Annotated in this window: 95 protein-coding genes, 1 rRNA gene, 2 pseudogenes and 1 other annotated feature (2 of these 99 only partly in view); of the genes and pseudogenes, 49 read left to right on the top strand and 49 right to left on the bottom strand. The window is 70.3% G+C overall.

What is annotated here, in order from left to right; translation table 11 throughout:
• Positions 1-2492 (top strand) — a sequence feature (most likely nonfunctional fraction of RNA operon) (it extends 1731 nt beyond the left edge of the window).
• A gap of 79 nt (positions 2493-2571) precedes the next feature.
• Positions 2572-2688, top strand: a 5S ribosomal RNA gene (rrf, locus tag ACIQRW_RS22240).
• Positions 2689-2790: 102 nt separating this feature from the next.
• On the opposite strand, the gene ACIQRW_RS22235 is transcribed toward rrf, so the two are convergent.
• From ACIQRW_RS22235 to ACIQRW_RS22220, 4 genes are read right to left on the bottom strand one after another with little or no spacing between them, the layout of a single operon-like run.
• Positions 2791-3456: a response regulator gene (locus tag ACIQRW_RS22235; protein WP_403762951.1), complete on the bottom strand. Its 666-nt coding sequence runs from the start codon at positions 3454-3456 to the stop codon at positions 2791-2793.
• Entirely contained in the window at positions 3453-4757 is a 1305-nt protein-coding gene (locus tag ACIQRW_RS22230) for a sensor histidine kinase (RefSeq protein ID WP_403762948.1), read from the bottom strand. Before ACIQRW_RS22230 ends, ACIQRW_RS22235 begins: the two co-directional genes overlap by 4 nt.
• 19 nt (positions 4758-4776) lie before the next feature.
• Positions 4777-5640 (bottom strand): ABC transporter permease, encoded by an 864-nt coding sequence (locus tag ACIQRW_RS22225; protein WP_403762945.1) that lies wholly within the window; start codon positions 5638-5640, stop codon positions 4777-4779.
• Complete coding sequence (locus tag ACIQRW_RS22220; protein ID WP_403762942.1) at positions 5637-6635, bottom strand: ABC transporter ATP-binding protein; 999 nt, start codon at positions 6633-6635, stop codon at positions 5637-5639. Before ACIQRW_RS22220 ends, ACIQRW_RS22225 begins: the two co-directional genes overlap by 4 nt.
• 246 nt (positions 6636-6881) lie before the next feature.
• Between ACIQRW_RS22220 and ACIQRW_RS22215 the strand changes: the two genes are divergently transcribed.
• Positions 6882-7442 (top strand): GNAT family N-acetyltransferase, encoded by a 561-nt coding sequence (locus tag ACIQRW_RS22215; protein ID WP_403762939.1) that lies wholly within the window; start codon positions 6882-6884, stop codon positions 7440-7442.
• Between the two features lie 47 nt (positions 7443-7489).
• Here ACIQRW_RS22215 and ACIQRW_RS22210 read toward each other — a convergent pair whose 3' ends face one another.
• The 6 genes from ACIQRW_RS22210 to ACIQRW_RS22185 all read right to left on the bottom strand — a co-directional run bounded on the left by ACIQRW_RS22210 (position 7490) and on the right by ACIQRW_RS22185 (position 15025).
• Entirely contained in the window at positions 7490-9124 is a 1635-nt protein-coding gene (locus ACIQRW_RS22210) for a TraM recognition domain-containing protein (protein WP_403762937.1), read from the bottom strand.
• Between the two features lies 1 nt (position 9125).
• On the bottom strand, positions 9126-10544 hold the full coding sequence (locus ACIQRW_RS22205; protein WP_050356874.1) for an ATP-binding protein: 1419 nt from the start codon (positions 10542-10544) through the stop codon (positions 9126-9128).
• A 230-nt stretch (positions 10545-10774) separates the two neighbouring features.
• A complete protein-coding gene (locus ACIQRW_RS22200; RefSeq protein WP_403762933.1) occupies positions 10775-12325 on the bottom strand; it encodes an SCO6880 family protein in 1551 nt (516 codons plus the stop codon).
• Complete coding sequence (locus ACIQRW_RS22195) at positions 12322-13677, bottom strand: hypothetical protein (protein WP_403762930.1); 1356 nt, start codon at positions 13675-13677, stop codon at positions 12322-12324. Before ACIQRW_RS22195 ends, ACIQRW_RS22200 begins: the two co-directional genes overlap by 4 nt.
• Positions 13667-14536 (bottom strand): hypothetical protein, encoded by an 870-nt coding sequence (locus ACIQRW_RS22190; protein WP_403762927.1) that lies wholly within the window; start codon positions 14534-14536, stop codon positions 13667-13669. Before ACIQRW_RS22190 ends, ACIQRW_RS22195 begins: the two co-directional genes overlap by 11 nt.
• A gap of 180 nt (positions 14537-14716) precedes the next feature.
• A complete protein-coding gene (locus ACIQRW_RS22185; RefSeq protein WP_003968086.1) occupies positions 14717-15025 on the bottom strand; it encodes a hypothetical protein in 309 nt (102 codons plus the stop codon).
• A gap of 674 nt (positions 15026-15699) precedes the next feature.
• Here ACIQRW_RS22185 and ACIQRW_RS22180 point away from each other — a divergent pair.
• From ACIQRW_RS22180 to ACIQRW_RS22150, 7 genes are all read left to right on the top strand, one after another.
• Positions 15700-16107: a hypothetical protein gene (locus ACIQRW_RS22180; protein WP_403762924.1), complete on the top strand. Its 408-nt coding sequence runs from the start codon at positions 15700-15702 to the stop codon at positions 16105-16107.
• Positions 16104-17918: an alpha/beta hydrolase gene (locus ACIQRW_RS22175; protein ID WP_403762921.1), complete on the top strand. Its 1815-nt coding sequence runs from the start codon at positions 16104-16106 to the stop codon at positions 17916-17918. Before ACIQRW_RS22180 ends, ACIQRW_RS22175 begins: the two co-directional genes overlap by 4 nt.
• A gap of 80 nt (positions 17919-17998) precedes the next feature.
• Complete coding sequence (locus tag ACIQRW_RS22170) at positions 17999-18475, top strand: hypothetical protein (RefSeq protein ID WP_403762919.1); 477 nt, start codon at positions 17999-18001, stop codon at positions 18473-18475.
• A gap of 230 nt (positions 18476-18705) precedes the next feature.
• Positions 18706-21129: an alpha/beta hydrolase gene (locus ACIQRW_RS22165; RefSeq protein ID WP_403762916.1), complete on the top strand. Its 2424-nt coding sequence runs from the start codon at positions 18706-18708 to the stop codon at positions 21127-21129.
• A complete protein-coding gene (locus ACIQRW_RS22160) occupies positions 21126-21710 on the top strand; it encodes a hypothetical protein (RefSeq protein ID WP_403762913.1) in 585 nt (194 codons plus the stop codon). Before ACIQRW_RS22165 ends, ACIQRW_RS22160 begins: the two co-directional genes overlap by 4 nt.
• 151 nt (positions 21711-21861) lie before the next feature.
• On the top strand, positions 21862-22857 hold the full coding sequence (locus ACIQRW_RS22155) for an NlpC/P60 family protein (RefSeq protein WP_403762989.1): 996 nt from the start codon (positions 21862-21864) through the stop codon (positions 22855-22857).
• A 439-nt stretch (positions 22858-23296) separates the two neighbouring features.
• Positions 23297-24022, top strand: a complete 726-nt coding sequence (locus tag ACIQRW_RS22150; protein ID WP_403762910.1) for a phosphatase PAP2 family protein — start codon at positions 23297-23299, stop codon at positions 24020-24022.
• 157 nt (positions 24023-24179) lie between these two features.
• Here the strand turns inward: ACIQRW_RS22150 and ACIQRW_RS22145 are convergent, their stop codons facing one another.
• Positions 24180-24470 carry a hypothetical protein gene (locus tag ACIQRW_RS22145; RefSeq protein WP_403762907.1) on the bottom strand — a complete coding sequence of 97 codons (291 nt, stop codon included), beginning with the start codon at positions 24468-24470 and terminating at the stop codon, positions 24180-24182.
• A 232-nt stretch (positions 24471-24702) separates the two neighbouring features.
• Here ACIQRW_RS22145 and ACIQRW_RS22140 point away from each other — a divergent pair, with 232 nt between their 5' ends.
• Together ACIQRW_RS22140 and ACIQRW_RS22135 are read left to right on the top strand one after the other, a co-directional pair.
• Positions 24703-25563 (top strand): hypothetical protein, encoded by an 861-nt coding sequence (locus ACIQRW_RS22140; protein ID WP_403762904.1) that lies wholly within the window; start codon positions 24703-24705, stop codon positions 25561-25563.
• Positions 25564-25887: 324 nt separating this feature from the next.
• On the top strand, positions 25888-26091 hold the full coding sequence (locus tag ACIQRW_RS22135) for a hypothetical protein (RefSeq protein WP_403762901.1): 204 nt from the start codon (positions 25888-25890) through the stop codon (positions 26089-26091).
• A 42-nt stretch (positions 26092-26133) separates the two neighbouring features.
• On the opposite strand, the gene ACIQRW_RS22130 is transcribed toward ACIQRW_RS22135, so the two are convergent.
• Positions 26134-26517, bottom strand: a complete 384-nt coding sequence (locus ACIQRW_RS22130) for a metal-sensitive transcriptional regulator (RefSeq protein WP_274344578.1) — start codon at positions 26515-26517, stop codon at positions 26134-26136.
• A gap of 319 nt (positions 26518-26836) precedes the next feature.
• Here ACIQRW_RS22130 and ACIQRW_RS22125 point away from each other — a divergent pair, with 319 nt between their 5' ends.
• Positions 26837-27457, top strand: a complete 621-nt coding sequence (locus tag ACIQRW_RS22125) for a DUF47 domain-containing protein (protein WP_026290881.1) — start codon at positions 26837-26839, stop codon at positions 27455-27457.
• Positions 27458-27462: 5 nt separating this feature from the next.
• A complete protein-coding gene (locus ACIQRW_RS22120; protein ID WP_097910235.1) occupies positions 27463-28461 on the top strand; it encodes an inorganic phosphate transporter in 999 nt (332 codons plus the stop codon).
• A 171-nt stretch (positions 28462-28632) separates the two neighbouring features.
• Here the strand turns inward: ACIQRW_RS22120 and pstB are convergent, their stop codons facing one another.
• The 11 genes from pstB to mshD all read right to left on the bottom strand — a co-directional run bounded on the left by pstB (position 28633) and on the right by mshD (position 40806).
• Positions 28633-29409 carry a phosphate ABC transporter ATP-binding protein PstB gene (gene pstB, locus ACIQRW_RS22115; protein ID WP_361330944.1) on the bottom strand — a complete coding sequence of 259 codons (777 nt, stop codon included), beginning with the start codon at positions 29407-29409 and terminating at the stop codon, positions 28633-28635.
• Positions 29410-29448: 39 nt separating this feature from the next.
• Positions 29449-30531: a phosphate ABC transporter permease PstA gene (pstA, locus tag ACIQRW_RS22110; protein WP_403762897.1), complete on the bottom strand. Its 1083-nt coding sequence runs from the start codon at positions 30529-30531 to the stop codon at positions 29449-29451.
• Entirely contained in the window at positions 30528-31520 is a 993-nt protein-coding gene (gene pstC, locus ACIQRW_RS22105; RefSeq protein ID WP_403762894.1) for a phosphate ABC transporter permease subunit PstC, read from the bottom strand. Before pstC ends, pstA begins: the two co-directional genes overlap by 4 nt.
• A gap of 198 nt (positions 31521-31718) precedes the next feature.
• Entirely contained in the window at positions 31719-32855 is a 1137-nt protein-coding gene (gene pstS, locus ACIQRW_RS22100) for a phosphate ABC transporter substrate-binding protein PstS (RefSeq protein ID WP_403762891.1), read from the bottom strand.
• A 355-nt stretch (positions 32856-33210) separates the two neighbouring features.
• Positions 33211-33660: an NUDIX hydrolase gene (locus ACIQRW_RS22095; RefSeq protein WP_403762888.1), complete on the bottom strand. Its 450-nt coding sequence runs from the start codon at positions 33658-33660 to the stop codon at positions 33211-33213.
• Positions 33657-34838 carry a CHAD domain-containing protein gene (locus ACIQRW_RS22090; RefSeq protein ID WP_403762885.1) on the bottom strand — a complete coding sequence of 394 codons (1182 nt, stop codon included), beginning with the start codon at positions 34836-34838 and terminating at the stop codon, positions 33657-33659. The genes ACIQRW_RS22095 and ACIQRW_RS22090 overlap by 4 nt, the downstream gene beginning before the upstream one ends.
• A complete protein-coding gene (locus tag ACIQRW_RS22085) occupies positions 34825-37074 on the bottom strand; it encodes an RNA degradosome polyphosphate kinase (protein WP_403762883.1) in 2250 nt (749 codons plus the stop codon). Before ACIQRW_RS22085 ends, ACIQRW_RS22090 begins: the two co-directional genes overlap by 14 nt.
• Before the next feature lie 356 nt (positions 37075-37430).
• The gene (locus ACIQRW_RS22080; RefSeq protein WP_403762880.1) at positions 37431-38447 is read right to left on the bottom strand and encodes a hypothetical protein; all 1017 of its coding nucleotides are present in this window, start codon (positions 38445-38447) and stop codon (positions 37431-37433) included.
• Positions 38444-39361 carry an ABC transporter ATP-binding protein gene (locus ACIQRW_RS22075; RefSeq protein ID WP_403762877.1) on the bottom strand — a complete coding sequence of 306 codons (918 nt, stop codon included), beginning with the start codon at positions 39359-39361 and terminating at the stop codon, positions 38444-38446. Before ACIQRW_RS22075 ends, ACIQRW_RS22080 begins: the two co-directional genes overlap by 4 nt.
• Positions 39358-39786, bottom strand: coding sequence for a GntR family transcriptional regulator (locus ACIQRW_RS22070; protein ID WP_403762874.1), 429 nt, complete (start codon positions 39784-39786; stop codon positions 39358-39360). The genes ACIQRW_RS22075 and ACIQRW_RS22070 overlap by 4 nt, the downstream gene beginning before the upstream one ends.
• A gap of 96 nt (positions 39787-39882) precedes the next feature.
• Entirely contained in the window at positions 39883-40806 is a 924-nt protein-coding gene (mshD, locus tag ACIQRW_RS22065; protein ID WP_403762871.1) for a mycothiol synthase, read from the bottom strand.
• A gap of 368 nt (positions 40807-41174) precedes the next feature.
• Here mshD and ACIQRW_RS22060 point away from each other — a divergent pair, with 368 nt between their 5' ends.
• Together ACIQRW_RS22060 and ACIQRW_RS22055 are read left to right on the top strand one after the other, a co-directional pair.
• Entirely contained in the window at positions 41175-42980 is a 1806-nt protein-coding gene (locus ACIQRW_RS22060) for a bifunctional metallophosphatase/5'-nucleotidase (protein WP_403762868.1), read from the top strand.
• Between the two features lie 155 nt (positions 42981-43135).
• The gene (locus ACIQRW_RS22055) at positions 43136-43720 is read left to right on the top strand and encodes a hypothetical protein (protein ID WP_403762865.1); all 585 of its coding nucleotides are present in this window, start codon (positions 43136-43138) and stop codon (positions 43718-43720) included.
• An 850-nt stretch (positions 43721-44570) separates the two neighbouring features.
• On the opposite strand, the pseudogene ACIQRW_RS22050 reads toward ACIQRW_RS22055, so the two are convergent.
• Together ACIQRW_RS22050 and ACIQRW_RS22045 are read right to left on the bottom strand one after the other, a co-directional pair.
• Positions 44571-45059, bottom strand: a pseudogene (locus ACIQRW_RS22050) (GNAT family N-acetyltransferase); the annotation flags it as partial.
• A 115-nt stretch (positions 45060-45174) separates the two neighbouring features.
• Entirely contained in the window at positions 45175-45759 is a 585-nt protein-coding gene (locus ACIQRW_RS22045) for a cysteine hydrolase family protein (protein ID WP_403762862.1), read from the bottom strand.
• Between the two features lie 182 nt (positions 45760-45941).
• Here ACIQRW_RS22045 and ACIQRW_RS22040 point away from each other — a divergent pair, with 182 nt between their 5' ends.
• Entirely contained in the window at positions 45942-46937 is a 996-nt protein-coding gene (locus ACIQRW_RS22040) for a GlxA family transcriptional regulator (RefSeq protein WP_403762859.1), read from the top strand.
• A gap of 72 nt (positions 46938-47009) precedes the next feature.
• On the opposite strand, the gene ACIQRW_RS22035 is transcribed toward ACIQRW_RS22040, so the two are convergent.
• The 6 genes from ACIQRW_RS22035 to ACIQRW_RS22010 all read right to left on the bottom strand — a co-directional run bounded on the left by ACIQRW_RS22035 (position 47010) and on the right by ACIQRW_RS22010 (position 52666).
• A complete protein-coding gene (locus ACIQRW_RS22035; RefSeq protein ID WP_403762856.1) occupies positions 47010-48338 on the bottom strand; it encodes an LPXTG cell wall anchor domain-containing protein in 1329 nt (442 codons plus the stop codon).
• Positions 48335-49420 (bottom strand): hypothetical protein, encoded by a 1086-nt coding sequence (locus tag ACIQRW_RS22030; protein ID WP_403762854.1) that lies wholly within the window; start codon positions 49418-49420, stop codon positions 48335-48337. The genes ACIQRW_RS22035 and ACIQRW_RS22030 overlap by 4 nt, the downstream gene beginning before the upstream one ends.
• Before the next feature lie 124 nt (positions 49421-49544).
• Entirely contained in the window at positions 49545-50339 is a 795-nt protein-coding gene (locus tag ACIQRW_RS22025) for a MerR family transcriptional regulator (RefSeq protein WP_403762852.1), read from the bottom strand.
• Positions 50340-50354: 15 nt separating this feature from the next.
• Positions 50355-51116 (bottom strand): ABC transporter permease, encoded by a 762-nt coding sequence (locus ACIQRW_RS22020; protein ID WP_403762849.1) that lies wholly within the window; start codon positions 51114-51116, stop codon positions 50355-50357.
• Positions 51113-51922 carry an ABC transporter ATP-binding protein gene (locus ACIQRW_RS22015; protein WP_403762846.1) on the bottom strand — a complete coding sequence of 270 codons (810 nt, stop codon included), beginning with the start codon at positions 51920-51922 and terminating at the stop codon, positions 51113-51115. The genes ACIQRW_RS22020 and ACIQRW_RS22015 overlap by 4 nt, the downstream gene beginning before the upstream one ends.
• Before the next feature lie 291 nt (positions 51923-52213).
• Complete coding sequence (locus tag ACIQRW_RS22010; protein WP_403762843.1) at positions 52214-52666, bottom strand: ATP-binding protein; 453 nt, start codon at positions 52664-52666, stop codon at positions 52214-52216.
• A 245-nt stretch (positions 52667-52911) separates the two neighbouring features.
• Between ACIQRW_RS22010 and ACIQRW_RS22005 the strand changes: the two genes are divergently transcribed.
• Both ACIQRW_RS22005 and ACIQRW_RS22000 read left to right on the top strand, forming a co-directional pair.
• Positions 52912-53763 (top strand): helix-turn-helix domain-containing protein, encoded by an 852-nt coding sequence (locus ACIQRW_RS22005; protein ID WP_403762840.1) that lies wholly within the window; start codon positions 52912-52914, stop codon positions 53761-53763.
• A 10-nt stretch (positions 53764-53773) separates the two neighbouring features.
• Positions 53774-53971, top strand: a complete 198-nt coding sequence (locus tag ACIQRW_RS22000) for a DUF397 domain-containing protein (RefSeq protein ID WP_397746932.1) — start codon at positions 53774-53776, stop codon at positions 53969-53971.
• Positions 53972-54310: 339 nt separating this feature from the next.
• Here the strand turns inward: ACIQRW_RS22000 and ACIQRW_RS21995 are convergent, their stop codons facing one another.
• A complete protein-coding gene (locus ACIQRW_RS21995; RefSeq protein ID WP_403762837.1) occupies positions 54311-54445 on the bottom strand; it encodes a hypothetical protein in 135 nt (44 codons plus the stop codon).
• A 52-nt stretch (positions 54446-54497) separates the two neighbouring features.
• On the opposite strand from ACIQRW_RS21995, the gene ACIQRW_RS21990 reads away from it, so the two are divergent.
• Positions 54498-54668, top strand: a complete 171-nt coding sequence (locus ACIQRW_RS21990; protein ID WP_403762834.1) for a hypothetical protein — start codon at positions 54498-54500, stop codon at positions 54666-54668.
• A 27-nt stretch (positions 54669-54695) separates the two neighbouring features.
• Here ACIQRW_RS21990 and ACIQRW_RS21985 read toward each other — a convergent pair whose 3' ends face one another.
• Positions 54696-55160 carry a spore-associated protein A gene (locus ACIQRW_RS21985; protein ID WP_403762831.1) on the bottom strand — a complete coding sequence of 155 codons (465 nt, stop codon included), beginning with the start codon at positions 55158-55160 and terminating at the stop codon, positions 54696-54698.
• 267 nt (positions 55161-55427) lie between these two features.
• Here ACIQRW_RS21985 and ACIQRW_RS21980 point away from each other — a divergent pair.
• Positions 55428-55682 (top strand): annotated as a pseudogene (locus ACIQRW_RS21980) (maleylpyruvate isomerase family mycothiol-dependent enzyme); the annotation flags it as partial.
• 48 nt (positions 55683-55730) lie between these two features.
• Here ACIQRW_RS21980 and ACIQRW_RS21975 read toward each other — a convergent pair.
• Both ACIQRW_RS21975 and ACIQRW_RS21970 read right to left on the bottom strand, forming a co-directional pair.
• On the bottom strand, positions 55731-56426 hold the full coding sequence (locus ACIQRW_RS21975) for a fascin domain-containing protein (protein ID WP_403762829.1): 696 nt from the start codon (positions 56424-56426) through the stop codon (positions 55731-55733).
• Positions 56427-56646: 220 nt separating this feature from the next.
• Positions 56647-57060: a MerR family transcriptional regulator gene (locus tag ACIQRW_RS21970; protein WP_403762826.1), complete on the bottom strand. Its 414-nt coding sequence runs from the start codon at positions 57058-57060 to the stop codon at positions 56647-56649.
• A gap of 170 nt (positions 57061-57230) precedes the next feature.
• Here ACIQRW_RS21970 and ACIQRW_RS21965 point away from each other — a divergent pair, with 170 nt between their 5' ends.
• A complete protein-coding gene (locus ACIQRW_RS21965; protein ID WP_403762823.1) occupies positions 57231-58307 on the top strand; it encodes an alkene reductase in 1077 nt (358 codons plus the stop codon).
• 140 nt (positions 58308-58447) lie between these two features.
• Positions 58448-59383 carry a phosphatidylinositol-specific phospholipase C domain-containing protein gene (locus ACIQRW_RS21960; RefSeq protein ID WP_403762820.1) on the top strand — a complete coding sequence of 312 codons (936 nt, stop codon included), beginning with the start codon at positions 58448-58450 and terminating at the stop codon, positions 59381-59383.
• A 21-nt stretch (positions 59384-59404) separates the two neighbouring features.
• On the opposite strand, the gene ACIQRW_RS21955 is transcribed toward ACIQRW_RS21960, so the two are convergent.
• The 5 genes from ACIQRW_RS21955 to ACIQRW_RS21935 all read right to left on the bottom strand — a co-directional run bounded on the left by ACIQRW_RS21955 (position 59405) and on the right by ACIQRW_RS21935 (position 64734).
• The gene (locus ACIQRW_RS21955) at positions 59405-60760 is read right to left on the bottom strand and encodes an ATP-binding protein (RefSeq protein ID WP_403762986.1); all 1356 of its coding nucleotides are present in this window, start codon (positions 60758-60760) and stop codon (positions 59405-59407) included.
• 92 nt (positions 60761-60852) lie between these two features.
• Positions 60853-61587: a response regulator transcription factor gene (locus ACIQRW_RS21950; RefSeq protein WP_403762817.1), complete on the bottom strand. Its 735-nt coding sequence runs from the start codon at positions 61585-61587 to the stop codon at positions 60853-60855.
• A gap of 123 nt (positions 61588-61710) precedes the next feature.
• Positions 61711-62754: a S1C family serine protease gene (locus ACIQRW_RS21945; RefSeq protein WP_403762814.1), complete on the bottom strand. Its 1044-nt coding sequence runs from the start codon at positions 62752-62754 to the stop codon at positions 61711-61713.
• 108 nt (positions 62755-62862) lie between these two features.
• Positions 62863-63903 carry a LacI family DNA-binding transcriptional regulator gene (locus tag ACIQRW_RS21940; RefSeq protein WP_215110868.1) on the bottom strand — a complete coding sequence of 347 codons (1041 nt, stop codon included), beginning with the start codon at positions 63901-63903 and terminating at the stop codon, positions 62863-62865.
• A gap of 24 nt (positions 63904-63927) precedes the next feature.
• Entirely contained in the window at positions 63928-64734 is an 807-nt protein-coding gene (locus tag ACIQRW_RS21935; RefSeq protein WP_403762811.1) for a response regulator transcription factor, read from the bottom strand.
• A 283-nt stretch (positions 64735-65017) separates the two neighbouring features.
• On the opposite strand from ACIQRW_RS21935, the gene ACIQRW_RS21930 reads away from it, so the two are divergent.
• The 8 genes from ACIQRW_RS21930 to ACIQRW_RS21895 all read left to right on the top strand — a co-directional run bounded on the left by ACIQRW_RS21930 (position 65018) and on the right by ACIQRW_RS21895 (position 70696).
• Positions 65018-65944: an alpha/beta hydrolase family protein gene (locus ACIQRW_RS21930; RefSeq protein WP_403762808.1), complete on the top strand. Its 927-nt coding sequence runs from the start codon at positions 65018-65020 to the stop codon at positions 65942-65944.
• Positions 65945-66003: 59 nt separating this feature from the next.
• Entirely contained in the window at positions 66004-66258 is a 255-nt protein-coding gene (locus tag ACIQRW_RS21925) for a MoaD/ThiS family protein (protein WP_403762805.1), read from the top strand.
• Between the two features lie 10 nt (positions 66259-66268).
• Complete coding sequence (locus ACIQRW_RS21920) at positions 66269-67735, top strand: hypothetical protein (protein ID WP_403762802.1); 1467 nt, start codon at positions 66269-66271, stop codon at positions 67733-67735.
• A 147-nt stretch (positions 67736-67882) separates the two neighbouring features.
• Positions 67883-68572 carry a DUF2993 domain-containing protein gene (locus tag ACIQRW_RS21915; RefSeq protein ID WP_403762799.1) on the top strand — a complete coding sequence of 230 codons (690 nt, stop codon included), beginning with the start codon at positions 67883-67885 and terminating at the stop codon, positions 68570-68572.
• Between the two features lie 273 nt (positions 68573-68845).
• The gene (locus tag ACIQRW_RS21910; protein WP_350310325.1) at positions 68846-68926 is read left to right on the top strand and encodes a putative leader peptide; all 81 of its coding nucleotides are present in this window, start codon (positions 68846-68848) and stop codon (positions 68924-68926) included.
• 164 nt (positions 68927-69090) lie between these two features.
• Positions 69091-69930: a sulfurtransferase gene (locus ACIQRW_RS21905; protein ID WP_403762797.1), complete on the top strand. Its 840-nt coding sequence runs from the start codon at positions 69091-69093 to the stop codon at positions 69928-69930.
• 59 nt (positions 69931-69989) lie between these two features.
• Positions 69990-70277, top strand: coding sequence for a DUF1416 domain-containing protein (locus ACIQRW_RS21900; protein WP_003968135.1), 288 nt, complete (start codon positions 69990-69992; stop codon positions 70275-70277).
• Positions 70278-70438: 161 nt separating this feature from the next.
• Entirely contained in the window at positions 70439-70696 is a 258-nt protein-coding gene (locus ACIQRW_RS21895; RefSeq protein ID WP_403762794.1) for a DUF3099 domain-containing protein, read from the top strand.
• 30 nt (positions 70697-70726) lie between these two features.
• Here the strand turns inward: ACIQRW_RS21895 and ACIQRW_RS21890 are convergent, their stop codons facing one another.
• Positions 70727-71089: a DsrE family protein gene (locus ACIQRW_RS21890; protein WP_210991759.1), complete on the bottom strand. Its 363-nt coding sequence runs from the start codon at positions 71087-71089 to the stop codon at positions 70727-70729.
• A gap of 106 nt (positions 71090-71195) precedes the next feature.
• On the opposite strand from ACIQRW_RS21890, the gene ACIQRW_RS21885 reads away from it, so the two are divergent.
• The 6 genes from ACIQRW_RS21885 (at position 71196) to ACIQRW_RS21860 (ending at position 76258) form a co-directional block, all read left to right on the top strand.
• Positions 71196-72050: a hypothetical protein gene (locus ACIQRW_RS21885; RefSeq protein WP_403762791.1), complete on the top strand. Its 855-nt coding sequence runs from the start codon at positions 71196-71198 to the stop codon at positions 72048-72050.
• Complete coding sequence (locus tag ACIQRW_RS21880; RefSeq protein ID WP_403762789.1) at positions 72047-72901, top strand: hypothetical protein; 855 nt, start codon at positions 72047-72049, stop codon at positions 72899-72901. The genes ACIQRW_RS21885 and ACIQRW_RS21880 overlap by 4 nt, the downstream gene beginning before the upstream one ends.
• Positions 72898-73779 carry a hypothetical protein gene (locus tag ACIQRW_RS21875; RefSeq protein ID WP_403762786.1) on the top strand — a complete coding sequence of 294 codons (882 nt, stop codon included), beginning with the start codon at positions 72898-72900 and terminating at the stop codon, positions 73777-73779. The genes ACIQRW_RS21880 and ACIQRW_RS21875 overlap by 4 nt, the downstream gene beginning before the upstream one ends.
• A gap of 279 nt (positions 73780-74058) precedes the next feature.
• Positions 74059-74631, top strand: a complete 573-nt coding sequence (locus tag ACIQRW_RS21870; RefSeq protein WP_069754898.1) for an FABP family protein — start codon at positions 74059-74061, stop codon at positions 74629-74631.
• A 103-nt stretch (positions 74632-74734) separates the two neighbouring features.
• Positions 74735-75283 (top strand): Fur family transcriptional regulator, encoded by a 549-nt coding sequence (locus tag ACIQRW_RS21865; protein ID WP_403762783.1) that lies wholly within the window; start codon positions 74735-74737, stop codon positions 75281-75283.
• 9 nt (positions 75284-75292) lie between these two features.
• Complete coding sequence (locus ACIQRW_RS21860) at positions 75293-76258, top strand: YgfZ/GcvT domain-containing protein (protein WP_403762780.1); 966 nt, start codon at positions 75293-75295, stop codon at positions 76256-76258.
• Between the two features lie 23 nt (positions 76259-76281).
• On the opposite strand, the gene dtd is transcribed toward ACIQRW_RS21860, so the two are convergent.
• Positions 76282-76731, bottom strand: a complete 450-nt coding sequence (gene dtd, locus ACIQRW_RS21855) for a D-aminoacyl-tRNA deacylase (RefSeq protein WP_403762778.1) — start codon at positions 76729-76731, stop codon at positions 76282-76284.
• A gap of 115 nt (positions 76732-76846) precedes the next feature.
• Between dtd and ACIQRW_RS21850 the strand changes: the two genes are divergently transcribed.
• Genes ACIQRW_RS21850 through ACIQRW_RS21840 form a run of 3 tightly spaced genes read left to right on the top strand, consistent with a single transcriptional unit; the run spans position 76847 to position 79815 of the window.
• Complete coding sequence (locus ACIQRW_RS21850) at positions 76847-77503, top strand: ABC transporter substrate-binding protein (protein WP_403762775.1); 657 nt, start codon at positions 76847-76849, stop codon at positions 77501-77503.
• Between the two features lie 50 nt (positions 77504-77553).
• Complete coding sequence (locus tag ACIQRW_RS21845; RefSeq protein ID WP_403762772.1) at positions 77554-78540, top strand: asparaginase; 987 nt, start codon at positions 77554-77556, stop codon at positions 78538-78540.
• A gap of 24 nt (positions 78541-78564) precedes the next feature.
• Positions 78565-79815 carry a GNAT family N-acetyltransferase gene (locus tag ACIQRW_RS21840; protein WP_403762769.1) on the top strand — a complete coding sequence of 417 codons (1251 nt, stop codon included), beginning with the start codon at positions 78565-78567 and terminating at the stop codon, positions 79813-79815.
• Positions 79816-79927: 112 nt separating this feature from the next.
• Here ACIQRW_RS21840 and ACIQRW_RS21835 read toward each other — a convergent pair whose 3' ends face one another.
• Positions 79928-80770 (bottom strand): ABC transporter permease, encoded by an 843-nt coding sequence (locus tag ACIQRW_RS21835; protein ID WP_403762766.1) that lies wholly within the window; start codon positions 80768-80770, stop codon positions 79928-79930.
• Positions 80763-81770 (bottom strand): ATP-binding cassette domain-containing protein, encoded by a 1008-nt coding sequence (locus tag ACIQRW_RS21830; RefSeq protein WP_403762763.1) that lies wholly within the window; start codon positions 81768-81770, stop codon positions 80763-80765. The genes ACIQRW_RS21835 and ACIQRW_RS21830 overlap by 8 nt, the downstream gene beginning before the upstream one ends.
• Before the next feature lie 143 nt (positions 81771-81913).
• Between ACIQRW_RS21830 and ACIQRW_RS21825 the strand changes: the two genes are divergently transcribed.
• Positions 81914-82744, top strand: coding sequence for a TetR/AcrR family transcriptional regulator (locus ACIQRW_RS21825; RefSeq protein ID WP_403762760.1), 831 nt, complete (start codon positions 81914-81916; stop codon positions 82742-82744).
• Positions 82745-82763: 19 nt separating this feature from the next.
• Positions 82764-83459: a TetR family transcriptional regulator gene (locus ACIQRW_RS21820; RefSeq protein ID WP_403762757.1), complete on the top strand. Its 696-nt coding sequence runs from the start codon at positions 82764-82766 to the stop codon at positions 83457-83459.
• A gap of 71 nt (positions 83460-83530) precedes the next feature.
• Here ACIQRW_RS21820 and ACIQRW_RS21815 read toward each other — a convergent pair whose 3' ends face one another.
• From ACIQRW_RS21815 to ACIQRW_RS21800, 4 genes are all read right to left on the bottom strand, one after another.
• A complete protein-coding gene (locus tag ACIQRW_RS21815; RefSeq protein WP_403762983.1) occupies positions 83531-84331 on the bottom strand; it encodes a phosphotransferase in 801 nt (266 codons plus the stop codon).
• Positions 84332-84357: 26 nt separating this feature from the next.
• A complete protein-coding gene (locus tag ACIQRW_RS21810) occupies positions 84358-85098 on the bottom strand; it encodes an HAD-IA family hydrolase (RefSeq protein ID WP_403762754.1) in 741 nt (246 codons plus the stop codon).
• A 165-nt stretch (positions 85099-85263) separates the two neighbouring features.
• Positions 85264-86280, bottom strand: a complete 1017-nt coding sequence (locus ACIQRW_RS21805) for a peptidoglycan-binding protein (RefSeq protein ID WP_403762980.1) — start codon at positions 86278-86280, stop codon at positions 85264-85266.
• 199 nt (positions 86281-86479) lie between these two features.
• Positions 86480-87403 (bottom strand): LysR family transcriptional regulator, encoded by a 924-nt coding sequence (locus tag ACIQRW_RS21800; protein ID WP_403762752.1) that lies wholly within the window; start codon positions 87401-87403, stop codon positions 86480-86482.
• 406 nt (positions 87404-87809) lie between these two features.
• Between ACIQRW_RS21800 and ACIQRW_RS21795 the strand changes: the two genes are divergently transcribed.
• The 8 genes from ACIQRW_RS21795 (at position 87810) to ACIQRW_RS21760 (ending at position 96445) form a co-directional block, all read left to right on the top strand.
• Positions 87810-88901, top strand: coding sequence for a TniQ family protein (locus ACIQRW_RS21795; protein WP_403762749.1), 1092 nt, complete (start codon positions 87810-87812; stop codon positions 88899-88901).
• 21 nt (positions 88902-88922) lie between these two features.
• On the top strand, positions 88923-89348 hold the full coding sequence (locus ACIQRW_RS21790; RefSeq protein WP_403762746.1) for a hypothetical protein: 426 nt from the start codon (positions 88923-88925) through the stop codon (positions 89346-89348).
• Positions 89349-89350: 2 nt separating this feature from the next.
• Complete coding sequence (locus tag ACIQRW_RS21785; protein ID WP_403762743.1) at positions 89351-89914, top strand: TniQ family protein; 564 nt, start codon at positions 89351-89353, stop codon at positions 89912-89914.
• A 119-nt stretch (positions 89915-90033) separates the two neighbouring features.
• The gene (locus ACIQRW_RS21780; protein ID WP_403762740.1) at positions 90034-90519 is read left to right on the top strand and encodes a hypothetical protein; all 486 of its coding nucleotides are present in this window, start codon (positions 90034-90036) and stop codon (positions 90517-90519) included.
• 130 nt (positions 90520-90649) lie between these two features.
• Entirely contained in the window at positions 90650-92029 is a 1380-nt protein-coding gene (locus ACIQRW_RS21775) for a dsDNA nuclease domain-containing protein (RefSeq protein WP_403762737.1), read from the top strand.
• Positions 92026-92598: a hypothetical protein gene (locus ACIQRW_RS21770; RefSeq protein ID WP_403762734.1), complete on the top strand. Its 573-nt coding sequence runs from the start codon at positions 92026-92028 to the stop codon at positions 92596-92598. The genes ACIQRW_RS21775 and ACIQRW_RS21770 overlap by 4 nt, the downstream gene beginning before the upstream one ends.
• A gap of 1 nt (position 92599) precedes the next feature.
• Complete coding sequence (locus ACIQRW_RS21765) at positions 92600-94537, top strand: AAA family ATPase (RefSeq protein ID WP_403762731.1); 1938 nt, start codon at positions 92600-92602, stop codon at positions 94535-94537.
• A gap of 126 nt (positions 94538-94663) precedes the next feature.
• Positions 94664-96445 (top strand): serine/threonine-protein kinase, encoded by a 1782-nt coding sequence (locus ACIQRW_RS21760; RefSeq protein ID WP_403762728.1) that lies wholly within the window; start codon positions 94664-94666, stop codon positions 96443-96445.
• A 128-nt stretch (positions 96446-96573) separates the two neighbouring features.
• On the opposite strand, the gene ACIQRW_RS21755 is transcribed toward ACIQRW_RS21760, so the two are convergent.
• Positions 96574-96694 carry the end of a hypothetical protein gene (locus tag ACIQRW_RS21755; protein ID WP_403762726.1) on the bottom strand. Its footprint extends 131 nt past the window's final position, so only the last 121 of its 252 coding nucleotides appear in the window; its start codon lies beyond the right edge, outside the window — the gene reads right to left on this strand; the stop codon is at positions 96574-96576.

Here is a 96694-nt window from a genome sequence, read left to right as displayed (position 1 = left end):
TATGTGCTTGCACATGCAGTCGTGACTGCGTGCCTTTTGAAGAATGAGCCTGCGAGTTAGCGGTGTGTAGCGAGGTTAACCCGTGTGGGGAAGCCGTAGCGAAAGCGAGTCCGAATAGGGCGATTGAGTTGCACGCTCTAGACCCGAAGCGGAGTGATCTAGCCATGGGCAGGTTGAAGCGGAGGTAAGACTTCGTGGAGGACCGAACCCACCAGGGTTGAAAACCTGGGGGATGACCTGTGGTTAGGGGTGAAAGGCCAATCAAACTCCGTGATAGCTGGTTCTCCCCGAAATGCATTTAGGTGCAGCGTCGTGTGTTTCTTGCCGGAGGTAGAGCACTGGATAGGCGATGGGCCCTACCGGGTTACTGACCTTAGCCAAACTCCGAATGCCGGTAAGTGAGAGCACGGCAGTGAGACTGTGGGGGATAAGCTCCATGGTCGAGAGGGAAACAGCCCAGAGCATCGACTAAGGCCCCTAAGCGTACGCTAAGTGGGAAAGGATGTGGAGTCGCAGAGACAACCAGGAGGTTGGCTTAGAAGCAGCCACCCTTGAAAGAGTGCGTAATAGCTCACTGGTCAAGTGATTCCGCGCCGACAATGTAGCGGGGCTCAAGCGTACCGCCGAAGTCGTGTCATTCACACATATAGGGCCAACGCCCGTGTGGATGGGTAGGGGAGCGTCGTGTGCCGGGTGAAGCAGCCGCGGAAGCGAGTTGTGGACGGTTCACGAGTGAGAATGCAGGCATGAGTAGCGATACACACGTGAGAAACGTGTGCGCCGATTGACTAAGGGTTCCTGGGTCAAGCTGATCTGCCCAGGGTAAGTCGGGACCTAAGGCGAGGCCGACAGGCGTAGTCGATGGACAACCGGTTGATATTCCGGTACCCGCTTTGAAACGCCCAGTACTGAATCAGGCGATGCTAAGTCCGTGAAGCCGGCCCGATCTCTTCGGAGTTGAGGGTAGTGGTGGAGCCGATGAACCAGACTTGTAGTAGGTAAGCGATGGGGTGACGCAGGAAGGTAGTCCAGCCCGGGCGGTGGTTGTCCCGGGGTAAGGGTGTAGCCCGTGTGGTAGGTAAATCCGTCACACGTTAAGGGTGAGACCTGATGCCGAGCCGATTGTGGTGAAGTGGATGATCCTATGCTGTCGAGAAAAGCCTCTAGCGAGTTTCATGGCGGCCCGTACCCTAAACCGACTCAGGTGGTCAGGTAGAGAATACCGAGGCGTTCGGGTGAACTATGGTTAAGGAACTCGGCAAAATGCCCCCGTAACTTCGGGAGAAGGGGGGCCATCACTGGTGATAGCACTTGCTGCTTGAGCTGGGGGTGGCCGCAGAGACCAGCGAGAAGCGACTGTTTACTAAAAACACAGGTCCGTGCGAAGCCGTAAGGCGATGTATACGGACTGACGCCTGCCCGGTGCTGGAACGTTAAGGGGACCGGTTAGCTGCTCTTCGGGGTGGCGAAGCTGAGAACTTAAGCGCCAGTAAACGGCGGTGGTAACTATAACCATCCTAAGGTAGCGAAATTCCTTGTCGGGTAAGTTCCGACCTGCACGAATGGCGTAACGACTTCTCGACTGTCTCAACCATAGGCCCGGTGAAATTGCACTACGAGTAAAGATGCTCGTTTCGCGCAGCAGGACGGAAAGACCCCGGGACCTTTACTATAGTTTGATATTGGTGTTCGGTTCGGCTTGTGTAGGATAGGTGGGAGACTTTGAAGCGGCCACGCCAGTGGTTGTGGAGTCGTCGTTGAAATACCACTCTGGTCGTGCTGGATGTCTAACCTGGGTCCGTGATCCGGATCAGGGACAGTGTCTGATGGGTAGTTTAACTGGGGCGGTTGCCTCCTAAAGAGTAACGGAGGCGCCCAAAGGTTCCCTCAGCCTGGTTGGCAATCAGGTGTTGAGTGTAAGTGCACAAGGGAGCTTGACTGTGAGACCGACGGGTCGAGCAGGGACGAAAGTCGGGACTAGTGATCCGGCAGTGGCTTGTGGAAGCGCTGTCGCTCAACGGATAAAAGGTACCCCGGGGATAACAGGCTGATCTTCCCCAAGAGTCCATATCGACGGGATGGTTTGGCACCTCGATGTCGGCTCGTCGCATCCTGGGGCTGGAGTCGGTCCCAAGGGTTGGGCTGTTCGCCCATTAAAGCGGTACGCGAGCTGGGTTTAGAACGTCGTGAGACAGTTCGGTCCCTATCCGCTGCGCGCGCAGGAATATTGAGAAGGGCTGTCCCTAGTACGAGAGGACCGGGACGGACGAACCTCTGGTGTGCCAGTTGTCCTGCCAAGGGCATGGCTGGTTGGCTACGTTCGGAAAGGATAACCGCTGAAAGCATCTAAGCGGGAAGCCTGCTTCGAGATGAGTATTCCCACCCTCTTGAAGGGTTAAGGCTCCCAGTAGACGACTGGGTTGATAGGCCAGATGTGGAAGCCCGGCAACGGGTGGAGCTGACTGGTACTAATAGGCCGAGGGCTTGTCCTCAGTTGCTCGCGTCCACTGTGTTAGTTCTGAAATAACGAACGGCCGTGTTTTCATCCGGTGTTGGTTAATTTCATAGTGTTTCGGTGGTCATTGCGTTAGGGAAACGCCCGGTTACATTCCGAACCCGGAAGCTAAGCCTTTCAGCGCCGATGGTACTGCAGGGGGGACCCTGTGGGAGAGTAGGACGCCGCCGAACAATTTTTCCGGGAAAGCCCCGCACCTTTTGGTGCGGGGCTTTTCTGCGTTCCCGGACCTTTGGGCGGATGTTGCGGATGTTTCCGTACCGTCCACACACCGCCTACATCGGCGTGACGAGGCGGGTGTCGTAGGCAAGGATGACCGCCTGGACGCGGTCCCTCGCACCGGTTTTGGCGAGGATGCGGGTCACGTGCGTCTTCACCGTGGACTCGGCGAGGTGGAGGCGGGCGGCGATCTCCGTGTTGGACCAGCCCTGGCCGATCACGGTGAGGATCTCCCGTTCCCGTTCCGTCAGCGCGGTGATGCGCGGGTCCGCTGCGGCCGGTGCACCGGGGGTGGCCGGGAGGTGGTGGACGTAGGCGTCGAGAAGGCGGCGCGTCAGGGTCGGGGCGACCACCGCGTCGCCCGCGGCCACCGCGCGGATGCCGGCGAGGAGTTCCTCGGGCAGGGCGTCCTTGACCAGGAAGCCACTGGCTCCGGCGCGCAGACCGTCGTAGGCGTACTCGTCCAGGTCGAACGTCGTGACGATGAGGATGCGGGTCCTGGCTCCGGACGTGATGATGCGTCGGGTCGCCTCGATGCCGTCCAAACCCGGCATACGGATGTCCATCAGCACGACGTCCGGGTGGTGGCGGGCGACCTGGCCGACGGCTTCGGTGCCGTTGCCCGCCTCGCCGACGACCGTCATGTCGTCCTGGCTCTCCAGCAGCATGCGGAAGCCGAAGCGCTGCATCGGCTGGTCGTCCGCGATGAGTACGGTCGTCACGGGTGCGTGTCCTCCAAGGGAAGGCGGAGCCGTATCTGCCATCCGCCGTGGTTCGGCAGCGGGCCGGCCTCGACGGTGCCGTCGTACAGCGCGGCGCGTTCCCGCATCCCCATGATGCCCTGGGCCGGCAGTGCGGCTTCCTCCGCGTCCGCGGTCGTACCCGCTCCGGTGCCCGTATCGGTGATGCGGGCGTCGAGGTGGGTGCGCGAGTAGGTGAGCGTGACCGTCGCGGCCGTGGGCCGGGTGGCGTGCTTGAGGGTGTTGGTCAGGGCTTCCTGGACCACCCGGTACACGGTGAGTTGGCGGCCCGGGGTGAGCGACCGCGCCCGGGGTTCGCCGTGGAGCTCCAGGTGGACGGGCAGGCCCGCCCGGCGTACGCGTTCGATGAGGGGGGCCAGTTCGTCGAGCGTCGGCTGCGGGGTGCGTTCGGCCTCGGGGTGGTCGTCGCGCAGGACGCCCAGGAGACGGCGCAGCTCGGACAGGGCCTGCCTGCTGGTGGCGCCGATGGCTTCCAGCGCCTGGCCCGCGCGTTCCGGGTTCTTCCGGGCCGCGTACGCGCCGCCGTCCGCCAGGCCCGTGATGACGGACAGGTTGTGGCCGATGATGTCGTGCATCTCCCGTGCGATGCGGGTGCGTTCGGCGGCGGCGGCGAGCCGGGCCTGCTGGTCGCGTTCGTGTTCCAGCCGGTGTGCGCGCTCGACCAGGGCCTCCGTGTACTCGCGGCGGGTGCGTACCGCGATCCCCAGCAGGACGACGAAGACGAGGCCCCAGGTGTACGAGACCACTTCCTGGCCCCAGGCGGAGGGGATGCGCACGCCGATGGCCAGGACCGGGGCGACGAACAGCGCAGCCGCGGCCCCGACCGTACGGAACGGGGAACGCAGGACGATCTGGAACACCGGGATCAGCTGGAGGAGTGCGGCCTGGACCACGGCGCCCGTCCAGATGTTCACCAGGGACGCCGGTGCCATCAGCAGCAGTACGGCCATGGGGTGCGTCCGGCGCCACAGCAGCGGCAGCGAGAAACAGAGGCTCATCAGGAGCACCAGCGGTTCGGGCGCCGTGACGTCGTCGCGTGCGACGTTCCGCCAGCCGCCGGAGGTGTAGTCGAGCACCGCCGCCACGGCCCAGAACCCGCTCACCGCCGCGTCCCAGACCCGTGGTCGGCGTCGGTCGAAGGCACGGAGGCGGTCCAGGGCGTTGCGGATGATCCGGGTGAGGGGGGCCGTGCCGGCGGGCGGTGGTGCTGGGGCGGCGTCGGGCGCCGGGGGTGTGCCGGCGGCCCGGAGGTGGTCCGTCACCTGGTCGCTCCTCGTGGGGTCAGACGTCGCGGCGGTTGAGCACCAGCGCTGCCGCGGCCAGTGTCGTGCCCGCCCACAGGGACAGGGCGAGCAGGGCGGGGCCGGGGGAGATGGTGCCCGGGATGGGGGTGGCGGAGCCCAGGGCACCGGCGGCCTGGGTGGGAAAGTACATGATGGCGCGCTCCACGGCGTCGTACGGAAGCATCCCGAGGATCTCCGGCAGGATCATGACCGCGCCGATGAACGCGCCGATCGCGCCCGGCACCGAGCGCAGCAGTGCGCCGAGGCCGAGAGCCAGCAGGCCCAGCAGGGTGAGCGCCGCCGCGTTCCCCGCCAGGGCGCGCAGGATGCCCGGGTCGGTGAGCGAGGCGGCCTGGTCGGTGTCGTGGAGGAAGGCCTGGGCCGCCGCGAACGTGACCAGGGCCGTCACGAACATGACCGTGAAGACGGTGGCGGCGAACACCGCGGCCTTGGCCCACAGGACGGGAAGCCGGGCGGGTACGGCGGTGAGCGAGGAGCGGATCATCCCGGTCGCGTACTCGCCGGCGGTCATCAGGATGCCCAGGACGATCAGGCACAACTGGCCGAGCATGCTGCCGTACAGGGTCAGGACGATCGTGTCGACGTCGGAGTCCCCGCCGCCGGAGGTGTAGGTCCCGCCCATGACCAGGCCGACACCCAGGACCATGACGACCGCGGAGATGACGGTGATCCAGGTGGAGCGCAGGGAACGGAGCTTGTGCCATTCCGAGCGCAGGATCCGGGTCGGGGTGATGCCGTACTGCGATGACGGTGATGTCGATGGTGTCAGCGATGACGGTGACGGTGACGGTGAAGGTGCGGTCGGGTACGGGGTTGGAGGGGTGGTGGGGGTCGTGGTCATGCTGCTGCTCCGTTGAGAGGCGAGGGGGAGGGGGAGGGGGAAGGTGAGCCGGCGGGAGCGGTCGCTGTTCGCTGCTGCGGCCGGTGGTCCACCGATTCCTGGGTGAGGTCCATGAACGCCTGCTCCAGCGACACGGTCTGCGGCGTGAGCTCGTACAGCGTGATCGCGTGTGCGGCGGCCACGCCCCCGATGTGCGCGGCGTCCACTCCTCGGATCCGGAGTTCGTGGGCCGGGGTGTCGGTGGTGGGAACACGGGTGGCGGTGATGGTCACGCCCGGGCCCGTCAGGTGGGCGCCCAGATCGTCCGGCTGCGGGGTGACGACCTTGACGGACGCCCCGCCCGCCGAGCGGATCAGCTCGGCCACCGTGGTGTCGGCGAGGAGCCTGCCGCGGCCGATGACGATCAGGTGGTCGGCGGTGAGGGCCATCTCGCTCATCAGGTGGGAGGAGACGAGCACCGTACGCCCTTCGGCGGCGAGGGAGGTGAGGAGGGTGCGGACCCACAGGACGCCTTCGGGGTCCAGCCCGTTGACCGGTTCGTCCAGGATGACGGTGGCGGGGTCGCCGAGGAGTGCGGCGGCGATGCCGAGGCGCTGGCCCATGCCGAGGGAGAAGGCCTTGACCCTCCGGTGGGCGGCGTCGGTCAGCCCGGCGAGGTCGATGACCTCCTCGACCCGGCGGCGCGGGATGCCATGGGTGTGGGCGAGGGCCATCAGGTGGTTGAGGGCGGACCGGCCCGGGTGGACGGACCGGGCCTCCAGCAGGGCGCCGACCTGGGTGAGGGGTGCGGGGTGGGTGGCGTAGGAGCGCCCGTTGACGGTGGAGCGGCCGTGCGTCGGGGCGTCGAGGCCGAGGAGCATGCGCATCGTCGTGGATTTCCCGGCGCCGTTGGGGCCGAGGAAGCCGGTGACCGTGCCGGGGTGGACGGTGAAGTCGAGGTCCTGGACGACGGTTCTGTCGCCGTACCGCTTGGTGAGTCCGTGTGCCTTGATCATGCGGTCGACGCTACGGAGACGGCGCGGCACGGGCGTCCGACCGGGGGTTGGACGTGGGCGTGGGGCGTAGTACCGGGGTACGACGGGGTGCCGGTGTGCGAGTGGGGGTGGGGGTGATGTGGGTGCGGTGCGGTGCGGTCGCTTTGTGGGTGGTGGTGGTCGCCTCCCTGGTGGTGGTCGCGTCCCCGGCGGTGACGGTGGGGTTAGTCGGTTGAACGTCGGGCGGGTGGGGGTGAGGATCGGGGGATGGATTATGTGATGCGTGCGGTGCGGGCCGATGAATGGCCGCAGGTCAGGCAGTTGCGGCTGGACGCTCTGAAGGACCCGGCGGCCCCGGTGGCGTTCCTGGAGTCGTACGAGGAGGCCGTGGCGAAACCGGACGCCTTCTGGCAGGAGCGTGCCGCGGCTGCCGCCGAGGGCGGGGGCGATCGTGTCCGCCAGTTCGTCGCGGAGTCGCCCGAAGGGTCGTGGGTGGGTTCGGTCACCGTGCTCGTCGAGAGCCCGGAGGACGATGTGCGTCTCGGGGAGGCGCCCGCGGTGGAACAGGCGCACCTGGTCGGTGTGTTCGTCCGTCCCGAGGTCCGGGGGACCGGGGTGACGGACGCGCTGTTCCGGGAGGCCGTCGCGTGGGCGTGGTCGCTGTCCTCGCCCCGGCTGGAGCGGGTGCGCCTCTATGTGCACGAGAAGAATCCGCGGGCCGCCGCGTTCTACCGGCGGTTCGGATTCGTCCCCTCCGGGCAACGGATCCCGGCCCCGGGCGACCGGGGCGAGCTGGAGCTGGAGTACGTCCTCGGGCGCGAGGGATAGCGATGCTCCGGGGCCTTTCGTCCGGTCGGCGCTCCGGGGGCTTTCGTCTAGCCGGCGCCCGGGGCGGGGGCGCGCAGGCGGTCCTGCCAGCGGGCCCGTCCCTGTTCCCGGGAGCGGAGCAGCACGAGGGCGGGCATGCCCCGGTTCTGGCCGGTCGCGAGCAGCTCCGGGAGCTGGGGAAGGGGCGCCACGGCCGCGATGTCGTCGAGGACGAGCGTCATTGGTGGGTCGAGCCGACCGTCGGATGACCGTGCGGCCATGCGGCGGCCGTGCTCGACCACGTCTGCGGCGAGCGCGGTGAGGAGGGGCATCGCGCCGGGGCGGGAGCGGGGATCCTCGATGGATTCGCCCACCAGATAGAGCGTTCCCCCTTCGTCCGCAAAAGATTCCAGCGCGAGGGAATCCGCTCGGTTCGCCGTGCAGGCCTCGCGGATGTGCACCGTGGACAGCGCGGCGAACGCCCGTACCGTCAGTTCCTGGGCCACTTCGCGGCGTTCGGGGTAGGCGGTGAGGGCGGACTCCAGCAGCCCGGCGAGTCCGGACGCGGCCTTGGGGTGCGTACGGAGGAGGCGTACCGGTTCGTGGGCGCCGGACCCGGAGGCCCAGCGGAGGACCTGGCGGAAGGGGCGGCCGTCCACCGCGGCGGCGTGCAGCCAGCACTGGAGGAGTGTCTGCGCCGTGTCGGCCACCGCCGCGTCGATCCGGGCCTGCGGGCGTACCGGGGCGAGCAGGGCGGCGGCGCGTGCGGCGGCGACGTCGGGGAGCTCGCAGCCCGCGGTGGGCGACCAGTGGAGGCGGGCCGGGGTGTCGCAGAGGTGGCCCGGGTCGTAGACCAGGACGGGGCCGAGCTTGGCGCGGGCGTCTTTCGTCTCGACCCAGACGGTGGGGTCCGAGGTGACGACGAGAGCGGGGCCCTCGGCGTCGTGTACGGCCCGGACGACGGTGGGGCGCCGGGCCGGGGCCGGAGCGTAGACGAGGAGGGGGGTGCGGGGGGAGGGGAGGGGGAGAGTGAGAGGGGCGTCGGCGGGGGTGAAGCCGGGGGGCACCTCGGAGGTCCCGGGGGCTTCGGGGGGCCCGGGAGCGTTGGGGGTCCCGTGGGCCTCGGGGGCTTCGGGGGGAGTGGGCGTCTCTGTGGCCGCGGGTGTGCTTGCGACTGCGGTGGGGTGGGTCTTCGTCAGTGCTGGTGCTGGTGCTGGTGCTGGTGCCGGTGCTTGGGGCTGGGCCGGGGGTGGGCTCTGTGCGGGGGGTTGCTTCTCTTGCGTTCCGAAGGCTCGTTCCTCGCGGCGCCGTTCCCGTACGGCACGACCACGGGCCACGACTCCGAGCGTGAACACCACGAGGACCAGCAGCACCATCAGCTCGCCGATGAACAGGCCCCAGAACAGGCCGTACCCGGAGAGCTGGGCCGGGGGTGTCCCCGGCCAGGCCGCGGCGAGGTCCTGGGGGGCGGTGGCCAGTTCGCGCAGGGCGAGCGGGGACCGGGTGAACGTCACGCCGTCCGGCCAGGCCCCGTGGGCGAAGAGCCCGGCGAGGCCGGTGGCTGTCCAGCCGACCAGGGTGGCGGCGAAGAGGAGGCCCAGGAGGCCGATCAGCAGGCCGTCCGGGATGCCGCCGCCGCCCTGGGGCCGGTCGTGTCCGTCGTGATGGGCCGGGCCGCGGCCGCGTGCCGACTGACGTGCCATGTCATGCCACCGTTGACTCTGACGACTCGTTCATCCGTTGCTGGTGCTCGATGCGGGCCGCCCGTTGTTCCGCCTCCAGCTCGGCGGCGCGGATGTCCTCGGGAAGCAGGTCGTCCGTCGATCCCTCGGTCATGGCGCGGTCGGTGAAGACCAGGGGACGTTCGGCTTCGGTGATCAGGTGTTTGACGACCTGGACGTTGCCGTTGACGTCCCAGACGGCGATGCCGGGGGTGAGGGTCGGGATGATCTCGACGGCCCAGCGGGGCAGGCCGATGACCCGGCCGGTCGCTCGGGCCTCGTCCGACTTCTGGGCGTAGATCGTGCGGGTGGAGGCCATCTTGAGGATGGCCGCCGCTTCCTTCGCCGCGGCTCCGTCCACCACGTCGCTGAGGTGGTGGACGACGGCGACGAAGGAGAGGCCGAGGCGGCGTCCGAACTTCAGGAGGCGCTGGAAGAGCTGCGCGACGAACGGGGAGTTGATGATGTGCCACGCCTCCTCGACCAGGAAGATGCGCTTCTTGCGGTCGGGCCGGATCCAGGTGTGCTCCAGCCAGACGCCGACGATCGCCATCAGGATCGGCATCGCGATCGAGTTGCGGTCGATGTGCGAGAGGTCGAAGACGATGAGGGGCGCGTCGAGGTCGATGCCGACGGTCGTGGGGCCGTCGAACATACCGCGCAGGTCACCGTCGACCAGGCGGTCCAGGACGAGGGCGACGTCCAGGCCCCAGGCCCGTACATCGTCTATGTCGACGTTCATCGCCTCGGCCGACTCGGGCTCCGGGTGGCGCAGCTGCTCCACGATGTCCATCAGGACCGGCTGGCGGTCGGTGATGGTCGCGGTGACGTAGGCGTGGGCGACCTTCAGGGCGAAGCCGGAACGCTCGTCGAGGCCGTGGCCCATCGCGACTTCGATGATCGTACGGAGCAGGGCGAGCTGGCCGGTGGTGGTGATGGAGGGGTCGAGGGGGTTGAGCCGGATGCCGCCGTTGAGCGCTGCGGTCGGGTCCAGGCGGATGGGGGTTATGCCCAGCTCCTGGGCGATGAGGTTCCATTCGCCGACGCCGTCCTCGCCCTGCGCGTCGAGGACGACGACCTGGCGGTCACGGAAGCGGAGCTGGCGCAGGACGTAGGTCTTCTCCAGCGCCGACTTGCCGTTGCCGGACTCGCCGAGGACGAGCCAGTGGGGGGCGGGGAGCTGTTGCCCGTACAGCTGGAAGGGGTCGTAGATGTAGCCCTTGCCGCTGTAGACCTCGCGGCCGATGATCACGCCGGAGTCGCCGAGGCCGGGGGCGGCGGTGGGGAGGTAGACGGCCTGGGCCTGGCCCGTCGACGTACGGACGGGGAGGCGGGTCGTCTCCACCTTGCCGAAGAGGAAGGAGGTGAAGGCATCCGACAATGCGGACAGGGGGTCTCGCATGGTGGGGGTGCCCTCTCTTGTTGCGGGGTGTGCGGGTCGGGATAAGCGGTTCGGGATGCGCGGTTCGGAATGCGCGGTTCGCGATATGCAGTTCGGGATATGTAGTTCGGGATCAGCGGTTCGGGATCAGCGGTTGGGATATGCGGTTCTGGGTGGGGAGCGTGTTCTCGGTCTTCGCGGTGGGACCGCGCGTCAGCGGCGGCGTGGCGGCGCCGTGGCGGCCCCGCGCGTCAGCGGCGGATGCCGGTGGCGAACGGGAGCGTGTTCACGAAGGCCCGGTGGTGCTCGCGGTCGCACCACTCCAGCTTGAGATACGACTTGCCCGCCGAGGCGCGGATGGTGCGCTTGTCGCGGGCGAGGGCCTCGGGTGAGCGGGACGACACCGTGATGTACCCCACCAGGTTCACTCCGGCCGCACCGCTGGCGAGATCTTCACCCCGCTGGTCGAGCCGGCCGTGGGCGGCGATGTCGCGGGGGTCGACGGTGCGGTTCATCTTGGCCTGGCGGCTGGCCTCGGCGTCGTCGTTGGTCTTCTCGGTCAGCATGCGTTCGATGGCTACCTCGGTGGGTTCGAGGTCCATACAGACGGCGACCGTACGGATGACGTCGGGGGTGTGGACGAGGAGCGGGGCGAGGAAGTTGACGCCGACGGGGGTCATCGGCCATTCCTTCACCCAGGCCGTGGCGTGGCACCAGGGGGCGCGGGTGGTGGACTCGCGGGTCTTGGCCTGGAGGAACGTCGGCTCGACCGCGTCCAGTTCGGCGGGCCAGGCGTTGCGCTTGGTCATGGCCTGGATGTGGTCGATGGGGTGGTCGGGGTCGTACATGGAGTGCACGAGGGAGGCCAGGCGGCTCTGGCCGAGCGGCTGGCGTACCCGGATGTCGGCCTCGGCGAGGCGGGCGCAGATGTCGGTGAGCTCGCGGGCCATGACGACGGCGAGGCCGGCGTCGCGGTCGAGCTTGCGGCCGCCGTGGGGGCGGGTGGCGCGGGCCATGGCGTTGGCCTCGGCGGCCAGTTCGCGGCTGTAGTGCATACAGGCGACGAGGTAGGCGCGGTGCTGCTCGCTGGAGGTGGAGACCATGGACTGGAGCTGGTCGTAGGACTCCTGGAGCCAGCCCGGGGACGCCTTGTCGCCGCGCTGGGCGACGTCCTTGGCGTGGGCGTCGGGGTCGGCGGGGAGGGTGCGGGCGAGCATCTGGAGGCGGGTGACGAAGCCGTCGCCGTTGGCCACGTGCTTGAGGAGGGTGCCGAAGCGGTCGACGAGGGCTTCTTGGTCCTCGCTGTCGCGGAGGCCGACGCCGGGGCCCTCGATCTCGATGGCCGCGGTGACGGTGCGGCGGTCGGCGTGGAGGAGCACGGCGATCTCGTCGGGCCCGAAGGGGGCGGCAAGCCAGCTGATCCGGCCGATACCGGGGGGCGGCCCGATCTCGACCTCACGGCCGTCGGAGCTGACGCCCGCTTCCATGGCGGTGGAGCGGTAGGCGGTGCCGCGGCGCAGGGAGCGTTTGAAGCTGCGGTTGATCTCGAACCACTTGTAGAAGGTGCGGCCCTTGTACGGGACGTACACGATGGCGAGAGCCAGCATCGGGAAGCCCACGAGGCAGACGATGCGGAGGGAGAGGACGGGGACGAGCAGTCCGCTCATCATGCCGAGAAACGCGCCGGCGATGATGAGGGAGATCTCGCCGGTCTCGCGGTTCTTGCCGACGATCGCGTTCGGCCGGGCACGGCCGATGAGATACGTGCGGCGGGGCGTCATCGTGTGGGACTGGGTCGTCAACGCCCTCCACCTCCTGTGTTCGAGTTACCTGTGGTGCCGAAGCCGCCTCCGCCTCGGGGGGAGCGGCTGCTGTGGGGGGTCCCGGAGGTGGGTGCGGACCCGCTGCGGGGCGAGGGGGCGGCGCCGCCCCCGCCGCCTCCGCCGGTGGTGCGGGAGCTGTGGGCGGCGACGCCGCCGCTGGCCGGGTTGGCGGGGCGGGCGCCACCGCCTCCGCCGCTGTTCTGGTCGTTGCGGCCGCTGTGGGTCTTGATGCCCTGGGAGACGAGGGCGGCCGGGGAGCTGATCAGGGCGGCGGCCTGGGCGCCGTCGGTGGCCTGCTTGCGGTTGGTGCGGGCGCCCTGGATCTCGTCGCCGAAGCCGGGGACGAAGCGGTAGATCATGGCGGAGGCGAAGATGGCCAGCAGGATGATGGAGAGGCCGGAGACGACGGCGGAGAAGGCGTCGGGGCCGTCGCCCGCGGAGAGTGCTCCGGCGAGGCCGAGGACGATGACGATGACCGGCTTGACCATGATCACCGCGATCATGATGCCGGCCCAGCGGCGGACGTGGCCCCACATGTTCTTGTCGACGAGACCGGCGTAGACGACGATCCCGAGGAGCGCGCCGACGTAGAGCAGGGCGGCGCGGATGACGAGCTCCAGCCACAGGATGCCGGCGGCGAGGATCGAGACGAGCGAGACGACGATCAGCATGATCGGTCCGCCGCCGATGTCCTCACCCTTCTTGAGGGCTTCGGCGAACGAGCCGAAGAAGACGTCGGTCTGGCCGCCGGTGGCGGAGGAGATGACCTCGGTGACGCCGTCGGTGGCGGAGACGATCGTGTAGAGGATCAGCGGGGTGAAGGCCGAGGCGAGGACGGTGAGCCAGAGGAAGCCGACGGCCTCGGAGATCGCGGTGGTGAGGGGGACGCCGCGGATGGCCCGCTTGGCTACGGCGAGGAGCCAGAGGACGAGGGTGAGGATGGTGGAGGCCGCGAAGATGACGGCGTACTGCTGGAGGAACTTGGGGTTGGTGAAGTCGACGTTGGCCGTGGACTCGACGGCCTCGCTGAGCTTGCCGACGATCCAGGAGGCGGCGTCGGCGCAGCCTCGGGCTAGGGAGGAGAGGGGGTCGGTGGGATTGTCGATGTCGGTCGGAGCACGCGAACCGCTGCGGGCGTTCTCCCCGTCCTCGCAGTAATCCTTGGCGAGTCCAACGATGAGGTCGCAGGGGTTGTCGCTCTCGCCGGGGGCAGGCGTCGGGGTCGGTGTGGGAGCCGCGGAGGCACGCGGTGTCATGACGATCAGCGCGGCAGGCACGAGACCTGTGGCGCCGACCAGCGAGGAGAGGCGGAACCGGCGGCTATCGGGCATAGGTGAAGCCTCCGTACGCATCAACCGCAGCGGCCATCTCGTCAGCCGTGGAAGCACGGTTGTCACCGTTGACCGGTGTCGGCCCCTCCGTCTGGCTCGACGACGAGATCTTCCAGTCGTCGCCCACCCACTTGAGCTCCTGTGAGATGGTGAACCAAGTCTCGGTGACCGGTTTGGTGGATCCCTCCCCGGCCAGCCCGACGAGACCGGTGCACCAGACTTCCACGGTGGCGACATCGGTCTTCATCTTGACGACCTTCGTACCGACCGGGACGGTCCGAGAGACGAAACTCAGCCCGGTGGGTGTGCTGCCGTCGTCATTGAGTCCGACGTTCTTGTAGAACGCCGGCGAATAGGCGGCGTCCAGGCTGTCCTGGAGCCCGGGGGCTACCGCCGGATCATGTGTCGTCTGAATGATGCCGCGGCGGGATTCCGCGTTGAACATCTCCGCAGACCCCAGCGCCACCGCATAGTTCGCCGCAGCGCTCTGCGCCCCCTGTTCGTCGTGGGCGAAGCCGGAGGCGATCGTGCCGTTCTTGCCCTGGACGGGCTTGGTGCCGGTGGCCGCGGTGGGGGCGCTTCCTGCGGTCCCGGGCTTTTTGGCGCCCGGGGCGGCGTCCTCGTCGCTGCCACCGCCGCGGTTGGCGAAGGCGATGGCAGCGATGAGGAGAACCACGACACCGGTGATCGTCACGAGAGAGCGGGAGTTGCGGACCGGGCGGCGCGCTTGAGGGAGCCCCGCGTCGCCGTCGGGGAGACGGGTGCGGGTCTGACGGGTGCCGCCGAGGGTGCTGTACGGGTCGTCCGGGCGGCCCCCCTGGTCCTTGCCGCGGTAGTCGTGCTCGTCACCGGGACTCATGCCGCGTTCGCTCCCTCGGTCGTGTGCAGATCCGCGCAGGACGACGGTAGCTGTGCTGGTTGCCGCTCGAGCGCGGTGTGGTGACTCGACATCAGGGAAACGCAACCTCAGCCGGTGGGCGCGACGGGCGGATGATGGGGTGCGGGCTGGGACGGCCCGGAGGGGGCGGCCGACGACGGGTCAGACGGCCATTCCGTAGACGATGGTGAACAGGGTGCCCAGGGAGCCGATGATGAAGACCCCTGTCAGTCCTGCCACGATCAGGCCCTTGCCCTGCTCCGCGCTGAACGTGTCGCGGAGTGCCGTCGCTCCGATGCGCTGCTTCGCCGCGCCCCAGATCGCGATGCCGAGACAGAGCAGAATGGCAATGGCCATCACCACCTCGATCATGATGCGCGCCTCGTTGCCCAGCGTCCCGAACGGCCCCCAGTCCGGAGCGATTCCGCCGATGATGGTGGTGATGTCGCCCTTCTCTGCTGCCAGGATCATGTAAGTCACCGCCCCTGTTGGGTAGTTCGCTGCCCGTGCCGTTCGGCACGGGTCGCCTTCTATCTTCGCTGATGAAACCGCGCTCGCACGACGCCTTCCCGGGTCTCTTTACCCGGATCTCGCACGTTTGACCGGGGCGGTCGCCCTGACCTGCGGCTCGTCCGGCTCTTCACGCATACGCCTGGTCACTCTGTGTATCACGGGGTGTGACCAGGAGCAACGACGGTGGCCATGGGTTCTGACGCGGTTGCAGCGTTCGCGGGGCACGGCGTGTTCGTATGCGCCGTTCGAGAGCCGTCGGTGCGCCGGTCGGCCTCCTGTTCGATGCTTCGTCAGGTGTGGTTGGGGAACCGTGCGCTGGGGTGAGGGGAGCCCCGGGGCGTGGACGGGTTGGGTTGGGCCGGTGGGTCCGCGGTCGGCGGGGTACGTGCGGCCGGTCGGCGGGGCATGCGCAGCCGTGCGGCCGGGTGCCGGTGAGGGTGCTGGCGCTCGGCCCCCCTTCGTTCGGGTGAACCGGGCGGCTCCGCGGGAAACGGTGCCCCGCTCTGCCCGGCCGGGATCCACGGGATCGGGGGCGTACGGCGCCCCGACCCGACGGGGTTGCGTACGGCATGTCGCTTACCCCGGATTTGGCACAGTGCCGCTCCACGATCAAGAGGAACGGGGTGAGCGGTGTGGGCGGAGTAACCGTGGTCGGGCAGCCGACCGGTAGTGGGGAGCGGCTGGGGGCGCCGGCCGGATCGGCGGGAGAGACCGGGGGCGGGGATCTTCGGCACAGCGGCGGTCCGTGGCTGCGGGCCGCTGGCGGAGCCGACCAACTGGTCACACACCTCGGCCCGGTGAAGGGCGAGCTGGAGGCGGCGCACCGGGGCTTGACCGCCGGGGCCGGAGCACTGGACGCGCTGGCAGAACTGAGCTCCGTGCGTGCCTCGTGGGAGCGCCGGATCGAGGGCGCGCGAGGCGAGTGCGGGAGCCTCGCCGGGAAACTGCGGGCGGTCGTCCGGGGCCAGGCGCAGGCCAACGAGGCCGTGAAGAGCGGCTTCGACGGGGTGAAGACGCCGGGCGGTGGCGGCGCGTGGTGAGCGGACGGAGCGGTGGTGCCGGTTCCGCCCTGACCTGGACCGCGTTACGTGAGGTGAAGTGCGCCGAACTGGAGCAGGCGGCGGACGGCTGGGGGCGGGTGAGCAATCGTGCCGACGCGGCTCGGGACCGTATCGAGGGCCAACTCCTGCCCGGCCTGCACAACACGCAGAAGGGGGAGGCGGTGGACGCGGCCGTGGGGCGGTTGCGCCGGCTGGGGACGAACTTCCAGTACATCTACACCGAGTGCGGGCTGCTGCGGACCACGCTGAACAGCCTGGCCCATGAGATCAGGGCCCAGCAGCGTGTGTTGCAGGGAGCGCTGGACGATGCGGCGGCGCTGAGGTTCACGGTGCACGCGGACGGTTCGGTGACGTATCCGGCGGCGGGCGAGGGCCTGGTCGACGGGAAGCCGTTGGCGGGCGGGACCGCGTCCGGGGTCCCGAACCCGGGCATGGTCACCCCTTCGGGCCTCGTAGCGCCCAACCCGAACGCCGGCAAGGCCCAGGACATCGCGGACCGGGTGGCGCAGGCCGTACGGACGGCGGCCGACGCGGACTGGCGGTACACCAGGATCCTGCGGTCGCTGAAGGCGCAGGAGGGCCTGGGCGTCCCGGCCGCGATGTGGAAGGACGCCGCGGCCGATGCTGCGGCGGTGCGGCAGGCGGCGGGCAGCTACCTGAAGAACGCGATCCCGCACGACGCGAGCCCGGCGGAGCGCAAGGCGTGGTGGGCCGGTCTGACGGACGAACAGCGGGAGGAGTACCTCGCGGTGTACCCGGATCAGATCGGCAACCTGGACGGGATTCCGGCCCTCGTACGGGACGCGGCGAACCGGGACAATCTTCAGCTGCTGATGGGGAAGCTGGAGGGGCGGAACGACGAGGATTCGGCGACCAAGCTCGCGGCGCTGCGGGAGATCGACCGGCAGTTGAGGGCGGTGCCGCGGGCGGGGGAGCCGCCGATGTACCTGCTCGGAATCGGGGATCAGGGAAACGGTCGGGCGATCGTCTCGTACGGGAATCCTGATACGGCGCGGAATGTGGCGGCTTATGTTCCGGGGTTGAATACGTCGTTGGACGAGGAGTTTGCAAAGGGGGATCTGAAGCGGGCGCGTGACACGGCCGTAGCGGCGAGAGAGATTGACGAGTCCACTGCCGCGATTGTTTGGCTGGGGTATGACGCGCCTCAGAGTCCGGACGGGATGAGCAGCTTGGCTGTCGCCGGTACCGAAAGAGCGGAAACCGGTGGGCGGGCGTTCTGTGGGTTCATGTCCGGGCTGGCTGTATCAAATGACCACGGGGACCCGCACATGACGGCTATCGGACACTCATATGGTTCGAGAACGGTCGGAGCCGCCACGCAGCAAGGTGATGGGATTCCTGGGGTCGATGACATCGTCCTGGTCGGGAGCCCAGGGCTTGGCGTGGACCGTGCGGAGGATCTCAAGGTGGGGAGAGACCACGTATTCGTTGGTGCCGCAGAGAATGACGTGGTGACCCACCTGCCGTCCAAGGAAAAGGGCTTGCTCGATGCGGCGGGGAGTGCGCTCGGACCGGCGGGGGCGCTGGCAGTAGACATGGTTCATCCGGGAGGAAACGGCCTGTGGTTCGGTGAAGATCCGGCGAGTGAAGACTTTGGTGCGCGGCGCTTCGCAGCCGATCCGGGGCCGCCGGTGGTCGGCCTTGGCCGTATTTCGATCGATGCGCACTCGCAGTACTTCGATCCGGAGCTGGACTCTGCTTCGGCTGACAGCATCGCGATGGTTGTCGCAGGGTCTGGCCACAAGGTTAAGCAGGAGAGTGCGCGTTGAGGCGTCCAATGTGGCCCGTAATGATCGCCGGATGTATCGCTCTGGCAGTATTTGGGTGCACAACAGATAAAGGTTCAGACATGGACATGCAAGCTGCTGCGGAACGATCGGATGAGATTCTCGATTCCGTACTTATGGAGATTCAGCCGGAGCTGCGGTGGACGCATGGCCCCACGACCGTGGGCAGTTGCGATGTGTCACGCAGGCGCGTCGTCATGACCGATATTTCTGCCGCGAGGAGGGGGAATCTCTTAGGGGTGGTGGATCGGTTCTGGCGCAAGAGTGGATATCGTATGACGGTTATCAATAACGATGCTGATTTTCCGGCAATCTATGCCCGAACGAGTGACGGGTTCGGTGTGCGGCTCCGCATCGGGGGCAAGGGGCAAGCCTTCTTTCAGGTAGACACGCCCTGTGTTCGTGAGTCCGAAGTGGCCGACTCCACAAGCCAGGCGACGGCCCCCCTGTACGAGGGCGTGGAGCTCATCCCCCGCCCCAACATCCACTCCGACTTCTGGTCGGCAGGCGCCCCCGGGGTGGCGGCAACAGGGTCGTGATCGGGGCAAGTTGGCTCAACTGGGCTGGTGTGTGCGGGCTTTGAGCCCTGTATTGGGTCCTGGGGCCCATGTCGTGTCCCCTGCCCGTGTGGTCGCATACGCGGAGTGACTGATCTGTCGCCCGTTCCGCCCACTCACGAGGTAGGGGACTGCTCTTGTCCGGCATACGAAGAAGCGCGGTCCCTGTTGGCGTCGATGTAAGCGCTGCCGTAGCGGGTTCGGGGCGGTTGATGCCCCGGCCGTTGCAGGCGGTGCTGATCCTTCTTCACGTTCTCTTCGTGGCCACCCTGGTGGGTGCGATCAGGGCCCTGTCGACGGCGTCCTCGGTGGACGCGGTCGACGGGTACCTTCTCGGGTTGTTGCTCTACGCGTCGTTACCCGGCATTGGCGCCTTCGTGCTGTCGCTGTACGTCCGTAAGGGCGGCGTTCGGGTCTGGTACGGGCTTCTCGCCGTGCAGGCGTGGATCGTCCTCGGCGCCCTCGCGGAGCTGAGCGGCGGGGCCGGGGCGGGGGGTGTCGCCCGGTTGGTGATACCGACGGCCGCCATCGTGCTGCTGTGCCGGCCGGGGAGCCGTCGATGGTTCCGGAGCGGTCTGGAGCAGCGGGCCGAGCAACGGCTGTTCAGCTTCGCCCGGATGATGAGGCTCCGCCGCGACGCCGGGCAGACCGCGCTGGAGTATCTGGGCCTCGTCCTCGTGGTCGTCGCCCTCGTCGGCGGGCTGACGGCCACCGGAACGGGCAGGCAGCTCACCGCGGAGATCCGTAGCGTTATCTGCGAACTCACCGGTGGCTCGTGTCCGGCGCCGGGGCATGACGTCGTGGCCGGCGGCGGAAGCGCCGGCAGCGGCAGCGGCAGCGGCAGCGGGAGCGGCAACAGCGCCGGAGACAGCAGCGGTCACGATGATGCTTCGGGTGCCGGTACGGACGGCGGTGCTGGAGCCGACGGCGGCGGTGGTGACGAGTCCAGTCTCACCGGTGGTGCCGGCAGCACCGGTACCAGCGGTGGCGCCCGTGACACCGGAGGGACCGCGACCACCGGAAGCACTGGTGGCACTGGTGGCACTGGCGGTACTGGCGGCGTTGGTGGCACTGGCGGAGACAGCGGCAGCACCGCCGGGAACGGCGGCAGCGGCTCCGGTGACACTTCAGGTCCCCAAGGGGGCGACCCAGGCGGCGACGCCTTCCCCCCGAGCGATGCCATCGTGCCGGTCGACGCGGGTAGACCCGCGGGCCCCAACGGCGGCGGGTTCCTCGACGGGTTCCTCGGGGACGGGCTCGGCGGCGACGTCCAAGGGGTCGTCGACGCGGTCCTGCGGCCCGGCGAGAGCGGTCAGGGCATCGTCGACCAGTGGGGGCGCGACACCCAGGGCGCGGGTGAGAAGTGGGAGCGGGGCGACTACGTCGGCGCCGCCTGGGACTGGAACAAGGCGGTCGGCGGCGCCGGCGCCGGGCTGGCGATACCCGGCTCGGGGGCGCGGGTCGACGCCGAGGTGCGGGACGCCGAGCGCGCGCACCTGAGCGGGCGGATCCCGCAGAACGCCACGCCCGCCGGGAACAAGGCCTGGTGGGACGGGCTCTCGCCGGAGGAGCGCGACCGGTACATCGAGCTGGTCCCGGAGCGGATCGGCAATCTCGACGGCATCCCGGTCCTCGCGCGCGACGCCGCCAACCGCAGGAATCTTCCCGCGCTGATCGACAAGCTGGAGGGGATCGACACCGACAAGGCCCGTGACCAGCTGGCCGGGCTGCGGGAGATCGAGCGGCAGCTCAAGGAGGACGGGAAGCCGCCCATGTACCTCATCGGGATCGGTGACGAGGGCAACGGGCGGGCCATCGTCTCGTTCGGCAATCCGGACGCCTCCCAGAACGTGTCGGCGTACGTACCGGGGCTCAACACCTCGCTCGATGAGGAGTTCGCCAAGAACGACCTCGGGCGGGCCCGGGACACCGCGATCGGGGCGCAGGGGTACGACGACTCAACGGCGTCCATCGTCTGGCTCGGGTACGACGCGCCGCAGCTGCCGGACAAGGACGGGGCGGCGGGCTACTTCGCCGTCATGGGCACGGGGCGCGCCGAGAAGGGCGGGGCGGCCTACCGCGACTTCATGGGCGGGATCTCCGTGACCAACCAGAACAAGAACCCGCACATGACGGCCATCGGGCACTCCTACGGGTCCCGGACCGTGGGCGCCGCGGCGGCCCGGCCCGGCGGGATCCCCGGGGTCGACGACATCATCCTGGTCGGCAGTCCGGGGGTCGGCGTCGACCACGCCGTGGACCTCGGCGTCGGCAGCGAGCACGTCTTCGTGGGTGCCGCCGCCAACGACCCGGTGACCAAGCTGCCCTCGAAGACCCAGGTGGTGGTGGGCGGCATCGGGCTGGCCCTGGGCGGCCCCGGTGGGGCCTATCTGACCGGCGATCTGGCCGATCCGGGTGACGACGACCTCTGGTTCGGGAAGGATCCGGCGAGCAAGGCGTTCGGGGCGCGGCGCTTCCCGGTGGCCGACGGTCCGCCGCTCGTCAGCGGGAGCGGTATCAGTCTGGACTCGCACTCGAACTACTTCAGCCCGGAACGCGACGCCGTGTCCGCGGACAGCATCGCCCTGATCGTGTCGGGCAACGCCGACCGGCTCAAGATGGAGGAACCGAAGTGAGTCGAGCGAAGCGGACTCTGCCCCTCGGCGCGGTGGTCCTCGCCCTGGGTGTTGTGCTGTCCGGGTGCGGGAGTGAGGACGGAAGCGCGCGCGACGGAGGCGTGAGCACCGGAAAGGAGCGCGGGATGGACATGCAGGAGGCTGCCGAGCAGTCCGACGCGATGCTGGACGCGGTCCTCAAGGGCATCGACCCCGATGTGCGGTGGGCCCACGGGCCGACCACCACCCGCGCCTGCGGTGTGACCCGCCGGCGGACCGTCATGACGGTCGTCTCCCCCGAACTCCGTCAGACGTTCCTGGACCGTGCGGAGACGTTCTGGCGGAAGAACGACTACCGGATCAAGGCGGTCAACAAGGACGAGAAGTTCCCGGCGGTCTACGCGGTCACGAAGAGCGGGTTCGGTGTCAGCGTCTCCTTCCGGGGGAAGGGACAGGCCTTCCTGGAGGCCGACAGCCCGTGCGTGAAGGAGTCCAAGGTCGCCGCTCCCACCGCCGAGCCGAACGGTCCGGCGTACAAGGACGTCTATCCGCTGCCCCGTCCCAACGTCCGCTCCGACTTCTGGTCGGGGGCGGGCGGCTGAGGCCGCGTCACCCCTGGTGCCGGTGAGCCGTCGGCGCCCCCGTGTGCTTCGGGTGCGCCGGTGGTGTGCCGCGGATGACTCGTACACACCGTCGAAAACGGCTCTGAAGCGCGCCCCGATGGGGGATGGTTGAGGGGTGCGGAAATTCTGGGTGTTCGGTGGCATCGGCGTCGGCATGGTCATGTGCTTCCTGGCGCTGCTTGTCGTCGGTACGTACTCCGCCGCCGCCGGGCTCGCCGGGGCGGGGGGCGGTGGTGCCGTCGCGCTGGCCAAGGGGGCGGTCCCGGCGCGGTTCCAGCCGCTGGTGCAGAAGTGGGGCAACCTCTGTCCCGCCATCAACCCGGCGCTGCTGGCCGCGCAGTTGTACCAGGAGAGCGGCTGGAACCCGCAGGCGCAGAGCCACGCCGCCGCGCAGGGCATCGCCCAGTTCATCCCCGGTACGTGGGCCACGCACGGGATCGACGGCAACGGCGACGGCAAGCGGGACGTGTGGGACCCCGCCGACGCGATCCCCTCGGCCGCCTCGTACGACTGCGAGCTCGCCGGGTATGTGAAGAAGGTGCCGGGCGACCCGACGAGCAACATGCTCGCCGCGTACAACGCCGGCGCCTACGCGGTGATCAAGTACGGCGGCGTCCCGCCGTACAAGGAGACACAGAACTACGTCAAGATCATCCGCTCGCTGGAGAAGAGCTTCGCCCGGCCCGTCGGCCGCGTCGCACCCTCCCGGCAGGCCGCCGGGGCCATCTACTTCGCACAGAAGAAGCTCGGCACGCCGTATCTGTGGGGCGGCAACGGTACGCCGGAGCAGCAGGGCCGGTTCGACTGTTCGGGGCTGACCCAGGCGGCGTACCGGACCGTCGGCATCGAGCTGCCGCGCGTCGCCAACGACCAGTACAACGCGGGCCCGCATCCCTCGCGGGACGAGCTGCTCCCGGGGGATCTGGTGTTCTTCTCCGACGACCTCACCAACTCGCGTGCGATCCGGCACGTCGGGCTGTACGTCGGGGGCGGCTATATGATCAACGCGCCGTTCACCGGGGCGGTCATCCGGTTCGACAAGATCGATACGCCGGACTACTTCGGTGCGACACGGGTCACCAAGGACGGCGCCGCCGCCCTTCCGACGGATCTGCCCACAGGGTGACGGATGTCTCCCGGATGTCTGCCGCACATCCGCCGGCGGCTCCCGGCGGCTCCCGGCGGCTCCTGGCGTCTTCCGTACGGGTGTATCGTCCGGGGCTTCCGGAGCGGCCAGGGGTGCTGACGGGCAGTCGGCCGTGGCCGGAACTCTCTGTGAAGCCTGGGCCCTGAGCTGCGATGACGAGTCACTCTTCGATAACGTCATGGTGATCATTCGGTGGAGAGCGGAACGCACACGACGGCCGGGCCGTTCCCTGGACAGGGGACGGGAACGGCATGCGCACTGACCATGCGTCCTCACTGACCATGCGTCGCAGTGATGCAGTACGGCGATGCTGTGCAGTGCGGTAGCGGACAGCACCGGACACGGGGGTTCGACCACGGCGGCGTGCAAGGACGCGCGTCGCAGCAGAAGAAGCAGACAAGGCAAGGGGCCGCAGCAGATGGCTGGACTCGAACTCGACGGGTCGAACCCGGACGTCAGTCTGCTCTACGACATCAACGGCCTCGCGAAGGCCGCTCCGACCTGGTTCGACCGGGTCATGGAGTTCGTCGGCGAGTACGGGATCATGTTCGGCCTGGTGCTGGTGGGCCTGTGGTGCTGGTGGAGCATGCGCAAGCGCGGGACGGCCGAGGACTCGGTGACGGCTGCCGCCGCCATCGTCTGGGCGCCGCTCGCCGCCGCCATCGCGATCCTCGTCAACGTCCCGATCCGCGGTTTCGTCGAACGGCCGCGCCCGTTCAACGACCACGAAGGCCTTGAGGTCCTGATCCACGGCAAGACGGACTTCTCGTTCGTCAGCGACCACTCCACCCTGGCGATGGGCATCGCCGTCGGCATCTTCGTGGCGAACCGGAAGTTCGGCTTCGTCGCGATCGGCCTCGCGCTCTTCGCCGGCTTCAGCCGGGTCTACATGGGCGTCCACTATCCGACCGACGTGATCGGCGGGTTCGCCCTCGGTACGGCGGTCGCCCTGCTGCTGGCCCCGCTCGCCATGGCGCTGCTGACCCCGCTGATGGCGGCGATCGCCCGCTCGCCGCGGGTGGGCTGGTTCGTCCGGTCGAAGAGCGCGGCCGTCGCGGACGAGCACGGCGAGGCGATGGGCATCCCCGAGCCGCGGCCCGGTTCCGGACGGGGCGACCCGGGGGAGAAGGACCTGGCCGCCTGACGGTCTTCTCCCTTCTCTCCCCGCCCTTCTCTCCCCGCCTTCTCTCTCCGCCCTTCTCTTCAGCTCTCTTCAGCTGATCGAACGGTTCTTCCGATCCCCCGGACGCCTCTGAGCGTCTGGGGGATCGTGCTTCGACCAGGTCCCGCGGGCGGGCGGGTCAGGGGGTGGCGAGGTGTTTCGCGGCGTCGGTACGGGCCAGGTCCCGGGACCTGCGTGCCGGTCCCGACCAGCCGCAGGTGCAGCGGGCCAGGCAGAACGAGCCGCGTTCGATCGTCGTGGCGCTGTGCCCGGCCGACGGGCCGGGCGGGGGAGCGGTGGCGGAGTCGGACGGGGGCCCCGGGGCGGTGGGGGCCAGGACCACGACGGGGGCCGCCGAGGGAGCCGGGGCTGTCCGGGCGCGAGTGCGGGGGACGGTGGTGCGGGCCGGGGCGGGGAGATCCTCATGCACACGACCACGGTACTGGCCACAGCCGGCGAACGGGGGGCCGCGCCCGGGGCTTCTGCCCACAGGGCACCGAACCCGGAGACGGAGCCCGCGGCTCCCCTGCCCGGCCACAACAGGCCACGGCTCCCCCGCCGGGCCACAACGCGCCGGGGGCGCGTGACGGGGGACGTCGGCGGTCGTTATGCGGGGCGGGTGAGGGCTCGGCCGGGCGGTAGTCGTTGGGGGTTGGCAGGCGATGGTGGTGCAGCAGTACAGGGACGGAGGCAGGGCCCGTGCTGTTCGCGCCCTCGCCGCGGCCGGAGTGATCGCGGTCAGCGCCGGGTGTTTCGGCGGGGGCGCGGGGAGCGGCGCGAGCGACGGTTCCGGGCGGCGCTCCGTGGCCGCCGATCGTCCGCTCGATCTGCTCGGGCAGGCGGCGGACGTCCTCGTCGAGGCCGGCGGCGCGGAGACCCGTACGTCGATGGAGACGGCGGCCGGCGGGACGCGGGTGACGATCCGGGGGCAGGGCTCGTACGACTTCCGCCGGCAGCTGGGGCGGCTCAAGGTGGTGCTGCCCGAGGAAGCCGCGGGTGCGGACGGACACCGGCCGATCACCGAGCTGCTGGCCCCCGGGGCGCTGTACATGAAGAACCGCGGTGCCGGGGTGCCCGACGACAAGTGGGTCAGGATCGACACGACCACGCTGAAGGACGGCAACCTCCTCACCGGCGGGGCCACCGACCCGATGGCGGCGGCCGAACTGCTGCGCGGCGCGGCCGATGTGACCTATGCGGGGAAGTCCGAGCTGGCCGGGGTGACGGTGCATCACTACCGGGGGGTCGCGGATCTGGGCCGGGCGGCCCGGGCCGCGTCGCCGCAGTCGCGCGGGGCGCTGAGCGCGGCGGCGAAAGGGTTCAGCAAGGACGCCGTCCCGTTCGACGCCTACCTGGACGAGGACGGCCGGCTGCGGAAGGTGCGGCACCGGTTCACGTTCTCCGCCGAGGGCCCGGAGGTGTCGGTGGTCTCGACGCTGTTGCTGTACGGGTTCGGGCTGCCGGTCACGGTGACGCTGCCGGACGAGGACGCCATCTACACCGGCGAGATCCGACAGGGGTGAGCGTGGCGGGGGCGGCGGGACGGCCGGGCGACGGGACGGGGCGGCGACGGTGTTACGGGCCGGGCCGGGCCGGGCCGAGACGGGCCGAGACGGGGCGGCGACGGTGTCGGGCCGGGCCGAGACGGGGCGGCGACGGTGTTGGGCCGGGCCGGGCCGAGACGGTGTTGGGCCGGGCCGGGGCGGCCGGGACGGGCCGGGTGGTGGGGTCGGTTGGGAGGGGGCGCAAAATGATCCGTCCGTGCCATGCGCGGTGCCTATCACGCTCCCTAGGCTGGGAAGCCGGTGTGCCAGGGGCCGGTGACGGCCGGGAGACGGCAGAGAGAGGTGACGCAGGTGGTGACGCTCAGCGCTCGAAACGCTCAGGACTGTGTGGCCCTCGCCGAGATCGAGCTGTGCGGCGAACTGATGATCGCCGCGTCGGCGGCGGGCGAGGAACGCCTCAGTCCCGACCGGATCGACGAAGTGCTCGACGTACGCGGTGCGGAGTCCTGGGCGACGGTCCCCCGACAGGCCGCTCGCCGGGGGTGACGCCCCTTTCCTCCGCACCGCCACCGCTCACGGGGGCGCGCCTCAGGTGCGGAGCAGGCGGGCGATGGCCTTCGTGGCCTCCTCGACCTTCGCGTCGACCTCCTCGCCGCCCTTGACGGCCGCGTCGGCGACACAGTGGCGCAGGTGCTCCTCCAGCAGCTGGAGGGCGAAGGACTGGAGCGCCTTGGTGGACGCCGACACCTGGGTGAGTATGTCGATGCAGTAGACGTCCTCGTCGACCATGCGCTGGAGGCCGCGGATCTGGCCCTCGATGCGGCGGAGCCGTTTGAGGTGCTCGTCCTTCTGGTGGTGGTAACCGTGAATGCCGCGGTCGTGGTCGGTGACGATGTCCACAGGGGCGGCCGCCCCCGCGTCCGGGGCCGCCACGCCCGTTGATTCCGTCCCTGTGGTCCCGGTCGTGGTCATCTGCGTCCTCCCGTTGCTGTCCTCTGAGTGTCCCTGCCGGTAAGTGTCCCTGCCGGAACGCGGAAATGCGGAACCTCGGGCCCGCTGTTGTGCCGTGGGGCTGTGCCGGGCGGTTCCGCCGCCTTGCCCCGCCCCCGCGGCACCGTGCCGTATTGATACCCCTGCCGGGTATATGGTAACGAATCCCGCCGAACCGTGACCGGGGGTCCGTGCTGATCGCCGGGTTCGATGGGCGACACTGAAGAACGCCGGTTAGCCGTGGCCGGATGATGCGCCTAGCATCAGCCTGACCAAATCCAAAGCATCCCGAGGACCCCACGTGCGCTTTCGTCTGACCCCCAGGGAGACGAGCTTCTACGACATGTTCTCCGCGTCCGCGGACAACATTGTCACGGGCTCGAAACTCCTGATGGAACTGCTCGGGGCGGATTCTGCCTCCCGAGTCGAGATCGCGGAGCGTATGCGGGCAGCGGAGCACGCGGGGGACGATGCCACCCACGCGATCTTCCACCAGCTGAACTCCTCCTTCATCACGCCGTTCGACCGCGAGGACATCTACAAGCTGGCGTCCTCGCTCGACGACATCATGGACTTCATGGAGGAGGCCGTCGACCTGGTCGTTCTCTACCAGGTCCAGGAGCTCCCCAAGGGCGTCGAGAAGCAGATCGAGGTGCTGGCCCGGGCGGCGGAACTGACCGCCGAGGCCATGCCGGGGCTGCGGACCATGGACAACCTCACCGAGTACTGGATCGAGATCAACCGTCTGGAGAACCAGGCCGATCAGGTCCACCGCAAGCTGCTGGCCCAGCTCTTCAACGGCAAGTACGACGCCATGGAGGTGCTGAAGCTCAAGCAGATCGTGGATGTGCTGGAAGAGGCGGCTGACGCGTTCGAGCACGTCGCGAACACCGTGGAGACCATCGCGGTCAAGGAGTCCTGAACCTCGTGGACACCTTTGCGCTGATCGTGACCATCGGTGTCGCGCTCGGCTTCACGTATACGAACGGCTTCCACGACTCGGCGAACGCCATCGCCACCTCGGTCTCCACCCGGGCGCTGACGCCGCGTGCGGCCCTTGCGATGGCGGCGGTGATGAACCTCGCGGGCGCCTTCCTGGGCCAGGGGGTCGCCAAGACCGTCAGCGAGGGCCTGATCGCGACGCCCGTGGGGCAGAAGGGGATGGGGATCCTGTTCGCGGCGCTGGTCGGCGCGATCATCTGGAACCTCATCACCTGGTACTACGGCCTTCCCTCCTCGTCCTCGCACGCCCTGTTCGGCGGCATGGTCGGGGCGGCGCTGGCCGGCGGCACGGACGTCATCTGGTCCGGGGTGCTGGAGAAGGTCGTCATCCCGATGTTCATCTCCCCGTTCGTCGGCCTGATCGCCGGCTATCTGGTGATGGTCGGCATCATGTGGATATTCCGGAAGTCCAACCCGCACAAGGCCAAGCGCGGCTTCCGGATCGCGCAGACGGTCTCGGCGGCGGGCATGGCGCTCGGCCACGGCCTCCAGGACGCGCAGAAGACCATGGGCATCGTCGTGATGGCCCTGGTCATCGCGGACATCGAGGGCCCCAACGACGAGATCCCCGTCTGGGTCAAGATCGCCTGTGCGCTGATGCTCTCGCTGGGCACGTACGCGGGCGGCTGGCGCATCATGCGGACCCTCGGCCGCAAGATCATCGAGCTGGACCCGCCGCAGGGCTTCGCGGCGGAGACGACCGGCGCCTCGATCATGTTCGGGTCGGCGTTCCTGTTCCACGCGCCGATCTCGACGACGCACGTCATCACCTCCGCGATCATGGGCGTCGGGGCGACCAAGCGGGTGAACGCGGTGCGCTGGGGCGTCGCGAAGAACATCATCCTGGGCTGGTTCATCACCATGCCGGCCGCGGCGCTGGTCGCCGCGCTCAGCTACGGAGCGGTTCTCCTGCTCTTCGGCTGAGCCGCCGGTGCGCGGTGATCCGGACGGGTTGGTTACACGTGTGGGTCCGCCCCCGTTCTCGTACGAGAACGGGGGCGGACCCTTTCGCCTTGTGGTGGCACCGCCATGCAGCACCGCAAGGCTGTCTGTGGGGTGGGACAGAGGGGCGTGGTGGCCCGTGGCCGGGGTGGCTCAGCCGAAGCGGCCGGAGATGTAGTCCTCCGTGGCCTGGACCGACGGGTTGGAGAAGATCCGCTCCGTCTCGTCTATCTCGATGAGCCGGCCGGGCTTGCCGACCGCCGAGAGGTTGAAGAACGCGGTGCGGTCCGAGACGCGGGCCGCCTGCTGCATGTTGTGCGTCACGATGACGATCGTGAAGCGCTCCTTCAGCTCGCCGATCAGGTCCTCGATGGCGAGCGTCGAGATCGGGTCCAGCGCCGAGCACGGCTCGTCCATCAACAGGACCTGCGGCTCGACCGCGATGGCGCGGGCGATGCACAGGCGCTGCTGCTGGCCGCCGGAGAGTCCGGAGCCGGGCTTGTTGAGGCGGTCCTTGACCTCGTTCCAGAGGTTCGCGCCGCGCAGGGACCTCTCCACGACGTCGTTGAGCTCGCTCTTGCGGTAGCTGCCGTTCAGCCGCAGCCCCGCCGCCACGTTGTCGAAGATCGACATGGTGGGGAAGGGGTTCGGGCGCTGGAAGACCATGCCGACCGTGCGGCGCACGGTGACCGGGTCGACGTTGGCGTCGTAGAGGTTCTCGTCGTCCAGCAGCACCTTGCCCTCGACGCGGCCGCCGGGGGTCACCTCGTGCATCCGGTTCAGGGTGCGCAGGAAGGTGGACTTGCCGCAGCCGGAGGGGCCGATGAAGGCGGTCACGGAGCGGGGCTCCACGGTCATCGAGATGTCCTCGATGGCCTTGTGGCTGCCGTAGAAGGCGTTGAGGCCGCTGATGTCGATGCGCTTGGCCATGGAAATCACTGCTTCTTTCGGGAGGTCGCTGTGGCCGCGTCAGCGACCGGTCTTCGGGGCCTTCCAGCGGGCGATGCCGCGGGCCACCAGATTCAGGATCATGACGAAGGCGATCAGCACCAGGGCGGCGGCCCAGGCGCGGTCGTAGGCCGCGACCTCGCCGATCTTGTACTGCTCGTAGATGTAGAACGGCAGCGAGGACTGGGCGCCTTCGAAGGGGTTCGTGTTGATCAGCGGGTTGCCGAAGACCAGCAGGATGATCGGCGCGGTCTCACCGGCGATACGGGCGATGGCGAGCATGACGCCCGTGGTGATGCCGCCGATCGCGGTGGGCAGGACCACCTTCAGGATAGTGCGCCACTTCGGGATGCCGAGGGCGAGGGAGGCCTCGCGCAGCTCGTTGGGGACGAGCTTGAGCATCTCCTCGGTGGAGCGGACCACGACGGGGATCATCAGGATCGTCAGGGCCAGCGCGCCCATCAGGCCGGAGGGCTCGATCGAGGCGATCAGCATGATCGACAGGATGAAGAGGCCGGCCACGATGGACGGGATGCCCGTCATCACGTCGACGAAGAACGTGACGGCCTTGGCCAGCGCGCCCTTGCCGTACTCGACGAGGTACACGGCGGTCAGCAGGCCGAGCGGGGCGGAGATCACCGTGGCGATGCCGACCTGCTCCAGGGTGCCGATCAGCGCGTGGTAGACGCCGCCGCTGGCCTCGGAGCCGAGCACGCCGGCCATCGAGTGGGTGAGGAAGTAGCCGTCGAGGCGCTCCGCGCCGCGGACGATCGTCGTCCACAGCAGCGAGGCCAGCGGGACGACGGCGATCAGGAAGCAGACCCACATCACGCTGGTGGCGAGGCGGTCCTTGGCCTGGCGCTGGTTCTCGACGATCGTCGTGGTGACGTAGGAGATGGCCAGGAAGAGCAGGGCCGAGATCATGCCCCACTGGATGCGGCTCTCCCAGCCGGCGGCCAGCGAGACGCCGACGCCGAGCGCGACCGAGACGACGGCGAAGCCGAGCGGGGCGAGGCGGGGCAGGGAGCGGCTGCCGAGGCTGCTCTTGGGACCGGGTGATGCGGGCGTCGGGCGCTCGATGACGCCGGTGGGTGCGTGGCTCATGCGTTGGCCCCCGAGTACTCCTTGCGGCGGGCGATGATGAGCCGGGCCGCGCCGTTGACCAGCAGGGTGAGGACGAAGAGGACGAGGCCGGAGGCGATCAGGGCGTCCCGCCCGAACGCGTCGGCCTCGCCGAACTTGGCCGCGATGTTCTGGGCGAACGTCCCGCCGCCCGGGTTGAGCACGTGCAGCGAGATGAGGAAGCTCGGGGAGAGGACCGTGGCGACGGCCATCGTCTCGCCGAGCGCGCGGCCGAGGCCGAGCATCGAGGCGGAGATGATGCCGGAGCGGCCGAAGGGCAGCACCGAGAGGCGGATGACCTCCCAGCGGGTGGCGCCGAGCGCGAGCGCGGCTTCCTCGTTCATCTTCGGGACCTGGAGGAAGACCTCGCGGCTGACGCTGGTCACGATCGGCAGGATCATGATCGCGAGCAGGATGCCGACGGTGAAGAGCGAGCGGGCGACGCCGACCTCGGTCTTCTCGAAGATGTACGTCCAGCCGAAGAACTGGTCGAGCCAGAGGTTCAGGCCCTCCAGGTACGGCACCAGGACGAGCGCGCCCCAGATGCCGTAGACGATGCTCGGCACGGCGGCCAGCAGGTCGACCACGTACGCGATGGGGGCGGCCAGCTTGCGCGGCGCGTAGTGCGAGATGAACAGGGCGATGCCGACAGCGATCGGAACCGCGATGACCATCGCGATGATCGAGCTGACGACGGTGCCGAAGAGCAGGACCGCGATGCCGAAGACCGGCGGGTCGCCGGCCGGGTTCCAGTCGAAGGTGGTGAGGAAGTTGCCCTCGTTCTTCGAGATGGCGATGACGGAGCGGTAGGTGAGGAACACGGCGATCGACGCCATGATCACGAGCAGCAGGATGCCCGAGCCGCGGGAGAGGCCCAGGAAGATCTTGTCGCCCATGCGCCCGGTGGGCCGGGGGCTGGGCCGCGGGACCGGCGGCGCCGGTGGCGTGTCTATCGGTGTGGTGGAAGCCATGGTCTTTCCGGTCTGTGTGGGGGAGCGGTGTGCTCCCCTGGCGGCGGTGCACCGGATGGAGAGTGGGCGGGAGGCGGGCCGGTCCGGAGGGGTGCGCCGGGCCGGCCTGCCGGTGACGTGTCGCGTCGGTGGCGCGGGGCGCCGCTGACGGTTACGCCGGTGGGCGGCCGGGCCGGGTGGGCCCGGCCGCCGCGGGTGTTACGAGAGGGAGCCGATGGTCTCGCGGACCTTGGCGTTGATCTCGGCCGGGATCGGTGCGTAGCCGGCGTCGGTCAGGATCTTCTGGCCGTCGTCGGAGGCCGTGTAGGAGAGGAAGGACTTGACCGTGTCGAGGGTCTCGGGCTTGTTGCCGGTGTCGCAGACGACCTCGTACGTCACCAGGACCAGCGGGTAGGCGCCCTCGGCCTTGGTGGTGTAGTCGAGGTCGAGCGCCAGGTCCTTGCCGGTGCCCTTGACCTTGGCGGCGGCGATGGCCTTGGAGGCGTTCTCCGAGGTGGCCTTCACCGGGGCGGCGCCACCGGTGTTGATGTCCACGGTCGGGATGGACTGGGACTTGGCGTAGGAGAGCTCGAAGTAGCCGATCGCGCCGTCGACCTGCTTGACCTGGGCGGCGACACCGGAGGAGCCGGACGCGGCCTGGCCACCGGGGGCCGGCCACTTCTTCTCGGCCTCGTACTTCCAGTCGCTCGGGGCGGCCGCGCCGAGGTACTTGCCGAGGTTCTGCGTGGTGCCGGAGTCCTCGGAGCGGTGGAAGGCCTGGATCGCCTTGTCCGGCAGCTCGACGCCGTCGTTCAGCTTGGCGATCGCCGGGTCGTTCCACTTCTTGATCTTGCTGTCGAAGATCTTGGCGAGGGTCGAGGCGTCCAGCGTGAGGCTGTCGACACCCTCCAGGTGGAAGCCGATCGCGACCGGGCCGCCGACCATCGGCAGGTTGATGCCCTGGCCGGTCTTGCACATCTTCTTGGAGTCGGCGACCTCCTCGGGCTTCAGCGCCGAGTCGGAGCCGGCGAAGCCGACGGTGCCCTGGTTGAAGGCGACGATGCCCTCGCCGGAGGAGGAGGAGTTGTAGTTGATCTGCACGCCGGGACAGGCGGCCATGTAGTTCTTGACCCAGAGGTCCATGGCGTTCTTCTGAGCGCTGGAGCCGGAGGCGCGCAGCTGGCCCTTGGCCTTGCCGCAGTCGACGTTCGACGCGGCGGTCGTCTTCTCGCCCGTCCCGGCCGTACCGCCACCGGTGTTGTCGTCCGAACCGCACGCCGTGAGGACCAGGGCGCCGGAGACGGCGAGGGCACCGAGCGCGGTGGCACGAAGCCGGTTCTTGCGCTGAAGCTTCACTTTCGGGTGTTCCTTCCAGGAGCCGCCGTGGTCAGTTCGTTCTACGACGGCGTGCGATGAGGAGCGGTGCTGTGGCTTGCCGCCGCGCACCGTGTACGTCCGAAATTAGGCAGAACAGGTGAAGCCGCCGACGGGGGAGAGTGAACGGCAGGTGAACCGTGTCGGGCAGGCGGGTGCGGGCCGGTCCGGGGTGGTGGCCCAGGGGGCATGGATCTGGGCGGCGGTGGCCGGGGTGCGGACCGGGCCGGTGCCCGGGGACATGGGTCAGGGTGGTGGCGGCCGGGGTGCGGACCGGGCCGGTGCCCGGGGACATGGGTCAGGGTGGTGGCGGCCGGGGTGCGGTTCGGAACGCGGATCAGGGCGCGGCGAGGGTGTCCAGCAGGGCGGTCAGCTGCCGGGCGTCGCGGGGCTGGGTGAGCCGGACGCGGGCGGCGTCGGGGGCCAGCCACAGGATGCGGTCCACCTCGTCGTTGGCGGTGAAGGAGCCGCCGGTCGCCTCGGCCGCCCAGTAGGCGACCTCCTTGGGCCGGCCGTCCACCGGGTAGCGGGAGGTCGGCAGCCGGTCCCCCGGGGCGCAGTGGTGGCCGGTCTCCTCCAGCACCTCCCGTACGGCGGCGGCCAGCGGGTCCTCGCCGCGCTTCAGCTTGCCCTTGGGGAAGGACCAGTCGTCGTAGCGGGGCCGGTGGACCAGGCAGACCTCGACGCCGCCCCCGTCCGGGGCGCGGCGCCACAGCACGCAGCCCGCGGCCAGGACGGTGCCGGTGCGGTTCCTCACGGGCCCGGTGGCCCCCGGGTCCCCGCTCATGGGGTGCTCAGGGCCGCGGCGTACGGCCAGGTCTCCCGGAACACGGCCCGTGCCGCCTCCACCTCGTGGCGCTGGTCCGCGTGGAGCACGCCCAGCGCGTACGCCGTGGCCGGGGCGATCCGGGGGGTGCGGGCCGCCGCTGCCGCCGCCCCGGCCGCCTCGACGGCGTCCCGGTGCAGGTCGAGGGCGTGGCCCGCGCCGGTCAGGGCGGGGTCGGTGGCGCCGAGGACGACCTCGTGGGCGTACCGGTGCAGCCGCAGCAGCAGGCGGGTCTGGTGCCACGCCGCGTCCTGTGCCTCGTTGTACGGCTCCGTGTCGTCGGGTGGCAGGGCGGCCACGGCGGTGAGGAGGCGTTGCTCGGCGCGTTCGGCGGGCTCCAGGAGGGCCTCGGCGGTCCGGCCCGCGGGGCCGGGAGCCAGGGGGACGTCGGAGGCCAGGAGCGCCACGGCGTCGGCGACCGCGTGGAAGCGGGAGGAGCCGAGCGCCTGGAGGGCCGCGGAGTGGGACCGGGTCCGGGCGAGGGTGAGGCGGCGTTCCAGCAGCGCCCCCGCCCGTGCGGCGCCGACCCCGAGGGCGGCGCGGCCCTGGGCGTCGGAGGTGGCGCTCTCCCCGGCGGCCCGGACGCCCCGGGCGGCGGGGAGAGCGGGGCCGGAGAGCTGGTGCAGGGCCTCGACGAGCCGGGTGAGGCGGCCCGCGTAGGCGTGTTCGCGGGCGAGGATGCCGGAGAGCCAGGCCAGTTCGGCGCGGAGCTGATCGGCCCAGAGCGGGTCGAGCGCGGCCCGGAAGGTGTGCAGAGCGCCGCTGATCCGGCGGGCCGAGCGGCGCAGTGCGCGGGTGGCGGCCGCGGCGTCGTGGCCGCCGGAGTCCGCGGGGGCGCTGTGCTCGTGGTGCAGGCGCAGGCTCCGCAGGAACTCGGCTGCCTGCCCCCGGAGGTAGGGCGCGAGGACCGCCTCCGTGGTCAGGTCCCCGGCGGGGCGGGTGCCGGTGGGGCGGGAGCCGGCGGGGTCCGGGGGGCGAGCCGCACCGGTCGTGCCGGCGAGCTGTGCCCCCGGCCCCGTGGCCTCGGCGAGGCGCTGTGCCCCCGGCCCCGTGGCCTCGGCGGGCGGCGCGTCCGGTGTGGTGCCGGGGGCCGCGTCCGGCGTGGGCCGGGTCGTCGTCTGCTGGTCAGGGCGTCGCACGCCTGCGCCTCCGGGCGTCGATGAGCATTTCCTGGACGTGCCGCAGCGGCTGGCCGTCCGCGTCCGTGGCGTGCCGGGTCCAGTTTCCGTCGGGGCCCAGGTGCCAGGAGGAGGTGGTGTCGGCCATACCGGTCTCCAGGAGTCGGCTGAGTGCGGCGCGGTGGGCGGGGTCGGTGACCCGGACCAGGGCTTCGATCCGGCGGTCGAGATTGCGGTGCATCATGTCGGCGCTGCCGAACCACACCTCGGGCTCGCCGCCGTTGCCGAAGGAGAAGACCCGGGAGTGTTCGAGGAAGCGGCCGAGTATGGAGCGGACCCGGATGTTCTCGGAGAGCCCGGCGACGCCGGGGCGGATCGCGCAGATCCCGCGCACCCAGATGTCGACGGGCACGCCTGCCTGGGCCGCCCGGTAGCAGGCGTCGATGATCGCTTCGTCGACCATCGAGTTGACCTTGATCCGCACGTAGGCGGGGCGGCCCGCGCGGTGGTGGGCGATCTCCTTGTTGATCCGGGCGATCAGCCCGTCGCGCAGGGACTTCGGGGCGACCAGGAGGCGGCGGTAGGTCTCGCGGCGGGAGTAGCCGGAGAGCCGGTTGAACAGGTCGGAGAGGTCCGCCCCGACCTGCGGGTCGGCCGTGAGCAGGCCGAGATCCTCGTACAGCCGGGCCGTCTTGGGGTGGTAGTTGCCGGTGCCGACGTGGGAGTAGCGGCGCAGCGTGTCGCCCTCCTGGCGGACGACGAGGGAGAGCTTGCAGTGGGTCTTCAGCCCGACGAGTCCGTACACGACGTGGCAGCCGGACTCCTCCAGCTTGCGGGCCCACTTGATGTTGGCCTGCTCGTCGAAGCGGGCCTTGATCTCGACGAGGACGAGGACCTGCTTGCCGGACTCGGCGGCGTCGATGAGGGCGTCCACTATCGGGGAGTCGCCGGAGGTGCGGTACAGCGTCTGCTTGATGGCCAGCACGTCCGGGTCGCCCGCCGCCTGCTCCAGGAACGCCTGGACGGAGGTGGAGAACGAGTCGTACGGGTGGTGGAGCAGGACGTCCCGCTCGCGCAGGGCGGCGAAGATGTCGGGCGCGGAGGCGGACTCCACCTCGGCCAGGTCCCGGTGGGTGCCCGCGATGAACTTGGGGAACTTCAGCTCCGGCCGGTCCAGCGAGGCGATGGCGAAAAGACCGGTCAGGTCGAGCGGTCCGGGCAGCGGGTAGACCTCCGCGTCGGACACCTTCAGCTCGCGGACCAGCAGGTCCAGGACGTACGGGTCGATGGACTCCTCGACCTCCAGGCGGACCGGCGGGCCGAACCGGCGGCGCATGAGCTCCTTCTCCAGGGCCTGGAGAAGATTCTCAGCGTCGTCCTCCTCGACCTCCAGGTCCTCGTTCCTGGTGACCCGGAACATGTGGTGCGCCAGCACCTCCATGCCGGGGAACAGCTCCTCCAGGTGCGCCGCGATGATGTCCTCGATGGGCACGTACCGCTGGGGCGAGGCCTCCAGGAAGCGGGTCAGCAGCGGCGGGACCTTGACCCGGGCGAAGTGGCGGTGGCCGCTGACCGGGTTGCGGACGACGACGGCGAGGTTGAGGGAGAGCCCGGAGATGTACGGGAAGGGGTGCGCGGGGTCGACGGCCAGCGGGGTCAGGACCGGGAAGACCCGCTGCCGGAAGAAGGTGAACAGGCGGGCCTGCTCCTTCTCGGTCAGGTCCGGCCAGCGGATCAGCTGGATGCCCTCGTCGGACAGGTCCGGGGCGATGTCCTGCTGGTAGCAGGCGGCGTGCCGGGCCATGAGTTCGCGCGAGCGGGTCCAGATGAGGTCCAGGACCTCGCGGGGCTGGAGGCCGGAGGCGGAGCGGGTGGCGACGCCGGTGGCGATGCGGCGCTTGAGGCCGGCCACCCGGACCATGAAGAACTCGTCCAGGTTCGACGCGAAGATGGCGAGGAAGTTGGCCCGCTCCAGGATGGGCGTGTTCGGGTCCTCGGCCAGTTCCAGGACCCGTTCGTTGAACGCGAGCCAGCTGCGTTCGCGGTCCAGGAAGCGGCCCTGGGGCAGCTCGTCGCCGTCCCGGTCGGGCTCGTAGGCGTCCGCGTCGGCGTCCAGATCGGGATCCAGATCGGCGGCGGTGGAGAAGCCGACCCCGTTGGACGCAGGGGTGGCGTGCGGCCGGTGCGCGGCGAGCGAACCGACGGACGGCTGGGCGGCGGGCTGGACCGGGACCTCGGAGCTGGGCTGCTGGCTCATGGACCTATTGTTCCGCGCTGAGCGCTCCTCAGGCGCGTCGGAGCCCGGAAAGATCGCGGAAGGCCCGGGAAACCCCGGGTCACGGCCGGGGGAGCCCTGAGCGGCGTTTCCCCGGGCTCTCCCGTTGCGGCGGGGGGCGGGCACAGCTGGCTGCATCCCGTGAGGGTCGCAAGGACGTCTGAATGGCCGGTAACGGCGACATGACGTACAGGAAGCGGTGTGCCTGCGGGTGGGCCTCGCCGTCACTGTACGTGTTCGGTGCGCCGGCTCCCCCCGGAGGGCGGGCCTTACGTGCTCGCCGCCCGGGCCCACCCCTCGTGGGGCCCGGACGGCGGTCTTCGGGCGGGCGGGTGCGGTCAGCCGTGCAGGCGGCGCAGGGTCCGGAAGGCCGCGAACACGGCGAGGGCGGCGAGGGCGAGCAGGATGCCGGTCTCGACGAGCTGGAGGGGCCAGTAGTGGGAGGCGGGGTGGTGGTCGAGGTAACCGTTGACCACGCCCTGCTCCGACAGACAGACCTCGCGGTCGAGGGGGGAGTCAGTGCAGATATCGGCGGGCAGCGAATCGCCCCCCTTCGTCCCCCAGCCCCACTCGACTACGGCGGCCCGGTCGGGCCAGCGGTAACCGCCGCCCGGCGCGAAGGTGTCCCTCACGACTGGCCACAAGCTGTCGCGCAGCATGACCAGGGCGACCGTCACCAGTCCGGAGACGGACAGGCTCACCGCCATGGCGGGAACCGTGCGGCGCAGCCGGAGGCCGAGCAAAGCACCGAGGGCCAGGGCGAACAGGGTGTTCGCGACCGGGACCGTGCCGGACGCCATGAAGGTGAACCACTCGAACCACGCGGCCGGGTATTCCGTTCCGGTCCGGTGCCGGGCCCACGCGAGGACGGCAGTCAGCGCGGCGGCCCCCGGGACCACCAGCACGGCCGGGGCGGCAAGGCGGGCGATCAGCCAGTGGACGGGCGACACGGACTGGGTCCAGGACAGCCTGAAGGTGCCGTTCTCCCATTCACGGGCGATCAGCGGGCCCGCCACGAACGCCCCGACGACGGCGGGCAGGACGATCAGCACCAGGCTCGCGTGGTCGGGTATCCGACTGACCTCCAGCATGCTGTCGGCGTAGTTGCGGGCCGGCTGGAAGCAGGCCGGTACCGATCCGCTGCGCGTACACCCGCTGTTCGCGAAATCCGCCATGAGGTAGTCGGCCCGGAGAACCGCGGTGACCAGGGCGGCGGCCACGGCGGCGAGGAACGCTCCGGCGATCCACAGGCTCCGCCGGTGCACGCGCAGCACCACCCGCAAGGGTCCCTGCAGGGTGCCGCGGGCGGGAGCGGTCGTGACCCCGTCAAGCTTCGGGGGAGTCAGCGTGCTCATGCGGATGCCACCCCCTCGCGGGCACCGTCGGAAAGGGTGCTCGCGCTCGGCGTGAGCAGCGGCGGGGCGTCCGGGGAGCGGAGGTGGGCGAGCAGCAGCTCCTCCAGCGACGGCTGTGTGACGGCCCAGGCGGTGGTGTCCACGGGGCCCTCCTTCCTGACGAGCGCGGTGAGCTGGCGTCCCGTCGTACGGGATTCGACGACGGTGTGCGGGGAAAGGTCCTGCGCCCGGCCGGTGAGGAGGGCGTGGGCGGAGACGATGTCCTCGGCCTCGCCGCCGAGCCGGACGCGCCCGCCGTCGACGAACAGCAGGTAGTCGCAGGCGCCCTCCAGCTCGGTGAGGATGTGCGAGGACATCACGATGCTGGTGCCGTGCTCGGCGGTCTCCGCCATCAGGACGCCCATCAGCTCGTGCCGGGCGAGAGGGTCGAGGTCGGCCATCGGCTCGTCCAGCAGCATCAGTTCGGGCCGCTTGCCGAGCGCGAGGGCCAGCGCGAGCCGGGTCCGCTGCCCGCCGGAGAGGGTGCGGACGCGGGCCTTCCGCGGCAGCGGTCCGGCGATCCGGTCGGCGGTGGCGCGGTCCCAGCGCCCCGGGTTCAGCTCGGCCCCGGCCCACAGCGTGTCGGCGACGGAGAGTTGTGGGTACAGGGGCTTGTCCTGGGAGACGAAGGCGATGCGGTCACGTACGTCGCCGGGGACGGTGGAGCCGAGGACGGTGAGGGACCCGGCGCTGGGGCGGTCCAGCCCGGCCGCCAGGTTCAACAGGGTCGACTTGCCCGCGCCGTTGGGCCCGACGAGGGCGCAGACGCGGCCGGCGGGCAGCCGGAACGAGCAGTCGTGCAGGGCGCGGTGGCCGCCGCTCCCGCGCCCGTAGGTTTTTCCGAGGGCGTGTGCCTCGATCGCGACGCCGGTCATCGTTCCTCGTCCCCTTTGTACGTGCTGTCCAGTACGGCGGTGAAGAGCGCGCCGACGTCGTCCTTCTCCAGGCCGGCCGCCCGGGCCCGGTGGGCCCAGTCGGCGAGTTCGGTGCGCAGCGGTGCGTCGGCGGCGGTCGCGTCGGCCGCGCCGCCCAGCGTGCCCAGCGTCCTGCGGACGAAGGTGCCGAGCCCGCGGCGGGCCTCGACGAGGCCTTCGCGCTCCAGCTCCCGGTAGGCCTTGAGGACGGTGTTCGGGTTGATCGCGGTGGCTTCCACGACCTCACGGGCGGTCGGCAGCCGGTCGCCCGGTTCGAGCACGCCCAGGCGCAGGGCCTGCTTCGTCTGCTGGACGATCTGGAGGTAGGTGGCGACGCCGCTGCGCCGGTCGATGCGGAACTCGACCGCTGCGGATTCGGCTGTCATGCGCTGCACCACCCTTTCACTAATTGAGTAGTGAAAGGGTGGTGCAAAGAAGGGGCGGCGTCAAGTGACGCCGCCCCGCGCGTTCTGACGGAGGGTTCAGGACTCCGTGCGGTACATCAGGTCCACCTCGTGCGTCGTGAAGCCCATCCGCTCGTACACCGTCACGGCCGCCGTGTTGTCCGCGTCCACGTAGAGCATCGCGGTGGGCAGCGCCTCGGCGGCCAGGTGATGCAGCCCGATCGAGGTCAGCGCCTTGCCGAGGCCGCCGCCCTGGGCCTCGGGCAGGACACCGACCACGTACACCTCGCCGAGCTGCTCCGTCGCGTGCACCTTCGTCCAGTGGAAGCCGACGATCTCCCCGTCCCGCTCGGCCAGGAAGAAGCCCTTCGGGTCGAACCAGGGCTCGGCCTTGCGGTCGTCCAGGTCCTGCTGGGTCAGGGACCCCTGCTCGGGGTGGTGAGCAAAAGCGGCGCGGTTCACGGTGAGCCAGGCGGCGTCGTCACGGCCCGGCTCGAAGGTCCGTACGGTGACGCCCTCCGGCAGCACCGGCTCCGCGAGGTCGAGCGGGACCAGGCTCCGCCGGAGCTGGCGCAGCTCGCGGAAGAGGGAGAGACCGAGGACCTGGGCCAGGTGGCGGGCGGCGGAGCTGCCGCCGTGCGCCCAGACCCGCAGCCGCTTGCCGGTCGCGGCGAGGAGGGCCGCGCCGAGCGCCCGGCCGTGTCCGTGGCCGCGCCGGTCGGGGTGGACGACCAGCTCGGCGGCCGGGGCCTCGACCGGGTCGGTGTCCTCCAGCTGGGCGTATCCGGTGAGCGCCCCGTCGACGGTGAGGAGGAAGTGCCGGACGCCGTCGCGGTGTCCGCCCCGGATCCGGAGCCTGCCCTGCTCGGAGACCGCCTGCCGGCCGTCCGACCGGGCGGCCTCGGCGAGCAGGGCGAGGATGGTTTCGGCCTGCGCGGAGTCGAGTGCGTCGAGGGTCTGGACCTCGCGTCCGGGGGCGGGGAGGGGTGCGTCAGTCGTCATGCCTCCGAGCGTACGGCGAGCGGTGGGCCCGGCGGCGGCGTCGGCGACCTGTCGGACGGGGCGGCGGCCGCTGTACGGGCTCCGTGCGGGCCACGAACGGGCCCCATACGGATGCGATGGGGGCCACGTACGAGGCCATGCGGATGCCATGCGGGCCACGAACGGGTCCGTGCGGGTGTCCGAGGGTGGGGTTACGGGTCGGCCAGAGGGGTTCCTGACGAGCCATTTGGCCGGATGGCAACCAGTCCGTAACCCCGAACACCTGTTGCGCTACGCGCGTTGACTCTAGGCTGCGGCACGCAGGATCCCAGACGTGATACCAGCGACACGACTGACACCACCGACAGCACTGACACACAAGGGGACCGATGTCAGCGACTCCGCAGAAGAACCGTGCGACACGGCGGGTGCTCGCCGCCGCGGCCGGTCTGGCCACCGTGGGCGCGCTCGTCGCCGCGATGCCGGCCGGCGCCCAGGACCGGGGCCACGGGCACGGCCACAAGCCCCGTACCGTCGACGTGCAGTTGCTGTCGTTCAACGACCTGCACGGCAACCTGGAGCCGCCGGCCGGTTCGGCGGGCAACGTCTCCGAGACGCAGCCCGACGGCACGGTGAAGGCGATCCCGGCCGGTGGCGTCGAGTACCTGGCGACCTCGCTGCGCACCGCGCGCAAGGGCAACCCGTACTCCGTCACGGCGGCCGGCGGCGACATGGTCGGCGCGAGCCCGCTGCTGTCGGGCCTCTTCCACGACGAGCCGACGATCGAGGCGCTGAACGGCCTCGACCTGGACGTCTCGGCGGTCGGCAACCACGAGTTCGACGAGGGCGCGGCCGAGCTGGCGCGCCTCCAGAACGGCGGCTGCCACCCGGTCGAGGGCTGCTACGAGAAGGGCAGGAAGTTCGAGGGAGCGGACTTCCCCTACCTCGCGGCCAACGTGACCGAGGAGAAGACCGGCAGGCCGCTGCTGAAGCCGTACACCGTCTGGAAGAAGAACGGCGTCAAGATCGGCTTCATCGGTGTGACGCTGGAGGGCACTCCGGACATCGTCACCGCGAACGGCGTCAAGGGCCTCAAGTTCCACGACGAGGTCGAGACGATCAACAAGTACGCCCGCGAGCTGGACCGCAAGGGCGTCAAGTCCATCGTCGCGCTGATCCACGAGGGCGGGGCCCCGGCCTCCACCTCGTACAACTACGACTGCGACAGCCCCGGTGCGGGCGACGGCATCTCCGGCCCGATCGTCGACATCGCGAAGGGCATCACGCCGAAGGTGGACGCCCTCGTCACGGGCCACACCCACCAGGCGTACGTGTGCACCGTCCCGGACCCGTCGGGCAAGCCGCGCATGGTCACCTCGGCCTCGTCGTTCGGCAAGCTGTACACGGACACCACGCTCACCTACGACCGCCGCACCAAGGACATCGTCCGTACGTCGGTGAAGTCCGCGAACCACGTCGTGACCCGGGACCAGGCCAGGGCCACCGACATGACGCGCCTGATCGACCGCTGGAACAAGCTCGCCGCCCCGATCGCGAGCAAGCCGCAGGGCTGGATCAGCGCCGACATCAACGGCCGCGGCTCCACGGCCCCCGAGAAGCCGCTCGGCAACGTCATCGCCGACGCCCAGCTCGAAGGCCTCGCCCCGGCCGACAAGGGCGGCGCGGAGGTCGCGTTCATGAACCCGGGCGGCATCCGCGCGGACCTGGTGCACAAGGCGTCCGGCGGTGAGGGCGACGGGGTCGTCACCTACGGCGAGGCGTTCACCGTGCAGCCGTTCACCAACATGATGAACGTCGTCGACCTGACCGGCGCCCAGCTGGTCGCCGCGCTCCAGCAGCAGGTCAGCGGCTCCAACGAGGCCGCCCCGAAGATCCTCCAGGTCTCCAAGGGCCTCACCTACACCCTCGACCTGACGAAGAGCGGCGCGGACCGCGTGGTCGCCGGCACCATCAAGCTGAACGGTGCGGCGATCGACCCGGCCAAGACCTACCGCGTCGCGATGAACGAGTTCCTCGCGGGCGGCGGCGACGGCTTCGCGGCCCTCGGCCAGGGCACGAACAAGCTGGTCGGCGCCTCCGACCTGGACCTGTTCAACGCCTACCTGGCGGCCCACTCCACGGCCGCCGCCCCGCTGGCCCCGCCGGCGACGGACCGGATCACGGTCATTCAGTAACTCCTTCTGGGTAAAGGGGCGGTGGGCCTGCCGGCCTGCCGCCCCTTCCCTCGGAGCGCGAGCTGCCACAGGGCGGCGTACCCGCCTATCTGGCGGCCCGCAAGAGCGGCGCCCGCTCCTTCGTCCTCTGGGCCGACGAGCACCGCCGGGAGCGGGTGGCCACGGTGGTGACCCGGTCCGCCGCAGGTGGTGTCGCCACCTTCCAGGTCCTCGGCGCGCACGGCGAGAACCTCGGCACGATCGTGCGGGAGAAGGCGTTCCGCGGCAGGGGCATACGCACCCGCTGGACCGTGACCCCGAACGGCGGCCCCGAGGCGGTGGGATACAAGGGCCGGGGTGGTGCTCCGGGCCCGGGCCCAGTAGAACTGGGCTCCATGTCCGACCAACAACCTCCCTCCCCCTGGGGCCGATGGCCCGCCGCGCCGCCGGTCGCGCCGCCCGGGGTGTACGCGCCCCCGCGGGCCCCGGAGATCACCGCTTCCTACCGCCGGTGGGCGGGCGTTCTCACCTGGACCGCCGTCGTCGTCGCCGCCCTCATGGCGGTCGCGCTCGTGATGAGCATCGTCTTCCTCGTGTGGGCGGACCAGGACACGCGCAACGCCGCCTACGGCTACCTCGCGCTCGTTCTCTGGGTCGGGATCGCCGCCGGGGTCCCGGTCCTGATCGCGGTCGCGGTTTCCGCCGGTGCCATGAGGCGGCGGGTGCGGGAGCAGAACTGGGCGGGGAACAGGCCTTCGTAGGCGCCGCCGGGTGCACGGACCGTCGCTCGACGCTGCTGGACGCTGCTGGACGCTGCTGGACGCTGCTGGATCAGCGCGGGATGTCGAAGACGACCCCGTCCTCGCCCACGCTCACCGGGACATTGACCCACTGGGCCCTGCCGTCGACGGACGAGGCGTACTGGCAGCGGTGACCGGTGTCCTGGCCGTACGCGACGAGTTCGACGTCCGGCATCCTTCCGCAGCGCAGATGCTTGCTGACCCGGTTGTACTCCTCCCAGAACTCGCCCTGGACCGCCTTCGCCGTGAGGACGGCCTGGCCCGCGTCGGTGATCTCGTACGGCTTCAGGTCACCGGCCGGCTCGTCGAAACGGATGGACCAGGGGACCTTCACACCGTCGTAGGTGACGGTGCACCGTGTGGTCACGCCCGGCTCCTGACTCACCTTGTCGCCCTCGCACGCGGCGCTGGTCCTTCCCGGTATCCCCGCCATGGCCACGGTGCTCTTGCGCATCTTCCACAGCACGCGTTCGGTGAACGCGGCGTCGTCGGCGGGTTCCGGGGGCAGAGCGTCGTGCAACGTCTCCACCGTCAGGAGCCCGGGCTCGGCCGAGGTGATCGCGACGGGGAGCTCCTTGCCGCTCTTCGGCGGCGCGCTGTCCGCGGGGAGGGAGGCGTTGTCCTGCGATCCTGACCCGCCGCAGCCCACAGCGACGAGAGCGATGACGGCTATGCCGAGGAGAGTTCTACCGAGGCGCGTGCGGCCGGACTCCAGCCGGTCTCCGGCCAGGGCGGACGGCCCGCTCGGCGCACCGGTGGCGGGTGGTGCTGACCCGCCCTCAGGGCCGCCGCCGGGGCCCCGGCCCTCGTCGGCCCAGGAGACGGCGAAGTACCTGACGCGTTCGTCCTCCCCGACCGGACGCATTCCCGCCGCCGTCATCACGTGCTGGGACGCGACGTTGTCGTGGTCGGCGTCGCCCTTCACCGAGGCGACGCCGTTGGCCCGGGCGAACGACAGGAGGCCGCGGAGGGCTTCGGAGGCGTAACCCTTCCCCCGGGCCGACGGGACGACGCCGTAGCCGATCGTGACGTGGCCGTGTTCGTCCGGGGGGCTGTGGAAGTCCACGCCGCCGATCACCCGGTGGTCGGAGCGGCGGCGCATCGCGTACGGCCCGAACGGCCGGGGATCGCCCGTGGTCGAGCAGCGTTCCAGGAAGCGCTTGGCCACGGACACGTCGTCCTCGGTCGGGAATCCGGACTCCCAGGCCGGGTCGGCGTCCGGCTCGCCCGCCACCATCTGTTCGGCCTCGTCCACGGATATCGGGTGCAGGACGAGCCGCTCGGTCACCAGGTCGGTCATGGCGTCACCAGATCAGTCATGGCAGGGAGGTGTATCACGCGGTACGGAGGAGACGCGCGTGGATTTTCCGGCCCGGAGCCACACCGTCCCGGCCTGATCCGAACGAGAGGGGCCCCTACGCCAGGGACTCCTGTGTCGGGACGACCACCCCGTACAGGTCGCCGATGGTGGCCAGCGCGGCGAGGTGCACCTGGCGGGCGTCTAGGTCGGTCCCGGCGACCGGCAGGGACCGGGTCGCGCAGGCGTCGGCGACGACGGTGGGGCGATTGCCGCGCAGGAACGCGCCCTGGGCCGTGAACGCCACGCACATATGGGTCATCCACCCCGCGATGATCACGTCCCCGCCCGCCGGGACGTGCTCGCCCAGGTCGGTGCCGTGGAAGGAGTCCGGAGCCTTCTTGACGACGACGGCCTCGCCGTCGACCGGGGCGAGGGCCGGGTGGATCTGCCCGATCTCCGCCCGGATGTCGTACGGAGTGCCCTCGCCGCCGTCGTTGATGACGTGGACGACCCGGGTCCCCGCCTCCCGGGCCCGGGACAGCAGGCGCGCGGCGGCGTCCAGCGCGTCCTGCCAGCCGTCGAGTTCCATCACACCGCGGGTGTAGGTGTTCTGGTAGTCGACCAGGATCAGCGTGGAGCCGGCGAGCGCGGCGGGGGTCGCGTCGAAGCCGTTGAGCTCGCGCAGGGTGGTCCGGGACATGGTGTACCGCCTCGGGGTGTCGTACGTCGGGGAGAGATGCGATCGGGCCGCTCGGGTGGCGAGCCGCTCCCGACGCTAGGGCCCGAGCAGCGATGTCCGCAATGACGTCTAACATGCAGATACCGACATCCACCTCCGGGGTCGTCCGCTCCCGGACGCACGGCTGAGCAGGGAGGTCAGGCATGGACACCGTCGGACGACTCGTCGCCATCGTCCTCTTCGAGGGCGTCGACCTGCTCGACGTCACCGGTCCGCCGGAGGTGTTCTCGCTCGCCCGGCGCGAAGCCGAGGACGCCGACGGCTACGAGGTCGTCCTGGCCGCCGATTCCCTGGACCCCGTCACCACCGGCGCCGGAGTCCGCGTCCTCCCGGACCTCACCTTCCGGGAGGCCGCCGGACGGAGCATCGACACCCTCATCGTGCCCGGCTCGGTGGAGATCGACAGCGAGCGGCGGGTGCACGCCCTCGTCGACCCCGCGCTGGTGGAGCGGGTGAAGGAACTCGCCGGGCGGAGCCGGCGGGTCGCCTCCGTCTGTGTCGGGGCGCATCTGCTGGCCGCCGCCGGGCTGCTCGACGGCAGGCGCGCCACCACCCACTGGTCGACCGCACAGCAACTCGCCGCCGCGCACCCGGAGATCGAGGTCGACGCCGACCCGATCTTCATCCGCGAGGGCGATGTCTGGACCGGGGCCGGGATCAGCGCCTGCCTCGACCTGTCCCTCGCTCTCGTCGCCGACGATCTCGGCGAGGCCGTCGCCCTGCGGGTCGCCCGTCAGCTCGTGATGTACCTGAAGCGGCCGAGCGGCCAGAGCCAGTTCAGCGTTCCGCTGGAGCAGATCTCGCCGACGCGGCGCATCGAGGACCTGCGCCACCACATCCTGCGCAACATCGGCCGCCGGCTCACCGTCGTGGACCTCGCGGCCCACGCGCACGTCAGCGACCGCCACCTCACCCGGATCTTCAGGACCGAGCTGAACACGACCCCGCACGCGTACATCGAGTCCGTCCGGGTCGAGAAGGCGCGCAACGAACTGGAGTCCTCCGACGCCACCCTCGAACGCATCGCGTCCGTCTGCGGGTTCGGCACGGTGGACACCCTGGTACGCGCCTTCCGGCGGCGGCTGAACGCGACGCCGACGGAGTACCGGCGCAGGTTCCGGACCTCCCGCGCGGGCTGAGAGCGCAACGCGAAGGGGGCGGCGGGCCGTCTCGGCCCACCGCCCCCTCAGCGCACGTTTCTTGAGCTACCGTCAGGCGCCGGAACCGGCCTTACGGCGACGGACGACGAACACCGCCGCCGCGCCGAGCACCACGGCCGCGCCGCCCGCGAGAGCGATCGAGGTGGTGGCAGAGGACGAACCGGTGGCGGCGAGGCTGCCGTCCGTGCCGGTCTTCGCCGGGGTGCCCGACGTCGAGCCCTGCGGCTGGTGGCCGGAGCCGTTGCCGCCGGGCTTCGTGGACGTGGCGGGCTTGGGCTTGGCGTCCTCGGTCTTGCCGGGCTTGCTGCCGGCGGCCTTGACGTCGAACTCGTACATGTCCGCGCCGACCGTCCCGCCGCAGGAGCCGTCCTTGTTGTAGAAGTCGGCCGCGATGAAGGCGACACCGTTGCCGGCCGGGGTGGCCTTGTCGAGGGTGAGGCGCATCTTCAGGTCGGCCCGGGCGCCGGGCTTCAGCGCGCCGACGGCGTCGATGTAGTCGTCCTTGACGTTCTTCCACTTCGGGGACGACTCGGTGGACCACTGGAGGCGGAAGAACTTGCCCGTGTCCTTGAGACCGGTCCTGTCGGTCGCGTGGACTCCGGTGTAGGCGATGATCTCGTCCATGTGCCGGTCGGAGCCGTTGGTCACCCGGAGGGAGAAGGCGGTGGTCGTCCCGGCGACGAGCTCGGTCGGCAGTCCGGTCACCACGGCGGTGAGGTCGTTCTCGGGCTCGCAGTCCTCGCCCTCGTCGACCTCCTCCTCCGCCTCCTTCTTGGCCTTGGCGAGCGCCGCGTCGGCCGCGATCTTCGCGGCGAGCGCGTCATCGAGGGCCTTGTCGGCCACGCCGGCGACGCGGAACGCCTCGATCCGTGCGTCGCTGACCGCATCGCGGGCGTCGGCGGCCTTGGTGTCGGCGGCGGTCTTGGCGGTGGCAGCCGTCGCCGCGGTCGCCTCGGCCTCGGAGAGAGCGGTCGCCGCGGCGGTCTTCTGCTCCTCGGTGGCGTCGGCGGGCAGGGCGTCGAGGGCGGCCTTCGCATCGGTCACCGCCTTGTCGGCGGCGTCCTTCGCGGCTGCGGCGTCCTTCGCGGCCTCCTTGGCGGCGTTGGCGGCGACCATGAGGGGGTGGCTGTCCTGGGACAGTTCCTCGAGAGTCCTCCGCACCGTGATCTGGGCCTTGTCACGAGCCTTGACGGCCTCTTCGTACGCCTTCTGCGCCGCGGCGGCGGCCGCCTCCAGTTCCTTGATGGTCGGCTTGCTCGACTTGTTCTGCGTCTGCGTCACCGGCTTGGTGTCGGCGAACGCGGGGGTGACGGAGAGCAGCACGACGGGGGCGGTCACGGCGGCGGCGACGGCGGTGGCGAGAGCGCGGCGAATCTTCACATGATCCCTTGGGTCGGGTCCGAACGGCGGAAAACGCTGAGGGGCGGCTGCCACGGCGGAACGATCACGCGGGCGACCTGTGCCGATCGTATGGGGATCCTGTGAGCGGGGCGGGGGATTATGCCGGGCCCCGGGGGCGGGACGGCGCCCCTTGGATCGGACAGACGCCACCAAAGCGCGCAGTTGCCCTCGGATTCCAACTTTTCGCTGTGACGAAAGCCATGCGGCCGGGCTGCCCGTGCTGCCCGTGCGGCCGCGCCCGCCAGGTCAGGCGGCGGCAGTTCGTGCGTCTTCGCTTCGGTGTGTGCGGTGTGTGCGGTCGGGGGCGGGACCAGCGGTACGAAGAGTGGGGGCGGTAGCGGTACGGAGGGTGAGGCCTGCGGCGGCCCGGACGGTACGGGGAGGGGTGCGGGCGCTTCCGGTGCGGGCGTCTCGGACGGTCCGGGCAACTCGGGCGGCTCGGGAGGCATGGGCTGTCCGGTCGCCGGTGCCGGTGCGGGTACGGGCGTGGGTGGTTGGGGCGGTGTCGGTGCGGCTGCCGGGCTGCGGGGGTGCAGCAGCGCGGTGGGCTGGTTGCAGAAGACCGTGCGGGTGATGACCCGGCCGCTGGGCAGTCGTTCCCGGACGCGTTGCAGGTAGCCGAGGGCTTCCAGTTCGCGCAGGCCGGCCGCGATGCGCTTCTCGCCTTCCCGGCACCGGGCGGCGAGTGCCTTGATGCTCACTTCCACGCCCTGGGGCAGCGACTGGATGCGTACGGCGATGCCGATCGCGGTGCAGCTGAGGTCGGGATGCTGGGCGAGGTGGTTGCCGACGACGGTGAAGCGGTCGGTGTGCGGGATGACGATGTGGATCACGCCGGAGGCGGGCAGTGGTCCGGGAACCTCTGCCAGGGCGCGGGGCCAGGTATCGAAGTCGAAGGCGACTTCGCCCAGGCGCCATTCCTCACGGTAGTTCTCCTGGTAGCGGACTACGCGCAGGCCGATGGTGCGGAGGATCTCGGCCATGGCGTGCGGGTCGGACACCTCGGTCTCGATCTCGGTGGTGCCGTCGATCGTCGTGGAGTCGGTGACCTGCTTGATCACCAGGTCGCGGTGGCGCTCGGTCCGGTCGGCGGTCTATCGGCGGTCATCCACCTGGAGCGGCAACGCCTTGGCGATGCGGACACCGTCCGGGACCGCTGTGACGCGGGCGCAGGCATTCTTGCCTTCACGATGGCGGCGGCTCAGGGTTGAGCCTGTCGGCAGGCACTCGCTCGATGCGGGTCCAGCCCCTCCAGCCCCGCTCCTCCAGGATCGCCAACAGCCGAGCGGCGTGCGGTGAGGAGCCGGCCGTCGTGGAGTCCAGCAGGTCGACGAACTGGTCGTCGATGCCGTCATCGGCACCCGTCTCGCCGGCGTCCACCGCGCGCATCATCAAGCGCTCCATGATGTCGGCGACCTCAACGACCCGCGGATCGTTGGCCGGCCAGTCGAGTGCCCCGCTGAGCAGGCTGTAGAGCTTCACCATGTCGGGGTCGTCCAGCTCCTCGTGCTTCTTGGCGATCACGGAGTCGATCGCATGCGGCACCTGGGCGGCGATCATGATCCAGGCGTCCCGCTCCATCTCGATGTACCGCTCCTCGACGCCGAGACCGCGCAGCCGGTCGAGGTAGTCCACGACACTCTGCGGGAGCGCCAGGTGCTCTCCGGCGGCAAGGCGGGCGAGTCGGCTGCGAGTGTTCTGCAGCCGACGGATCTCGGCGCGCAGGGCCTGGTCGATCTCCTGGACGCCGCCGGCGAACTCCTCCGGGCCGGCGGCGAGGAGTTCCTGGACCCGAGCCAGCGGCACGCCGGCGTCTGCGAGGGTGCGAATCCGGATCAGTCGCACGACCGCGACAGCGTCGTAGGTCCGGTATCCGGACCGGTCCCGCTCGGCCTCCGGCAGCAACCCGATCCGGTGGTAGTGGCGTACCGCCCGCACCGTCACCCCGGCGTACGCCGCGAGCTGGCTGATGGTGAGCATGGGTCTCAGCCTGCCTCAGGCGATCTTCCGGCGGTAGGCGGCCATCGCGAAGACGTACGCCACGACGAGGATGCCGACGCACCACGCGAGGGCGGTCCAGATGTCGTCACCGACCGGCCGCTGGGCGAACAGGTCGCGGATCGTGTTGACGATCGACGTCACCGGCTGATGTTCGGCGAACCAGCGCACCGGGCCGGGCATCGTCTTCGTGGGCACGAACGCCGAGCTGACGAACGGCAGGAAGATGAGGGGGTAGGCGAACGCGCCGGCGCCCTCGACCGTCGACGCGGAGAGCCCGGGGATCACGGCGAGCCACGTCAGCGCCAGGGTGAACAGAAGCAGGATGCCGGTGACCGCGAGCCACGCCGACACTCCTGCCCCTGAGCGGAAGCCCATGAGCACCGCGACGCCCGCCACGAGCACGAGAGCGATCAGGTTGGCGACCAGAGAGGTGGCGACGTGGGCCCACAGCACACCCGACCGCGCGATCGGCATGGACTGGAATCGTTCGAAGATGCCGCTCTTCACATCGGTGAACAGCCGGAACGCGGTGTAGGAGACGCCCGATGCGATGGTCATGAGCAGGATGCCGGGCAGCATGTAGTTCACGTACGAAACCGACCCGGTATCAATGGCGCCGCCGAACACGTAGACGAACATCAACATCATGGCGACCGGCGTGATGGCGGTCGTGATGATGGTGTCCATGCTGCGCGTGACATGGCGCAGGGTCCGCCCCGTGAGCGCGACAGTGTCGCTGAAGAAGTACGTGGTCATCCTCGTCCCCCAGGTGTCGTGCCGGTGATGTCGCTCTTGTCGCCGCTGCCGACGACTGCGAGGAAGATCTCCTCGAGAGTCGGCTGTTTCTCGACGTACTCGACCTTGGCGGGTGGGAAGAGCTGCTTGAGCTCGGCGAGAGTGCCGTTCACGATGATCCGACCCTGGTGGAGGATCGCGATCCGGTCGGCCAGCTGCTCGGCCTCGTCCAGATACTGCGTGGTGAGCAGCACCGTCGTTCCGTGACCGGCAAGCTCCTTGACCGCCTCCCACACCTCGATCCGCGCCTCGGGATCAAGACCGGCCGTCGGCTCGTCCAGGAAGATCACCGGCGAACTCCCGATGAGGCTCATCGCGATGTCCAGTCGGCGGCGCATCCCACCCGAATACGTGGACACTCTCCGCGCGCCCGCCTCACTCAGCGAGAATCGCCTCAGCAGGTCATCCGCGATCGCTTCGGGGTCCTTGACGTGGCGCAGCCTGGCGACGAGGGCGAGGTTCTCCCGGCCGGTGAGGATCTCGTCGACGGCCGCGAACTGTCCGGTGAGACTGATGGACTCCCGCACATTCGCCGGTTGCGTGGCAACGTCGAAGCCATTGACGCTCGCCGCCCCCGCGTCGGCCTTCAGGAGCGTGGCGAGAATCCTCACGGTCGTGGTCTTGCCCGCCCCGTTGGAACCGAGCAGGGCGAAGATGCTGCCCGGCGCCACGTCGAAGTCCACACCGCGCAGCACTTCGAGCTTCCCGTACGACTTCTTGAGACCTTGCACGCTAATCGCCGGTCCGGCGATCGATGGGACTGTCATGGTCGTCTTCCTCCCTCGTGGGGCTGTTCCAAGCGAATGCTCGGAAGCTCCTCCCAGAGGGTGGAGGGTTGACCCAGCGTCAAGGTCAAGCCCGTCCCGACCGAAGTCCGCATCGGACCGTTACGGCAGTTCAGCGTGGCCAACGCGAACCATCCCCACCACACGGTGCGGAAGACCCGTGGTCATCTCGACGCTGCCCAGGCCCATCTCTCGGCCCCGGCGCGAGGGTGACCCCGGCGGCGAGCGCGCCGAGAACGAGGGCCGCCACCGCGAAGCCCCACGGAGTGACGCTCACGGCCTCGGCTCCGGTCGCCCGAGCGTGAACCAGACGGCCTTGCGCCCGGGGTGCCGGCGATCGCCGCCGCGCGTCCCCCAGGCCAGCGCCAGGCTCTCCACCAGGACGAGCCCTCGCCCGCCCTCCGCCTCCGGGCTTGCCCGCAGTGCGCCGAGCGCGCCGGTGAGCGGGCTGCCCTCATCCGCGACGGTGACGGTGACCCGCTTCCGGTTGACGGCCGCGTGGACCCGGATCAGTGGCGTACCGGTGTGGCGGTGGGCGTTGGTGACCAGCTCGGTCACACAGATCCGGGCGTCGTCGACCAGCCCGAGGTGCCGGCTGACCTCCAGCAGCGAGGTGACGAAGTCCCGCGCGATGCGTGGGGCGCTCGCGGTGTTCGGCAGGGTGAGCCGATAGACCTCGCCGCCGAGCGGGTTCGGTTGTACGGGAGTTGGGGTGGCAGCGGTCATGTCGGTCTCCCTGTGCGGTCCGGTTCGGTGAACGGTTGCGCTGCGCCCGCCCGTGGCGATGGCCGCGTCGCCACACGTGTCAACGCGCGGCGAAGCGACTGCACTTCGGGTACGAGGTGAAGCGCGGTGCTGTGACGAACCGTAGCGCATTGTCTAACGCGTTAGACGTCTTCTCATAAAATGCTCGACCAGTTGGATGCCTGGAGAGTGGGGGTCCACACTGGGACCCGACAAGAGGAGGGCCGATGCCATCGAGGAAGGCGCCCACGGCGCGTCAGCGTCGACTGGGTACCGAGCTGCGTCGGGTTCGTGAGCACACTGGGCTGTCGCTCACCGGAGCGGCGGCGATGCTCGGTACGGACCGCACCACCATCAGCAACATCGAATCCGGAAGGTTCGGTGTGAGCGCCGAACGTGTCCGCGCCTGGGCCGGCCACTATGGATGTCCCGACCATGCCTATGTCGAGGCGCTCGCCGAAATGGCCACGGAGCGCATAAACGGCTGGTGGGAGGACTATCGGGGGCACCTCGCCAGTGATGCTCTCGATCTGGCCGAGCTGGAATATCACGCGGTCGGCATCAGATCAGTACAGATCATGTATATGCCCGGCCTGCTCCAGACCGAGGATTACGCACGCGCAGTCTTCGCGGAGAGTGTGCCGCCGCCCACCCCCGCCCGCCAGAGGCGCCAGCTGTCGCATCGGCTGAGGCGTCGCGACGTACTCGACCGGGTCGAACTGACCTCTTGTACGTTCCTGATCCACGAGGCGGCGCTGCGGATGACCTACGGCGGTACGTCGGTTGCCCGCAGTCAACTTGACCACCTGCTGCGTCAGTCGGACCGGGAGAACGTCGTCATCCGCGCGATCCCCTTCGCGGCAGGCGGTTTCCCGTACGCCAGCAGTTCGGCACACTACGTCTACGGTGTCGTTCCGCAGCTCGACACTGTCCAGACGGATACCTCGACCGGGTCGGGTTTTCTGGATTCGGAGACGAGTCTGGAGAACTGGCGAGTCGCGCTGGACCGAACTGAGGAGAGATCTCTCGACCCGGAGAGCTCGCGAGACTTCATTCGCGGAATCGCAAAACAAGTATGAAGGCGTGAGAATGGTGGAAATCCAGTGGCGCAAGTCATCGAAGTCCTCAAATGCGGAGGGCTCCGACTGTCTGGAACTCGCTGAGCACGGCGGTGAGATCCTGCTTCGCGAGAGCGACAATCCCGACGTGATCGTCCGTACCACGCGCGCCAAGCTCCGGGCGTTCCTGGGCGGTGCGAAGGAAGGCGAGTTCGACGACTTGGCCTGAGCTTCCATGCTTGGGCAGCGGGCGGCCCCCACCGGCGCAGGTGGGGGCCGCCCGTGTTTTCTGTCGCGCCGCACAGATTTGCACCTCACCCGTTAGACGTCAAACACTTGAAACGGGTCGGCTTCACACGCTAGCTTCCTGCTGTGCCGCCGTACTCATCGGCGGCCAACTCCCCTGCCGTCTGCGCCCGTTGGGGGAGCGTCGAACCGGGGCGCCCCCTCGTCGCAGCTCGTCACGCCGGCCGTGGCCTGGGGGCGCTTCCGGTGCTACGTCTGGAGGCTGTGCCGTGTGCGACCCCGATCCCGATCCGACGCGGCCCGAAGGCTCCGCCCTGCACGCCTACTGGTGCGAGCGCTCCACGTACCCCTTGTTACGCGGCAGCGCCCCCGACGCCTTCGTGCGGTACTCCGTGCCCACCGCGACCGAGGCGATCCGGCTGTTCCAGGCGGAAGCGCGGGCTGTCGCGGAGACCATGGCCCCCGACGCACGTCGGGAGGCCCGGGAGCGGATTGACGAGGGAGGCCGCGTGCGGGCGATCGCCGCCCTGCACCGGGGGCGGACCTGCGGGTTCTCGCTCGGGCACGGGGACCGGTGGACGGAGTGGACCGTACGCCCGTACCTCGCGTTCTCCGTGGCTGCCCGGCACCTGCTGCCCGTCCTGCCCCCGGGATGCTGCCTGTGCGGGGCGTCACGCTAGGACGGCCCGGATGCCGAACGCGCGGGATCAGCGCCGGTTCGCCGCCAGCGAGCCGCAGTTGGTGCCGTTCTTGCCCGCCACCTCGCCGGAGATCTCGCCGCGCCACGTCACGCACAGACCGCGTGCGTCGAGATAGACCGGTCCCGCGTACGTGGTGTAGTACCCCGTGTCCGTGACCGTCGTGGTGGGCGAGGCGAAGCCGAGCGAGGCCGTCATGTGCACGGCCTTTCCGGGCGTGGTGCGGACGGTCACCACGCAGTTCTTGCCGGTGGCGGAGTTGTACGTGAGGAAAACCGTGCCCTTGGTGCCGATCTGCGCGGAGTTCACCACGGAGTAGCCGCCGCCGCAGGCGCCGTTGTACTTCGCGGCAGCGGCGGCCTTCGGTGCCGCGGCCTTCGGCGCGGCCGCGGCGGCCGGGGCGAGGGCGATCGCTGCGCAGGCGGTGGCGGTGACGGCGGCGCCGATGGCCGATGCGCGTCGGATGTTGGTCATGTCGTTCCCCGGTTTCTCGAACGGTCATGGCGGGACGCCTGGTCCGGCGCCCGGATCCCCACCCCTTGAAGTGGTGTGGGTCACGTCCTGTTGGATAGGTCGTGACACGTTGGAGTTGTGCTGTCGGCGCGCTGTTACGAAGTCATGACACAGTTGGACAAGATCACCTTTCTTGATCCATTTCCGGTGGTCGGTGATGCGATGAGCTTCGGTGGCGCCCCCGGTCTCATACGGCAGATGTGGTTACCGGTTCGCGTGGAGGCAGCCGTGGAGAGCGACACGAAGCGCGGGATCTGGCGCATGGTGCACGCCGAGCGCGCCGCGCTGATCGAGGACCTCGCGCGACTGGAGCCCGGGCAGTGGGAGACACCGTCGCTCTGCGCGGGGTGGACGGTGCGCGATGTGGCCGCCCATCTGGTCGACACCGCCCTTACGACACGTACCGGCTTCGTGGCCGGCCTCGTGCGGGCACGCTTCGACTTCGACCGCCAGAACGGCGTGGTCCGGGCGCGCTCCGCGACCCGGCCTCCGTCCGGGTGCTGAGGGAGGCCGGGGCGCGGGCGGGCGTGGTCAGCCGACGATGTTGTACAGGTCGAACTGCTCCCAGGAGCCGGTGACGTCGGCGGAGCGGGCGCGCAGCGTGTACTGGAGCGAACCCGTGTAGCTGTTCTCCATCGCGACGAAGAGGTTGTTCAGGGTGGACCGGAGCGCGTAGAGGTTCAGGTCCTCGTTGTGGTAGAGCACGAACCGCTCCCACCCGCCCGCAGTCGTCGAACGGGCCCGCAGCACGTTCTGCGCCTGGCCGGTGAAGTTCTTTTCGACCGCCACGTAGCGGTTGTTCGCAAGGGACTTGAGGGCGATGGTCTGGCTGGCCTCGTCCCACTCGAACGCGAAGCTCTCCCAGGCGCCGAAGACATGGGTGGAACGGGCGCGCACCGCACCGGTGTTGGGCTCGGCGTAATTGACCTCGGTGACCGCGAACCTGCCGTTGCGCACCGACTTGATTGCCATGGGGCCGGACTCGTCGGCCGGGGCGGCGGCGCTCCTGCCGGAGGCGGACAGGGACGGCTGTCTGTCGGTCGACTCGGCGATGTGTGCCAGGTCGTCGCCGTTCACCTTCTCCCAGCCCGCGGGGACGTCACCTGCGGAGACTTCGCTCGCCGAGGCGCCGGCCGCGCGGTCGTTGTGCGGGGCGGCTCCGGCCGCCGGGGCCGCCAGGACGGAGGCGGTCAGCAGGGCGCTCAGGGTAAGGAGAGCGGGGGTCATGCGTCGCACAGGTCTTCCTCGCTTTTCATTTGCCTAGCATTCCGGATTCCGGAATGCGCGGAGAGTGGAGAGAAAGGGTCCGGCTGCCGCTCGCTCGCGTGCCGGGAACCCCGAAGTGGCCCCAGGTTAAGGCCAGTTCGAGATCTCCGGTAAGGGTTTTCAGGGCGACCCGGGAATTTCGGAAACAGCCGCGCTGAATATATTCTTCCGCTGTTTTCCGTTAAGAAAGACGCCCCGCTCCGTCTTTGTCGCGGACACTTTGCGCCGCCCCCGGGTGCAGCGTGCCGCGGTGGGCCCGGTTGACGGCCATCAGGGCGTCCAGGGCGTCCCGGGTGGAGCGGAGGTCGTCGATGTGCGCGGAGAGCCGCTCCCGCTCCTGCTCCATCCGCTCCATCGCCGCGTCGGAGGTCTCCTCGCTGGGCGCGTCGACGCAGGGCAGCAGCTCCGTGATGGTGCGGCTGGACAGGCCGGCGGCGTAGAGCCGCTGGATGAAGTGGACCCGCTCGACCTCGGCGGGGGTGTAGTGCCGCTGGCCGCTCGGGCTGCGGCTGCTCGTCAGGAGCCGCTGCTCCTCGTAGTAGCGCAGGGACCGGACGCTGGCCCCCGTGACGGCCGCGAGCTCTCCGATGCGCATGCGTGTCCCTCCTGCTCCTCGCCGACGGGATCTCCGTACGGGTGGGATCTCCGTGTGGGTGGGATCTCCGTGCGGGCGGGCTTGCCCCTCACATTGATGTCAGGTTTTAGCGTAGCGCCGTACCCGGTTCACGGGTGCTACGGATCTGATGGAGCCAGGAGATTCGCGCTATGAACCAGAGCCTTTTCGACAGCTACCGCCTCGGTGACCTGCGGCTGCCCAACCGGGTGGTGATGGCGCCGATGAGCCGCGTCCGGGCGGTCGCCGGAGGGCTGGCGACACCGTCGATGGCCACGTACTACGCGCAGCGGGCGTCCGCCGGGCTCATCGTGAGCGAGGGGGTGCAGCCGAGCCTGGTGGGGCAGTCCAACCCCGGTACGCCGGGACTCCACACCGACGAGCAGGTCGCCTCGTGGCGGCCGGTGACCGCCGCGGTGCACGCCAACGGAGGCCGGATCTTCGCCCAGATCATGCACGGCGGCCGGGTCTCGCACCCGGACACCACCGGACTGCGGCCGGTCGGGCCCTCCGCCGTCGCGGCGGTCGGCGAGGTGTTCACCCCGACGGGCCCGCAGCCCGTGCCGGTGCCGCGCGCCCTGGAGACCGCCGAGGTGCCCGAGCACGCCGAGTCCTACGCGTCGGCTGCCCGCCGGGCGGTCGACGCCGGGTTCGACGGCGTCGAACTCCACGGCGCCAACGGCTACTTGATCTCCCAGTTCCTCTCCTCGAACGCGAACCTCCGCACCGACCGGTACGGCGGGTCCCTCGCCAACCGGGTGCGGTTCGCCGTCGACGCGATGGCGGCGACCGTCGACGCCGTGGGCGCGGCCAGGACCGGCATCCGGCTCTCGCCGGGCGGGACGTTCTGGGGCGTCGAGGAGCGGGACGTCCCCGAGCTCTACGCCGTACTGCTGGCGGAGTTGGCGCGCCTGGAGCCGGCCTACGTGCACCTGGAGGCGACGGTCGACGACGACGTGCTGGTCGCCCTGCGCCGTGCGTGGCCCGGCACGCTGATCATGAACCCGGTGCTGCCGATGGGGGCCGAGCGCGCCGGGCGTCCGGACGCGGACCGCTGGCTCGGGCTGGGTGCCGATCTCATCAGCTTCGGCCGGGCCTTCATCGCCAACCCGGACCTGGTCGAGCGGATGCGCGCCGGGCTGCCGATCGCCCCGGAGGACGAGGCGACGTATTTCCAGGGGGGTGACACGGGGTACGTCACCTATCCCTCGTACCAGCACGCGGGCTGAGCCGGGAGCGGGGCCGGGGGCCACCTCTGGAAGAGGCCGGGGGCGCCCGACCTCTTCCAGAGGTGACGTGTGCCCGTCAGAATCCAAGGGCCCAGGGGGCCAAAACCCCCTACCCCCCACGGCCCTTGGAGGCACCCCGTATGTCCAGCCCCAGCCCCGCGCGCACGCCCGAGCCCCTGTCCCGGCCCTCCCGCCGGGGCTTCCTGGCCGGCGCCCTCGCCGTCTCCGCCACCGCGATCGTCGGCGCGGCGCCCGCCGTCGCCGTCACGCGGGAGACCGGCCGGGCGATCCGGGGGACGCGGGACTGGATGGCCGCCCTGCCCGACGGCACCGCGCTCCGGCGGCTCACGATCCCGGGCACGCACGACTCGGGGGCCCGGTTCGGCGGGCCCTGGTCGGAGTGCCAGAACACCACGATCGCCCAGCAGCTGGACAGCGGCATCCGCTTCCTCGACGTACGGTGCCGGCTCATCGACGGCTCGTTCGCGATCCACCACGGGGCCTCGTTCCAGAACATGATGTTCGGCGACGTCCTCGTCGCCTGCCGGGAGTTCCTGGCCGCGCGGCCGACCGAGACCGTGCTGATGCGGGTCAAGCAGGAGCACTCCTCGGAGAGCGACACCGCGTTCCGGGCGGTCTTCGACGACTACCTGGACGTACGCGGCTGGCGGTCGCTGTTCCGCCTCGACGCCACCCTGCCCGACCTCGGCGGAGCCCGGGGCAAGGTGGTGCTGCTCGCGGACAACGGCGGGCTGCCCGGGGTGCGGTACGGGGACCAGGCCCTCTTCGACATCCAGGACGACTACATGGCGGAGCCGTTCGCCAAGTACCCCAAGATCGAGGCCCAGTTCCGCAGGGCGGCCCAGCAGCCGGGCAAGTTCTTCATGAACTACGTGTCCACCGCGGCCCTGATGCCGCCCCGCTGGAACGCCGACCGGCTCAACCCGCAGGTGCACTCCTTCCTGGAGCGCGCGGAGACCGCAGGGTGGACGGGGCTCGGCATCGTCCCGCTGGACTACCCGAACCAGCGGTCCGGCCTGGTCGAGTCGCTGATCCGGCACAACCCCACGGGGTGAGCGGCGCCCGCCGCCCGGGGATCACATCCCCGGCGGCGGCGTCGGCGCCCCCGGCAGCGTGAGCGCCGCCACGGTGCCGGGGCCGTCGTCCGGGGCCGGGCGCAGGGCGATCGAGCCGCCCGCCTGGTGCACCGTACGGGCCACGATGGACAGGCCCAGGCCCGAGCCGGGGAGCTGACGGGCGGTCGGGGAGCGCCAGAAGCGTTCGAAGACGTGCGGGAGGTCCTCGGCGGGGATGCCGGGGCCCCGGTCCCGGACCGTCAGCTCGCCCCGGTGCAGCCGCACGTCGACCGTGCCGCCCGGCGGGCTGAACTTCACCGCGTTGTCCAGGACGTTGACGATCGCGCGCTCCAGGGCGGCCGGTTCCGCGCGTACGTACCAGGGGGCCAGGTCCTCCGTGATCGTCAGCTCCGGGCCGCGCAGGCGGGCACGGCGCAGGGCGGTGCGGGTGACCTCGTGCAGGGCCACCACCTGGAGCGGGCCGGGCTCGGCCGCGTCGGGGCGGGCCAGTTCCTGGAGGTCGCCGATCAGCGCGGCCAACTCCGTCATCTGGGCCTTCACCGAGGCCATCAGCGCCTTGCGGTCCTCCGGCGGGATCATCCGGCCCGTCTCGTCGCTGCGGGCCAGCAGCTCCACGTTCGTCCGGAGCGAGGTCAAGGGGGTGCGCAGCTCGTGGCCCGCGTCCGCGATCAGCTGGGCCTGGCGGTCGCGGGAGGAGGCGAGCTGGGCCGTCATCGAGTTGAACGAGCTGGAGAGCCGGGCGATCTCGTCCTCGCCGTCCACCGGGATGCGTACGGTCAGGTCCTCGGTGCGGGCCACGTGCTCGACGGCCTCGGTGAGTTCGTCGACCGGGCGGAGCCCGGCGCGCGCGATCCACAGCCCGGCCGCGCCCGCCCCGACGACACCGATGCCGGAGACGGCGAGCAGGACCCAGGCCAGCTGGTTCAGCGGATCGGTGACCTGTGCCATGGGGACGGCCACGGAGACCGCGAGGCCCGGCCGGTTCTGGGCGGGCGAGGTGTGGACCCGCATCTCCGCACCGTCCTCGGCCCTCGTGGTGTGCGTCGCGTCCTCGCGCACTCCGGCGGCGACGGCCCGGTCGGTGGCGTCGATCGGGATGGCGGACCTGCCCGGCACCGTGCACGGCTTCGCGCCCACGGCCGGCACCAGCTGGATCGTGTACGGGCCGGTCACGACCTGGAGGTCACCGGGCAGTCCGCTGGTGCAGGACGCCGTCAGCAGCCTGATCGCGTTCTCGTCCGGCTTGACCTGGGACAGCGTCGTGTCGAGCTGCTCGGTCAGCCGGTCCCGGGTGGTCAGCCAGCAGGCGGCGGCCACCGCGGCGACCGCCACCGCGACCGCCGTCGCGACCAGCATCGCGAGCCGGGAGCGCAGCGGCAGCGCCCGGAACCGGCGCACCGGGCTCACGCCTCCCCGCTCCCGCCCGTGCGCGGTGGGCGCCGGACCGCTCACGCCTCCCCGCTCCCGCCCGTGCGCAGCGCGTAGCCCACCCCGCGCACGGTGTGGACGAGGCGCGGCTCGCCGCCCGCCTCCGTCTTGCGGCGCAGATACATCACGTACACGTCCAGGGAGTTGGAGCTCGGCTCGAAGTCGAAGCCCCAGACGGCCTTGAGGATCTGCTCGCGGGTCAGCACCTGGCGCGGGTGGGACAGGAACATCTCCAGCAGTGTGAACTCGGTGCGGGTCAGTTCGACCCGCCGCTCGCCCCGGGTGACCTCGCGGGTCGCCAGGTCCATCCGCAGGTCGGCGAAGGAGAGGACGTCGTCGTCGGGGGCGTCGGTGCCCGCCGCCGAGGCGTAGGAGCTGCGGCGCAGCAGGGCCCGGATGCGGGCGAACAGTTCGTCCAGCTCGAACGGCTTGACCAGGTAGTCGTCCGCGCCCGCGTCGAGACCGGTGACCCGGTCGCCGACGGTGTCGCGGGCGGTGAGCATGAGGATGGGCGTGGTGGAGCCGGTGGCCCGGATACGGCGGGCGGCGGTGAGGCCGTCCATCCGGGGCATCTGGATGTCCAGGACGATGAGGTCGGGGGCGTAGGCCTCGGCCATCGCCAGGGCGTCGTACCCGTCGACCGCGACCTGTGTTCCGTATCCCTCGAAGGCGAGGCTGCGCTGGAGCGCCTCGCGCACGGCCGGCTCGTCGTCGACGATCAGGATGCGCTGGGGATCGTCTTCGGCGGGGCTCATCGCTGCTGGTTCCTCTTCTCTTGTTCTCGTCCCGGCCCGGTTTCTCGTGGTTCTGTCCCGACCCGGTCCGCCCGGTCTGCCGGGGGTCGCCTCAGCCTCGCACGGCCGGGGTGCTGGGCGGGATCAGGAACCGTCGCCCGCGCGCAGGGTGTCCAGGTCGGCCTTGAGGGTGTCCACCGGGATCGCGAAGCCGAGGCCCACGCTGCCCGCCGCGGAACCGCTACCGGCCGCCGAGGAACTCGGTGCGTACATCGCGGAGTTGATGCCGATGATCTCGCCGTCCATGTTGATCAGCGCACCGCCGGAGTTGCCGGGGTTGAGCGACGCGTCGGTCTGGAGCGCCTTGTACGTGGTCGTCTCCTCGCCCGTGTCGCCGTTGAACTGCTGCCCCCCGAACTCGAACGGCCACTGCTGACCGCCACCCTGCCGGTCCTGGCCCTGGCCCTGCCCCTGTCCCGAGCTGCCGGAGTCGTCCTTGGCCACGGTGACGTCCCGGTCGAGCGCGGAGACGATGCCGCTGGTGACGGTGCCGGTCAGCCCCTCGGGCGAGCCGATCGCCACGACCTGGTCGCCGACCTTGACCTGCGAGGAGTCGCCGAGCGTCGCCGTCTTCAGGCCGCTCGCGCCCCGGAGCTTGATGAGCGCGAGGTCCTTGTCGGGGTCGGTGCCCACGACGTCGGCCGTATAGGTCTTGCCGGTGGAGAGCGTGACCTGGATCTGCTGCGCGCCCGAGATGACGTGGTTGTTGGTGACGATCTCGCCGTCCTCGGTGATCACCACGCCCGACCCGGTGGAGTTGCCCGCCGACGAGGCCGCGCCGATCTCCACGATCGCGGGCGAGACCGCCTCCGCGACTCCCGAGACGGTGCCCTTGCTGCTCTGCGAGACGGTGGTGCCGTTGACCGCGCCGCCCGAGCCGGTGGCTCCCGGACCTCCGCCGTTCAGCTGGCCGACGAGGGTCGCGGTGCCGCCGCCGATCACGCCCGCCGCGATCGCCACCGCCGCCAGCAGCGCGACCGGCCGCTTCGCCCGGTGCCTGTTGGTGGGGGCGTACGGGGGCGGCGGCGGGTAGCCGCCCGGGGCGCCGTCGTACGCCGTGCCGTAGCCGTACGGGGTCGGGTCCTGGTCCGTGGTGTACGCGCCGCTGGGGCGAAGGTTCTCCGTCATGTCCACCAGGCTGGGCGGCGAAGATGAGAAGGGCCTGAGTACGTCCTGAGAAGCCCGGAAGAACCGCGTATGCCCGCTGTAAAGGCCGAAGATCCGAAGAGCGGGCGGTCAGGCGGACGCGGGGGGCTCCCCGCAGCCGCACGAGCGCCGGACCACGAGCGCGGAGGGGAACTGCTTCAGCCGTTCGCGCCGCGACCCGGAGACCCGGAGCGAGTCGTCCAGCACCAGGTCCACCGCCGCCCGCGCCATCGCCGGGCGGTCGGAGTGGACCGTGGTCAGCGGCGGATCGGTGAGGCCGGCTTCCTTCACGTCGTCGAAGCCCGCCACCGCCAGCTCGCCCGGCACGTCGATGCGCAGCTCACGGGCGGCCCGCAGCACGCCGAAGGCCTGGTCGTCCGTGGCGCAGAAGATCGCCGGGGGCCGGTCCGGGCCCGCCAGCAGCCCGAGGGCCACCTGATAGGCGTCGTAGCGGTTGTACGGGGCCTGGAAGAGCCGGCCCTCCGTGGAGCGGCCCGACTCGTGCATCGCCCGTCGCCAGCCCTCGACGTGGTCGGCGACCGGGTCGCCGACCGCCGGGGTCTCCTCCGTGCCGCCGAGGCAGGCCACGTACGCGTTGCCGTGCTCCAGCAGATGCCGGGTGGCGAGCTGCGCGCCGCCCACGTCGTCGGTGACGACGGCGACGTCGTCGATCGCCTCGGGGCGCTCGTGCAGCAGGACGACCCGGGCGTCCCAGGCCTCGATCTCGGCGGCGGCGCGCTCGCTGGGGCCCTGGCTGACCAGGATCAGCCCGGAGACGCGCATACCGAGGAAGGCCCGCAGATAGTGGACCTCGCGCTCGTCGCGGTAGTCGGAGTTGCCGACGAGCACCATTTTCCCGCGCTCGGCGGCGGCCTGTTCGACCGCGTGCGCCATCTCCGCGAAGAACGGCTGCCGGGCGTCCGGCACGATCATCCCTATGAGGTCCGTGCGGCGCGAGGCCATGGCCTGGGCGACGCGGTCGGGCCGGTAGCCCAACTGCTTGATCGCGGCGAGCACCCGCTCGCGCGTGGCCGGGGCGACCGGCCGGGGTCCGTTGTTGATGACGTAGCTGACGACCGCGGTCGACGTCCCCGCCAGTCTCGCCACATCGTCCCGCGTCACCTTGGCCACGCGCCGCAGTCTACGCGGATGGACCTACCTCTTGGCAGCCTCCACCGGGGCTTCTTCCGTCACCCCGCGAGCCGGGGACTGATCCGAACGGGCGGCGGGGCCGGCCGCCTTCTGCTGGGCGGCGGCCCGGTCCTTCGCCTCCTCCGCCGCGCGCTCGACCTTCTCCGGCGTGACGAAGCGGTAGCCGACGTTGCGCACGGTGCCGATCAGCGACTCGTGCTCGGGGCCGAGCTTGGCGCGCAGCCGCCGTACGTGGACGTCGACCGTCCGCGTACCGCCGAAGTAGTCGTAGCCCCAGACCTCCTGGAGGAGCTGGGCGCGGGTGAATACCCGGCCCGGGTGCTGGGCGAGGTATTTCAGCAGTTCGAATTCCTTGAAGGTCAGGTCCAGGACCCGGCCCTTGAGCTTCGCGCTGTACGTCGCCTCGTCGACGGAGAGATCACCGTTGCGGATCTCCATCGGGGAGTCGTCCGAGGTGATCTGCTGGCGGCCCATGGCCAGCCGCAGCCGGGCCTCGACCTCGGCCGGTCCCGCCGTGTCCAGCAGGACGTCGTCGACGCCCCAGTCGGCGGTGACGGCCGCGAGACCGCCCTCGGTGACGACGAGGATCAGCGGACAGCCGGGTCCCGTGGACCGCAGCAGCTGACAGAGCGAGCGGACCTGCGGGAGGTCGCGCCGCCCGTCGACGAGGATCACGTCGGCACCCGGGGTGTCCACGAGGGCCGGGCCCTCGGCGGGGGCCACCCGCACGCTGTGGAGCAGAAGCCCGAGGGCGGGGAGCACCTCCGTCGACGGCTGGAGTGCGTTCGTCAGAAGCAGCAGTGAACTCATCGCCGGCCACCTGCCTGGTTCGGTCGATCATGGTGCACGGTTCGCTCGCCCATTACGTCGGTCCTCCTCGTTCCCTGCGAGAGGGGCACTCCCGGGTCGGGCCCGGGGGAGTATGCGGCACTGCTTCGTACGTCATGCGTCATGCGTCATGCGGGTTTCACGGTGCGGTCCCGCGCCCTGGGACCGCTGAGCTTGTGGAAACGTCGTCGTAACAACGCCGGTAAAGCACAAAAGGACCCGGGGGCTGCATTGCCCGGATCCTCTTCGCAGCAGAATAGCCCACATGAGTTCCGCGTCCGAGGGCCGATTCCCGAGTTCTTCTGTTCCCTTGCTCACGCGACCCCCACGATTCGCCACGTTGCTGACGGATGACGGCGTACCGGTCGAGGCGGTGTACGAACCGTGTACGGCGGGTGCTGGGACGCCGGGGAGCGAAGCGTTCGAGGGGCCTGCGGCGACCCCCGCGATCGTCGTCGCGCACGGGTTCACCGGCTCGGCCGACCGCCCCGCCGTGCGGCGCGCCGCACGGGTCTTCGCCCGGCGTGCGGCCGTGGTCACGTTCTCGTTCCGGGGCCACGGGCGGTCCGGCGGGCGCTCCACGGTGGGCGACCGCGAGGTGCTGGACCTGGCCGCGGCGGTGGCCTGGGCGCGGGAGCTGGGGCACTCCCGGGTGGTGACGGTCGGGTTCTCGATGGGCGGCTCGGTGGTGCTCCGGCACGGCGCCCTGTATACGGCCGGACCCGCGAAAACCTTGACGGGGCATACAGCCGTTCGTGTACCGGCGCGCGCGGGGCGCACAGGGAGTGCGGGGGCGCACTCGGACGCGGTGGTCTCCGTCAGCGCTCCCGCTCGCTGGTACTACCGGGGGACGGCCCCGATGCGCCGGCTGCACTGGGTGGTCACCCGCCCCTCGGGCCGCCTCGTCGGGCGCTACGGACTCCGTACCCGCATCGCGACCGCGGACTGGGACCCCGTCCCGCTCTCCCCGGTCGCCGCGGTCCCGCTCATCGCCCCGGCCCCGCTGCTGCTCGTGCACGGCGACCGGGACCCCTACTTCCCGCTGGACCATCCGAGGATGCTGGCCGAGGCGGCCGGGCCCGGTGGCGCGGAGCTGTGGCTGGAGCGGGGGATGGGCCACGCCGAGAACGCGGCGGGCGACGCCCTGCTGGCCCGTATCGCCGACTGGGCGACGGCCGCACCGCGCGCGTGACCCATCATGGAGAGCTGACGCACGAGGCGTCCGACGAACCGACCCGAAGGAGTGGCGCCATGGCAGCGGGGACGATCCGCTACTGGGCCGCGGCCAAGGCCGCGGCGGGCACCGCGGAGGAACCGTACGCGGCCCAGACCCTCGCCGAGGCGCTCGACGCGGTGCGCAGAAGGCACCCCGGCGAACTGAGCCAGGTGCTCCGGCGGTGCTCGTTCCTCATTGACGGGAACCCCGTCGGGACCCGAGGGCATGAGACCGTACGCCTTGCCGAGGGCGGCACGGTCGAGGTGCTCCCGCCGTTCGCAGGAGGGTGAACCGCAGGCCATGAGCAGCAGCGATCAGCAGTACCCGTATCCGTACGACCCCGAGCGGCAGCAGCAGCAGCCGGCGTCGCCGCACTGGCCCGACGGGACGGCCGGGCAGTCCGCCGCGCCCCAGGACCCGGCCGCCTTCGACCAGGGCGGGACGCAGACGTGGCAGGCGCCGACCTGGGACACGCAGTACCAGCCGACGATCCGCCCGGACGGGGAACAGCACCGGGCGGGGGATCCGGGGCAGGGACCGGGGCAGGGTTACGGGCAGCCGCAGCAGCCGGGGCCGTACGGGGCGCCTCAGCCCGATCCGTACGGACAGCAGCAGCCCGGCCCGTACGGACAGCAGCAGCCCGGCCCGTACGCGACGCCGGAGCCGCACTCTCCGTACCAGCAGCAGTACCAGGATTCGCAGCAGCACCAGCAGCACCAGCAGCACCAGCAGCACCAGCAGCAGTACCGGGAACCACAGCAACAGGGGCAGGCGCAGGGGCAGGGGCGGCCGCGGGAGCCGTACCGGCCCTCGGCGGCTTCGGCGGCCGACACCGCTTATCTCCCGCCCCAGGGGGCCTCGGGGTCCCTCCCGCTGCCGCCCGAGGTCCCGGCCACGCCCGCCGCGCCTGTCGCCCCCGCCACACCCGTGCCCGCCCCCGAGCCCGTGACCGTGCGGCCGGAGGCCGGCGACACGGGCTACAGCGCGCCCACGACGCTGGGCAACGCCCGGATGACCGACGCCCAGCGGGCCCGCGCGGAAGGGCGCTCGCCGATCATCGCGCCGGGGATGCAGCCCGCGGCGCTCACCGCCGTGCTCGGCCTGCTGCTCGCCGGGGGCGCGGCGATCGGGCCGTACGCGCTGCTCGTCCCGGTGGTGCTCCTCCAGGCGGTGACGGCTGCCGGATGGTTCCGGCTCAACGGCATGTGGCCCGCCCGCCAGGGCATCGCGCTCGCCTTCGCCGGGGGTCTGGTCGCCGACGTCGCCCTGCTCGCCGCGGGCCGGGAGCACGGCCCCGCCGCGCTGCTGGGCACCCTGGGCGTCTGGGTGCTGCTCACCGTGGTCCTCCAGCTCCGCAGCCACGCGGGGGCCGACGAGCGGATGTACGGCCTGATGGCCACGGTCGTCTCGGCGTCGCTCGCGGTACTCGCGGGCGGTTTCCTCGCGGCGGTCCCGGACGCGGTGACGGTCGGCGGGGCGGCCGTCGCGGCGGCCACGCTCGTCCGTGCCCTTCCGCTGCCCGGAATCGCCTCCATCGGGGTGGCCCTGCTCGCGGGTGCGGGTGCGGGCCTCACCTTCGGCAATACGACCGACTTCGGGGCGAAGGGCGTGCTGCTCGGTCTGGCGGTCGGCGGGTGCGCGCTCATCGGGCTGCGGGTGGCGAGCTATGACTACCCGTCCCGGTTCGTGCACATGACCGCCGGGGTGGCGCTGCCGCTGACCGTGGCGGCCCCGGCCGTCTACCTGGTCGGCCGCGCCATCCTCTGACCGCCGCACGGCCACCGTCGCCGACGGCCCCCCGGGAACCGATCGGGGGCCGTCGGTCGTCGATCATCCAGGGTGTCCCTCTCCTGCGGCAGTAGGCTCACGGGCGCCAGGGGGACGGACCGATCGGCTCAGGTGGGGGAACGACACATGCGCGCACTGCGAATACTGCTGGTCCTGGTGGTGGTGCTCGGCGGCCTCTTCCTCGCCGTCGACCGTGCGGCTGTCTATTTCGCCGAGTCCGAGGCCGAGGACCGGGTCACGATCAGCGGGGGCGGGCCCGCCACGACGGAGATCTCGATCAAGGGTTTCCCCTTCCTCACCCAGCTCGCCGCCTCGCGGCTCGACCGGGTCGACGTCGACCTCACCGGCATGGAGACCAGCGCCGCCGGCCGCGCGATACGGGTCAGCGAGGTCCGGGCCGAACTGCACGACGTGAAGCTCGGCTCCGGCTACCGGAGCGCCACGGCCGCCCGCGCCACCGGCACCGCGCTCGTCAGCTACGAGGACCTGACGGCGGCGGCCAGCGACGGCGTCGTCGTGGAGTACGGCGGCAACGGCAAGGCGAAGGTCACCGGCACCGTCGAGCTCCTCGGCCGGCCGATCTCGCGCAGCGTGCTGTCCACCGTGACCCGCGTCGACGGTCACACGATCAAGGTGCGCGCGGACAAGGTGCCGGGCGAGGGGCTCCCCGGCGTCGAGCAACTGGTCCGCGAGAAGACCGACTTCCAGGGCGACATCGACGGACTGCCGAAGGGCCTGGAGCTCCGGGAGGTCAAGGTGACCGAGAAGGGCCTGGAGATCTCGGTGACCGGCTCGGACGTCTCCCTGACGGACTGACCGACCGCCCCGCGCTCCCCGACGGAGCCCCTCCCGCCCCCTGACGGAGCCCTTCCCGACCCCGTACGGAGCCCCTCCCGCCCCCTGGCGGCACGACTGATCCGGATAGTGAGACGCCCGCGTCCGGTCCGCAGATACGGGGCAGGTTCGGGAGAGCCCCACGCTCGATCCCGGGCCCACCCACCCCTTCCATGTCTCACATCATGGATGATCGTGTCTCATCATGCGACACGACGGTGACATCTCCGTCCGTACCTCCCTACGATCGGACCCATGAAGCGACAGGCGGATCTCACGAAGCGGCGGGCAGTAGACCTGTGCCGCGTCGCCGCCATGCTCTGTCGCACCTTCTGAGCGGGGCGTTCGCACCGTCCCGTTTCTCCCCGGCCCTTCGACCGTCGTCAGGGCCGGCCCCGTGCCCCGTACGCGCCGCGTTCCGTGCCTTCGCGCCTACACCCGCACCCAGCAACTCCGCATCTCGCACCACCCCGCCGCAGACTGCCCCGGAGGAGAACAACATGAGCCGCAGCGACGTCCTGGTAGACGCCGACTGGGTCGAGGCCCACATCGACGACCCGAAGGTCGCCATCGTCGAGGTGGACGAGGACACCTCGGCGTACGAGAAGAACCACATCAGGAACGCGATCCGGATCGACTGGACCAAGGACCTCCAGGACCCGGTCCGCAGGGACTTCGTCGACCAGGCCGGCTTCGAGAAGCTGCTCAGCGAGAAGGGCATCGGCAACGACACGCTGGTCGTCCTCTACGGCGGCAACAACAACTGGTTCGCGTCCTACGCCTACTGGTACTTCAAGCTGTACGGCCACGGCCCCGTCAAGCTCCTCGACGGCGGCCGCAAGAAGTGGGAGCTCGACTCCCGCGACCTGACCGACGCCGTCCCGACGCGCCCGGCCACCCAGTACACGGCCAAGCCGCAGGACGAGTCGATCCGCGCCTACCGCGACGACGTCGTCAAGGCCATCGGCAGCCAGAACCTGGTCGACGTGCGCTCGCCCGACGAGTTCAGCGGCAAGCTGCTCGCCCCGGCCCACCTCCCGCAGGAGCAGTCGCAGCGCCCCGGCCACGTGCCGAGCGCCCGCAACATCCCGTGGTCGAAGAACGCCAACGACGACGGCACCTTCAAGTCGGACGACGAGCTCAAGGCGCTCTACGAGAACGAGCAGGTCGACCTGGCGAAGGACACCATCGCCTACTGCCGCATCGGTGAGCGCTCCGCGCTCACCTGGTTCGTGCTCCACGAGCTGCTCGGCCAGGAGAACGTCAAGAACTACGACGGTTCCTGGACCGAGTACGGCTCCCTCGTCGGCGTGCCGATCGAGCTCGGCCCCGCCAAGTAGTCCGCACGTCCGACCGTCCGACCGACCGACCCGCACGACCCGACCAGAAGGACAGAACCATGTGTGGAGCACAGGCCGGTGGCCCCGACGCTTCGACGATCAAGCCCGGTGAGACCACCATCCAGGGCAGCGTGACCCGCGACGGCGAGCCCGTCACCGGCTACGTGCGGCTGCTGGACTCGACCGGCGAGTTCACCGCCGAGGTCCCGACCTCGGCGACCGGACAGTTCCGGTTCTACGCCGCCGAAGGCACCTGGACGCTCCGCGCCCTGGTTCCCGGCGGCAGCGCCGACCGCACGGTCGTCGCGCAGACCGGCGGGCTCTCCGAGGTCGCCATCGCCGTCTGATCCCCACGGATCCACGGCACGCCGTTCCGTACGGCACGCAGAACGGCCGAAGGGCCGCACCCCAGGGGGTTGGACGCCACCTGACGCGGGGTGCGGCCCTTCGTGCCGTCCGGGGGCCCCACCGGGTGGGCGGGCGGCCCGGGGCGTCCTACGCTGGAAGCATGTACGCCCGACGCAGGCGGAACTACTTCCTCATGATGGGCGGATGCATCGCGCTCTTCGTGTCCGCCTGGGCCGTGGTGCGCCTGTGGTCCATGCCCGTCGCCGTCGGCATGTGCGTGGTCGCCATGGTGATCCCGCCCGTCGCCGCGATGGTCGCCAACCGGCGGGGCCCGGAGGACCGTTGGTGGGACGACCCCTCCGGCGACCCGAAGTCCGACGCGTGGTGGGACGAACTGGACGGCAAGAAGCACCACTGAGCCCGGGGAGCCCCCCGCCCGGTCGACCGGTCAGTAGACGAGCGCCTGGGCGCCGTCCGCCATGGCCTCCTGCACGAAGACCTGCGCGCCCGCGATCCGTACGCCCTCCAGCACGTCCTTCTCACTGATGTCACGCCGGGCCGCGCACTGGGTGCACAGGGTGATCCGGCCGCCCGCCAGGATCGAGTCCAGCAGGTCCGGCAGCGGGGCCGCGTGCGGCAGTTCGAACTCGGCGGCCCGGCCCGGCAGGGCGAACCACGAGGACTCGCCGGTCAGCCAGAGCGAGACCTCCACACCGCTGGCGACGCCCACGGCCGCCACGGTGAAGGCCTGGGAGCAGCGCTCGGCGGCCTCGGGCCCGGCGGTCACCTTGATCACAAGCTTCTTCGGCATATGCCGAACTGTAATCGTCCGGGACGCAACCTCCTCGCTGACCTGGGGGTCACTTGTGCGCGCGGGTAAGGGAATCCGCGCTTCAGGTCTCTTGGGGGGACCCCTTTTGGAACCGAACGACACCATTCCTGCCGCGCCGGAGGGGCCCGCACCCGTGCCGCCCGTGCCGCCCGTGCCGCCCGGGCCGGCGGAGTCGCCGGCCGTCGCCGACGCGCCCGTACGCCGCCGGCCGCGCGGACGTACGACGCTGATCATCGCGGCGGCGGCGCTGCTCGGGATCTCGGGCGGAGCGGCCGTGGGCTACGGCATCCAGGCCGAGCGGGCGCCGACGCCCCTGGCCGCCCTGTCGCAGCCCGGCCTCGGCCACCCGGCGAAGCCGCTGTCCGCCGACCGGGCTCCGGCCCCGCTGCCCGTGGCCCAGGACCGGCGGGTCAGGACGGACGGAGACCTGCGCAAGCTGCTCGTCGACCGGCCCGAGGGCGCGAAGAAGACGATCACCGACGAGCTGGGCCTCGGCGACGGCTGGGAGCCGATCGACCAGTACGCCGAGATGAACTACAAGGACCCGCACTACGTGTTCGAGGCGCTGACCGAGCAAGGACTGCGCCGGGTCGCCTCGGTCGCGTGGGAACAGGGGAAGTACCGGGAGACCGAGGTCCACCTGCTCCAGTTCCGGTCCGGCGACGTGCTCGGCGCGGCGGAGCACCTCGAAAGCCAGCTGGTGTACATGCCGCGGGACAAGCGCGGTGCGGGCAACGAGGGGGACGCGATCAAGGGCAGCGGCGAGGGCCGCTACTTCCTCTACCCGGTCGAGCGGGAGGCGGGATACCTCCCGTCGTACCGGGCCAGGGCCCTGGCCGTGCGCGGCGACATCGTGCTCGACATCCACATCTCCGACACCGTCCCCATCGGCAAGAAGGCCATCCGGACGCTGGCCGAGCGACAACTGGAGCGGCTGTGAACGACGACGAGAGGAATCCCGTGACCGGGCCGGCCGAGCCGACCGAGCCGACCGGGGAGGCCGCGGAGGCAGGGCCCACCGGTGAGGCCGGGCCCGCCGCCCCCACCCCCGGCCGCCGGGTGCGCCGGGTGGCGCTGACCGCGCTGCCCGTCGTCCTGGTGCTCGGGGCGGTCGGCGGCGCGGCCGGGTACGCGAAGAACACTGTGGACACCGCCGACCGGACGGTCACCACGACCGTCTGGGACGAGGACCACGCACCCACCGGCGAGGACCCGGCGGGCGAGCCGTCCCGGGGCCGCCACGACACCGAGCTGACCAAGCTCCTGCTCCCGGTGCCCAAGGGCTACCGCCTCGGCCCGGACATCGGAGAACTCGGCAACGACAGCGAGACGAGCGGCGGCAAGGCCGCAGCCGCGATGAAGGAGATGGGACGCGGCCTGGCCGGGAAGGACCGCCGCGAGCTGAACAAGTCCATCGAGAAGCTCCGTATCCGGGGCATCGCGCAGCGCTCGTACACCGCGGACTCCCACGACCTCGTCGTGAACATCCAGGTCACGAAGATGCAGGACAAGCGGGCGGTCCGCGCCTCGTACCTGAACCGGAAGAAGCTGCTGGACTCCTTCGACTTCTTCCGCAAGGGGCCGAAGGTCGACGGCCACAAGAGGGTGACCTGCTACCGGCTGCCCAAGGGCGACAAGAAGAGCCTCGACGGCGTCACCTGCGTCGCGTACGAGGGAGAGGTCTCGGTGACCGTCGACGCGAACGGCAGCAAGCCGTTCAGCCCGTCCGAGGTCGGGGACCTGGTGAAGGACCAGCTCGACCACATCGCGTCCCCGGGGGAGTACGTATGAGCGAGCAGACGGTAACCCCCGGAGCCACCGGGACGCCCGCGATGCCCGAAGCACCGCCGTCGGTCAACGTGTTCGCGCCGCCCGTCCTCCCGCCCGAGGCGCCCGAAGCGTCGCCGAAGCCGCCCCGGCGGGTCCTGCGCGCCGTGGCCCGGTGGACCGCCGCCGCGCTGGCGTTCGGGGTGCTCGGCACCGGTACGGCCTTCGGGATCGCCTCCCTGGAGCGGACCGACGTCCCCGGGCTCGCCACCGAGAGCGACGGACGCTGGGACTATCCGGAACTGTCCCTGCCCGCGCTCCCGGCCGGTTCGCCCCGGCCGTTCGGGGACGGCAACCCGGCCGAGATCCACCACGCCGACCTGCGCGAGCTGCTGCTGCCGGCCCCCGCCGGAGCGGTGCCGGAAAAGAAACTGCCCGGCGGCTGGGTCTCCACGGAGACGTTCCTCGACGCCTACCGGAAACAGGACCGGCCGTCGGTGTCCCAGCTCCTGAAGGACGCCGCGCCGCGCCACATCGCGGCACGCGGCTGGACCATGCCGGACGGCACGACGTCCCGGATCTACCTGGTGCGGTTCAACTCGACGGCGTTCGCGAGCCGCATGCTCGACGACCTGAACGTGGGCTACTCGGCCGGTACGCCGCTGGACCGCACCGACACCACCGAGTTCGACGACACCTGGGGCTCGGACAACGACATCGAGAACCTCTCGTCGTTCGTCTTCGCCGAGCAGGCGCCCTTCGGGGCCGAGCACGTCCGGCAGGCGTACACCCTGGCGGGGGACACGCTCGCCCTCGTCGTGCACGAGCGCGCCGGAAAGCGGGAGACCGGCCGCATCCCCTTCCAGCAGACGCTGATCCTGCAGAACCAGCTGCTCGCCTGAGACCCGCGGGCGCGGCCCGCGACCGGCACCTGGACGAGAAGGCAGGGCCCCCACCCATTAGGCTGGGGGCCCGGCCCTGTCACCGCCGCCACCCGCTCGTCACGAGGAGCTCCCTGTGCTTGAGGCATTCTTCACCGCCCTGCTGATCCTGGTCTGCGTGGGCGTCACCGCCTTCGCCGCGATCACCGTGAAGAAGCTGTACCAGGGCCAGCGCTGACCTTCGCCGTTCCCACGGTTCCCGCCCACCCCTCGCACCCTCACAGATCGTCTGAGCCGCTCATGATCGAGATTCCGTCCGACCTCCACCCGGACCTCGTCCCGCTGGCCTTCCTCCTCGGCAACTGGGCGGGCGCGGGCGTTTCCGACTTCCCCGGCGCCGAGAAGTGCAACTTCGGCCAGGAAGTCACCTTCAGCCACGACGGCCGTGACTTCCTGGAGTACGTCTCCCACACCTGGGTCCTGGACGACGAGGGCAAGCAGGTCCGGCCGCTGGAGACCGAGACCGGCTACTGGCGCATCGACAAGGACCGCAAGGTCGAGGTCGTCATGGCCCGCGACCAGGGCGTCATCGAGATCTGGTACGGCGAGCTGGCCAACCAGAAGCCGCAGATCGACCTGGTCACCGACGCGGTGGCCCGCACGGCGGCCTCCGGCCCGTACAGCGGCGGCAAGCGGCTCTACGGGTACGTCAAGAGCGACCTCATGTGGGTCGGCGAGAAGGCCACCCCGGAGGTCGAGCTGCGTCCGTACATGTCGGCGCACCTGAAGAAGGTCGTCACCCCCGAGGAGGTCGCCGAGATGGCGCGGAACCTCGAGGACATGCCCGACGACGGCATCGCGTTCTTCAAGTAGGGACTCATCGAGCGGGGGTTCCTCGGGCGGGGATTCTTCCCGCAGGGAGCCCGCCCGGGGCCGGGGCTGCTGTCCGGTGCTCACCCCGCCCTACACTGGGCGTGTGGTGAGCACCGACTGGAAGACCGATCTTCGGCAGCGCGGCTACCGGCTGACCCCCCAGCGTCAGCTCGTCCTGGAGGCGGTCGACGACCTGGAGCACGCGACTCCGGACGACATCCTGTGCGAGGTGCGCAGGACCGCGTCCGGCGTGAACATCTCCACGGTGTACCGGACCCTGGAGCTCCTGGAGGAGCTCGGTCTCGTCAGCCACGCCCATCTGGGGCACGGCGCCCCGACGTACCACCTGGCCGACCGGCACCACCACATCCACCTGGTCTGCCGGGACTGTGCGGACGTCATCGAGGCGGATCTCTCCGTCGTCGCCGAGTTCACCGAGAAGCTGCGCGCCGATTTCGGCTTCGAGACGGACATGAAGCACTTCGCGATCTTCGGCCGCTGCGCGGGGTGCGCGGCCGCGAAAACGGCGGCGGACGGGGCAGCGGACGGGGCCGCGGGCGTGGTCGTGGACAGGGCCGTCGGCGGGACCGCTGACCGGACCGCCGACGCGGGTGCGAACACGCCAGCGAAGGGCGCCGCCGCCAAGTCGTAGGCTGGGCGCATGAAGAGCCCCTTGCTGTCCCTGCCCGGTGCCGTTCCCGCCGAAGGCCGCGACGAAGGTGTCGCCGCGCACTACGGCGACCTGTTCCGCGAGCAACGCGCGCTGGCCGACGGCAACGGCTTCGTCGACCTCTCCCACCGGGGCGTCGTCACCGTCACCGGCGACGACCGGCTGAGCTGGCTGCACCTGCTGATCACCCAGCACGTCAGCGACCTCGCCCCGCACCAGGCCACCGAGGCGCTCATCCTGTCCGCCAACGGGCACATCGAGCACGCGATGTATCTGGTCGACGACGGCACGACGGTGTGGATGCACGTCGAGCCGGACACCCAGGGCGAGCTGATCGCCTACCTGGAGTCGATGAAGTTCTTCTACCGGGTCGAGGTCGCCGACCGCACCGGCGACATCTCGGTCGTCCACCTCCCGGCCGGCTCCATCGCCGAGGTCCCGGACGGGGCGGCCGTACGGGAGACCCCGCAGGGCCGGGACCTGTTCCTGCCCCGCGCCGACCTGGAGGCGTACGCCGCCGCCCACGGCCCCGCCGCCGGGATCCTGGCGTACGAGGCGCTGCGCGTGGAGGGCCACCGGCCGCGCGTCGGCTTCGAGACCGACCACCGCACCATCCCGCACGAGCTGGGCTGGATCGGCGGCGCCGTCCACCTCCAGAAGGGCTGCTACCGGGGTCAGGAGACCGTCGCCCGCGTCCACAACCTGGGGAAGCCGCCGCGCCGACTCGTCTTCCTGCACCTGGACGGCAGCGAGGTGCACCTCCCCGGCCACGGGACGCCGGTGCGGCTGGCCGCCGACGGTCAGGAGGGCCGTCAGCTCGGCTTCATCACCACCTCGGCCCGCCACCACGAGCTGGGCCCGATCGCCCTCGCCCTGGTCAAGCGGAACGTGGCCGTCGACGCGGAGCTGCTCGCCGGCGACACGGCGGCAGCCCAGGAGACGGTCGTGGAGCCGTAGCACTCCGGTTCCCGCGCCCGCCGTCACACCTCGATGATCACCGTGAACGGGCCGTGATTCGTGAGCGAGACCCGCATGTCCGCTCCGAATCGGCCCGTCTCCACGTGCGCTCCCAGGGCCCGCAGCCGCGCCACGACCTCGTCCACCAGCGGCTCGGCCACCTCGCCGGGCGCGGCGGCGTTCCAGGTGGGCCGGCGGCCCTTGCGGGCGTCCCCGTAGAGAGTGAACTGAGAAATCACCAGGAGGGGGGCGTTCACATCCGAACAGGACTTCTCGCCCTCCAGGACGCGCACCGACCAGAGCTTGCGGGCCAGCTGCGCCGCCTTCTCCGGGGTGTCGTCATGGGCGACCCCGACCAGCACACACAGGCCCTCGCCGACGATCTCCCCGACGATTCCGGGGGCCGAGGGATCTTCCTTCGCACCGGCGACGGAGACGCTCGCGCCGTCCACTCTCTGTACCACTGCACGCATACAGACCAACCTATCTTGGGCTGAACGGGTACAGAGCACCTGCATCGGCACCGTGCGGAGTGGCACGATGCACGATGTCGGTGTGCCGACGCACCGGTCGAGGGGACGGAACAGCATGAGTACCTATGGAGCCGGACAATCTCCCGGAGCCGTACCGGGCGCACGTCACCGCACCAGCACCCTGCGGTCACCCGTACAGCGCAGTCTGCCGGGGCAGAGTCCCGTACCGCCACCCGCGACGCCCGCGGCAGCCGCCACCGTGCCCGAGCAGGCCGGCGGCGACGCGGGCTTCGGCGGGCTGCGGCTGCCGGAGCTGCGGACGCTGCGCCGGGACGCCCAGCGCGACGAGGCCGACCTCAGTTACGTACGCCGGCTGGTGCAGGGCCGGATCGACATCCTCCGCGCCGAACTGGCCCGTCGCCGGGACCCGGAGGCCCCGGTGGAGGACGCGGCGGTGGTGAGCCGGCTCTCCGAGATCCTGACCGACACCCCGTCCCGGCACCGCACCTCCGCGCGGCACGTCACGCTGACGACGCCGCGCGGCGACGAGTTCCGGCGGCTCGCCGCGGAGAACCTCGCCGAGGTCCAGCTGTCCGACCTGGACGCCCGGACGGACGAGGAGCTGCACTCGGCGATGGGCCGGCTCGTCCGCTACGAACAGCAGGTCTCCCGCCGCCGTCACGAGCTCCAGCGCACCGCCGACGATTGCGGCGCGGAGATCGCCCGCAGGTACCGTGACGGGGAAGCACAAGTAGACGACCTGCTCGCCTGAAGCGACCCTTCCGGGCGCGGGTCCCGCACCCCCGTCCCCGGAAGGCCACCATGACGTCCACCGACGCCCCGTCCGCCATATCCACCGTCCCGGCCCCCGCCCCGCCCGTCCTGGCCGAGGTCGTGCGCTCCGGGTTCACGGAGGGGCACCACCGGGGATCGCTGGTTCTGCTGGCCGCCGACGGCAGCGTGGAGCGGGCGATCGGGGACCCGGCGGCGCCGGTCTTCCCCCGGTCCTCCAACAAGCCGATGCAGGCCGCCGCGATCCTGCGGGCCGGCCTCGACCTCTCGGGCGAACGGCTGGCGCTGGCCGCCGCGAGCCACTCCGGGGAGCCCTTCCACCTCGACCTCGTACGGAAGATGCTCGCCGAGCACGGGCTGAGCACCGCCGACCTCCGGACCCCGCCGGACCTGCCGCTGGACCCGGTGGAGGCGGAGGCCTACCTCGGATGCGGGAACGTGCGCGAGCGGATCACGATGAACTGCTCCGGCAAGCACGCGGCCATGCTCGCCGTCTGCGTCCGCAACGGCTGGGACACCGCGACCTACCTCGCCCCGGACCATCCGCTCCAGCAGCTCGTCGGGCAGGTCGTCGCCGAAGCCGCCGGCGAGCCGGTCGCGGCGCTCGGCACGGACGGCTGCGGGGCCCCGCTGATGGCGATCGGGCTGACCGGCCTGGCCCGCGCCTTCCGGTCCTTCGTGCTCGCGGAGCCCGGGAGCGCCGAGCGCCGGGTCGCGGACGCGATGCGCGCCCACCCGGAGTACGTCGCGGGCACCCGGCGTCCGGACACCTGGCTGATGCGCGAGGTGCCGGGGACGCTCTCCAAGATGGGCGCCGAGGCGGTCCAGGCGGTGGCGCTGGCCGACGGCCGGGCCCTCGCCTTCAAGATCGACGACGGCGCCACCCGGGCGCTCGGCCCGGTGCTGGCCCGCGCCCTGGCGCTGCTGGGCGTGGACGCCCCGGTGGTCGCCCGGATCGGGCGTTCGCCGTTGCTGGGCGGGGCGGCGGAGGTCGGGCAAATTCGCGCGACATTCTGAGGAGCGCCTGCCTAGCGTGAAGGGATGAGCCTCGATGTCCGTACCGTCACCGCGTCCGACTACCCCGACTGGCTGAGGGCCGTGCAGAACGGTTTCCTGACCGCCGGCAGGCCGGGCGAGGACGATGTCGCGGACCGGCTCGTCAGCATCGATCTCTCCCGCCTCCAGGGCGTGTTCGACGCCGGGCGCTGTGTGGCGACGTTCCGCTCGTTCGCCCAGGAGCTGACCGTCGTGGGCGGGGCCACCGTGGCGGCCGACGCGATCACCGGGGTCACGGTGGCGCCCACGCACCGCCGACGCGGACTGCTCAGCCGGATGATGGCGTCGGACCTGGCGGCGGCCAAGGAGCGCGGCGAGCCGGTCGCCTCGCTGATCGCCGCCGAGTACCCGATCTACGGGCGGTACGGCTTCGGCCCCGCCGCCTGGAACGCGGTGTGGGAGGTCTCCGTGCACCGGGCCGGTCTCGACCCGCGCCGCTCGGGGCAGCCGGCGGGCGGCGGCCGGATCGAGATGGTGGACGGCGCGGACATCCGCAAGATCGGCCCCGAGGTGCATGGAGCGCTCGCCGCCCGGCAGCCCGGCGTCGTCACCCGCGACGAGCGCTGGTGGCGGCTGCGCACAGGGGCCACGCCCCTTTCGGAGCACGACAAGTGGACCGAGCCGTTCTACGTCGTGCACCGCGCCGCGGACGGTGAGATCGACGGCCTGATGACGTACAGCGCGGACGACGAGTGGGGCGACGCCATGCAGCCGCAGAACACCGCCTCCGTACGGGACATGATCGCGCTGAACCCGGCGGCCGAGCGGGCCCTGTGGCACTACCTCTGCTCGGTCGACTGGATCACCACGGTCCGCTCGGGCCACCGCGCCCCCGACGACCTGCTTCCGCTGCTGCTGCCCGACCCGCGCGCGGCCCGGATGATCACGAACGTGGACTGGCTGTGGCTGCGGATGCTGGACGTGCCGCGCGCCCTGGAGGCCCGGACCTACGGCACCGAGGCGTCGCTCGTCCTGGACGTCCGGGACGAGGCGGGGCTGGCCGGGGGCCGTTTCCTGCTGGACGCCTCGACCTCCGGCGCCCGGTGCGTCCCGACCACTCGGAGCGCCGATCTGGCCCTGGGCGTGGCCGAGTTGGCGACGCTGTATCTGGGCGACGAGTCCGTGCGGCGGCTGGTGGACCTGGGTCGGGCCGAGGAGCTGCGGACGGGTGCGGCGACGACGGCGGACGCCGTGTTCCGTACGGGCCGGCGGCCGTGGTGCCCGGACGTGTTCTGAGCCCCGCCCGCCGCCGGGACCGGAACCGGGACCGGAACCGGGACCGGGACCGGAATCGGGACTGGAACCGGAATCGGGACTGGAACCGGGACCGCGGTCCCGGAGCCGGCGGTCAGCGGGTCCGGATCCGGAACAGCGTCCCCGAGACGCCGATCGCCACGGCGAGCATCCCCGCGGCCCAGGCGAGCGCGATCCAGGGGGTGTTGCCCACCTCCTGGCCGAGCAGCAGTCCGCGCAGGGACTCGATCGCCGGGGTGATCGGCTGGTGGTCGGCGAAGCCGTGCAGCCAGTCCGGCATGTTCTCGGTCGGGACGAACGCGCTGCTCGGGTAGGGCAGGAACGACATGAAGAACGTGAAGCCGCTCGCCGCCTCCGGGGTTCGGGCCAGCAGGCCGATCGCCGCCGAGATCCAGGACAGGGCCACGATGTAGGCCACCAGCACGACGCCCACCACGAGCCAGCCGCTCCAGGAGGCGGCGGGGCGGAATCCGATCAGCAGCGCGACGCCGAAGACCAGGGCGGTGGCGCAGAGGTTGCGGACGGTGCTGGCCGCCACATGCCCGGCCAGTACCGGCGTACCGCCCACGTCCAGGGAGCGGAACCGGTCGATGATGCCGCCCTTCATGTCCTCGCTGACGGCGGTGGCGGTGGTCGCGGCGCCGAACCCCGCGGACAGGAGCAGGACGCCCGGCACGACGTACATGACGTAGGAGTCGTAGCCCGTTCCGGTGTCGATCGCCCCGCCGAAGAAGTAGACGAAGATCAGCATCAGCATGATCGGCAGGGCCAGGGACGTGATCAGCGCGTCGGTGTTGCGGCTGCTGATGCGCAGGGCGCGTGCGGCCATGACGGCGGTGTGGGTGAGCGGACCGGGCCCGGGGTCGGGGCTGGGGCGCCGCGCGGCCCCGCCGGTGTGCCGGGCCGGGGTTCCGCGCCGAACGGCGGTGTCAGACATGGGTGGATGCCTCCGGAGTCGTGGGCGCCTTCGAGGTCAGGTCCAGAAAGACGTCGTCGAGGGTCGCGCTGTGCAGGCTGAAGCGTTCGATCTCATGGCCCGTCGGGTCGATCTCGTCGAGCAGGGCGCGCACCTGGGCCGCCGAGCCGTCGGTGGGGAGACCGAGCGTCAAGGTCTCAGGGGAGTGGTGGACGGCCCGGCCGGCCAGCCGGAGGTAGGCCTCGTTGCTGGTGAGGACCAGGTCGAGACGGTGGCCGCCGACGCGGGACTTGAGGTCGGCGGCGGTGCCCTCGGCGACGATCCGGCCCCGGTTCAGCAGGGCGATCCGGTCGGCGAGACGGTCGGCCTCCTCCAGGTACTGGGTGGTGAGCAGGACGGTCGCCCCGCTCGCGGCAAGCTCCCGGACGACCCCCCAGAGTTCCTGGCGGCTGCGCGGGTCGAGGCCGGTGGTCGGCTCGTCCAGGAAGAACACCCCGGGCTCCGGTGAGCCGACGAGCCCGGCGGCCAGGTCGAGGCGGCGGCGCATGCCTCCGGAGTAGGTCCGGACGGGGCGGCGGGCCGCCGCGGTGAGGTCGAAGCGTTCCAGCAGCTCCCCGGCCCGGCGCCGGGCGTCGGCCCGGGAGAGCCCGGTGAGCCGGGCCATCATCCGCAGGTTCTCCTCGCCGGTCTGGGTCTCGTCGACGGCGGCGAACTGGCCGGTGAGGCTGATCGACCCGCGCACCGCGCTCCGCTCGGCGACGACGTCGTACCCCGCGACGCGGGCGGAGCCGGAATCGGCCTCGGTCAGCGTCGCGAGGATCCGCACGGTGGTGGTCTTGCCGGCCCCGTTCGGTCCGAGCAGGGCGAAGACGGTGCCGCGCGCGACCTGGAGGTCGATGCCGTCGAGGACCCGGACGGCGGGTTTTCCGTAGGACTTGGTGAGGCCGTACGCCTCGATGGCGTGGGCGCCGTCGGCGGCGCCCACGCTGCCGCTGTCGGTGGTTCCGGTCGGACCGGTCATGGTCGGGCCTCCTTCTGCGTATGGCATACGCGTTATTGCGTAAGCATTACGCATCTCTAGGATGGGGTCAAGGCGCACGGGGGCGCGGAGCGCGACGGCGCCAGGACGGCGGCGTGGCCGGGACGGCGGGCGAAGGGGATGCGGTGACGGAGAAGAACGGCTCGGGCGGCGGCGATCTGCCGGCCAGCCTGGAGGCGGCCTGGGGGCTGCGGGACCGCCCGGCCAAGGGACCGAAGCCCGGCCTGAGCCTGGAGCGGATCGTGGCCGCGGCGGTGGCCGTCGCGGCGGCCGACGGGCTCGCTGCCGTGTCGATGGGCCGGGTCGCCCAGGAGCTCGGCGCGTCCACGATGTCCCTGTACCGGTACGTCTCCGCCAAGGACGAGCTGTACGTCCTGATGCACGAGGCGGCCATCGGCCCGCCGGATCCCCTGTCCGCCCTGGAGGCCGGTGCGGGCTGGCGGGCGGCGCTCACCGCATGGGCGTCCGCGCAGCGCGAGCGGTACCACAGCCACCTCTGGGCGCTCCGGATCCCCATCGGCGGCCCGCCCGCGACCCCGAACTCGATCGCGTGGTGGGAGCAGGGGCTCCAGGCGCTGGGGGACAGTGGTCTCGGCGAGGGGGACAAGACCTCGGTGATCCTGCTGGTCTCGAACTTCGTGCGCAGCGAGGCGCTGATGATGAGCGACCTGGCGGCCGCCGTCGCCGCGCGCGGGATCACGCCCGAGGAGTTGATGGCCTCCCACGAACGCACCCTCAAGCGACTCGTCGACCCCGAGCGGCACCCCGGAATCACCCGGCAGCTGGAGACCGGGGTGATGAGCGAGCCGGACGAGGCGGACTACGAGTTCAGCTTCGGCATGGGCGTGCTGCTGGACGGGGTGGCGGCGCTGATCCGCAGGACGGCCGACACCCATGACGCCTCGGGCACTCCCGGAGCTCCCGGTGTCTCCGGTGGCGACGTCAAGTCTGCTTGAGGTCAGGGGCGTACGCTTCATGGTCATGAGCGGAGAGAAAGCCGGGGGCGAGTCCGGGAGTGGGACCGAGGTTCGGGCCCCGGGTCGGGCGCCGGAGCGTCCCCCGGCACCGGTCGGTCTGCGGGAGCGCAAGAAGCGGCTGACCTATCAGGCGGTCTCCGACGCGGCCATCACGATGTTCCTGGAGCGCGGCTTCGACAAGGTGTCCGTGGCGGAGGTGGCGGCCGCGGCGGACATCTCCAAGCCGACGCTCTTCCGGTACTTCCCCGCCAAGGAGGACCTGGTCCTGCACCGGTTCGCCGACCACGAGGACGAGTCCGCCCGGGTGGTCGCCGAACGACCCGCCGACGAGGGCCCGCTGGACGCCCTGCGCCGCCACTTCCTCGACGGCCTCGACCGGCACGACCCGGTGACCGGACTCTGTGACGTACCGGAAGTGCTGGCGTTCCTGCGCCTGTTGTACGGAACGCCGTCCCTGGTCGCCCGCATGTACGCCTACCAGGGCCGCTCCGAGGCGGCACTCGCCCGCGCCCTCGGCGGCGGGCTGCCCGAACGGCTCGCGGCCGGGCAGATCATCGCCGTCCTGCGCATCCTGGCCCTGGAGAACTGGCGCCGGATCGACGCGGGGGAGAGCGCGGACCGGGTCCACGCGTCCGCGGTACGGGCGGCCGAGCAGGCGTTCGTCCAGTTGCGGACGGGCCTGGAGTCGGACTGAACCGGAGCCGGAACCGCGGTCGCGGGGTTGGGGAGTCGAGGGGTTGAGGGGCGTGGGCCGGTTCGCGGCGGTCAGTCGGCGAGCAGGGCCCCGGTCAGTGCGCGGCGGTCATCCACCAGCCAGGCCTGGTGCAGGTCCCACACCGCGCGCCCGTTCTTTTCGTACGCCGCCATGTACGCCGCGTCCCCCCGTTCCACCCGCAGCTCGACGAACGCCCGGCACACCGCGGTGGCCTGCTCGATCACCCGGGGCAGGGCGGCCCGGTCCGCGCGCCCGAGTCCGTAACCGTCGGCCAGGACGCGCAGACGGTGCGACGGGTCGAGGCCGGCCCGGCCCCGCATCGGCGCCCAGTAGCGCGCCGCCATGGCCACGTCCCACACCGGGCGGCCGGGCGCGGCCAGGTCGAAGTCGATGAGCGCGGCGGCGCGGCCGTCCCGGAACACCACGTTCTCCAGGCACACGTCGTTGTGGCAGACCACCGCGCCGGGAGCCGTCGCCCCCTCCGGGTCGGCCAGGTCCCCGGGCCAGCCGGCCGCCCGGCCGGGCGGAACGGCCGCCGCCGCTTCGTGTATGCGCCGGAGCAGCGCCCCCACGGAGCGCAGGGCCCCGTCCGTCCAGGCCCACGGCGGGTGCGGGGCGACGGCGACCTCGCCGGGGACGTACGAGAGCCGCTCGCGGCGTTCGGAGGCGGAGACCCCCAGGGGAACGGGCACGCCGTCGAACCCCTGCTCCCGGAGGGCCCGGAGGTGGGCGTGCAGGAGGGCGGCGTGCGGTGGGGCGGGGCGTTCGACGGCGTCGCCGTGACGGACGACGGCCCCGGCGTTGACCAGTCCGCCGGACAGCACCTCCGGGTCCCGGTCCACCGGGCTCAACACCTCCGGGTCCCGGTCCAACGGGCTCAACGTGTCCGGGCGGCGGCGAACCGCTCCGCCCCGTCGGCCGCCCCGTCCGCCACCCCAGTGCTCCCCGCCTCCTGCGAGCACGGACCCAACGCCCTTCGCAGATCGGCCGGTTCGCGGTAGAGGACGCCGGTCATGCCGAGGGCGGTGGCGGCGTCGACGTTCTCCTGCCGGTCGTCCACGAACAGGCACCGGGCCGGCGGTACGCCCGCCCGCCCGGCCGCGATGCGGTAGATGGCCGGGTCGGGCTTGGCCACCTGCTCCACCGCGCTGCTCACGACCGCGTCGGCCAGGTCGGACAGGCCCAGCAGGGCGAGATCAGCGTCCAGTTGGAGGGTCGCGTTGGTGACGATCACCAGGGGGACGTGGGTCCTGGCCCGGCGCAGCAGCGCCACCACCTCGTCGTCGGCCCGGAACGGCGCGTCCGCGAGTGCCCGGCCCAGTGCGCGGGCCCGGTCCGCGCCCACCCGCTCCACGAGCCCGGCGGCGATGGCCGTCACCCAGGCGTCCGGGGTGATCCGGCCCAGGAGCAGCGGGAGATCGACCTCGGGCGCGTAGGCGATGTCCGTCGTGGTGCCCTCCGGCAGTCCGGCGGCCCGTTCCAGGGCGGCGAGCGGGGCGGTGTCGTAGAAGCGGACGACGTTGTCGAGATCGCAGAGCACAGCGTCGAAGGTGCGGTCGGCGGAGGCCGGAGGTGCTGTCGGAGTGCCGTCGTCGCCGGGGGCGGATCGCGTACACATGCTTGGTACTGGACTCCTGTGGTGGCTTTCGGTGGGGTGCGCCGAGTGCGGAGGAACGTGGTCGACCATAACCGGCCGCCGGACCGTTCATGGCCGACCACTGCCGCCCTTGCGGGCGGCCCGCGGGACGTCACGCGTCACCGTGCGTCCCACACTCGGCGGCGGTCAGCCGGTCAGCGCCCGCCAGGTCACCGGGCCCGACTCGCCGTCGGCCACCAGGCGGTTGCCGCTCTGGTAGGCGCGTACGGCGCTCGTGGTGACGGAACCGAACCCGCCGTCGACCGCCAGTCGGGCGCCGCGTTTGTTCAGCGCGGTCTGCAGGGCGCGGACATGGGACCCGCTCGCCCCCTGCCGCAGCGTGTACACGAGTACGGGCCAGGTGGCCGGTCCGACCTGGCCGTCGGCCGCCAGCCCCTTGGAGCGCTGGAACCGCTTGACCGCCTCGACGGACAAGGAGCCGTAGCTCCCGTCGGCGGCCGGCCCGTGGCCGCGTCGGTTCATCAGGTGCTGGATCACCACGACCGTGGCGCCGCTCGCGCCCGGGTCGATCCTCGACCAGCCTCCGGACAGGTCCACGCCCCGGGCGGCCAGGAAGGCGACCGGGTTCACCGTGGTGCCGAGGCGTCCCGAGTGGGTCTCGAAGTGCAGGTGGGGCCCGGTCACATTGCCGGTGGCCCCCATGTCGGCGATGCGCTGTCCGGCCGAGACCTTGGCGTTGAGCGCGACCTGGTAGGCGCTGAGGTGACCGTAGTACGTGTACTGGTTGTTGCCGTGCGCGATCACCAGGGCGTTACCGGTCCGGCCCGGCAGCCCACCTCCCCACGACCGGCGGACGACCGTGCCCCCGGCCGCCGCGTGGACGGCGGTGCCCGTGGAGTTGCTGACGTCCTGGCCGGCGTGGGACGCGCCGCCCCGGGGTGCGCCGTAGTGGCCCCCGGCCGGGAACCGGCCCAGAGCGGGATTGGCCCACGCCCCGTTCTTCGCCGCCGCAGCCGTCGCCGCTGCTGCTGCTGCCGCCGCTGCCGTGGAGGCCCCGGCCGAGAGGTTCACGCCGAGCCCGCCCAGCCCCAGCCCCAGCCCCAGGCCCGCCAGCAGCCGCCGCCGGGACAGGCCGTGGTCGGGGCTCTCCCTGTCCGCCGGTGTCTCCGCCGGCGCGGCGGTGGTTGCACAGGATCGGCACATCATGTCTCCCTCGAAGCGGGTCGAGCACGTGGGACGTCAGGGCGCGTGGGCGCGTGGGTGTCTGGGTGAGCGGCATCAGTGGATACAAGGATCTACCCGCATAGACGATAGGGCCGGGCGGCTGCCCGGTCAGGGGCCCACGGGCCCAGTGGGGGGCCCAACACGCGTATGGATGAGCCGAGTTCCGCACCGGGCCCGCCTACCGCTCAGGCCCGCCCGGCTGGGGGATCCGGGATGCCAGCTCCTCGGCGAGGCGGGCGGCGGGCCCACGGCGGCGGCGGGAGAGGGCCAGCCCCAGGTGGCGGCGCGGGCTCGGCCCGGCCAGCGGGAAGGCGACCAGCTCCGGATGCCGGGTCAGGCCGATCTCGGGGATCAGCGCGATGCCTACGCCGGCGCGGACGAGCGACTGGGCGAAATCGTAATCCGTCGCCGTGCACGAGATGCGCAGCTCGACGCCGGCCAGCTCGGCGTGGCCGACGAGCTGGGCGGCCGACTTCCGGCAGCCCAGGATCCATCGCTGATCGGCGAGTTCGGCCAGGTGCGGTGGCTCCGGGCGTTCCAGGTAGCGCGCCGCGGCGGGGTGGTCGCGCGGCAGGACGACCCGCAGCGGGTCCACACCGAGGGGCGTCCAGTCGAGGCCGGACCGGTCGCCGGCCCAGGCGGGCGGCGGGCCGTCGAAGTGGTAGGCGAGGGCGAGATCGGCCCGCCCCTCGCGGACACCGGGCAGGCTTTCCTCCGGCTCCGCCTCCAGGATCGTCAGCTCCACCTCCGGGTGTTCGGCGACGAATCCGGAGAGTGCGGCGGGCAGCAGCCGACGACCGCCACTGGCGAACGTGGCGACGGTGAGCGCGATCCGTTCGGCGGCCAACTTGTCGATGCGGCGCTGGGTGTCGGACAGTTCGGCCGCGATCGAGTCCGCCGCCTCCACCAGCAGGCGGCCCGCGTCCGTCAGCGTGACGCCCCGGGTGGAACGTTCGACCGCAGGGGCGCCGAGGCCACGCTCCAGCGCGGCGATCTGCTGCGAGACGGCCGAGGGCGTGCAGTGCAGTGCGAGGGCCGCCTGATTGAAGCTGCCGCGACGAGCCACCTCGCGCAGGACGGCAAGCCGCTGAACATCGATCAACAGTTCTCCTCATGACGTGGTGCGTCGATCGACACTACCGCCGTTGACCGGAGCTGAGCAGACTGCATGCCGAAGGCGCTGAAAGACCCGGGAAGACGCACAGCAGGCCCGGGAAGACGCAGGCAGGCCCGGGAAGACGCAAGCAGGAGCAGGAAGACGCCGGGCGGGACGGCGCGCGGGCCTTTGCAGGACAGTGCGGGACTCCGCAGGGCGATGACTGAAGAAGGGCAAGAGCTACAACCCCGACGCCTCCACCCAGACTGAGCGCCGCTTCGACCTGGTCACACTCGACCCCTTCGACTACAGCAGTGACGCGGGCATCGCGGCTTTCATCGACCACCTTGTCGGTGTCGAGAATCAGATTCGGCTCTTCAACGCCGGCCCCGGCACGCTGTCCCAGGGGCTGATGCCCGAGTATCTCTACCGCCGAACCCACGGCATCGTCGGTCTCCTGCGGCGCCTGATCGAGGACGGGCTGACCAAGGCAATGGAGAGCGGCTTGGAGAATCTGACCATCGACCTCCTCGACGAGATCGCCATCAACCTGGGCAACGTCCCCGGCAAGGACGGCATACGCGACGCCGAAGCCGGAGAGATCCCCCGACGTGGACACTGCCCCACAGCCGAGGACGAAAGCAGCCCGGAGGATCCCGAAGGCCCGGAAAGGGCGCAACACGGTTCTCGACGACCGCGGCACACCTCCGGCGGCCGAGGCATGACCCTGCGTCCCTTGCCCCGCAGCCTCGACCCACTCGAAGACGAAACCTTTGTTGGCTTCACTCTCCGCCTCGCCCGTCACAACGGCACGACCCCGGAGCAAGTCGCAGCCCGTTTGGGGTTGATGGATGGGCTGGGTGAGACCCCCGGCGCCGTCTCCCCCTGGCTGCTGGTGGACATGGACAAGCCACGTCTTGCCCGGGCGGCACGCGCGGCAAATCTGACCGTGGCGGAGACCGACAAGTTACTGCTCGCCCCCATAGGGCATCGATACGGTCTGGTGAGCAGGAGGTACCGGCCGTGGACGAGTCCCCGCCAGCTGGACCGTCCCAATCGATGGATCCTCGTACGGACCTCCCAGTACTGCCCATCCTGCCTCGCGGGCGACGGAAGTCCGCAAGAGGCTCTGAATGGCGGTGCCTGGAGACGGTCGTGGCGCCTGCCGGTGGTCTTTGCTTGCGTTCGGCACAGGCAGCTCCTCCATCGGGTCTGTCCTGCTTGCCGCACCCCTGGTCAGTTCGCCCGCGCTGGCATGATCGCTCGCCCGGGGATGGAAGAACTCCACCCGGCCCAGTGCCGATCGCCATCCTTTCCGGGCTCGGACGGTATCCGCCTGTCGGTCTGCGGGACCGACCTCTCACGCGTCGGACCAGCTTGTATCCCGGAGGACGCCGACTCCTTCAAGGCGCTGCTGGCCCTCCAGGGCCGCCTCGACGAACTGCTGGCCACCAACGGGCCTCAAAACATTAGTAGTTGCGGCAGACTCGTGCCGGTCGCCTAATACTTTATCGATTTGCGGGTGGTGGCCACGTTGATCCTCGCCTCCTGGCCGGAAGCAAGCCGTTTCGCAGCGACACCCGCCCTGGCGCAGGCGATCGAACGGGAAGCCGTGCAGCGGATGCGCGACAGCCGACGCCGCACGCGGCGGGGCGGGTCGAAAGGCCCATACGGGATCAACTCGCTGCTCTCACCTATGGACTCAGCCCAGAACATGGGCGCGGTACTGGGCATCGCTGTGTCCGTACTCGAAGCCCGCGACAAGAACTGGACACAGCGAGTGCTACGCCCGTTCTACGACACCGCCCTTGCATTGAACCGCGACACCTTCCGACGCCTCGCACGCCTCCCCGGCACATCCCTTGGGCTGCAGCAAGTGCTTGGAGTCGCAAAGGAGGCATCGGACACTCCGAACCTCGAGATCCACGTCCGCGGCCCACGAAACGGCTGATCATGCGCTCCCTGCCCCGCAGCCTCGATCCGCGTCACGACGAGACGCTCACCGGATTCGTGCTTCGCCTGGCTCATCGACTGGGCACCACCCCCGCAGAGATCCTGCTCCGCACCGGCCTGGCGCCCGGGGGTAGTCCTGGTCTACCTACCCGCCTGCCCTTGAGCTTCCATTGCCACTCGGACGAGGCCCACCTCGCGGCCTTTGCCCGCGCCACCCTCTTGATGCCCGCCGAGGTCGCCGACATGCTCCTCGTGCCGCTCGGGCAGCGGTATGGGCCACTGGACCCCGCGTTCACGCCACGCAGCACCCCAGCCCGGATGATCTACGACAACCCGTGGGTGCTGACCCGCTCCACGCGCTACTGTCCTCCCTGCCTTGCCGGGAACGGCACCCCCATCCAGGACCGGCACGGCGGTCCTTGGCAACGGCTGTGGCGCCTTCCGGTGACCTTCCTATGTGTCCGACACCAACGACTCCTCGCCCACCAGTGCCCCGGTTGCGGCGCACTTGCGCAGCCCCCCACGCAGGCAGCGCCATCGCCCGCCTGTCGGACGATGCTCTGAACCCGTGGCAATGCCGGTCGGCTGAGGCGCGTTCGGAACCGGCCGAGCATCCCGCGCATGCCTGCGGAGCCGACCTGAGCCGGGAAAGCGCCCCCGTCGGGAAACTCGATTCGGCCACTATGGCCGTGCTCGTCCAAGTTCAACGACACCTTGCGGGCTTGCTCGCTGCGGGAGGCCCTGAGAGCACGACGAGCGCGGGGGCGCCGGTCCCCGTCGCCCACTACTTCGCAGATCTGCGCGCGACGGTCGCCATGATCTTCCGAACCTGGCCCGAAGCACGCCCGGGCGCCAGCACATCGTTCCTGGCCGCCGTGCTCGATGACGAGCATGCTTCCCGCGCTGCGGAGGCTCAGCCCTTGCTTAACACCGCCGGGAAGAAGAAGACCTCCAAGCCCTACACCGCGCCGCCGACCGATTCCTTGGCAACGGGCGCGGTTCTGCAGATCGCGACGCGGTTGCTCCGAGCGTCGGATCCCTGCGAGGCGAGAGAGTCGATGACCCCGCTCGTTCAAAGACTTCGCGATGCCGACCGTGCCCTCAGCGCCTACTTGTGCCGCGTTGCCTGGATCTCAACGCCCATGAGGGCTGCGGTCGGCGACTGCTGAAGGCACCAAGCTGCGACGGAATGTTACGTAGCGATGCTGGAGTGTGATAAAGGTAGGGATCTTCACTCCCGGTGCCGGGATGGAAGCGGCGGGGGACGTGCCCTGATACGGGGCCGGATCGGGGGCGTCGATGGTCGACACGGCGGGCACGGGTGTTGGGGCTGGAGGCGCTAGAGCGTCCGCCGAGCCGGAGAGGCCGGACGGTTCACCGCACGCCATCTTCGAACTGGCTCCGGAAGAAGACAGCGGCTCGGACACGCTGGGCCGTTACCGGTACCAGGCGGAGGTAGCTGCCCGAGAGTGTCTCGCCATGCTCACGGAGGACTCAATTGACTTCGTCGTCTGCGAGTGGCACGAGGACTTCGTCGTGGCGTGGGCTGATGGTTCCGTGGAACTGGTATCGGTCAAGCATCGCGAAGAAAATCAGGGCACCTGGTCGCTTACGGAGTTGTGCAAGAGCGGCGGCCTGACCCACCTCTTTGACCGCTGGTGCGCATGCGAGTGTGCCGCCAATGTTCGACTCAGACTGGCCACGAACGCGGCGCTGAGTCCGACCAAGGGTAATGCCGGCACGCTGGCTCGGATGTGCGGCCCGGAGCCGGAACTCACAGATGGGCTGTCCTCTATGGCGGAGACAATCGCCCGCCAGATGCTGAAAGTCCGTTGGAAACAGCCCTATCCCAACGTCCCGGACACTCCCCAGGTGAGCAAGCTCGCTGACGTCCAGGTGCCAACGGGGTTCGTGGAGAGGGTCCTTCGCTTCCTCGCAGTCCTGGAGATCTCCTGCGATCCACCCCAGCGAGCGCACATCACCGACGTCAACATCCAACGGCTTCTAGTGCCGGCCGTCGAGCAACTACAGCTCGCGCATGTCGACCTTGAGAGCACGTACCGGGCTGTCGTCGATCGGATCGAGCGTGCTAACCGTGATGAGAGCGACCGCAGCCAGCTTGCTGTCTACATCGCCGACCCGAGCCGCGTCCGTCACAGCACGCGGATGCAACAGCGCATCGGCCGGCGCAGTATCACCCGCGAGATCGTCCGCCAGTCGATCGCGTACACGACGGTTCAGCTGCCCACGTTCCCCCGCGGTCAGGTGCCCGTGCTGGCACCGGGAGGAGCAAAGCTTGGCCGCAAGCTGCGCCGGGGCCTGGTGCCCTCGGACGAGGCGGCGTTCGCCGAACGGCTCCGCTCCGCGTGGTACACGACCTGGTCCGAGCGCCGCTCCGGCCTGGCCGGGGATGAAACCGACCTTTTGAATCTGTCCATGGACGTGCTGGAGATGGCCTTCGAGTGCCGACGCCATGCGCGCGCCCAGGTCGCCGAGGGCAGCGAGTTCGGTAACAAGATGAACGACCTGCTGGTTGAGAGACTGAAGGTCGACGCTCTGCCGTCGCCGCCGCCGTTTTTGCTCAGCAACCTGCATTTGCGGGGCTTGGCCTACCAGCTGTGCGACGAGTGCCTCTTCTTCTTCTCCGAGAGTTTCAACACGGATGAGGAAGCCTCATGACCCGTAGCGCCGACTTCGAGACCGCCGCAGCGCGCATGCGGACGCAGCGGCGGCAGGCAGAGCAACGTGAGGTCCACTACCACGAGGCGCGCATTCTCCTGCTCATCTCGCAGTTCACCACCCCCAAAGGGGGGCTCGACGGTCTGACAAAGCTCGCGAAACTCGACTTCCTGCTGCACTATCCAGCGATGCTGGAACGCCTCCTGCCTGCTGGCGAAGCGTCGTGGCCGGCAGGAACCGCCCCCACACCACCCGAGCGCCTGGCGGTCGAAAGCCGTATGACCCGCTACAAGTACGGGCCCTGGGACCAGCGCTACTACAGCGTCCTCGGTTCACTCGCCGCCCGCGGCCTGATCGTCTACAGCAACAGCGCCAGAGCCGAATTCCGTGCCACGCCGCAGGGCACCGCGGCCGCGGCCTCTCTTGCTGCAACCCCGGAGTGGGACGTTGTCGCCAGCCGCATCAAGCTGTTAAAGCGGCATTTCAACAAGTCAGGATCGGCCTTGAAAAACCTCATCTACGACCGCCTGCCCGACGCCGTCGACCGGCCCTGGCGGACGGAGATCTGACATGGCCGTCCACCTGCGCATCGTGGCCTTGACCGTCACCACCGCCGAGGCGGAACAGACCTACCGCTTCGACCGTCCGGCCACCGTGATCACCGGCCCCATCGGCACTGGCAAGTCCAGTCTGCTGATGCTCTTCAAGCACGCCCTCGGCGGCAGCGCCATGCTCACCCCGGCGGTCCGCGACCACGTCCTGTCGGTCCAGGCCGAGGTCGTGGCCGGCGACGAACGTGTTGTCCTCAGGCGGACCATCGAGGGAGACACCGCCGACACTGTGGATCTCCTCGATCCACACTCCCTCGCTCTGGAACGCACCCTTCCTCTGCGGGCCTCGGAAGGCGTCACCACGCTCTCCGATCATCTCCTGGACGAGCTCGGATTCCCGCGCGAACAGATCGCCGCACGACGAGAAGGAGCAGCGCGGCCGCAGAACCTCACCTTCAACGATCTGTACGCCTACGTCTACCTCCAGGCCCGCGAGATCGACCGTCAGGTTGTCGGTCACCTGGATAGCTGGTTTGAGACCAAGCGCAGAGAGCTCTTCCGCCTGATGTTCGGGCTCACCGACAGCGCGCTCATGGAGCTCAAGCGCACCAGGAATCAGCTCTTGGACACACTGAAGGCCAGAACCGCCGAGCACGACAACGTCAGCTCCTTCCTGGCAGCTTCCGACCCCCGCAGTGACGACGAACTGCGGGCTGAACTCACTCAGCTGCGCGACACCCTAGAGCGGGCATCGTCCGCGCTGGCCAGCCTCCGCACCGAACTTCAGGAACAGACCGCCGCCGACACCGCGGTGCGTGACGAGCTGCAGAACGCCATCCGCGCCGCGCGGCAGACCGAAGAAGAGGTGTCCGCGGCCGCCGACCTCGTGGAGGCGCGGCATGCCGTCGTTGCTCAGGTACAGCTCGACCTCTCCCGTCTCGCACGGTCGGTCACAGCCATCGACCAGCTCTCCCCTTTCGAGTTCGTCGTCTGCCCACGGTGCATGCAGTCGCTGGCGGCCCGGGCCGTCGAGGACGAACACTGCCTCGTCTGTCTCCAACCCGACCCCGTCGAGGCCGACATCGATCCGGCTGCCATCGAAGAGACACGCGCGGCCCTGCAGCAGCAGCTTGAGGACGCACAGCGCATCCAGCAGTCGGACGAGGCGCACCTGCAGACCGTCCAGGAGCGTTTGCAGCAACTCAGCTTCGCCGTCACCAGCCTGCGCCGAGAGCTCGACGCCCAGACCCGCAACGCGGTCGCCCCGCGCTTCGACGCCATCGCCGAGGCCAGCTCCCGCGTCGCCTCGCTCAAGGCCAGCATTGATGCCATCACCCAACTGCGCGAATCCTGGGCACGGGTGCGCACCATCGACGCAGACATCCGCTCGCTTAAGGCCGACCGACGGCAGGTCAACAAGGACATCAAGGAGAAGTCCGAGCAGCTCAAGGCTAGCCAGACTCTGGTCGGTGACCTCAGCACCGAGTTCAGCCGACTGCTCACCAGTTGGAACCTGCCCTGGGTCGACACGGCAGTCATCGACCGTGACACTTATCTGCCGGTGGTCAACGGACGGCCCTTCGAGACCCTGCAGGCCTCCGGCGGGGGCATCGCCACCTCCGTCAACCTCGCCTACAGTCTCACGCTCCTTGCCTTCGGGCTCGACCACCCCGACGTCCTCGTTCCATCGTTTCTCGTGATCGATTCACCGCGCAAGGCCTTCGGTAATAACGACTCCGACCGGCAACGCGCGGCCGAGATCTACAGTCGATTCAGAACGCTGGCTGACGCATATGGCGAACGTCTGCAACTGATCATCGCCGACAACGACCCCCCGCCCACCACCAGCGACTCCTTCGGCAAGGTGGAGTTCGACTACGAACACCCCATGGTGCCCGGTGCGGTTCACCCTGGCCCTGATCAGGTCAGTCGCATCGAGAGCCAGTCAGATAGCTGACGAACTTGGTGTCTCGCGAGAGACGGTACGCAAGTGGTGGGCACCTACGTCGCCCCGCCTGAGAATGCTCTGGTCCTGGTGGCAATTGGCCGGTGTCACCGCCTCCACGGTCAGTAGGGTGGGTTCATGCCGAAGAACGAACCGTTCATCATCGACGGAGTCACTTACGAGCGCGATTCTGCTCCGGGAGAGGGCGGATCAGCCGTGGTGTGGAAGGTCCGCCGTATACCCGACGGTCAGGTGCTCGCAGTCAAACGGATTAAGAAAGACCGCGACGCGGACTCCGCTCGCAACAAGCGTTTCAAGCAGGAGATCGAGTACGGGCAGACATCGAGCCACCCGAACGTCGTGAGCATCCACGCGCGTTCAGAGGACGCGAACTTCTTCTACTACGTCATGGACTTCTACCCGATGACGCTGCGAAACGTGATCAACGACGAAACCGATGCTGACGTGCTTGTCGACTACGCGCGCCAGCTCTGCGATGCGCTCGCATATGTGCATGGCGACGGCATAGTGCATCGCGACATCAAACCTGAGAATGTCCTCGTCGACCCTGATGCGCGTCGGCTCGTCCTGGCCGATTTCGGCATCGCGCATTTCAAGGACTCCTCTCTCACGAATCGCGGGGACCTCCTAGTGAACCGGAACTACCTCGCTCCTGAGCAGATGGTGAGGAACAATGCCCTCGGTATCGGCAAGCCGGCGGATATCTTTGCGCTCGGCCTCGTCATAACCGAGATGTTCACGAAGCAGAACGCCCGAGGTCGACGACACGCGCTGGTGCGCGACCGCTATCCCTTCCTGGCCGACCTCGACCTGATCATTGAACAGATGCTGCTCCAAGATGAGGCGCAGCGGCTCCGCATCGACACCGTACGCGGCATGCTTCGGGTAACCCTTCAGCGGCTCGACTCGGCACTCGAGGAGATTTCCGATGATCTGCGCCCCGACGAAGCGTCCGCCGACAGCTCGTCCGGCGAGGTCGAGCGGGTCCTTGGCCGTGCCGCGAGAGATGTGCTGTCGGCGAAGCATGTCTTCGAGCGGGTCGCCGACGGAGAGCTTGACCGTTTTAACCTCAACTATCACTGTGAGGTTGCGTACCGGGTGAGCACGGAGCTGTTCAATACGTGTGCTCAAGCCGTTGTATATGCCTTGTGTAAGGCGAAATTCGATTATGAGGGCGCCGGGCGGTGGGACGAGAACGACGACGCTCTCGTGTTGTCGGCCGCCAAGCCGGGACTACAACGCGAGCTGGAGGCGATTCTGGCTGATTTCCCCCTCCCTCGGTCTTCGCGCTGGGGCGGTCTGCCACGGCGGTCGGCTCACTTGTTCCGGTTCTGCAAGGCCTACCACTGCGAAGAGCTGCTGACGAGCATCCGTGAATCTGTCTACGGTGAAGGTAATCGCTCGTTGCAGGCGAATTTGATCGACGCCCCGATCCTCTGGATCGCCCGCTGGATGCGTACGAGTCTGGACACCGACTACCTGGAGTTCGACAAAGCAGTTCGCGAGGACATCGGCTTCGAGCGCCACCTCTCGGTGCTCTGGGACAAGACGCTTCCGTTGGATTCGGCCCGAGAAGCGGTGGGAGTGGATCTGTTGACCGAGCCGCTCAACGCCGACCGCGTCGCCGGCACACTGCAGGCGCTTGAAGCGAAATGGGATGTCTCCGTGGGAGAGCTCGTAGACGGTGGGTACTCGGTCATGTTCCGGTCACGCAACACGTACCGCTGCTTCCACGACGAGGCGCTCGCCCTCGCAGAACCGGGCTCAGTATTCGAAGCCGACGTCCTCGATCTGCTCCGCCCTGAGGCGGAGTTCGACGACCTCGTCGCACTCACATGGGATCGGGACTTCGACGTGGCCATCACGCTCGGGAAGGTCCTGGGCACCCTCACGCGCTAGTGTCCTGAGTCCAAAGTTCAAGGGCGGTCACAGGATGGGGTGGTGCCTGGTCCGAAGCCGTTGTCGCTGGAGTTGTCCGATCACGAACGCCAGGTGATGCGTGGCTGGTTGTGTAAGCGGACGGCGTCTCAGGCGTTGGTGTTGCGGTCGAGGATCGTGCTGGCATGTGCGGAGGGTCGGGCGAACGCGCAGCTCGCACCCGCGCCGGGCAGGACGACCGCACGGCGCTCGATCTGGGTGTCTCGCGGG

The organism is Streptomyces sp. NPDC091287 (genome assembly GCF_044768525.1).
Classification (GTDB): Bacteria; Actinomycetota; Actinomycetes; order Streptomycetales; family Streptomycetaceae; genus Streptomyces.
Note: the sequence above shows the minus strand (reverse complement) of the source record. Positions and strands in the feature narration are given on the sequence as shown.

Coding starts and splice junctions, on each gene's coding strand:
- ACIQRW_RS22225 (WP_403762945.1), bottom strand. CDS start 5,640: ATGACCACGACCCCCACCACCCCTCCAACCCCGTACCCGACCGCACCT.
- ACIQRW_RS22220 (WP_403762942.1), bottom strand. CDS start 6,635: ATGATCAAGGCACACGGACTCACCAAGCGGTACGGCGACAGAACCGTC.
- ACIQRW_RS22215 (WP_403762939.1), top strand. CDS start 6,882: ATGGATTATGTGATGCGTGCGGTGCGGGCCGATGAATGGCCGCAGGTC.
- ACIQRW_RS22210 (WP_403762937.1), bottom strand. CDS start 9,124: ATGGCACGTCAGTCGGCACGCGGCCGCGGCCCGGCCCATCACGACGGA.
- ACIQRW_RS22205 (WP_050356874.1), bottom strand. CDS start 10,544: ATGCGAGACCCCCTGTCCGCATTGTCGGATGCCTTCACCTCCTTCCTC.
- ACIQRW_RS22195 (WP_403762930.1), bottom strand. CDS start 13,677: ATGCCCGATAGCCGCCGGTTCCGCCTCTCCTCGCTGGTCGGCGCCACA.
- ACIQRW_RS22190 (WP_403762927.1), bottom strand. CDS start 14,536: ATGAGTCCCGGTGACGAGCACGACTACCGCGGCAAGGACCAGGGGGGC.
- ACIQRW_RS22185 (WP_003968086.1), bottom strand. CDS start 15,025: ATGATCCTGGCAGCAGAGAAGGGCGACATCACCACCATCATCGGCGGA.
- ACIQRW_RS22170 (WP_403762919.1), top strand. CDS start 17,999: ATGGACATGCAAGCTGCTGCGGAACGATCGGATGAGATTCTCGATTCC.
- ACIQRW_RS22165 (WP_403762916.1), top strand. CDS start 18,706: ATGCCCCGGCCGTTGCAGGCGGTGCTGATCCTTCTTCACGTTCTCTTC.
- ACIQRW_RS22150 (WP_403762910.1), top strand. CDS start 23,297: ATGGCTGGACTCGAACTCGACGGGTCGAACCCGGACGTCAGTCTGCTC.
- ACIQRW_RS22140 (WP_403762904.1), top strand. CDS start 24,703: ATGGTGGTGCAGCAGTACAGGGACGGAGGCAGGGCCCGTGCTGTTCGC.
- ACIQRW_RS22130 (WP_274344578.1), bottom strand. CDS start 26,517: ATGACCACGACCGGGACCACAGGGACGGAATCAACGGGCGTGGCGGCC.
- pstB (WP_361330944.1), bottom strand. CDS start 29,409: ATGGCCAAGCGCATCGACATCAGCGGCCTCAACGCCTTCTACGGCAGC.
- pstA (WP_403762897.1), bottom strand. CDS start 30,531: ATGAGCCACGCACCCACCGGCGTCATCGAGCGCCCGACGCCCGCATCA.
- pstC (WP_403762894.1), bottom strand. CDS start 31,520: ATGGCTTCCACCACACCGATAGACACGCCACCGGCGCCGCCGGTCCCG.
- ACIQRW_RS22095 (WP_403762888.1), bottom strand. CDS start 33,660: ATGAGCGGGGACCCGGGGGCCACCGGGCCCGTGAGGAACCGCACCGGC.
- ACIQRW_RS22085 (WP_403762883.1), bottom strand. CDS start 37,074: ATGAGCCAGCAGCCCAGCTCCGAGGTCCCGGTCCAGCCCGCCGCCCAG.
- ACIQRW_RS22080 (WP_403762880.1), bottom strand. CDS start 38,447: ATGAGCACGCTGACTCCCCCGAAGCTTGACGGGGTCACGACCGCTCCC.
- ACIQRW_RS22075 (WP_403762877.1), bottom strand. CDS start 39,361: ATGACCGGCGTCGCGATCGAGGCACACGCCCTCGGAAAAACCTACGGG.
- ACIQRW_RS22070 (WP_403762874.1), bottom strand. CDS start 39,786: ATGACAGCCGAATCCGCAGCGGTCGAGTTCCGCATCGACCGGCGCAGC.
- mshD (WP_403762871.1), bottom strand. CDS start 40,806: ATGACGACTGACGCACCCCTCCCCGCCCCCGGACGCGAGGTCCAGACC.
- ACIQRW_RS22060 (WP_403762868.1), top strand. CDS start 41,175: ATGTCAGCGACTCCGCAGAAGAACCGTGCGACACGGCGGGTGCTCGCC.
- ACIQRW_RS22045 (WP_403762862.1), bottom strand. CDS start 45,759: ATGTCCCGGACCACCCTGCGCGAGCTCAACGGCTTCGACGCGACCCCC.
- ACIQRW_RS22040 (WP_403762859.1), top strand. CDS start 45,942: ATGGACACCGTCGGACGACTCGTCGCCATCGTCCTCTTCGAGGGCGTC.
- ACIQRW_RS22025 (WP_403762852.1), bottom strand. CDS start 50,339: ATGCTCACCATCAGCCAGCTCGCGGCGTACGCCGGGGTGACGGTGCGG.
- ACIQRW_RS22020 (WP_403762849.1), bottom strand. CDS start 51,116: ATGACCACGTACTTCTTCAGCGACACTGTCGCGCTCACGGGGCGGACC.
- ACIQRW_RS22015 (WP_403762846.1), bottom strand. CDS start 51,922: ATGACAGTCCCATCGATCGCCGGACCGGCGATTAGCGTGCAAGGTCTC.
- ACIQRW_RS22010 (WP_403762843.1), bottom strand. CDS start 52,666: ATGACCGCTGCCACCCCAACTCCCGTACAACCGAACCCGCTCGGCGGC.
- ACIQRW_RS22005 (WP_403762840.1), top strand. CDS start 52,912: ATGCCATCGAGGAAGGCGCCCACGGCGCGTCAGCGTCGACTGGGTACC.
- ACIQRW_RS22000 (WP_397746932.1), top strand. CDS start 53,774: ATGGTGGAAATCCAGTGGCGCAAGTCATCGAAGTCCTCAAATGCGGAG.
- ACIQRW_RS21995 (WP_403762837.1), bottom strand. CDS start 54,445: ATGGTCTCCGCGACAGCCCGCGCTTCCGCCTGGAACAGCCGGATCGCC.
- ACIQRW_RS21985 (WP_403762831.1), bottom strand. CDS start 55,160: ATGACCAACATCCGACGCGCATCGGCCATCGGCGCCGCCGTCACCGCC.
- ACIQRW_RS21975 (WP_403762829.1), bottom strand. CDS start 56,426: ATGACCCCCGCTCTCCTTACCCTGAGCGCCCTGCTGACCGCCTCCGTC.
- ACIQRW_RS21970 (WP_403762826.1), bottom strand. CDS start 57,060: ATGCGCATCGGAGAGCTCGCGGCCGTCACGGGGGCCAGCGTCCGGTCC.
- ACIQRW_RS21965 (WP_403762823.1), top strand. CDS start 57,231: ATGAACCAGAGCCTTTTCGACAGCTACCGCCTCGGTGACCTGCGGCTG.
- ACIQRW_RS21960 (WP_403762820.1), top strand. CDS start 58,448: ATGTCCAGCCCCAGCCCCGCGCGCACGCCCGAGCCCCTGTCCCGGCCC.
- ACIQRW_RS21955 (WP_403762986.1), bottom strand. CDS start 60,760: ATGCTGGTCGCGACGGCGGTCGCGGTGGCGGTCGCCGCGGTGGCCGCC.
- ACIQRW_RS21950 (WP_403762817.1), bottom strand. CDS start 61,587: ATGAGCCCCGCCGAAGACGATCCCCAGCGCATCCTGATCGTCGACGAC.
- ACIQRW_RS21945 (WP_403762814.1), bottom strand. CDS start 62,754: ATGACGGAGAACCTTCGCCCCAGCGGCGCGTACACCACGGACCAGGAC.
- ACIQRW_RS21935 (WP_403762811.1), bottom strand. CDS start 64,734: ATGAGTTCACTGCTGCTTCTGACGAACGCACTCCAGCCGTCGACGGAG.
- ACIQRW_RS21930 (WP_403762808.1), top strand. CDS start 65,018: ATGAGTTCCGCGTCCGAGGGCCGATTCCCGAGTTCTTCTGTTCCCTTG.
- ACIQRW_RS21925 (WP_403762805.1), top strand. CDS start 66,004: ATGGCAGCGGGGACGATCCGCTACTGGGCCGCGGCCAAGGCCGCGGCG.
- ACIQRW_RS21920 (WP_403762802.1), top strand. CDS start 66,269: ATGAGCAGCAGCGATCAGCAGTACCCGTATCCGTACGACCCCGAGCGG.
- ACIQRW_RS21915 (WP_403762799.1), top strand. CDS start 67,883: ATGCGCGCACTGCGAATACTGCTGGTCCTGGTGGTGGTGCTCGGCGGC.
- ACIQRW_RS21910 (WP_350310325.1), top strand. CDS start 68,846: ATGAAGCGACAGGCGGATCTCACGAAGCGGCGGGCAGTAGACCTGTGC.
- ACIQRW_RS21905 (WP_403762797.1), top strand. CDS start 69,091: ATGAGCCGCAGCGACGTCCTGGTAGACGCCGACTGGGTCGAGGCCCAC.
- ACIQRW_RS21900 (WP_003968135.1), top strand. CDS start 69,990: ATGTGTGGAGCACAGGCCGGTGGCCCCGACGCTTCGACGATCAAGCCC.
- ACIQRW_RS21895 (WP_403762794.1), top strand. CDS start 70,439: ATGTACGCCCGACGCAGGCGGAACTACTTCCTCATGATGGGCGGATGC.
- ACIQRW_RS21890 (WP_210991759.1), bottom strand. CDS start 71,089: ATGCCGAAGAAGCTTGTGATCAAGGTGACCGCCGGGCCCGAGGCCGCC.
- ACIQRW_RS21875 (WP_403762786.1), top strand. CDS start 72,898: ATGAGCGAGCAGACGGTAACCCCCGGAGCCACCGGGACGCCCGCGATG.
- ACIQRW_RS21870 (WP_069754898.1), top strand. CDS start 74,059: ATGATCGAGATTCCGTCCGACCTCCACCCGGACCTCGTCCCGCTGGCC.
- ACIQRW_RS21860 (WP_403762780.1), top strand. CDS start 75,293: ATGAAGAGCCCCTTGCTGTCCCTGCCCGGTGCCGTTCCCGCCGAAGGC.
- dtd (WP_403762778.1), bottom strand. CDS start 76,731: ATGCGTGCAGTGGTACAGAGAGTGGACGGCGCGAGCGTCTCCGTCGCC.
- ACIQRW_RS21850 (WP_403762775.1), top strand. CDS start 76,847: ATGAGTACCTATGGAGCCGGACAATCTCCCGGAGCCGTACCGGGCGCA.
- ACIQRW_RS21845 (WP_403762772.1), top strand. CDS start 77,554: ATGACGTCCACCGACGCCCCGTCCGCCATATCCACCGTCCCGGCCCCC.
- ACIQRW_RS21840 (WP_403762769.1), top strand. CDS start 78,565: ATGAGCCTCGATGTCCGTACCGTCACCGCGTCCGACTACCCCGACTGG.
- ACIQRW_RS21835 (WP_403762766.1), bottom strand. CDS start 80,770: ATGTCTGACACCGCCGTTCGGCGCGGAACCCCGGCCCGGCACACCGGC.
- ACIQRW_RS21830 (WP_403762763.1), bottom strand. CDS start 81,770: ATGACCGGTCCGACCGGAACCACCGACAGCGGCAGCGTGGGCGCCGCC.
- ACIQRW_RS21820 (WP_403762757.1), top strand. CDS start 82,764: ATGGTCATGAGCGGAGAGAAAGCCGGGGGCGAGTCCGGGAGTGGGACC.
- ACIQRW_RS21810 (WP_403762754.1), bottom strand. CDS start 85,098: ATGTGTACGCGATCCGCCCCCGGCGACGACGGCACTCCGACAGCACCT.
- ACIQRW_RS21805 (WP_403762980.1), bottom strand. CDS start 86,280: ATGTGCCGATCCTGTGCAACCACCGCCGCGCCGGCGGAGACACCGGCG.
- ACIQRW_RS21795 (WP_403762749.1), top strand. CDS start 87,810: ATGCCCGAGTATCTCTACCGCCGAACCCACGGCATCGTCGGTCTCCTG.
- ACIQRW_RS21785 (WP_403762743.1), top strand. CDS start 89,351: ATGCGCTCCCTGCCCCGCAGCCTCGATCCGCGTCACGACGAGACGCTC.
- ACIQRW_RS21780 (WP_403762740.1), top strand. CDS start 90,034: ATGGCCGTGCTCGTCCAAGTTCAACGACACCTTGCGGGCTTGCTCGCT.
- ACIQRW_RS21775 (WP_403762737.1), top strand. CDS start 90,650: ATGGTCGACACGGCGGGCACGGGTGTTGGGGCTGGAGGCGCTAGAGCG.
- ACIQRW_RS21770 (WP_403762734.1), top strand. CDS start 92,026: ATGACCCGTAGCGCCGACTTCGAGACCGCCGCAGCGCGCATGCGGACG.
- ACIQRW_RS21765 (WP_403762731.1), top strand. CDS start 92,600: ATGGCCGTCCACCTGCGCATCGTGGCCTTGACCGTCACCACCGCCGAG.
- ACIQRW_RS21760 (WP_403762728.1), top strand. CDS start 94,664: ATGCCGAAGAACGAACCGTTCATCATCGACGGAGTCACTTACGAGCGC.